101 protein-coding genes and 8 pseudogenes (1 of these 109 running past the window's edge) are annotated in these 111,734 nt (G+C 71.0%); 53 read left to right on the forward strand and 56 right to left on the reverse strand.

From position 1 onward, the window contains the following. Positions 1-658: 658 nt before the first annotated feature. Entirely contained in the window at positions 659-2,176 is a 1,518-nt protein-coding gene (locus ACFYOH_RS26635) for an FAD-binding oxidoreductase (RefSeq protein ID WP_388630190.1), read from the reverse strand. A 194-nt stretch (positions 2,177-2,370) separates the two neighbouring features. Here ACFYOH_RS26635 and ACFYOH_RS26640 point away from each other — a divergent pair. The 3 genes and pseudogenes from ACFYOH_RS26640 to ACFYOH_RS26650 form a co-directional block, all read left to right on the forward strand. Continuing rightward, positions 2,371-2,510, forward strand: a pseudogene (locus tag ACFYOH_RS26640) (M4 family metallopeptidase); the annotation flags it as partial. Between the two features lie 267 nt (positions 2,511-2,777). Then, positions 2,778-3,254 (forward strand): SRPBCC family protein, encoded by a 477-nt coding sequence (locus tag ACFYOH_RS26645; RefSeq protein WP_365161740.1) that lies wholly within the window; start codon positions 2,778-2,780, stop codon positions 3,252-3,254. 233 nt (positions 3,255-3,487) lie between these two features. Further along, entirely contained in the window at positions 3,488-4,624 is a 1,137-nt protein-coding gene (locus ACFYOH_RS26650; protein WP_388630193.1) for a tyrosine-type recombinase/integrase, read from the forward strand. A gap of 176 nt (positions 4,625-4,800) precedes the next feature. Here ACFYOH_RS26650 and ACFYOH_RS26655 read toward each other — a convergent pair whose 3' ends face one another. Further along, complete coding sequence (locus ACFYOH_RS26655) at positions 4,801-5,046, reverse strand: hypothetical protein (protein WP_388630196.1); 246 nt, start codon at positions 5,044-5,046, stop codon at positions 4,801-4,803. A gap of 181 nt (positions 5,047-5,227) precedes the next feature. Here ACFYOH_RS26655 and ACFYOH_RS26660 point away from each other — a divergent pair, with 181 nt between their 5' ends. After that, complete coding sequence (locus ACFYOH_RS26660; RefSeq protein ID WP_388630199.1) at positions 5,228-5,764, forward strand: DUF3987 domain-containing protein; 537 nt, start codon at positions 5,228-5,230, stop codon at positions 5,762-5,764. A gap of 570 nt (positions 5,765-6,334) precedes the next feature. On the opposite strand, the gene ACFYOH_RS26665 is transcribed toward ACFYOH_RS26660, so the two are convergent. From ACFYOH_RS26665 to ACFYOH_RS26680, 4 genes are all read right to left on the reverse strand, one after another. Next, on the reverse strand, positions 6,335-6,610 hold the full coding sequence (locus tag ACFYOH_RS26665; protein WP_388630202.1) for a hypothetical protein: 276 nt from the start codon (positions 6,608-6,610) through the stop codon (positions 6,335-6,337). Positions 6,611-6,667: 57 nt separating this feature from the next. Beyond that, positions 6,668-10,198: a chemotaxis protein gene (locus tag ACFYOH_RS26670; RefSeq protein WP_388630205.1), complete on the reverse strand. Its 3,531-nt coding sequence runs from the start codon at positions 10,196-10,198 to the stop codon at positions 6,668-6,670. A gap of 202 nt (positions 10,199-10,400) precedes the next feature. After that, positions 10,401-11,960, reverse strand: a complete 1,560-nt coding sequence (locus ACFYOH_RS26675; RefSeq protein ID WP_388630208.1) for a S1 family peptidase — start codon at positions 11,958-11,960, stop codon at positions 10,401-10,403. Positions 11,961-12,019: 59 nt separating this feature from the next. Continuing rightward, complete coding sequence (locus ACFYOH_RS26680; protein WP_388630211.1) at positions 12,020-12,532, reverse strand: hypothetical protein; 513 nt, start codon at positions 12,530-12,532, stop codon at positions 12,020-12,022. Between the two features lie 500 nt (positions 12,533-13,032). Here ACFYOH_RS26680 and ACFYOH_RS26685 point away from each other — a divergent pair, with 500 nt between their 5' ends. The 3 genes and pseudogenes from ACFYOH_RS26685 to ACFYOH_RS26695 all read left to right on the forward strand — a co-directional run bounded on the left by ACFYOH_RS26685 (position 13,033) and on the right by ACFYOH_RS26695 (position 15,586). Continuing rightward, entirely contained in the window at positions 13,033-13,224 is a 192-nt protein-coding gene (locus ACFYOH_RS26685) for a hypothetical protein (protein ID WP_388630214.1), read from the forward strand. A gap of 204 nt (positions 13,225-13,428) precedes the next feature. Continuing rightward, positions 13,429-13,875, forward strand: a pseudogene (locus ACFYOH_RS26690) (MobC family plasmid mobilization relaxosome protein); the annotation flags it as partial. A 118-nt stretch (positions 13,876-13,993) separates the two neighbouring features. Then, positions 13,994-15,586 (forward strand): relaxase/mobilization nuclease domain-containing protein, encoded by a 1,593-nt coding sequence (locus ACFYOH_RS26695; RefSeq protein WP_388630217.1) that lies wholly within the window; start codon positions 13,994-13,996, stop codon positions 15,584-15,586. Between the two features lie 101 nt (positions 15,587-15,687). On the opposite strand, the gene ACFYOH_RS26700 is transcribed toward ACFYOH_RS26695, so the two are convergent. The 3 genes and pseudogenes from ACFYOH_RS26700 to ACFYOH_RS26710 form a co-directional block, all read right to left on the reverse strand. Beyond that, the gene (locus ACFYOH_RS26700) at positions 15,688-16,266 is read right to left on the reverse strand and encodes an HAD domain-containing protein (protein ID WP_388630220.1); all 579 of its coding nucleotides are present in this window, start codon (positions 16,264-16,266) and stop codon (positions 15,688-15,690) included. Positions 16,267-16,296: 30 nt separating this feature from the next. Beyond that, positions 16,297-16,989, reverse strand: coding sequence for a class I SAM-dependent methyltransferase (locus ACFYOH_RS26705; RefSeq protein WP_388630223.1), 693 nt, complete (start codon positions 16,987-16,989; stop codon positions 16,297-16,299). Between the two features lies 1 nt (position 16,990). Beyond that, a pseudogene (locus ACFYOH_RS26710) lies at positions 16,991-17,643 on the reverse strand (aminoglycoside phosphotransferase family protein). Positions 17,644-17,792: 149 nt separating this feature from the next. Between ACFYOH_RS26710 and ACFYOH_RS26715 the strand changes: the two are divergent. The 5 genes and pseudogenes from ACFYOH_RS26715 to ACFYOH_RS26735 form a co-directional block, all read left to right on the forward strand. After that, a pseudogene (locus ACFYOH_RS26715) lies at positions 17,793-17,936 on the forward strand (tetratricopeptide repeat protein); the annotation flags it as partial. Positions 17,937-17,971: 35 nt separating this feature from the next. Then, positions 17,972-18,472, forward strand: coding sequence for an NUDIX domain-containing protein (locus tag ACFYOH_RS26720; protein ID WP_388630226.1), 501 nt, complete (start codon positions 17,972-17,974; stop codon positions 18,470-18,472). A gap of 156 nt (positions 18,473-18,628) precedes the next feature. Beyond that, positions 18,629-18,884, forward strand: a pseudogene (locus ACFYOH_RS26725) (hypothetical protein); the annotation flags it as partial. Beyond that, positions 18,881-19,420 carry a GNAT family N-acetyltransferase gene (locus tag ACFYOH_RS26730; RefSeq protein WP_388630229.1) on the forward strand — a complete coding sequence of 180 codons (540 nt, stop codon included), beginning with the start codon at positions 18,881-18,883 and terminating at the stop codon, positions 19,418-19,420. The pseudogene ACFYOH_RS26725 and the gene ACFYOH_RS26730, both read left to right, overlap by 4 nt. Positions 19,421-19,624: 204 nt before the next feature. Further along, positions 19,625-20,725: a DUF3644 domain-containing protein gene (locus tag ACFYOH_RS26735; RefSeq protein ID WP_388630232.1), complete on the forward strand. Its 1,101-nt coding sequence runs from the start codon at positions 19,625-19,627 to the stop codon at positions 20,723-20,725. A gap of 427 nt (positions 20,726-21,152) precedes the next feature. On the opposite strand, the gene ACFYOH_RS26740 is transcribed toward ACFYOH_RS26735, so the two are convergent. From ACFYOH_RS26740 to ACFYOH_RS26755, 4 genes are all read right to left on the reverse strand, one after another. Then, positions 21,153-21,902 (reverse strand): hypothetical protein, encoded by a 750-nt coding sequence (locus ACFYOH_RS26740; RefSeq protein ID WP_388630235.1) that lies wholly within the window; start codon positions 21,900-21,902, stop codon positions 21,153-21,155. A gap of 234 nt (positions 21,903-22,136) precedes the next feature. Next, the gene (locus tag ACFYOH_RS26745) at positions 22,137-22,271 is read right to left on the reverse strand and encodes a hypothetical protein (protein ID WP_388630238.1); all 135 of its coding nucleotides are present in this window, start codon (positions 22,269-22,271) and stop codon (positions 22,137-22,139) included. A 323-nt stretch (positions 22,272-22,594) separates the two neighbouring features. Further along, positions 22,595-22,993 carry a (2Fe-2S) ferredoxin domain-containing protein gene (locus ACFYOH_RS26750; RefSeq protein ID WP_388630241.1) on the reverse strand — a complete coding sequence of 133 codons (399 nt, stop codon included), beginning with the start codon at positions 22,991-22,993 and terminating at the stop codon, positions 22,595-22,597. Further along, complete coding sequence (locus ACFYOH_RS26755; protein WP_388630244.1) at positions 22,990-24,966, reverse strand: heavy metal translocating P-type ATPase; 1,977 nt, start codon at positions 24,964-24,966, stop codon at positions 22,990-22,992. The genes ACFYOH_RS26750 and ACFYOH_RS26755 overlap by 4 nt, the downstream gene beginning before the upstream one ends. Before the next feature lie 154 nt (positions 24,967-25,120). Here ACFYOH_RS26755 and ACFYOH_RS26760 point away from each other — a divergent pair, with 154 nt between their 5' ends. From ACFYOH_RS26760 to ACFYOH_RS26800, 9 genes are all read left to right on the forward strand, one after another. Beyond that, on the forward strand, positions 25,121-25,528 hold the full coding sequence (locus ACFYOH_RS26760) for an ArsR/SmtB family transcription factor (protein ID WP_388630247.1): 408 nt from the start codon (positions 25,121-25,123) through the stop codon (positions 25,526-25,528). A 98-nt stretch (positions 25,529-25,626) separates the two neighbouring features. After that, complete coding sequence (locus ACFYOH_RS26765) at positions 25,627-26,001, forward strand: VOC family protein (RefSeq protein WP_388630250.1); 375 nt, start codon at positions 25,627-25,629, stop codon at positions 25,999-26,001. Between the two features lie 93 nt (positions 26,002-26,094). Further along, positions 26,095-26,637, forward strand: coding sequence for a GNAT family N-acetyltransferase (locus ACFYOH_RS26770; protein WP_388630253.1), 543 nt, complete (start codon positions 26,095-26,097; stop codon positions 26,635-26,637). A gap of 195 nt (positions 26,638-26,832) precedes the next feature. Then, on the forward strand, positions 26,833-27,381 hold the full coding sequence (locus ACFYOH_RS26775) for a DUF1062 domain-containing protein (protein WP_388630256.1): 549 nt from the start codon (positions 26,833-26,835) through the stop codon (positions 27,379-27,381). Between the two features lie 72 nt (positions 27,382-27,453). Then, positions 27,454-27,654, forward strand: coding sequence for a dehydrogenase (locus tag ACFYOH_RS26780; RefSeq protein WP_388630259.1), 201 nt, complete (start codon positions 27,454-27,456; stop codon positions 27,652-27,654). A gap of 395 nt (positions 27,655-28,049) precedes the next feature. Beyond that, a complete protein-coding gene (locus ACFYOH_RS26785) occupies positions 28,050-28,604 on the forward strand; it encodes a DoxX family protein (RefSeq protein WP_388630262.1) in 555 nt (184 codons plus the stop codon). A gap of 272 nt (positions 28,605-28,876) precedes the next feature. Further along, a complete protein-coding gene (locus ACFYOH_RS26790) occupies positions 28,877-29,230 on the forward strand; it encodes a hypothetical protein (RefSeq protein WP_388630265.1) in 354 nt (117 codons plus the stop codon). A gap of 571 nt (positions 29,231-29,801) precedes the next feature. Continuing rightward, positions 29,802-30,311 (forward strand): hypothetical protein, encoded by a 510-nt coding sequence (locus ACFYOH_RS26795; RefSeq protein ID WP_388630268.1) that lies wholly within the window; start codon positions 29,802-29,804, stop codon positions 30,309-30,311. Between the two features lie 138 nt (positions 30,312-30,449). Beyond that, on the forward strand, positions 30,450-31,283 hold the full coding sequence (locus tag ACFYOH_RS26800) for a slipin family protein (protein ID WP_388630271.1): 834 nt from the start codon (positions 30,450-30,452) through the stop codon (positions 31,281-31,283). Here ACFYOH_RS26800 and ACFYOH_RS26805 read toward each other — a convergent pair. After that, positions 31,222-31,800: pseudogene (locus ACFYOH_RS26805) on the reverse strand (MFS transporter); the annotation flags it as partial. The gene ACFYOH_RS26800 and the pseudogene ACFYOH_RS26805 overlap by 62 nt on opposite strands. On the opposite strand from ACFYOH_RS26805, the pseudogene ACFYOH_RS26810 reads away from it, so the two are divergent. The 3 genes and pseudogenes from ACFYOH_RS26810 to ACFYOH_RS26820 form a co-directional block, all read left to right on the forward strand. Further along, positions 31,801-32,484 (forward strand): annotated as a pseudogene (locus tag ACFYOH_RS26810) (ArsR/SmtB family transcription factor); the annotation flags it as partial. Beyond that, complete coding sequence (locus tag ACFYOH_RS26815; protein WP_388630274.1) at positions 32,481-32,969, forward strand: glutathione peroxidase; 489 nt, start codon at positions 32,481-32,483, stop codon at positions 32,967-32,969. The pseudogene ACFYOH_RS26810 and the gene ACFYOH_RS26815, both read left to right, overlap by 4 nt. A gap of 84 nt (positions 32,970-33,053) precedes the next feature. Beyond that, entirely contained in the window at positions 33,054-33,920 is an 867-nt protein-coding gene (locus ACFYOH_RS26820; RefSeq protein ID WP_388630277.1) for a MerR family transcriptional regulator, read from the forward strand. Between the two features lie 119 nt (positions 33,921-34,039). On the opposite strand, the gene ACFYOH_RS26825 is transcribed toward ACFYOH_RS26820, so the two are convergent. From ACFYOH_RS26825 to ACFYOH_RS26835, 3 genes are all read right to left on the reverse strand, one after another. After that, on the reverse strand, positions 34,040-34,231 hold the full coding sequence (locus tag ACFYOH_RS26825) for a DUF397 domain-containing protein (protein ID WP_388630280.1): 192 nt from the start codon (positions 34,229-34,231) through the stop codon (positions 34,040-34,042). A gap of 189 nt (positions 34,232-34,420) precedes the next feature. Next, positions 34,421-35,278 carry a helix-turn-helix transcriptional regulator gene (locus ACFYOH_RS26830; RefSeq protein WP_228623226.1) on the reverse strand — a complete coding sequence of 286 codons (858 nt, stop codon included), beginning with the start codon at positions 35,276-35,278 and terminating at the stop codon, positions 34,421-34,423. Positions 35,279-35,571: 293 nt separating this feature from the next. Further along, positions 35,572-36,327, reverse strand: a complete 756-nt coding sequence (locus tag ACFYOH_RS26835; protein WP_388630283.1) for a GPP34 family phosphoprotein — start codon at positions 36,325-36,327, stop codon at positions 35,572-35,574. A 195-nt stretch (positions 36,328-36,522) separates the two neighbouring features. Between ACFYOH_RS26835 and ACFYOH_RS26840 the strand changes: the two genes are divergently transcribed. Continuing rightward, positions 36,523-39,240 carry a D-alanyl-D-alanine carboxypeptidase gene (locus tag ACFYOH_RS26840; protein ID WP_388630286.1) on the forward strand — a complete coding sequence of 906 codons (2,718 nt, stop codon included), beginning with the start codon at positions 36,523-36,525 and terminating at the stop codon, positions 39,238-39,240. Positions 39,241-39,551: 311 nt separating this feature from the next. Next, positions 39,552-41,432 carry an MFS transporter gene (locus ACFYOH_RS26845; protein WP_388630289.1) on the forward strand — a complete coding sequence of 627 codons (1,881 nt, stop codon included), beginning with the start codon at positions 39,552-39,554 and terminating at the stop codon, positions 41,430-41,432. On the opposite strand, the gene ACFYOH_RS26850 is transcribed toward ACFYOH_RS26845, so the two are convergent. Then, a complete protein-coding gene (locus tag ACFYOH_RS26850) occupies positions 41,425-42,276 on the reverse strand; it encodes a hypothetical protein (protein WP_388630292.1) in 852 nt (283 codons plus the stop codon). The genes ACFYOH_RS26845 and ACFYOH_RS26850 overlap by 8 nt on opposite strands. Before the next feature lie 74 nt (positions 42,277-42,350). Between ACFYOH_RS26850 and ACFYOH_RS26855 the strand changes: the two genes are divergently transcribed. Together ACFYOH_RS26855 and ACFYOH_RS26860 are read left to right on the forward strand one after the other, a co-directional pair. Continuing rightward, positions 42,351-43,139 (forward strand): SDR family oxidoreductase, encoded by a 789-nt coding sequence (locus tag ACFYOH_RS26855; protein ID WP_388630295.1) that lies wholly within the window; start codon positions 42,351-42,353, stop codon positions 43,137-43,139. A gap of 127 nt (positions 43,140-43,266) precedes the next feature. Then, positions 43,267-44,826: a sodium:solute symporter family protein gene (locus ACFYOH_RS26860; RefSeq protein WP_388630298.1), complete on the forward strand. Its 1,560-nt coding sequence runs from the start codon at positions 43,267-43,269 to the stop codon at positions 44,824-44,826. Between the two features lie 94 nt (positions 44,827-44,920). On the opposite strand, the gene ACFYOH_RS26865 is transcribed toward ACFYOH_RS26860, so the two are convergent. Beyond that, the gene (locus ACFYOH_RS26865; protein WP_388630300.1) at positions 44,921-46,036 is read right to left on the reverse strand and encodes an ADP-ribosylglycohydrolase family protein; all 1,116 of its coding nucleotides are present in this window, start codon (positions 46,034-46,036) and stop codon (positions 44,921-44,923) included. Between the two features lie 106 nt (positions 46,037-46,142). Further along, positions 46,143-46,880, reverse strand: coding sequence for a TetR/AcrR family transcriptional regulator (locus ACFYOH_RS26870; RefSeq protein WP_388630303.1), 738 nt, complete (start codon positions 46,878-46,880; stop codon positions 46,143-46,145). Positions 46,881-46,990: 110 nt separating this feature from the next. Here ACFYOH_RS26870 and ACFYOH_RS26875 point away from each other — a divergent pair, with 110 nt between their 5' ends. Next, on the forward strand, positions 46,991-48,016 hold the full coding sequence (locus tag ACFYOH_RS26875) for an alpha/beta fold hydrolase (RefSeq protein ID WP_388630306.1): 1,026 nt from the start codon (positions 46,991-46,993) through the stop codon (positions 48,014-48,016). Between the two features lie 21 nt (positions 48,017-48,037). On the opposite strand, the gene ACFYOH_RS26880 is transcribed toward ACFYOH_RS26875, so the two are convergent. Beyond that, on the reverse strand, positions 48,038-50,533 hold the full coding sequence (locus ACFYOH_RS26880; RefSeq protein WP_388630309.1) for a tetratricopeptide repeat protein: 2,496 nt from the start codon (positions 50,531-50,533) through the stop codon (positions 48,038-48,040). 85 nt (positions 50,534-50,618) lie between these two features. Here ACFYOH_RS26880 and ACFYOH_RS26885 point away from each other — a divergent pair, with 85 nt between their 5' ends. After that, a complete protein-coding gene (locus ACFYOH_RS26885) occupies positions 50,619-51,128 on the forward strand; it encodes a DUF2165 domain-containing protein (protein ID WP_388630312.1) in 510 nt (169 codons plus the stop codon). On the opposite strand, the gene ACFYOH_RS26890 is transcribed toward ACFYOH_RS26885, so the two are convergent. The 3 genes from ACFYOH_RS26890 to ACFYOH_RS26900 all read right to left on the reverse strand — a co-directional run bounded on the left by ACFYOH_RS26890 (position 51,121) and on the right by ACFYOH_RS26900 (position 55,311). Beyond that, positions 51,121-51,684 (reverse strand): hypothetical protein, encoded by a 564-nt coding sequence (locus ACFYOH_RS26890; RefSeq protein ID WP_388630315.1) that lies wholly within the window; start codon positions 51,682-51,684, stop codon positions 51,121-51,123. The two genes, ACFYOH_RS26885 and ACFYOH_RS26890, sit on opposite strands and share 8 nt — an antisense overlap. Before the next feature lie 59 nt (positions 51,685-51,743). Continuing rightward, positions 51,744-54,329, reverse strand: coding sequence for a bifunctional FO biosynthesis protein CofGH (locus ACFYOH_RS26895; protein ID WP_388630318.1), 2,586 nt, complete (start codon positions 54,327-54,329; stop codon positions 51,744-51,746). 136 nt (positions 54,330-54,465) lie between these two features. Next, positions 54,466-55,311: an LLM class F420-dependent oxidoreductase gene (locus tag ACFYOH_RS26900; protein ID WP_388630321.1), complete on the reverse strand. Its 846-nt coding sequence runs from the start codon at positions 55,309-55,311 to the stop codon at positions 54,466-54,468. Between the two features lie 153 nt (positions 55,312-55,464). Here ACFYOH_RS26900 and ACFYOH_RS26905 point away from each other — a divergent pair, with 153 nt between their 5' ends. Continuing rightward, positions 55,465-56,991 carry a CehA/McbA family metallohydrolase gene (locus ACFYOH_RS26905; RefSeq protein ID WP_388630324.1) on the forward strand — a complete coding sequence of 509 codons (1,527 nt, stop codon included), beginning with the start codon at positions 55,465-55,467 and terminating at the stop codon, positions 56,989-56,991. Between the two features lie 13 nt (positions 56,992-57,004). Here ACFYOH_RS26905 and ACFYOH_RS26910 read toward each other — a convergent pair whose 3' ends face one another. From ACFYOH_RS26910 to ACFYOH_RS26925, 4 genes are read right to left on the reverse strand one after another with little or no spacing between them, the layout of a single operon-like run. Beyond that, a complete protein-coding gene (locus tag ACFYOH_RS26910; protein WP_388630327.1) occupies positions 57,005-57,421 on the reverse strand; it encodes a hypothetical protein in 417 nt (138 codons plus the stop codon). Positions 57,422-57,448: 27 nt separating this feature from the next. Further along, the gene (locus ACFYOH_RS26915) at positions 57,449-57,967 is read right to left on the reverse strand and encodes a protease inhibitor I42 family protein (protein ID WP_388630330.1); all 519 of its coding nucleotides are present in this window, start codon (positions 57,965-57,967) and stop codon (positions 57,449-57,451) included. Next, a complete protein-coding gene (locus ACFYOH_RS26920; RefSeq protein ID WP_388630332.1) occupies positions 57,921-59,486 on the reverse strand; it encodes a peptidoglycan-binding protein in 1,566 nt (521 codons plus the stop codon). Before ACFYOH_RS26920 ends, ACFYOH_RS26915 begins: the two co-directional genes overlap by 47 nt. 11 nt (positions 59,487-59,497) lie before the next feature. Then, a complete protein-coding gene (locus ACFYOH_RS26925) occupies positions 59,498-59,875 on the reverse strand; it encodes a hypothetical protein (protein ID WP_388630335.1) in 378 nt (125 codons plus the stop codon). A gap of 146 nt (positions 59,876-60,021) precedes the next feature. Here ACFYOH_RS26925 and ACFYOH_RS26930 point away from each other — a divergent pair, with 146 nt between their 5' ends. Continuing rightward, positions 60,022-60,417 (forward strand): nitroreductase/quinone reductase family protein, encoded by a 396-nt coding sequence (locus ACFYOH_RS26930; RefSeq protein ID WP_388630338.1) that lies wholly within the window; start codon positions 60,022-60,024, stop codon positions 60,415-60,417. A gap of 57 nt (positions 60,418-60,474) precedes the next feature. Here the strand turns inward: ACFYOH_RS26930 and ACFYOH_RS26935 are convergent, their stop codons facing one another. The 6 genes from ACFYOH_RS26935 to ACFYOH_RS26960 all read right to left on the reverse strand — a co-directional run bounded on the left by ACFYOH_RS26935 (position 60,475) and on the right by ACFYOH_RS26960 (position 67,809). Next, positions 60,475-61,923 (reverse strand): aldehyde dehydrogenase family protein, encoded by a 1,449-nt coding sequence (locus ACFYOH_RS26935; RefSeq protein ID WP_388630341.1) that lies wholly within the window; start codon positions 61,921-61,923, stop codon positions 60,475-60,477. After that, a complete protein-coding gene (locus tag ACFYOH_RS26940; RefSeq protein WP_388630343.1) occupies positions 61,920-63,650 on the reverse strand; it encodes an amidohydrolase family protein in 1,731 nt (576 codons plus the stop codon). Before ACFYOH_RS26940 ends, ACFYOH_RS26935 begins: the two co-directional genes overlap by 4 nt. A gap of 14 nt (positions 63,651-63,664) precedes the next feature. Then, positions 63,665-64,783, reverse strand: coding sequence for an LLM class flavin-dependent oxidoreductase (locus tag ACFYOH_RS26945; protein ID WP_388630346.1), 1,119 nt, complete (start codon positions 64,781-64,783; stop codon positions 63,665-63,667). Positions 64,784-64,881: 98 nt separating this feature from the next. Continuing rightward, positions 64,882-65,652, reverse strand: coding sequence for an SDR family NAD(P)-dependent oxidoreductase (locus ACFYOH_RS26950; protein WP_388630349.1), 771 nt, complete (start codon positions 65,650-65,652; stop codon positions 64,882-64,884). Between the two features lie 10 nt (positions 65,653-65,662). Next, a complete protein-coding gene (locus ACFYOH_RS26955; RefSeq protein WP_388630352.1) occupies positions 65,663-66,589 on the reverse strand; it encodes an LLM class F420-dependent oxidoreductase in 927 nt (308 codons plus the stop codon). Beyond that, the gene (locus tag ACFYOH_RS26960) at positions 66,586-67,809 is read right to left on the reverse strand and encodes an amidohydrolase family protein (protein ID WP_388630354.1); all 1,224 of its coding nucleotides are present in this window, start codon (positions 67,807-67,809) and stop codon (positions 66,586-66,588) included. Before ACFYOH_RS26960 ends, ACFYOH_RS26955 begins: the two co-directional genes overlap by 4 nt. Positions 67,810-67,999: 190 nt before the next feature. Here ACFYOH_RS26960 and ACFYOH_RS26965 point away from each other — a divergent pair, with 190 nt between their 5' ends. Next, on the forward strand, positions 68,000-70,975 hold the full coding sequence (locus ACFYOH_RS26965; RefSeq protein ID WP_388630357.1) for a BTAD domain-containing putative transcriptional regulator: 2,976 nt from the start codon (positions 68,000-68,002) through the stop codon (positions 70,973-70,975). A gap of 212 nt (positions 70,976-71,187) precedes the next feature. Continuing rightward, positions 71,188-71,364, forward strand: a complete 177-nt coding sequence (locus ACFYOH_RS26970) for a hypothetical protein (RefSeq protein WP_388630360.1) — start codon at positions 71,188-71,190, stop codon at positions 71,362-71,364. A 103-nt stretch (positions 71,365-71,467) separates the two neighbouring features. Here ACFYOH_RS26970 and ACFYOH_RS26975 read toward each other — a convergent pair whose 3' ends face one another. Continuing rightward, the gene (locus tag ACFYOH_RS26975) at positions 71,468-72,085 is read right to left on the reverse strand and encodes an ATP-binding protein (protein ID WP_388630362.1); all 618 of its coding nucleotides are present in this window, start codon (positions 72,083-72,085) and stop codon (positions 71,468-71,470) included. A 119-nt stretch (positions 72,086-72,204) separates the two neighbouring features. Between ACFYOH_RS26975 and ACFYOH_RS26980 the strand changes: the two genes are divergently transcribed. Genes ACFYOH_RS26980 through ACFYOH_RS26990 form a run of 3 tightly spaced genes read left to right on the forward strand, consistent with a single transcriptional unit; the run spans position 72,205 to position 73,568 of the window. Beyond that, entirely contained in the window at positions 72,205-73,056 is an 852-nt protein-coding gene (locus tag ACFYOH_RS26980; RefSeq protein ID WP_388630365.1) for a helix-turn-helix domain-containing protein, read from the forward strand. Beyond that, the gene (locus ACFYOH_RS26985) at positions 73,037-73,240 is read left to right on the forward strand and encodes a DUF397 domain-containing protein (protein WP_388630368.1); all 204 of its coding nucleotides are present in this window, start codon (positions 73,037-73,039) and stop codon (positions 73,238-73,240) included. Before ACFYOH_RS26980 ends, ACFYOH_RS26985 begins: the two co-directional genes overlap by 20 nt. Positions 73,241-73,298: 58 nt before the next feature. Next, positions 73,299-73,568: a hypothetical protein gene (locus ACFYOH_RS26990; RefSeq protein WP_388630371.1), complete on the forward strand. Its 270-nt coding sequence runs from the start codon at positions 73,299-73,301 to the stop codon at positions 73,566-73,568. Between the two features lie 49 nt (positions 73,569-73,617). On the opposite strand, the gene ACFYOH_RS26995 is transcribed toward ACFYOH_RS26990, so the two are convergent. Then, positions 73,618-75,225, reverse strand: a complete 1,608-nt coding sequence (locus ACFYOH_RS26995; RefSeq protein ID WP_388630374.1) for a FadD3 family acyl-CoA ligase — start codon at positions 75,223-75,225, stop codon at positions 73,618-73,620. A gap of 88 nt (positions 75,226-75,313) precedes the next feature. On the opposite strand from ACFYOH_RS26995, the gene ACFYOH_RS27000 reads away from it, so the two are divergent. Genes ACFYOH_RS27000 through ACFYOH_RS27010 form a run of 3 tightly spaced genes read left to right on the forward strand, consistent with a single transcriptional unit; the run spans position 75,314 to position 77,679 of the window. Further along, on the forward strand, positions 75,314-76,468 hold the full coding sequence (locus ACFYOH_RS27000) for a lipid-transfer protein (protein ID WP_388630377.1): 1,155 nt from the start codon (positions 75,314-75,316) through the stop codon (positions 76,466-76,468). A gap of 27 nt (positions 76,469-76,495) precedes the next feature. Then, positions 76,496-76,906: a Zn-ribbon domain-containing OB-fold protein gene (locus tag ACFYOH_RS27005; RefSeq protein ID WP_388630380.1), complete on the forward strand. Its 411-nt coding sequence runs from the start codon at positions 76,496-76,498 to the stop codon at positions 76,904-76,906. Then, complete coding sequence (locus ACFYOH_RS27010) at positions 76,903-77,679, forward strand: enoyl-CoA hydratase/isomerase family protein (RefSeq protein ID WP_388630382.1); 777 nt, start codon at positions 76,903-76,905, stop codon at positions 77,677-77,679. Before ACFYOH_RS27005 ends, ACFYOH_RS27010 begins: the two co-directional genes overlap by 4 nt. A 130-nt stretch (positions 77,680-77,809) precedes the next feature. Here ACFYOH_RS27010 and ACFYOH_RS27015 read toward each other — a convergent pair whose 3' ends face one another. Both ACFYOH_RS27015 and ACFYOH_RS27020 read right to left on the reverse strand, forming a co-directional pair. Continuing rightward, entirely contained in the window at positions 77,810-80,152 is a 2,343-nt protein-coding gene (locus ACFYOH_RS27015; protein ID WP_388630385.1) for a PQQ-binding-like beta-propeller repeat protein, read from the reverse strand. Positions 80,153-80,331: 179 nt separating this feature from the next. After that, the gene (locus tag ACFYOH_RS27020) at positions 80,332-81,006 is read right to left on the reverse strand and encodes a VOC family protein (RefSeq protein WP_388630388.1); all 675 of its coding nucleotides are present in this window, start codon (positions 81,004-81,006) and stop codon (positions 80,332-80,334) included. 254 nt (positions 81,007-81,260) lie between these two features. Between ACFYOH_RS27020 and ACFYOH_RS27025 the strand changes: the two genes are divergently transcribed. Then, positions 81,261-81,896 carry a TetR family transcriptional regulator gene (locus ACFYOH_RS27025; protein WP_388630988.1) on the forward strand — a complete coding sequence of 212 codons (636 nt, stop codon included), beginning with the start codon at positions 81,261-81,263 and terminating at the stop codon, positions 81,894-81,896. Between the two features lie 102 nt (positions 81,897-81,998). Here the strand turns inward: ACFYOH_RS27025 and ACFYOH_RS27030 are convergent, their stop codons facing one another. After that, the gene (locus tag ACFYOH_RS27030) at positions 81,999-82,451 is read right to left on the reverse strand and encodes an Lrp/AsnC family transcriptional regulator (protein ID WP_228623186.1); all 453 of its coding nucleotides are present in this window, start codon (positions 82,449-82,451) and stop codon (positions 81,999-82,001) included. 82 nt (positions 82,452-82,533) lie between these two features. Here ACFYOH_RS27030 and ACFYOH_RS27035 point away from each other — a divergent pair, with 82 nt between their 5' ends. Continuing rightward, the gene (locus tag ACFYOH_RS27035; protein WP_388630391.1) at positions 82,534-83,151 is read left to right on the forward strand and encodes a LysE family translocator; all 618 of its coding nucleotides are present in this window, start codon (positions 82,534-82,536) and stop codon (positions 83,149-83,151) included. 60 nt (positions 83,152-83,211) lie between these two features. On the opposite strand, the gene ACFYOH_RS27040 is transcribed toward ACFYOH_RS27035, so the two are convergent. Next, positions 83,212-83,685, reverse strand: coding sequence for a nitroreductase family deazaflavin-dependent oxidoreductase (locus ACFYOH_RS27040; protein WP_388630394.1), 474 nt, complete (start codon positions 83,683-83,685; stop codon positions 83,212-83,214). Then, on the reverse strand, positions 83,682-84,929 hold the full coding sequence (locus ACFYOH_RS27045) for an acyl-CoA dehydrogenase family protein (protein ID WP_388630397.1): 1,248 nt from the start codon (positions 84,927-84,929) through the stop codon (positions 83,682-83,684). Before ACFYOH_RS27045 ends, ACFYOH_RS27040 begins: the two co-directional genes overlap by 4 nt. A gap of 75 nt (positions 84,930-85,004) precedes the next feature. On the opposite strand from ACFYOH_RS27045, the gene ACFYOH_RS27050 reads away from it, so the two are divergent. Further along, the gene (locus tag ACFYOH_RS27050; RefSeq protein WP_388630400.1) at positions 85,005-86,174 is read left to right on the forward strand and encodes an acetyl-CoA acetyltransferase; all 1,170 of its coding nucleotides are present in this window, start codon (positions 85,005-85,007) and stop codon (positions 86,172-86,174) included. A 155-nt stretch (positions 86,175-86,329) separates the two neighbouring features. On the opposite strand, the pseudogene ACFYOH_RS27055 reads toward ACFYOH_RS27050, so the two are convergent. Further along, positions 86,330-87,160: pseudogene (locus tag ACFYOH_RS27055) on the reverse strand (CorA family divalent cation transporter); the annotation flags it as partial. A 159-nt stretch (positions 87,161-87,319) separates the two neighbouring features. On the opposite strand from ACFYOH_RS27055, the gene ACFYOH_RS27060 reads away from it, so the two are divergent. Next, complete coding sequence (locus ACFYOH_RS27060) at positions 87,320-87,985, forward strand: pyridoxal 5'-phosphate synthase (RefSeq protein WP_388630403.1); 666 nt, start codon at positions 87,320-87,322, stop codon at positions 87,983-87,985. 25 nt (positions 87,986-88,010) lie between these two features. Here the strand turns inward: ACFYOH_RS27060 and ACFYOH_RS27065 are convergent, their stop codons facing one another. From ACFYOH_RS27065 to ACFYOH_RS27075, 3 genes are all read right to left on the reverse strand, one after another. Further along, a complete protein-coding gene (locus ACFYOH_RS27065) occupies positions 88,011-88,871 on the reverse strand; it encodes a GNAT family N-acetyltransferase (RefSeq protein WP_388630406.1) in 861 nt (286 codons plus the stop codon). Positions 88,872-89,178: 307 nt separating this feature from the next. Further along, on the reverse strand, positions 89,179-89,649 hold the full coding sequence (locus tag ACFYOH_RS27070; protein ID WP_388630991.1) for a Zn-ribbon domain-containing OB-fold protein: 471 nt from the start codon (positions 89,647-89,649) through the stop codon (positions 89,179-89,181). Then, positions 89,649-90,098: a DoxX family membrane protein gene (locus ACFYOH_RS27075; RefSeq protein WP_388630409.1), complete on the reverse strand. Its 450-nt coding sequence runs from the start codon at positions 90,096-90,098 to the stop codon at positions 89,649-89,651. The genes ACFYOH_RS27070 and ACFYOH_RS27075 overlap by 1 nt, the downstream gene beginning before the upstream one ends. A gap of 179 nt (positions 90,099-90,277) precedes the next feature. Here ACFYOH_RS27075 and ACFYOH_RS27080 point away from each other — a divergent pair, with 179 nt between their 5' ends. The 4 genes from ACFYOH_RS27080 (at position 90,278) to ACFYOH_RS27095 (ending at position 95,383) form a co-directional block, all read left to right on the forward strand. Beyond that, positions 90,278-91,474 carry a flavin-containing monooxygenase gene (locus ACFYOH_RS27080; protein WP_388630412.1) on the forward strand — a complete coding sequence of 399 codons (1,197 nt, stop codon included), beginning with the start codon at positions 90,278-90,280 and terminating at the stop codon, positions 91,472-91,474. A 149-nt stretch (positions 91,475-91,623) separates the two neighbouring features. Then, positions 91,624-93,846 carry an acetate--CoA ligase family protein gene (locus tag ACFYOH_RS27085; protein ID WP_388630414.1) on the forward strand — a complete coding sequence of 741 codons (2,223 nt, stop codon included), beginning with the start codon at positions 91,624-91,626 and terminating at the stop codon, positions 93,844-93,846. Next, a complete protein-coding gene (locus tag ACFYOH_RS27090) occupies positions 93,843-94,628 on the forward strand; it encodes an enoyl-CoA hydratase/isomerase family protein (RefSeq protein ID WP_388630417.1) in 786 nt (261 codons plus the stop codon). Before ACFYOH_RS27085 ends, ACFYOH_RS27090 begins: the two co-directional genes overlap by 4 nt. 158 nt (positions 94,629-94,786) lie before the next feature. Beyond that, a complete protein-coding gene (locus ACFYOH_RS27095) occupies positions 94,787-95,383 on the forward strand; it encodes a flavin reductase family protein (RefSeq protein ID WP_388630420.1) in 597 nt (198 codons plus the stop codon). Positions 95,384-95,699: 316 nt separating this feature from the next. On the opposite strand, the gene ACFYOH_RS27100 is transcribed toward ACFYOH_RS27095, so the two are convergent. Beyond that, a complete protein-coding gene (locus ACFYOH_RS27100) occupies positions 95,700-97,010 on the reverse strand; it encodes an MFS transporter (RefSeq protein WP_388630423.1) in 1,311 nt (436 codons plus the stop codon). 71 nt (positions 97,011-97,081) lie between these two features. On the opposite strand from ACFYOH_RS27100, the gene ACFYOH_RS27105 reads away from it, so the two are divergent. Further along, positions 97,082-98,098, forward strand: a complete 1,017-nt coding sequence (locus ACFYOH_RS27105) for a GlxA family transcriptional regulator (RefSeq protein WP_388630426.1) — start codon at positions 97,082-97,084, stop codon at positions 98,096-98,098. Here the strand turns inward: ACFYOH_RS27105 and ACFYOH_RS27110 are convergent. From ACFYOH_RS27110 to ACFYOH_RS27120, 3 genes are all read right to left on the reverse strand, one after another. Continuing rightward, positions 98,088-99,140: a Zn-dependent alcohol dehydrogenase gene (locus ACFYOH_RS27110; RefSeq protein WP_388630429.1), complete on the reverse strand. Its 1,053-nt coding sequence runs from the start codon at positions 99,138-99,140 to the stop codon at positions 98,088-98,090. The two genes, ACFYOH_RS27105 and ACFYOH_RS27110, sit on opposite strands and share 11 nt — an antisense overlap. Next, positions 99,140-100,288 (reverse strand): acyl-CoA dehydrogenase family protein, encoded by a 1,149-nt coding sequence (locus ACFYOH_RS27115; RefSeq protein ID WP_388630432.1) that lies wholly within the window; start codon positions 100,286-100,288, stop codon positions 99,140-99,142. The genes ACFYOH_RS27110 and ACFYOH_RS27115 overlap by 1 nt, the downstream gene beginning before the upstream one ends. Positions 100,289-100,401: 113 nt before the next feature. Next, positions 100,402-101,313: an SDR family NAD(P)-dependent oxidoreductase gene (locus ACFYOH_RS27120; RefSeq protein ID WP_388630436.1), complete on the reverse strand. Its 912-nt coding sequence runs from the start codon at positions 101,311-101,313 to the stop codon at positions 100,402-100,404. An 86-nt stretch (positions 101,314-101,399) separates the two neighbouring features. Here ACFYOH_RS27120 and ACFYOH_RS27125 point away from each other — a divergent pair, with 86 nt between their 5' ends. Next, positions 101,400-102,326: a cyclase family protein gene (locus tag ACFYOH_RS27125; protein ID WP_388630439.1), complete on the forward strand. Its 927-nt coding sequence runs from the start codon at positions 101,400-101,402 to the stop codon at positions 102,324-102,326. Between the two features lie 261 nt (positions 102,327-102,587). Here ACFYOH_RS27125 and ACFYOH_RS27130 read toward each other — a convergent pair whose 3' ends face one another. From ACFYOH_RS27130 to ACFYOH_RS27145, 4 genes are all read right to left on the reverse strand, one after another. Next, positions 102,588-103,151 (reverse strand): ATP-binding protein, encoded by a 564-nt coding sequence (locus ACFYOH_RS27130; protein WP_388630442.1) that lies wholly within the window; start codon positions 103,149-103,151, stop codon positions 102,588-102,590. A 537-nt stretch (positions 103,152-103,688) separates the two neighbouring features. Further along, positions 103,689-104,627, reverse strand: a complete 939-nt coding sequence (locus tag ACFYOH_RS27135) for an acyl-CoA dehydrogenase family protein (RefSeq protein WP_388630994.1) — start codon at positions 104,625-104,627, stop codon at positions 103,689-103,691. A 2-nt stretch (positions 104,628-104,629) separates the two neighbouring features. After that, positions 104,630-105,763: an acyl-CoA dehydrogenase family protein gene (locus ACFYOH_RS27140; protein ID WP_388630445.1), complete on the reverse strand. Its 1,134-nt coding sequence runs from the start codon at positions 105,761-105,763 to the stop codon at positions 104,630-104,632. Then, positions 105,763-106,956 (reverse strand): amidohydrolase family protein, encoded by a 1,194-nt coding sequence (locus ACFYOH_RS27145; RefSeq protein ID WP_388630448.1) that lies wholly within the window; start codon positions 106,954-106,956, stop codon positions 105,763-105,765. Before ACFYOH_RS27145 ends, ACFYOH_RS27140 begins: the two co-directional genes overlap by 1 nt. 89 nt (positions 106,957-107,045) lie before the next feature. On the opposite strand from ACFYOH_RS27145, the gene ACFYOH_RS27150 reads away from it, so the two are divergent. Next, positions 107,046-108,551 carry a class I adenylate-forming enzyme family protein gene (locus tag ACFYOH_RS27150; RefSeq protein ID WP_388630451.1) on the forward strand — a complete coding sequence of 502 codons (1,506 nt, stop codon included), beginning with the start codon at positions 107,046-107,048 and terminating at the stop codon, positions 108,549-108,551. A 14-nt stretch (positions 108,552-108,565) separates the two neighbouring features. Here ACFYOH_RS27150 and ACFYOH_RS27155 read toward each other — a convergent pair whose 3' ends face one another. From ACFYOH_RS27155 to ACFYOH_RS27165, 3 genes are all read right to left on the reverse strand, one after another. Beyond that, positions 108,566-109,042 (reverse strand): hypothetical protein, encoded by a 477-nt coding sequence (locus ACFYOH_RS27155; protein WP_388630454.1) that lies wholly within the window; start codon positions 109,040-109,042, stop codon positions 108,566-108,568. A 40-nt stretch (positions 109,043-109,082) separates the two neighbouring features. Continuing rightward, on the reverse strand, positions 109,083-109,595 hold the full coding sequence (locus ACFYOH_RS27160; protein WP_388630457.1) for an EF-hand domain-containing protein: 513 nt from the start codon (positions 109,593-109,595) through the stop codon (positions 109,083-109,085). A gap of 187 nt (positions 109,596-109,782) precedes the next feature. After that, positions 109,783-110,157, reverse strand: a complete 375-nt coding sequence (locus ACFYOH_RS27165) for an STAS domain-containing protein (protein ID WP_388630460.1) — start codon at positions 110,155-110,157, stop codon at positions 109,783-109,785. Positions 110,158-110,498: 341 nt separating this feature from the next. Here ACFYOH_RS27165 and ACFYOH_RS27170 point away from each other — a divergent pair, with 341 nt between their 5' ends. Both ACFYOH_RS27170 and ACFYOH_RS27175 read left to right on the forward strand, forming a co-directional pair. Further along, complete coding sequence (locus ACFYOH_RS27170; protein ID WP_388630463.1) at positions 110,499-111,071, forward strand: sigma-70 family RNA polymerase sigma factor; 573 nt, start codon at positions 110,499-110,501, stop codon at positions 111,069-111,071. Further along, a protein-coding gene (locus tag ACFYOH_RS27175; protein ID WP_388630466.1) for an MDMPI N domain containing protein crosses the window boundary here: on the forward strand, positions 111,068-111,734 show its 5' portion. The gene runs 764 nt beyond the window's last position; the window shows 667 of its 1,431 coding nt (coding positions 1-667); it begins with the start codon at positions 111,068-111,070; its stop codon lies beyond the right edge, outside the window. Before ACFYOH_RS27170 ends, ACFYOH_RS27175 begins: the two co-directional genes overlap by 4 nt.

Genomic DNA, 111,734 nt, shown 5'->3' on the forward strand with positions numbered 1-111,734 from the left:
GGTTCATCGCCCGCGAGGTCTACAAGCACCTCACCCATCCCCACCCCATACCGAAACCGTTCACACAGAGCGCTTGACGGTCTATAGGAGCTTCATCAACGAGGCCGGACGGCCGCGTACATCAGCGTCCCTGCCCAACCATTGCGCCCGAGGGCGAGAGCTAGCGGAACGGCCGCCGATCGAACTCCTAAGCGGGTGTCGCAGGTTCGAATCCTGCCGGGGGCACAGAAGAAAGGGCCAGCACAGGAGGGGTTTCCTCCCAGGCTGGCCCTTCGGTGTTTCAGGCGCCGTCCCGCTACGTCGGCTCGGCGCCCTCTCGGGAGAAGTGCAAAGCCCCTCCCCCCACCGCCCCCCGATCACGCCCCCGAGCCGGTCGGCGATGGCCCGGTCTCAGTCACTGGTGTGTGTGCTGGTTGATCAATGCAGCCGGAGAGCTGCTGTGCCCCATCCGTGCCATTGGCCCCCACGTGCTGACCCGGCTGTCGAGGTGCGCGCGTTGCCCGTGTGCCGCGGGACGTGGAAGTGCCGCCTCGGCCGGCACGCCCGCTTTCCGAGCCTCATCCAGTCGTCCCTGAGGTTGCTCCGCTGCACCAGAGCTGGGGGTGGAGCCGTGTCGCAACCCAGGCGAAGCCGGCGAATGCCTCCCGGCTGACGTGGGTCACCGGTGCTCGTGTTCCGACCGGGATGACGCGGGCGGGATGCTCTGGTCGTACTGGAAGACGTTGTGGGGGTCGTACTTCGCCTTGATCTCGCGCAGCCGCTCGAAGTTGGAGTCCCAGTAGGCGGTTTCCCAGTCCTGCTGTCCGATGTTCGGCACGTTGACGTAGGCGCCGTTCACGTAGGGACGTAGCGCCTGGCTGAACTCGGCGATCCAGGCCTGGCACTGTGAGGTGAGCGGGTCGCAGACGCCTGGTTGGGTTCCGCGTTTCCCCCAGCCGACACCGGGCTCAGAGTAGAAGAGCGCATGGCGGTGCGGGAATGCGGTGCCGCCGCGGGGGCTCCTCCTGACGTTCCCGCCGAAGGCCTGGACGAAGAAATTGCTGTCATCCGTCGGGGCGTCCTTCATGAACGAGGTGACGATGTCGATCGCTTCGCTCGGGAACGGCTTTCTGGTGAACTGCGAGTGGAATTTCCAGTTCGCGGGTTCGAGCTCGGTCGGAATCTGGAATCCTGCATATACGTCACCCCAGTTGCCGACCTGCGTAGTGATGGCGGGGCTGTCGATCGACAGAATAGGGGCCAGCAACTGCTTCGTCTCGTCCGGCGTTCCTTCGGGGAGAACCCCGAACAGAAGGATCTGGTTTCTGTGGATCTCGAGCTGGGTTCCGAGGCGGTCATCGGTGGTCGGTGCCGTACGCTGGTATGCGTCGAAGACGGCATGGAGGTCCCCGATGCCCTTCCATGTCGCCGTCAGATAAGTGACGCTCTTCAGCGGCGCCACTTTGTAGGTGAGTGACGTGGCGATTCCGAAGTTGCCGTTTCCCGCCCCGCGGAGCGCCCAGAGCAGGTCCGAGTTGCGGTGCAGATCCGCTTTGATCACCTCGGCGCACTCGTCACCCGACGGGACGACGATCTCCGCTCCCACAAGGCTGTCGCAGGCCATGCCGAGCCAGCGGGTCAGGAAGCCGAGTCCGCCGCCGAGCGTCGCACCGGACAGGCCTACGCTGCCCTCCGTTCCGGTGGTCACCGCGAGGTTCTGTTTCGCCAGCGTGGTCACCGCCTCCAACTGGTTGAGCCCGGCGCCGACCGTCGCAATGTGGGAACCGGTGTCGATGTGGACCGACTTCAGCTCGCTGACGTCGATCACGAGGCCGTTGTCCACGTTCGACCAGCCCTCAAGGCTGTGGCGGCCGCTCCGCACCCGCAGCGCGACGTCATTCTGCCGCGCCCACGTCAGGGCGTTGACCACGTCCTGGGTGTTCTGGGCGAAGACGATGACCAGCGGATAGTGAGAGAAGAGTTGGTCCCAGCCGAGGCGTGCATCTGTGTACCCGGAGTCGTTGGGGCGCACGATGCGGCCGGTCAACTCCGCCGGTTTGCATTTCACGCCTCCGGGCCTTTTGGTCGCGGCGCTCGCGCTCGGGGCGTCTGCGGCCATAATGCCCGGCACAGCGACCGCGCCGGCGCCGGCTGCCGCGGTCGCCTTGAGCAGGCCGCGACGAGAAAAGTCGTGCAATGGTCCGTATCCTCTCGAGCGCACTACGCCAGTTCTAGAACTACGGCAAACCTTCTTCGCCGGCTGGCGTCTTCAATGTCTTTGCGGGTAATCCCTGAAGTCCGAAGATTAACCGGGGTGGCTGGGGTGCCGTTTTCGACACGCCAACCAAGGACGATGACGACATGCTGAAGGAGGACATGTGTGGGTGGGCATCGATGAAGGCGCCGGGTGCTGCGTACGACGACGAGCTCGGCAAGAGTCCCAGCCCGCCCACATAGGCGGCTACGTGCAGACGTTCGCGGACAACGGCGGCATGCACATCAACTCGGGCATTCCCAATCACGCCTTCCATCGCCAGACAGGCCCTGGGACCGTGCCACAACCGTGCCAGAACGAGCGGGGAACCACGGGGAACAGCGGGGACAGTCAACCCGCGCGCCCAGAGTTCCAACACGTCTCCGCCGCAGGTCAGTAACGTAATCATTCTCAGAAAACCCGAGCTTCCCAAGCTGAGGGCCTCGGCACCGTTGTCACGGGTTGGCCGTCGCGGCGTGCTGGCTGAGCGGGCCGCACGTGTGTCGAGCTCCCGAGCATGAGTGGCCGGACTAGCGTTGAGGTTATGGCTGTCGACGTCCTCACCGAGACCGTGATCGCCCGTCCCTGTGCGGAGGTCGCCGCCTATGCCGGGGATCCGACCAATGCGCCGCACTGGTACGCCAACATCGTCTCGGTTCGTTGGCGGACCTCGCCGCCGCTCGCCGTGGGCTCGAAGCTCGACTTCGTCGCCCGGTTCCTGGGGCGCACCCTGACCTACACGTACGAAATCGTCGAGTACTCCCCCGAACGACTCGTGATGCGCACCGAGCAGGGGCCGTTTCCCATGGAGACGACCTACACCTGGCAGCCAGTGGACGCCGACCATACCCGGATGACGCTGCGCAACCGCGGCGAGCCATCAGGCTTTGCCAAAGTGAGCGCTCCGATGATGGCCGCGGCTGTGAGGCGAGCGAACGTCAAGGACCTGGCAGCATTGAAAGCGCTGCTGGAAGGCGGCGACGCCACCGATGCCGGCCGACGCTCACCGGGCGACTTCTGACATCCACGGCTGACATCAACGAGGCCGGACGGCGGCGTACATCAGCATCTCTGCCCGACCGTCGCGTCAGAGGACAGCAGCCAGTGGAGCGGTTGCGGATCGAACTCCTAAAGCGGGTGTCGCAGGTTCGAATCCTGCCGGGGGCACAAGGTCTGACCAGCGCGTTCACCTCTCTGAGGTAGGCGCGCTGTTCGTCGTAGCCATGGCATTAACCATGAATAGGTTCCAGACCCATGGCGAACACCAAGAGCAAGCGACGTCAGCGTGGCAGCATCCGCCCCAACGGAGCCGGCTTCCAGGTCCGGGTCTATGCCGGGCGGGACCCGCTCACGAAGAAGGACATCTACCTCCACGAGCAGGCTGAGACGGAGACTGAGGCCGAGAAGGCCCGCACGAAGCTCCTGCACCAGGTCGACGAGAAGCGCCACCCCAAGACGCAGGTGACCATGTCGTTTCCACTCGACCGGTGGCTGGGCGTCGCCGAACTCGACGAGACGTCGTACGAACGGGCCGAGGGCATCATCCGCAACTACCTCAAGCCCACCTTCGGCGACCTCAAGGCGGGCAAGCTGACCGCCGAGATGCTGGAGCTGTTCTACGCCCGTCTCCGGCAGTGCCAGGAACAGTGCGAGGGCCGACGCAACGGCAAGACCGACCCCAAGACGAAGCAGAAGCACGTCGGCGAGCCACTCGCCGCGAACTCCATCCGCAAGATTCACTTCATCCTGCGCCCGGCCCTCAACCGCGGCCTGCGCTGGGGTTACGTGGCGACGAACGTGGCGGCCCTCGCCGAGCCGCCATCCCAACCCAAGCCGAACCCCGACCCGCCCACTCCGGAAGAGGCGGCCCTGGTTCTGAACACTGCCTGGCAGCGGGACCTGGACTGGGGAACGTTCCTGTTCATGACGATGGTCACCGGCTCACGCCGCGGCGAGATGTGCGCCCTGCGCTGGTCGGACATCAACCTCGACCGCCTCGAACTCTTCGTGAAGCACTCCAACAACGGCCAAAGGATCAAGGACACCAAAACCCACCAGCGCCGTAAGCAAGCAATCGACGTGATCACGCGTTCCGTCCTGGCCGCCCACCGAGCCCGAGCCGAGGAACGCTGCAAGGTGCTCGGCGGTGAACTCGCCCGCGACGCCTTCGTGTTCTCCGGCGAAGCCGACAGCTCCGCCCCACTCGTGCCCTCAAGCGTCAGCCAGAGATACCGCCGCCTCGCGCAGAAGCTGAAGATCCACACCCACCGTCTGAAAGACCTGCGTGCATACAACGTGACCGAGCTCCTGGGCGCCGGTGCCGCGATCGAGGTCAGCCGCGGCCGCCGAGCCGTCGTCCGCCAGCTCCAGGAGACAACCGATGTCGCATAAGACCCGTGCTCTCCGCGCTTCCTCCGCTGCGCGCGTCGAGGCCCGTACGCGTAGGTGTGCCGGGCCTCCTCGTCATCCGCAGGCAGGTCCGCCGCTGATGGGGATCTCTGAAAACGGCTCTGGCCGCGGTTCCGTGAACCCACGAAGGACGCGTGTGGGCAGGCGATGCGTGAAGTTCAGAGAGTCCCGGGGTGACCCGTGGCGGCGAACTGATCAATGGCATCGCGAAGTTGCTCAAGGAAGTCGCGCAGATTGGCGGCCACGGCATAGAACTCGTCGTTCCAGGATGCAGTCCTGGACTTGTGGACCGTGCCGTTGGCCGCGAGAGCGAAGAGATTGCCGCCGCCGTCGCTCCCCAAGACGATTCCATGATCGCCATTCTCGAGGGGAACCGCGCCGTACTCGTCCAGGTGCGCAGTCACGGTAGAGGGCGGGCCGCTTTCGCGACACCGACCTCGACGAGCTGCTGGCCTCCGCCCGCGACCGCCGCCCCAACGGCGTCCATGCGGTCCTCGTTTCGGTCGCCGGGCGGCGCCGGGCCGCCCCGTCACGCGCTGGTGCCAGGGCCGAGCGCCCGCTCCATGTCCCTGAGCAACTCCTCGTATGGGCATCGCCCGCAAGCGCGTCATCAAGCTCCAGGAAGACATCGAGCCCCAGCTGCGCCCCGACGGCCCCCTGGCCCACCTCGACGACTGGGCAGGCAAGTACGTCGGCGCCGTTGCCCGCATCGCCGGCCTCCTCCACCTCGCCGACCGCGCCACAGGCCGCTGGGGCGAGCCCATCGAGGCGACCACGATCGAGCGCGCAATCGCGATCGGCGAGTACTACACCGCCCATGCCCTGGCGGCCTTCGAGCTCATGGAAACCGACGCTGACGGCGAGAAGGCTCAGGTTGTGCTCGACTGGATCCGCCGGACGAAGGTGACCAGCTTTAACGCCCACGAACTCGTCACAGCCCGCCGCCGGGCCTTCCCCACCGTGAGTTCCACAGCTCCGGCACTGAAGCTTCTTGAGGAGCACGGCTACGTCCGTCGGCTCCACGGCGAACGAGCCGGGACGCGCGGACGCCAACCAGCTGCGGTGTACCGAGTGCATCCCTCGGTTGTGGCGGTAGACGATGCCTCCAGCCTCCAGGCCTGAGTATCAGGGCGCTCCGCTTTCGCCGTTGAGCATCGCGCGGAACCCCCTGAGTTTGGCGCTGTCGGAGATCTTGGAGCTATCCCTCATGACCACTCCTCGTGGAAATCGTTGTCGTAGATGCCCGCCTCTGCGATCAGCGGCGGAAACCCCGTCTTCACGCCAATGATCACCACGACTCGTCACCTTGAGGTGAGCGCGCTCCGCTGTCAGTCGCTAAACAGCGTGTCCAATTGGCCCCTTTCGCATACATCTCCTCCGACACCCCGGGCTTGACATAAAACCACCGTGCACGGCGTAGGCCCGGACCACGCATGGTCCGGGCCTACGGTATGTAGCCACGGCGGGAGAGCAAGGGGGGGGCCTGGGGCGACCGCCTCGGGCGGCGCCCCTCAGAGCAGACAGGACTGTGCGTCGCCTCGACGTCGCGCAGGCAATGGCACGAAGCTCCTGTACCGACGATCGAGGTTGCGTCCCTCCTTCGCAACGGCACAGGAGCCCCGTTTGTCCTGGATAGATCTCAGTTCGTCCGCCTGATGGGTCCGAGGCGGGACGGCGTCATGGAGTTGCCCATCAGGCGACCGGACGGTTGGAGAATTCCTCGACGAGGTCAAGCGCCAGGTCTGCCAGGTCGGCCTCCACCTCGCGGGGGATCCGGTCGATGGGCATGTTCCCGTCGAGGATCTCGGGCACTCTGGTCGAGGCGATCACGTATGCCCAGTGGATACTCGAACGGCCACCGAGGATCCGTTCGCAGACCCAGTCCTGAAATCCACTCAGCGGTGAGCTCCCAAGAGCGGTGCAGAACCCCTCGATGAATGCCACCATCGTTGAGAACCGGTCGTCCATGAGGTACATTCGGCGCCGATTTCGCAGGTGGAAGCAGAGTTCTTGGATGTCCATCAGCTACCCCAGGTCAGGCCGCACGTCGAGACGAATGTATTGCCAGTAATCCCATTGTTGCCGATATGCATCCAGATCCATGCCTTCCGAACCAGTGAAAGCGTCGTACGCTCGACCGTCTTTGATCACCAGGAAGTGATTGTGCCACTGGCCATGGGGGTCGCGTTTGGACGGGCCGAGTCTTGCTCCCAAGGAGTCCTTCATTTCGTAGATCTCACCGCCGACCTTGCCCTTGATGACCTCGGCACATTCCAGGCAGTTGCTCTGGGTGGGAACGGGCCAGCCGTTCGAGTTGATCTGGGGACTTCCTGAACGGGGCGTTCCCTCAGCCTCCCGCAGGGCTTGTCCGAGACCGTTGTTGAATCGGCTGATGCCATCGGTGATTCCGTAGATCCCCGCGCCCGCTATCCCGGTACCGACGACGATCGCGGGTGCACCCTCAAGGCAGCCGATGATGGTCAGGCACAGGCCTCCGCCCGCGACGTCGATCGAGGCGCCCGAACCGACGCCGATCATGCCGGCTCCCGTCTCCAACAGGCCTTTCCAGACGTCGGAGTTACCGATGATGGCCTGCCCGTAGTCGCCGATCGTGTTGGCGGTGTCCTTGAGCCAGCCCGGTACCCAACTGCCGTCGTCCTCCTGTTGGCTCTGTTGCTTCTGTTCCTCGTACCACCGCCGCAACTGCGCCTGCGCCTGCTGCCGCTTGACGACTTCTGCACGGAACGCCTCGTCTTCCGCTTGTTGGGCAGCGGTGGCGTCCTTGCCTGCGGCCAGGGCTGAGGTGCGGGCTTGCTGGGCGGATGTCCACGCCGAGTCGGCGGAGCCGCGCGCGGCGGTGGCCGAGTTCTGGGCCTGGGCGGCGGAGGTGACGGCTGCGGCGGCTGCGTTCTCGGCGTCCTGCTGGGCCTTGCGGGCGGTGCTGGCCGAGGTCGCGGCGTCCTTGGCCGACTGTTCGGCCTGGGTGGCGTAACCGTCGGCCTGCGTGGCGTACTTCTTGGCGTCCTTGGCCGCCTGGTCTGCCTGCTTGGCGTAGCCGGCGGCTTCGTCCTTGGCCCTGGCTGCGGTGGCTGCCGCCTCGGCCGCCTCGGCCGCGTTCTTCTGCGCTGTGGCGGCCACGCCCGCGGCCTGTGCGATGAGCTGCTGGATCTGGGATTCGTGCGTGGCGCCGAGCTGATCCTGCCGCTGCGCCTTGTACTGGCCGACCGTGATGAAGAGGTGCAGCAGGTCGGAGGGCCCTTCCAGGGCGATCCTCGCCGCAGCCTTGACCTGTGGGCCGCTGCCGCTGTTCTTGGGGTCGGCGAGCTGGGCGGCGCGGACGCGTTCGTCCTGGGTGCGCTCCTGGGCGTCGCCGGTGGTGATGAACTGGCGCAGGGCGTCTGCCGTGTCGGTGTTCAGCGCAGTGCGGCCGGCCTGCTGTTCGATCGGACCGGCGCCTGCGATGGTCCGGGCGACGTACAGGCGCATGTCCTGCTTCATGGCCTCGTACTGGCCGGTGGCGAGGAAAGCCGTGACCGTTGCGGAGTCGCCGTCGAGGGCCTTGGCGGCCGCGGCGCGGACGTCGGCCGATCCGGCTGCCTCCGCGAGGTGTTCGACGTCCTGGCGGTCGTCCTGAGCGCTCGCGTCCTGGCGGCCGGTGCGGATGTAGTCGGTCATGCCCTGGTCGGAGTCGGCCAGGGCCACGAGAGCGGCCGACTGGCTCCAGGCGCGGCCGGTCTTCGCGGTCGCCAGGGCCACTTTGCGGGCCCCGGGAGCGATCTGCGCGGGATCCGCGCCGGGCTGGGCCGCCTGGTCGGCGAGCTTGGCCGCCTCGGCCTGCAGATCCTTGGCCTGCTGCGTGGCCGCCTGCTGTGCCGCGGTGCGCTGGTCCTCCTGGGCCTTGAGGTCCTGGGCGCGGTCGATGGCCTCGTTGGTACGCGCCGTGAGCTGCTCGGCGTCGATGCGAACGGCGAGGTCGTGGACCTTCTGGGCCTTGGCGACCGCGGCACTGGCGGCGTCGGCGTCCTTCTTGGCCTCCTGGGCGTGCGCGGCGGCCTGTTTGGCGGCGGTGGCCGCCTGTCCGGCGTGGGCGGCGGCGTCGTCTGCCGCCTTGGCCGCGTTCTCGGCATGCGTGGCTGCGTCGTTCGCCGCGTCACGCGCCTCGCCGGCATCGGTGGCGGCCTCGTTCGCCAGCGTTTCGGCGGCGTCGGCGGCGCGGCTGGCCTCCCGGGCGTGCCGGTGCGCGCTGGCCGCGGCGTTCGCGGCCTCGGCGGAGTGGGCGCCGGCCTCGTCGGCCAGCGTGTTGGCCTGGTCGGCCGCGTTGGCGGCGTCGGTGGCGTCACTGCCGGCGCCGCTGGCCGCCTTGGCCGCGTCGGCGGCCTGGGTCGCGGCGGTGTGGGCCGAGTCGGCAGCAGAGGCGGCGGCACGGGCGCCTGCGGCGGCGTCGCGGGCCTGCTGGGCCGCCTTGCGGGCGGCGCCTGCCTGGCCGGCGTCGATGGACGCGTTCGCGGCGGCGTCCCGGGCCTGGGAGGCGGCCTGGGCGGCACCGTCGGCGGCAGCGGCGGCCGCGGAGGCGGCGTTGGCGGCGACCCGGGCCGCGTTGGTGGCGGCGTTGGCCGCGTCGATCGCCGTCTGCGCGGCGGTCGCGGCCTGCTTGGCCGCACTCGCGGCGCGGGCAGCGGCGGCGGCCGCGTGCTGGGTGTCCTTGTGCGCGGCCTCGGTCTCGGTCTCGGCCTTCTGCGCCGCTGCCTTCGCCAGCTTCGCGGCGGTCACCGCTCGGGCGGAGGCGTCCTTGGCGGCCTGCGTCTGCTGCCCGGCCAGCTTGCCCGCCTTGGCCGCCTGGTCGGCGAGCTGCGCGATCGTGGCGTGCTCCTGGTCGTGGGCACGGGACACGTACTGGCCGACCTGGAGGAATTCGTGGATGTCGTCGGGGGTGCCGTTGATGGCGATGCGGCCGGCCGCCTGAACGTTCGGTCCGCCGGCCGCGATGATCTGGGCGACCTCGACCCGCTCGTCCTGTTCCCGGTCGTTGTACTGGTCGTTGTCGAGGAAGGTCTTGATGTCCTCGGGGGTGCCGTTGAGGGCGGCGCGGCCGTCCTTCTGCACCTCGGGGCCGCCTGCGTCGATGATCTGGGCGACGCGGACCCGCTGATCCTGCTCCAGCGGCGCCTTCCATCCGTCCTTCAAGAACGCCTTCAAATCGTCCGGCGATCCGTCGAGCGCTTTGCGCGCGGCCTCCTGAAGGCTCAGGCCGCCGACACTGGCGAACTGGGCGACGGCCACCCGCTCGTCCTGGACAGCGAGGTCGGAGGCCTGGGAGAGGAAGTTCTTGACGTCGTCGTCGCTGCCGACGAGAGCGACCTCGGCGGCGGCTCGCACCCCGGGGCCGCCCGTTTCCCACAGCCGCACCACCTTGGCGCGGTCGGTGTCCGGTAGCGCACCGGAGATACCGGTCTCGGTCGGATTGATTCCGTCGGCTCTGGCCTGGGAGGGCGAGGGTCCCAGCAGGCCCAGTACCAGCGCACTGGGCAGCAGGCCCAGACACAGCACGCGGGTCACGCGCTGAGCTCCTGCTGCCACGCGCCGTGGGCGTCGTGGATGTGTCACTGCGGACTCGATTCGTTCTTTCGGTTGGGGGGATGCACCGCTCGTCTGTGCCGCTGGGGCCATTGGTCACTGGCTCCTGGGCAGCGCGGTGCCAGGGAGCGGCTCACACGGTTGTCCGCGGGCCGCTCCCTCAAAAAGGCCGTGTCCGGGTGCGTCAGTTGGCGGGTGCGAGCTGGATCTCGTCGTGGAGGCCCTTGGCGTCGACGCCGGTGAAGTAGCTGAGGTGGCCGTCGTTCCAGCGGACGAGGACGTCGTTGGCGGTGGTGTTGGTGCTGAAGGCGCCGACGGTGATCGCGGCCGCGTTGACCCAGTACGACTTCTCGGGCCGGATCCTGATCTCGGCGGGCAGGGCTTTGCCGGTCATGCCGGGGTAGATGGTGGTCTCGCCGTCGATCCAGCGCACCAGCAGGTCATCCGTGTCCTTGCCGGTGAAGGAACCGGTGGCGAGTTTCTCGGCGTCGGGCCAGGTGTTGTTCTTGGCGACGGTCTGGGTCTGCTTCTTCAGCCCGTTGGCCGCCAGGTCGCCGAAGACGGAGACGTGGCCGTCCTGCCAGGCCACCAGCAGGTCGTCGCGCAGGCTGTTCGCGGTGAAGCGGCCGCCGGTCAGCTGCCGGGCGTCGTCCTTCCATTCGGCGGTGTTCGGCGGGGCGAGCTGCTTCTCGCCGTGGAAGCCCTTGGCGTTGACGGTGGTGTAGAGGGTCATCTCGCCGTCGGACCAGCGCACCACCAATCCGTCGGTGGCGCCGCCGGTGTTGACACCGGTCACGTTGACCGCGTGGGTCCAGATGCTCTTGCCGGGCATGAGCTGGTGCTCCGCGGCGAAGGGGCGGGCGGGGTCGTTGCCGTAGCCGCCCTGGTAGAGGGTGACCTCGCCGTCGTCCCAGACGACGATCAGGTCCGTGTGCCGGGTGCCGCCCGCGGAGTCACCCGCGTAGTAGCCGGCCGTGAGCTGCACGGCGTGCTTCCACGGGGCGGCCGCGAAGACGGGGGCGTAGGCGACCTGCTGCACCCAGGAGGACAGGTCGTCGACCCGGGCGGCCACCGCCCCCGTGCGGGTCTCGGCCGCATCGGTGCCTAGACAACCGCCCTGCCAGGACAGACTGCTGACACCCACGATGGCTCCGGTGGTGCTCAGCACCGGGCCGCCGGTGTCGCCCTTGCAGATGGCAGCGCCGTCGGACTTGCCGGCCAGGTCGAGGGTGGTGGCGGCGGTGTTCTGGACGGTGAACGCGGCCGCGTGGACCTGGCCGGGCACCCACTCGTCATGGGTACGTCCGAACCCGGCGGCCTGGACCTCGTCCCCGGCGGCAGGCGCGGCGCTGGCCACCGGGAGGGGGGTGATACCGCTGACAGGCTTGGCCAGTTGGGCCATCACCACGTCCCGGTCGGTGCGCGGTACCAGGTTCAGCACCTGCTGGGCGCTGCCGCCGATGGTGGCGGTCGTCTTCAGCTTGGGCGCACCGGAGGCGAGCGTGCCGCCCGGTGTGTCGGTGAAGCAGCTCGCGGCTGTCAGCAGCCACTGCGGGGCCACGAGCGTGGCCGAACAGCCGCGTTGGCCGCCGACGTCGAGGCGGGCGGTGGCGGCCGAGACCGTGGCAGAGGCGGTGGTACCGGATACGGCGGTGGCGGGTGCGGCGGTCAGAGCGGCGGCGGCCAGCGAGGTGGCGGCGATCAGGCCGCCGGTCCACGCGGTGCGCGGACGAAAGCCAGACATGAGAAGTTCCTTGCTGTCGTGCGAGAAGGGGTGGGAGAGGCAGCGGAAGGCGGGGCCGGTCAGCCGGTGACCCGCAGTTCCAGCAGCACGGCCGGTGCACCACCGGCCGCGCCCTCGCCCACGCTCTGGTAGCCGTTCTTGTCCACGGTCACCGTCTTCACCGGCGCCGAAGGATCCGCCTGCGGCCTCAGGTCCGCGCTGATGGGATGGTCGGCAGTCTCCAGCGCGAACACCCGCGGCAGTTCCAGCGTGAGATACCCCGACTTCGTGGAAGCCTTGAAGCAGTAGGAGCCCTGAGAATCCCCGCTCTGCCCCTGCACGGTCAGGACCTTGATCTGCTGAGCCGAGTCTTCGCACTTGGCGAGGGTGATGTGCCCGTCGCCCTTGATCAGCTTGATGCCCTGGTCCCGCTGGATCTGATCCGCGTTCGGGTAGGCGTAGTCCTCCACCGCGGACGGCGGCGTGGCCCCGGCAGTTCCCCCTGTCGGCTGCGGGTCGGCGGACGCGAGCATCGGCGCGCCCGCCAGCGCCAGAAAGACAGCAACCCCCGCGACGGGGAGCATCCTGCGCATACGAGGAGTCACCCGAATTCCTTTCCAGGCACGGGTGACGGCATGACGGAATAACATCTGCAGCCCCCCGTGCACACAGACGTAAAGCAAAAATAAGTGGTCGAGTGCGACCCTAAAGCGGAGTCAGATACGGAACAACGTGACCATCACCATAGGAAATCCATGGAACCTCCATAGGGCGTGCACAGTCGGGAGGGGACATACGGCATCCAGGCCGCCATCGACGGCGCCACTGCCCCCAAACCACCGAACGCGCCTCTGTGCCGGAACTGCCGGCTCCCCCGAGGCCGGAACTTCCGCTCCCGCCCAAACCCATCGCCCGTGCCACCGCGCCGCCCCATCAACTATCGTCTGCCAGAGAACCGCTGGAGTCCGCCGCGCCCCGCGACTGCCCTCACTGCCGGCAGCCCATCAGCATCATCGCGCTGCTGGCCCCCCCCTGAAGCCGCCCGTCCGGCACTGCCACCCCGTCCCGACGTCATCTCCATGCGGAGACTGCCGTGACCTCGACTTTTGAACGCCTGGCCGACGACCTCGTCATCCGCACCCACGGTGACGGCATCCAGGCCCCGGCTACCGCGGCTCTGATCGAGCACAAAGGGCGGTTCCTCCTGATCGAGAAGCCCACCGGCCGTCTGGGCGGCGCCTGCATTCCGGCCTCACCGAGGATCTCGGTAACCATCTCCCGGTGATCTCCAGCCGCGGCAGCACCACCTCCTCGCGCTCCAGCAACTCAGTCAAATCCCCGATCAGCTACCGCAGTTCCTCGATACGGGCGCGGGCCGTCACCTCCCGCGCGTCCGGTTCCTCAAACAACGGGCCCGTCGCGCTCCAACGTTCTGACGACGCCGTAGGAGACACCCGTTCAGGCGGCTTCTGAGGAGCCGTGTTCCCGCACCGCCGCGACTCCCACCGGCGAGCCCGTTGTGCAGAGCGTGCAGCCCACCATCCGCCGCTTCAACGGCACCAAGCGCGTCGAGCGCGTCGGCCCTCTGCGCTTCACCCCCGACCAGCTCGCCCTGCTTCAGGACACTGCCGCCCAGCATGGCTATAAGGGCCACTCCGGCTTCGCCGCCGACATCGTCCTCTCCTTCGTCACTGGACGGTTCACCGCCAACCTGCCTCTGTCCGAGGACCGCCGCCGCACTCACAACTTCCGCGCCCAGGTTCTGCGCCAGCTCAACGGGATCGGCGTCAACGTCAACCAGATCGCCCGCGCCCTCAACAGCGACCACACCCCACCCGACATCCATCAGCGCCTGACCGAACTCCAGCAGCTGCTGGAGCTGATCGCCGAGGCCCTGCGCCAGCCCGTCGATCCGGAGACGGAGGCAGCCGCGTGATCGCCGCCACAAGCCGGCCGGGTCCAACACCCGCGGCCTGCTCGCCTACCTCTACGGTCCCGGACGCCACGACGAACACCTCGACCCACACATCGTCGCGGGGTTCGCCATGCTCGGGATGCCCGACCCCGGCCGTGACGAGAACGCCACCCTCACCGAACTCGCCCGTTACCTCGACGAACCCGTGCGGCTGCGCAACAGCGAGTTCGGACAGAAGGTTACCGATCACGTGTGGCACTGCCCTGTCCGCGCCGCGCCCGAGGACCGCTATCTCTCCGACGCCGAGTGGGGCGAGATAGCCCAGCGCATCGTCCAGGCCGCTGGCATCGCCCCCGCCGGTGACGACCTGGCCTGCCGCTGGATCGCCGTACGCCATGCCGACGACCACATCCACATCCTCGCCACCACCGTCCGCGAGGACGGCCGCCGCCCCAAACTCCACGACAGCGGCCTGCGCGTCGGTGACGCCTGCCGAGAGGTCGAGAAGGTCTACGGGCTGCGGCAACTCAAGAAAGGCAACCGTACTGGGGCCCTCCGGCCTACCCAGGCTGAGATGCACAAGGCCGAACGCCTCGGCTGGGACCAGACCAGCGCCGAGTGGCTCCAGGACCGCATCCGCGCCGCCATCCCCCACGTGACCAACGCCGAGGAATTCATCGCCTATCTGGAAGCCGACGGCATCGAGGTCAAGGCCCGGCGCGGCCCGTCAGGAGACCTCCTCGGTTACGCCGTCGGCCGCCCCGGCGACCTCAACGACAACGGTGAGCAGATCTTCCACCCCGGAGGCAAGATCGCCCCCGACCTCTCCCTGCCCAAGATCAAGGCCCGCCTCGAATCCGGCGGGCCTGAAGAGCACCCCACCGCCCGCCGCAACCGCCCCAGCACCCCCTGGCACCAGGCCACCGAGGCACTCGACACCCTCCACACCGACCTCACCGACGACACACACGCCCAGGCTCACATCGCAGCCCTCGGCGAGCTGCTCGAAGCAGCCGCCCAGAAGGCCCCCGACAACCTGCGCGCCGATCTCCAAGCGGCCTCCAAGGCGTTCGCCCGAGCCCAGCGCTCCCAGATCCGCGCCGAAGACCGAGCCGCCCACGCCCTGCGCAATGCGGCACGCGACATCGTCCACACCGCCACCGGCCCCGACGGCAGCACACTCGCCGCCATGCTCGCAGCCCTCCTCTGGGCAACCATCGTCGCCAGGCGCTGGCACGAAGCGAAGTACCACGCCCACCAGGCCGACGCCGCCCGCCAAGCCGTCCAACACCTCCAGACAGCCGCAGACCGCGCCCTCGCCCCGACGCTCACCGAACTCGTAGCCCGACCGCCCAGGGACCAAGCCCGCCACGTTCTCGCGAGCGACGTACGGGCAGCTGTCCCCGACCACGCCGAACGGATCCTCGCCGACCCGGCCTGGCCCGCGCTCGCCACCGTCCTCGCCGACGCGGAAGCCCGCGGCCACCAACCCCACCAGCTCCTCAGGGAGGCCGCCGCCCAACGCGAACTGACCACCGCCCGCCACCCCGCCCGCGTCCTGATCACCCGTATCCAGCACACCGGCCGAAACCCGGCCCCCAACCGCCGCGCTGAAGCCGCCCGCCGGCGCGCGACCATCGCGGGCTCGGTCGGCACTTCCCAGAGCCGTGGCCACCAGATCACAGCTGCGGCATCGACGCTCACCGAACAGCAGCACCGGCAGCGTCGGTAGGGACCAACACTGCCTGCGCCCCGGCGATATAGCTGTCAACGCTGATGCCCTCGCTCCTTCTTGGTGACGAGGGCATCAGCGATTCCTGTGGTTTTGCCGCGTTAGGCGACCTTCGCTTCACATGGGACGCCTGAGGCATCAGCTCGCGCGACGCGCAACAGGGCGGCACAAGCCAGGACCTCGACCATGTGCTCGGCCAGGAGCCCGACGTGCGGATCCGGCTGGATTAGGGCGGTGACATGGCCACGGGCGGTGCGCTCCCTGGCCCACTCGTGGTCGAGGTTAGTGAAGTCGTCGTCGATCCAGATGGCGGGCGCGTCGCCGAGCCAGGCGTCGACGTGGTCGCGTTTCCACAGGTAGCCGTTGGGGTGGCTGGTCGTGATCTGCGGACGCGGCAGGTCGACGTGCGGCAGGGGCGGGAGGCCGAGGAGCGGGCCTATGAGCGTGGTGGCGTCCTCGCGCCAGCTGGTGCACCAGACGGGGGTGACCAGGCCGGTCCGGATCACGTGCACGAGCAGGGGGCCGTGCGTGGGGTTGAGCCAGATGGTGACCGGGTTGTTGGCGGTCCGGCCGGTGGGTACGACATCGTGGCGCGTATGGGTCTCGGGTCCGGCTCCTTCCGCGTCCGGGAAGGGGATGAGGACGCCGTCGATGTCGAGAAGTAGGTAGGGCGGGCGCATCGGGTTCTCCCAGGGGGCCGGGGGCTGGGGTCAGAGCTTGCGCGCGGTGATCAGCAGGGTGGTGGGCCAGAGGCCGTGGCGGGCGTCGTGGAATTCCTGGGCCGAGGCGAGCCAGAGACCCGCTCGTCCGAGGTGCTTCTCCCAGCGGTCGGCGTCGAACTCCCAGCGTGCGATGGGCAGGCGTGTGCGGTCGGGGAGGGTGACGTAGTCGCGGCTGGGCCGGTCGTCGGTGGAAGGGCGCCTGCCGCCCCGCTGGGGGTGGGGGACGGAGAAGGCGAGGGTGCATCCGGGTTTGAGGTGCTGGGCGATGGCCGGGAGCAGCAGTTCGGGGGCTACGAGTCCGATCGCTCCGAAGACGGAGTAGATCGCGTCGAATCGCTCGTCGGAAGCCTGCAGGTAGTGCAGGGCGTGTCCGGCGACGAAGGTGAGGTTGTTCAACCGTCCGTAGTGGGAGCGGGCTCGGCGGACCTGTAGGCCGACGAGGTCGACGCCGGTGACGTGGGCGCCGTAGCGGGTTGCGAGGTGGGCGGCGTTGTGGCCGGGGCCGCAGCCGAGTTCCAGCAGTCGCTTGCGGCGCAGATCCGGTGCGAGGATCTCGGCGCCGGGTCCGCTGCCGGGCCGTGTGGTCCATTCCATCCGCGCGGGGACGGACAGGGGCTCGGCGAGGGTGGCCGTGGTGCGCTGGAGCGCGTGGACGTACCAGGGGGACGCCTGGGCGAGCACGTCAGACCTCCAGGAGGTGGAGGACATCGGTGAGGTGCCGGCGTACGGCCTTGATGTAGGCCGGGTCGGTGGCAGGGTCGTTGATCCAGCGGATGGACTGCTCCATGAACCACTCGACGGCCCAGACGCGGTGCCAGCCCAGCGCCCACTTCTCCGCCGGAAGCCCGCCACGCTCGGCGAGGGCGTCAGGGGTGCCGCCCTCGGTGACGTACGTCTCCAAGAAGACCCGCAGACGTACGGGGTCGGGGTCCTCGATGGTGCCGTGCCAGCTGGCGAGGTCGAGCAGGCCGGGGCCGGTGAAGGCGCGGGCGAAGTCCGGTGCAGAACCACGGCTGCGGCGGCGCCGTCGAGGTCGTCGGCTTCGCGGATGGGAGCGCCGAGGTCTTCCAGCAGCATCCCGAGCCAGCCGTCCAGGACTGCGGAGGCGTTAACGGAGGGAACGGGGACGCCGAGCGTTTTTGCCAACCGGAGTGCCTGGTCCTCCCTGTCGAAGGGCCTCCCGGCGTACTTGAAGATGGCGGTGCTGCCGTCGGTGAAGGTCAGTCGCTCGACGCCGGACATGGACCAGACGCGCACCTGTTCACGCGATGCGCACGTTTGGTTGGCGAGGGTCAGCAGGTTGTCCAGGAGTTCGGCGTTGAGGGTCGCGTCCATGAAGGGCTCTCCAGTGCGGTGGTGGCGTCCGGGGCGGGCGAGAAGTGCCTGCCCACCCCGGTGCCGGGCGTGCGGTGCGGGTGCTATCCGGCAGTGCTGACGCGGTGGGCGTAGACCTCCTCCATCCAGCCGGCCTTGAAGGCCGCGAGGCCCTGTCCCTCATGGAGGGCATGACCTCGGACCGCACCCGCAAGGCGATCACCTCACTCCGCTCCACCCTCGCCGTCTACCAACGCCGCAGGGTGCCCGGGGCGGCCGAACTGGCCCGCCGCACACGCGAAGCACTGGCCTAAGCTGCCCACCAACCGGCCGACGAAGGGACACAACCGTGGCTCAGCGGACAACCGACGACCAGCCCAAAGCCCTCAAGCCCGCCCTCGAATCCATGACCCTGCTGGTCGCCGCCGTCATCGTCCACGACAAGGCCACCAACCGCGTCGTCCTCCTCCAGCGCAGCCAGAACGCCAAGTTCGCCCAGGGCATGTGGGACCTCCCGGTCGGCAAGAGCGAACCCGGTGAGCCGATTACCGAGACTGCCGTACGCGAGCTGTACGAGGAGACCGGCCTGACCGTGAAGCCGGAGGCCCTGAAGGTCGCCCACGTCATCCATGGCGCTTGGGGCGTCGAAGCTCCCAACGGCTTCCTCACGGTGGTCTTCGCCGCGCACGACTGGACCGGCGAACCGGAGAACCGCGAACCTAGCAAGCACGCTCAGGTCTGCTGGGTCGATGCCGATGCCATCCCGGAGGAGTTCGTGGACACCACCGCGAGCGCCCTCCACCGCTATCTCACCGGTGGCCCTCAAGTATCGCTGGATGGGTGGAAGTAGGGATCAGCACGGCGGCAGCGTGGCCTGCGCGACTCGGAGCAGGGCCGTGATTTTGTTGCGCGCCGTGTTCCAGAGGTTAAAGACCTTGCGCGGCCGGCTGCCGGATGCTTGCCCACATCCCCGACCGACCAGCCGCGCGCATGGCAGAACTGACACTGTCCGGCCGCCCTCCGGCCCCACATGATCCGCTCTCGGGCCATCACCACGACCCGCCTCGCCCACGCCCCAGCTCGCCCAGGGCGCCCCCGATGCCGCCAACGGCCACCGCGATGAAGGTTCCCGCCGAAGCCGCCACCCAGCACGCCCGGGTCACGCGCATGCTGCAGGAGTTCGGGGCCGCGCTGCGCGCCACCGCGCCGGGCAACTGCAGACCTGGACCGAGCACACCGCCACCTGGAGGATGGCCGCATGACCACGGCGCCCGCCATCGAACTACGAACCTTCACGACCCTCAACACCGCCCGCGGCGACCTCCTCGACGTGTACGCCGACATGCGCGCCCCACTCCTCCACCTGTCGAATTACGCGGTCATCGCGTTCGGCGAACGCCTGGACCGACACGGCACCGAGCCGGGGTTCACGGCCGTCCTCGCGTACGCGGACGGCCATCCGGTCGGCTACGCCTACGGCAACACCATTGAGTACGGGGACCGGTACTGGCAGCGCACCAGCCCGACGCCGGCGGAGAAGTACACCGCGCATCCGGCCGTGGCTTTGAAGGAGATCGGCGTCCGGCCGACCTGGCGGAAGACAGGCACCGCCCGCCGTATCCACGACGCCCTCCTCGCCACGCGCAACGAGCCGTACGTGACTCTCATGGTCAACCCGGCTGCCGGGGACGGAAAGGTCCACGCGCTCTACAGATCACGGGGGTACGAGGACATCGGGCAGAGCCAGCCGTCACCGGCCTCACCGGTCCTCACCGTGATGATCCGCAACACCCGCTGACCCCAGAGGCGGGCGGCACAGGAATTGACCCTCAGGGCCCAGTCTCGGAGTACGTCCAGCGGGGCCTCGTTGAACAGGTTGGGCGCACAGACGGGGCGTCCGAGCGGGGCCGGTGCTCGTCGTAGCATCTTCCAGCCTGTAATGACAGGAAACCTCTACCCTGGAAACCGATTATCTGGTGCGTCTGGAACGTGAGGGCTGCGAGTGAGACTGAGGCAAGAGGCTCGTGTCCTCAAGGAGAAGGCCGTTTCTTCGATGGTTGCGGCGGCCGAGGCATTCAACTCGCCGCACAACCGAGGGCGAGAAACGAAGGTACTTCTGCACCTTCAGCACTCCTTCGAGATGCTGCTGAAAGCCGCGCTCGTGCAGAAGGGCATTAGCGTCTTCGACCCGGCCCTGGGGCGGTCACTTGGATTTGAGACCTGCGTACGCAAGGCTGCAGAACACCCGGACATCAAGCTCAGCGAGCCTGACGCAGGGACGCTCAGAGCCATCGATGCCATGCGTGATGACGAGCAGCACTGGTTCAACCAGGTTTCCGAGCAACTGCTGTACGTGCATGCCCGAGCTGCCGTGACACTCTTCGACGACCTGCTCAGGGGCGTATTCAAGGAGCCGCTCGCTGACCACCTGCCAGACCGTGTACTGCCGGTGTCGGTTGACCCGCCCCGTGACCTTGCGCTCCTCCTGGACGAGGAATACGCGCAGATCGCGGCCCTACTCAAGCCGGGCCGACGCGCGACGCACGAGGCGCGAGCCAGGATTCGAACCTTGTTGGCGATGGAGGCCCACACCGGGCCGGAGACCCGCGTCTCGAGTAAGGACGCCGATCGCGTTCAGGCTGGCATACGCGGGGGAGCGACGCGCTCGGAAGTCTTCCCTCGCTTGGAGGAGCTGGCTACTGCTACGGACGGTGAGGGGCTGCTGATCAAGGTGCGCTTCGTCAAGAACCAGGCGGCTCCGCCTGTGCGCTATGCAGCTGATGAAGCCGTGCCCGCCGCCGCGATCCGGGAGGTGGACCTCCAGGCCAAATTCCACCGCTCAGCGGCCGAGCTCGCTGGGGCCCTTGCCTTGACCCAACCCAAGTGCGTCGCGTTGCGGCGGCACCTGGGCATCGACGCTGATCCCGCGTGTTGCCACGAGTTCGTATTCAGCTCCCAACGCCTGAAGCGCTTTTCCGACAACGCCTTCACCCGCATGCGCACCGCGCGCGACACGTTGGATCTGGAAGCCGTCTGGCGAGCTCACAACCCGTCCGCCCGCCAACTGGAGTCCTGCAAAGTGCCCGGCTGTCAAGCTGGGTGATCATCGCTGCCTGCGGCGATCTTTGACTACTTGCGGAGACCATCGTGCTCTGGACGTCGGAGTATCGCCATCAATGATTGTCGAGTGCCCTGCTCGTGTCAGTGGGCTGCGCTAGCCTGCATCCGCTCTGCCGCTGTCGCCGCCGAAGGCGCAGCCTGGTCAACCAGGCACTGAGGGGAAGCAATGCGTCAAGAAGAAATCACCGAAGACTGCCCTGGGACAGGACAGGACGGGTACATGGACGAAAGTGCACCAGGCGACGAGTGGTACGTGATCTGCCCGGTCTGCAGGATGAAGTGGGCAGGAGGCAGCACCCTCATCGAACCCCACAAAGACTGGCGCAAACGCTGAGGTCGGAGTCTGGCAGTAGGCGGGCGGGCCTTGACCCAAGGCCCGCTTGCTGGGTGCGACGTGCGTGCTGCCGTATCTATGAATCCACCTGCTGATCGATCGCTGCTTCGTAGAAGGCATCCGCAAGAGCGACGATGATCGAGTTGATGGCCGGCCCGTCGGTGAAGAAGTAGTCAGCCATCGTGTTGTGGGCGTCCTGGTTGTCTGCGACCGCCTCCGTAACGGCGGCTTGGAAATCTGGTGACTCCAGGAACTGCTTCTTGGAGTTCGCCTTGGTCTGCCTGATCAGGTTCGGGTCGGCGAGCAACTGCTGGACGAGTCCCTGCACGAACTCCCTGGCCTGGTACTCGGCGAACGATTCGGCACCGAAGAGGTCGTTCATCTTGTCTATGACGACCTGGAGCGCGACGTACTTCGGATCCTTCTTCATTCCCGTGCCGGCGGCGCTGATGCCCTTCAGCTGCCCGTCGCCCACAAGTGAGATGTCGACCTGGATTGCCTTGTTGTGCTTGACCCCGACCAGCACCACGTCGGAAAGGTCCACCTCGGCCGCCCAGGCGGACTCGGCGATGACCTTCTCCAGCAAGCGCAGGAAGATCGAGAGCATCTCCATGTAGGGATCGTCGTAGTCGACGATCTGGGACATGAAGTCATAGAGACGTACGTAGGTGGAGACATCCTTGCGGAACAGGTCGAGCTCCTGGAGCGTGACCTTGTTCTCCTCCTCGATCGCCCGCGCGTAGCGGCGCCGGAAACCGTGCTGCGCCGGGCTGATCGCCGCCGAGAGCGCGTTGTTGCCCTTCCGAGTCAGGTGGATCTCGCTCATCTCATGGCGGACCAGTTTCCTCCACCACTCCAGCCACTGGACAGCCAGCAAATCCCGATCCAGAGAGGGCCGATGCACGGCCGCTGACGGTGGAACCGGTAGAGCTGCAGCATCGCGCATGAACAGCGCCGCATGAAGCACCTCTGAGGTGCCTTCAGCGCACTGCCACGAGGGACTGTCGCGCGTAATGCACGGTGTGTGACCTCCCTTGGGGCAAGGGTAGGCTGCTCCCTGCTATTTCTTGCCCTTCTCGTCGTTTTCCTTGAAGCAGACGACGAACGATCCGCCTGGGCCCAGCTGGGTGAGCGAGCCGGTCGTGCCTGGGACGTCGGAACACGAGAAGGTATCGACGACACCCTCCTTGTCCATCTTCAGGACCTTGTAATCGGCATGCGGGTCAGTGCAGTCGAGCTTCTTGGCGGGGATTGTGCTACGCCCAACGAGTTGGGTCGTAGACGGCGTCGCAGTTCGGGTCCTGTACTTCCGGCACCATGTGGGCAGCGAGAGTGGTCGGCTCGTCAGGGGTGAGGATGGCGTTGAGTTCGGTCGATGCCTACCACCCCGTCGGTAGTCACGGGCTGGTTCTGCGTCAGGTAGCCCCTTCCGATCCGGGCGGGGCGCGTCACCGAAGCTGCGAATCCAAGCACGGCGTCGGCGGAGTCGCGCGGCGCATTCGTATGGCCGGGTCGGTCTCAGTCCTCCACGGCTCTCCGGACGCGCCGGGACGGAGCGAAGGCGTACAGGTCGAGGATGTCGGGCGGTTCGGCGAGACCCGGCCCGCCCGCCCGTACCCACGCGGTGATGTCGGCGGTCGCGTCGGGGTCGTTGACCAGGCCGAGCCAGACCGGCCGCCCTCCTGCCGCCCGGCCGGCCGGGGACGGCTGTACGACGATGACGTTGGCCTGCTCGCAGGCGTCGAGGCAGTTCACCGCCCGCACCTGGGCAACCGCTTCGAGTTCCGCCTTCAGCGTGGCGAGTTGGGCCGCGTGGTCGACGCCGGGAATCCTGTCCGTGCCGCAGCAGCAGCCCCGGCACACGGTCACCGTGCACCGGGGCGCCGCCGCCCGGGCGGGAGGCTTGCGGCAGCTCACTCCGCGGCCCGCCGCCAGGCCGCCTCGCGCAGCAGCCGCAGGCCGTTGAGGCCGACGATGACGGTGGAGCCCTCGTGGCCCGCGACGCCGAGCGGCAGCGGCAGGGCGCCGGCCAGGTCCCAGACCACCAGGCCGGCGATGAACACCGCGGCGATCACCAGGTTCTGCACCACGAGGGCGCGGGCGCGCCGGGACAGGGAGATCACGGCGGGGACGGTGGCCAGTTCGTCGCGGACGATCACGAGGTCGGCGGTCTCCAGGGCCAGGTCCGAGCCCGCCCGGCCCATGGCGACACCGGTATGCGCGGCGGCGAGCGCGGGGGCGTCGTTGACGCCGTCGCCGACCACCATCACCTTGCGGCCGGACTTCTCCAGTTCCCGGACCGCGTCCACTTTGTGCTGGGGCAGCAGTCCGGCACGGACGTCCTCGATGCCGACCTCGGCCGCGAGGCGGGCGGCGGCACGTGGGTTGTCACCGGTCACCAGCAGCGGTGCGGTGCCGGTGAGGGTCGTCAGGGAGGAGACGGTCGGGGCGGCGTCGGCGCGCAGCCGGTCGGCGATGCCCAGCAGGCCCACGGGCGCACCGTCCGCCATGACCAGCACCGCGGTCCGCCCGTCCTCCTCCAATCCACCGGCGAGGGCGGCGGCTCGCGCGGACGCGGCGTCCGTCGCGCCGCCGAGGAGGCGCGCCGGAGCCCCGACCGCGACGACCCGCCCGTCGACGGCAGCGGTCACCCCGACGCCGGGTGTGGAGTCGAAGTGCTCCGCCACCGCGAGAGCGAGTCCGCGCTCGCGTGCCGCGGCCACCACCGCCCGGGCCAGCGGGTGCTCACTCGGGTGCTCGGCCCCGGCCGCCAGCGCCAGCAGCTCCGCCTCGTCCAGACCGGATCCGGTCAGCGGCCGTACGTCGGTGAGGCGCGGCGTGCCCTCGGTCAGCGTCCCGGTCTTGTCGAGCGCCACCGCGTCGACCTCACCCAGCCGCTCCATCACCACCGCGGACTTGACCAGCACCCCGTGCCGGCCGGCGTTCGCGATCGCCGACAGCAGTGGCGGCATGGTCGCCAGGACGACCGCGCAGGGCGACGCCACGATCATGAAGGTCATCGCCCTCAGGAGGGAGCCGGTGAGGTCCGCGCCGAAGGCGAGCGGCAGCAGGAACACGGCGAGGGTCGCCGCCACCATGCCCAGCGAGTACCGCTGTTCGACCTTCTCGATGAACAGCTGGGTGGGCGCCTTGGTCTGCGATGCCTCCTCCACCATCCGCACGATCCGGGCGATCACCGTGTCGGAGGCCCCGCGCTCGACGCGGACGCGCAGGGCGCCGGTGCCGTTGAGGGTGCCCGCGAAGACCTCGTCGTCCTTCTCCTTGGCCACGGGCAGCGGTTCGCCGGTGATGGTCGCCTGGTCGACCTCGCTCGCCCCGTCGAGCACCCGCCCGTCGGCGCCGATGCGCTCGCCGGGCCGCACGAGGACGACATCGCCGACGGACAGCTCCTCGACGGTCACGACGGCTTCGTCGCCGTCCGCGTCGACGCGGGTGGCGGTGGCCGGCGCCAGGTCGAGCAGCCCCCGCACCGAGTCGGCCGTGCGCGCGGTGGCCAGCGCCTCCAGCGCCCCCGACGTGGCAAAGATGACGATCAGCAGCGCCCCGTCCATCACCTGCCCGATCGCCGCCGCCCCGAGCGCGGCGACGACCATCAGCAGGTCGACGTCGAGGGTCTTCTCCCGCAGCGCCCGCAGACCCGCCCAGCCCGGCTCCCAGCCGCCGGCCGCATAGGTGAGCGCGTACAGCGGCCCCCACGCCCACGCCGGTGCACCGGTCAGCTGCAACGGGAGCGCGAGCAGGAACAGGACCGTGGCCGCGGCCGCCCAGCGCGCCTCGGGAAGCGCGAAGACGCGGGTGCGCCGCCGGGGCGCGCCGTCACCGCGTGCGCCGGCGGTGCGGACGGGTGCCGGAACGAGGGTGGAGGTCATCGGAGAGGCGGTCCTTCACAAAGGCACGACACAAAGGCACGAGGGAACAACGAGATCGCGGGCAGCCCGGGGCAGGCGCCGCTTCCCCCACCGTACAGGACTGCATGAAGACTCATTCATGCGTTCATGAATGGTTCTCCGTAGGATGAAGGCCATGGGCCACCGAGCTGACGCCGCCAAGACCAAAGCCACCGCGCGTGAGCGTCTGGAGACCGTGGGCGCCTCCGATGTGGCCGCCACCCTCCAGGCGCTGGCCACGCCCTCCCGGCTGCGGATCCTCGCCCGCCTCCAGGAGGGCCCGTGCGCGGCGACGGAACTCGCCGACGCCGTCGGCATGGAGCAGTCCGCCTGCTCCCACCAGCTCCGGCTGCTGCGCAACCTCGGCCTGGTCACCGGCGAGCGCCGGGGCCGCTCGGTCATCTACGCCCTCTACGACAACCACGTCGCCGAACTCCTGGAACAGGCCCTCTACCACGTCGAGCACCTGCGCCTCGGCCTGCGCGACACCCCCGCCGAGACTCCGGCCGACACCCCGGCCGCCGTGACGGCCGGGGCACGCTGAGCACCCGGAGCGGCAGCGGCATGCCCGCCGCCGCCGCGGGTACGACCCTCCCGTACAGGGGTGTCGCGGTAGCGGCCGAAGAGCGAGGGGTGTCGGAAGTGATTCGAAAGCTGCAGGCGGTCGCGCTGGACTGCGCCGATCCGGTACAGCTCGCGGAGTTCTACGCGGACCTGCTCGGCGGGCGGGTGGTCGCGGATCCGGAGGAACCCGACTGGGTCGAGGTGCACGGGTTCGAGGGGACGCCGCTGGCCTGCCAGCGGGTGGACGGCTACCAGGCGCCCGAATGGCCCGGCCAGGAGCGCCCGCAGCAGCTCCACCTGGACTTCGACGTGGACGACCTCGACGGCGAGGAGAAGCGGGCACTCGCCCTCGGCGCGACCGTGCTGGAGCGGACGGACCAGCTCCGCCCGGAGGCCAACTGGCGGATCTACGCGGACCCGGCCGGCCATCCGTTCTGCCTCTGCCTCCACTGAGCCCGCCGGGCCGTCGCGGTGGAAGTCGCTTGGTCCCGGTGCGCGGTCTTTAATGGTTTGCCGCCGGTCGGCCCGGTCGGATAAGAAGCGCGCATGCTGAAGGGCAGCAAGGTCGCGCTCAGGGCCCGGCACGAGGACGACATCCCGATACTGCAGGCCGAGCTGCACGACGACGTGGTCAACTCCTCGCGGTCCCAAGGCCGGCCGTGGCGGCCGATCACGCCCGGCTCGAGGGACTCGCCCCTCGTGGTGGACGACAAGGATCAGCGGCACGTCCCGTTCTCCGTGGTGGAGTTGGACGGCGGCCCGCTGGTCGGCACCGCGTCGCTGTGGAGCATCGACAACCACAACCGGTCCGCGCACATCGGGCTGGGGCTGTTGCCGTCCTGCCGCGGCAAGGGCTACGGCACGGACGTGGTCGCGGTGCTGTGCCACTACGGTTTCGTCGTGCGCGGCCTGCAGCGGCTGCAGATCGAGACGCTGTCGGACAACGCCGCGATGCTGCGCTCCGCCGAGCGCAACGGCTTCGTCCGCGAGGGCGTGCTGCGCTCCTCGGCCTGGGTGATGGGCGAGTTCCTGGACGAGGTGCTGCTCGGGCTGCTCGTCCGGGACTGGAAGCCGGGCTCGAAGGGCTGAGCTGTCCCACCGCTCGAAAACCGGTGGAGCGGCGCCGCTGTGCGCCATTACCGTGCTGCCGAACCAAGTCGTCTGGCCAAGGACGTGCCGTTGTACACCCTGTGAGACCCCCCGAGAGCTGATCGGTCGCGCGTCGCGCCTCGTGCGCCGCGCCGCTTTTTGCTGCGGACTTCTCACTGAAACCGGTGTACTTCTGTGCTCAACACCTGGGTGGTCGCGCCCACCTGCCTGCCGCTCGTCCTCCGCCGTTGCCACGCGTGCGCGTCCGAGCGCTTCCGGGCGAACGGCAGATTTCGCGTCATCGCCAACCACAAGCTCCTCGACGCCTGGCTCCTCGTGCTCTGTACCGGCTGCGGGGAAACCGCGAAGCTGACGGTTCTGGAGCGGATGAACGTGCGCTCCGTACGACCTGAGCTGCTGGACCGACTGCATGACAACGACCCTGGACTGGCAGCCGAGTTGCTCCAGGATCCGGTCGTGCGGCGCCGTAATCGCATCGCCCTCGACTGGGCGGGCGCCTGGCGCCTGGACACCGGCGGATCGGATCACCTGGACCGCGAGGTGATCGACATCTCGGTCCGCTTCGCGGCGCGGATTCCTGTCCGGCCGGTGCGACTGATCGCCGAGGGCTGCGGTCTTTCGCGGGCCGAGGCCGAGGGACTGATCGCGGAGGGGAAGCTCGTTTCGGCGGTCCGGCTGAGCGGAAGGCTCTCCGGCGACTTCACCTTCACGCTCAAGCGCTGAGCCCGCCTCGGGACCACGGGCCTGTCCGGCGGGACCCGCCGGACAGGACTCCGGATTCCGTAGGGTGCCCGCATGAGCGACGAAGGCCCGGCCTGTCCCGAGTGCAGCCTGCCCATGAGGTTCGGCGGCTTCGTCCTCGCCGCGCGTGAGGACGAAGCCCGGCGGACCTGCCGGGTCCTGTGGAGGTGTACCGGTCGGCATGTCTGGTGGCGCTGGGCCGACCGGCCGGATGAGCCTCTGGGGATCTGCCCGGTGCCGGAGCTGTTCCGCTGACATCCACCGCCGGCGCCGCCACAGACTGCGGCGCCCCCGCAGATCCGCGTTCGGCGTGCCCACACCTGCCGAAGACCACGCCGAGGGCGCCGGTCACCAGCGCGAGGCGCACCGATTCGCGGGCGCTCGCCCGAGGGGCCTGGGGCGAGTGCGGTACGGCTCCGTCGTCCGACGCGGTTCCCCGCCGGGGTCCGGCCATGGTGCTCCTCCTCCGTGCGGGCCGCTGAACTGCAGGCCAGGGCAGCGGGGCGGGCGACACCCACCCCATGGCGCAGCCTCCGGCAGGGGCGCCGTCTCGTCTCGAACGGCGCGCGGCGTCCGATGTGCGAGGTCCCTGTTGTTACGGAAGTATCGGTAGGGGCGCCACGCACCCGGCGTCGTACCGGAGCACTCTCATGACGAAGCGCAACACGGGCAGGTCCTCGACTCCCACGCGACCGGCGACCCGGCCGGCCCCGGACCGAGGAGGGTCCGCCGGCGACTGGGGGCTTCTGCTGGTGCGGCTGACCTTCGGACTGTTCATGGCCGGACACGGCTCTCAGAAGCTCTTCGGCCTGTTCGGGGGCCCGGGTCTGACGGCCACCGGCAAGGGGTTCGCCGGTCTGGGCTTCCGCCCGGGGAAGGTGTTCGCGGTGATCGGCGGTCTCTCCGAGTTCCTCGGCGGGCTCGGCCTGGCCGCGGGACTTCTCACACCCCTCGCGGCCGCCGCCCTGATCGGCACGATGATCAACGCCATGGCGACCGTCACGGGGGCCCACGGCCTGTGGGACGTGAACGGTGGCGTGGAGTACAACGTCTGCATCGCCGTCGTCGCCCTGGCCGTGGCGGCGATCGGGCCGGGCCGCCTGGCTCTCGACCGGTTCTTCCCCTGGGGCAGGGGCGGCTGGCTCGAAGCCGGCTTCGCGTTGGGACTCGGAGGCGTCGCTGCCGCCATCACGCTGAGCCTGTGAGAATTGCGCGAACACCAGTGGACGAGCTCTGTGCCGGCCCCGAATCACACCCCCGCATTCAGTCCGGAAAAGTGCCCTGGCGCATCAACATGTGGGCAAGTGCCTGTATAGACGGCCATATTCGGAGCATCGCGGACGGCGGTGTAACACCGTAGTGCGGGCGGAACGCAGAAGCAGGAAGAAGCCGGGAGCCGACCCGGCTGGATTTCGGCGCCCTGGCACGGGTGCGCCGATACTGCCACCGCGTCAGAACGTCAGATCGGATTCTTCCTGTGAACAACATCGGCCCGACTCCCGGATACCAGGCATACGACCAGCCCACCGGCCCGGACCGCCCTGTGCGCCGCCGGGACACCACACGGCGTACGGCCGTCGCCATCTGCACGATCGCCGACACCGCGGCGGGACTGCTGGGCCTGTGGGTCCTGTTGTTCCTGCTCGACGCGAACCGCGCGAATATCTTCGTCGAATTCGTGCGGGGCACGGCGGACTGGCTGTCCTGGTGGTCACAGGACATTTTCACGACGCACACAGAGGGTCTACGCGTTGCCCTCAATTACGGTCTCCCGGCCGTCATGTATCTGCTGATCGGCCACGGGATCGCTGCCCGGCTCAACCGAGCCTGACAGTTGACCGACCGCTTTATCGATCACCATGAAATTGGGCCGACGATGACACACAGCTCACCCGGAAACGATCGCCTGCCGATCTATGAGGACCTGATACGCGAACGCGGTGACGTCGTCGCCGAGGCTCAACTCGCCGCGGAACACACGCACCACCAGGCAGCGGAATTGCTGACCGGACGGGATACGGGTCGACGGGCCCGCCGCCCGGACGACGCCGTCCCCGGAGCCGCTGCGGCCGGCCGGCCGGAGTGGCGCGGGTCGCCGCCGTAGCCGAACCAGGGAAAGCGGACCGCCGGGACGAAGACCGCGCTTCCACCCGGCTGGGCTCACGCTGTCACACCCTGGACATATCCGGAATGCCAGTCATGAGAGCTCTCGGTACGTTCATCGAAGGTCGGTCGTCCGGGCCGACGTCCGTGAGACAGAGAGAAGTGACATGGCCCCGCGTACTTTTGCTGTGATCGGCGCCGGAGTAGGCGCGACCGTCCTTGCCGCCGCCGGCATCACCTTCGCCACGACCGCCGGATCCGCCCCGGCATCCCCGTCTGCCCACCGGGCGGCCCATCCGGTGGCGCATCCGGCCCGCCCGGCGGCCTCTCCTGCCCACCCGGCGGCCCAGCCCGTCCAACAGGCCGCTCCTGCCGCGGCTTCCTCGAACGACACGAAAGCAAGCGGAGAGATGAACGAAGGCCGCGGCGGCAACGAAGGCCGCGGTGGACGCGACGGCGGCGGACGCGACGGCGGCGGCGGACGTGGCCGCGGTCATTGGGACGGCGGGAGGATCTTCTTCAACGAACGTACCTACTCCGCCTCCGCCGAAGGATGCATCACCGCGGCCAGCGGACTGGGCGCCAGCAGCTTCAGCGTTTTCAACGACAGCCACAGGACCATCGAGGTCTTCCGGGGCTTCAACTGTGACAACGGGGCTCCGGTCGCCGTCGTGGGTCCCCACGGCGAGACCAGTGGCGTGGTGACGAGCACCTTCCACGAGGGCCTGTTCGATCGCGAGGGCCTGTTCAACTTCGGTGACGACAGCGTCGTGGGCAGCTTCCGGGTGGTCTGCGACGACGAGTGGTGACAGCGCCGCCCGCCGCCCTACGCACAGGACCGGGCCGCCGGCGGAACCTTGACGGATTCGTGACGCGGGTGACCGCATCCATCCGGCCACCGCCGGTGTCCTCCCCGGTGTCCGTACCGTTGTGAGGAATGGAGTGCCATGGAAGGCACCGTGGTGGCGGTCGTCGTGGTGGCGCTGTTGGCGCTGCTCGTGCTCAAGAGCGGTATGCGGGTGGTCAACCAGGTGGAGCGCGGGGTCGTGTTCCGGTGGGGCAAGGCCCTGCCGGGCTACCGGCAGCCGGGCATCACCTTCCTGATCCCCTTCGCCGACCGTATGCGCAAGGTCAATGTGCAGGTCGTGACCATGCCCGTGCCCACCCAGGAGGGCATCACCAAGGACAACGTGTCCGTGAAGGTCGACGCGGTCGTCTACTTCCGGGTCACCGACCCGGCGCGCGCGGCCATCGAGGTGCAGGACTACGTCTTCGCCGTCGGCCAGGTCGCCCAGTCCTCCCTGCGGTCCATCATCGGAAAGAGCGATCTGGACGACCTGTTGAGTGACCGGGAGCGGCTGCACGAAGGGCTCGCTCTGATGATCGACAGCCCGGCCGCCGGGTGGGGCATTCACATCGACCGCGTCGAGATCAAGGATGTACAGCTGCCCGAGTCGCTGAAGCGGTCCATGTCCCGGCAGGCCGAGGCCGAGCGGGAGCGGCGGGCCCGGGTCATCACCGCCGACGGTGAGTTCCAGGCCGCACAGCAGCTCGCCAACGCCTCCCGGATCATGTCCGACAGCCCGGAGGCCATGCAGCTGCGGCTCCTCCAGACGGTCGTCGAGGTCGCCGCCGAGAAGAACTCGACCCTTGTGATGCCCTTCCCCGTCGAGCTGTTGCGCTACTTCGACCGGACCGTGCAGAAGATCGACGCCGACCTCAGCGTGCCGCGGCAGCAGCAGGCTCCCGCCCCGGCCGCGGAGAGCGCCGAGCAGCCGTAGCGAGCGCCAGTGTCACAGCCACCGAGCCCGCCGCCATCACGGTCATCCCGGCGGCGGGCGAGGTGAGTTGGGCCACCGCGCCGGCCAGCGCGGCGCTCACGCCCTGCATGGTCAGCATGCCGGACGAGTGCAGCCCCAGGGCCTGCCCGGCGAGCTCCCCCGGGGTCAGCTCCATCAGCCGCTCCTGCTGCACCAGGCTCGCACCGAAGCCCACGGAGGCGACCATCACGCACACCGCCGCGACCGGCAGCGGCGGGTGCGCGCAGAACACCAGGTACGGCGTCGCCAGCAGAAGCAGCAGGGGCGTGGCCAGGCGGCGGCGTACCGCGGGCGGCAGCAGCCGGCCCACCGTCACATCTCCGGCGAACATGCCGAACGCCCCGCAGGCGAACAGGGTGCCCGCGGCGTGCGGCGCGTACGACACGTACAGGGACTCGCAGCCGACGACCAGGCCGTTGGGCAGCCACAGACCCAGATAGGTGAGGCGGCGCGGGCGGGACGACCACAGCAGGGCGTTGTCCTCCTGGAGTGGGTGTGGGAGGCGACGGTACGGCCGTCCTGGGAGCGGCGCCGGCGGGTGCTGGAGGCGGACGTGGTCGCGCGCACCGCGCGGGTGAGCCGGGGCGGCTGGGTGAGCGTGCTGGACGAGCTGCGGCCCGGACGCACCCGTTGGCTCGGCGAGAACCTGCTCCAGATCAACCTGTACGAGTACCCGCCCCGCGAGATCTCCGGGGCCGAGCTGATCTTCGTACCAGTGACCGTGCAGCGGGCGGGCTGGGTCGCCTGGGACGACGGCGTGCGCTACGCGGCGGTCTACCCGTGCGCCGGCGCCCTGGCCGACGCGGGCATCAGGACCGTCCCGTCCGCGTTGGGCGCGCTTCTGGGTCCGGCCCGGGCCGAGGTCCTGGTCCTCCTGGCCGCCCCCATGAGCACCACCCAGCTCACGGCGGTGACCGGGCCGGGGCTGGGCTCGGTGGGGCGCCATCTGAAGGTGCTCAGGGAAGCGGGGCTGGTGGAGCGGCGGAGGGCGGGGCGGTCGGTGTTGTACCGGCGCACAGATGCCGGGAATGTCCTGGTGGAAGCGGTAGGACAGCGCGCCCCAAAGGGGCGCGGGGAACTGCGCGAGCAACCACGACGGACCGGCAGCCAAAAGACGGCCCATGACGGCCCAATCCTCCGAGCGCCTAGCATCCAGTCATGACCAACGTGCTGAATGTCGAAATCGACGCCCTCACCGGCGGCCCCGCCAACCTCGCCCAGTACGCCGGCAAGGCGGTCCTCGTCGTCAACGTGGCCTCCAAGTGCGGCCTCACCCCCCAGTACACCGGCCTGGAGAAGCTCCAGGAACGGTATGCCGACCGTGGCTTCACCGTGCTCGGCGTGCCCTGCAACCAGTTCCTCGGCCAGGAGCCCGGCACCGCCGAGGAGATCGCGGAGTTCTGCTCGGCGACGTACGGCGTGACCTTCCCGCTCACCGAGAAGGTCGAGGTGAACGGCGAGGGCCGGCACCCGCTGTACGAGCGCCTGGTGGACGTCGCCGACGCCGAGGGGCACACCGGCGACATCCGCTGGAACTTCGAGAAGTTCCTGATCGGCCGGGACGGCACGGTCGTCGCCCGGTTCTCGCCGCAGACCGAGCCCGAGTCCGACGCGATCGTGACCGCCATCGAGGCCCAGCTCGGCTGAGCGGCGCTTGACCTTGCCCCTGGGGCAGAGCCGAGTGTCCCTGTCACCGGGCGGCGGATCCGCCCGGTGACGGAGGATGGCACGGTGGACGACGACCAGCTCACCATCGGCGCGTTCGCCGCGCGGGCCCGGCTGTCGGCCAAGGCGCTGCGCCTGTACGACCGGCTCGGCCTGCTGCGGCCCGCACACGTCGACGAGACGACCGGCTACCGCTACTACCGCGCCGACCAGGCCGAACGCGCCCGTCTTGTGGCCCTGTTGCGGCAGCTGGACATGCCGCTGGCCCGGATCGCCGAGGTGCTCGGCGCCGAGGGCCCCGAGGCCGCCGACCGGCTGGCCGCCTACTGGGCGGACGTGGAGAGCCGGGTGGCCGGGCAGCGGACACTTGCCGAGTACCTCCGTGGACGGCTGTCCGGGAGGAGCTCCGAGATGTACGAGAAGTTCGCGATCGAGACCGTGGCCGTGCCGGCGCAGGTGGTGATCACCGAGTCGCGGCACACACTGGCGGACGAGCTGCCGACGTGGATCGGGTCGTCGCTGGGCCGGCTGGAGGCGGCGGCGCGGGAGTGCGGGGGCATGACGGGCGCGCCGTTCGTGGTCTACCACTCCGAGGTGTCGATGGAGAGCGACGGCCCGGTCGAGTCCTGTGTGCCGGTGGCCGACGAGGCGGCGGCCCGGGCGTGGGCCGCCGGGCGGGGGAGGGCCTGGAAGACGGCGGTACGGGTGGAACCGGCGGCCCGGCTGGCCTACACCCGGATCACCAAGGCGCAGGTGGCGCATCCGCAGATCCTGGCCGCCTTCGAGGCGGTGGAGCAGTGGATGGCGGCCGAGGGGCTGGAGATGGCCGGTCCCTGCCGCGAGATCTACTGGGCGGACTGGGACGCGTCAGGCCCCGAGGACCCGGTGTGCGACGTGGCGTTCCCAGTGTCGCGAGTCACGAGGGCGGTGTGACCGTACCCCGGAACAGAAGGTGCCCTCTCGGCAAGGACGGCGACCGGTCGAGAGGGCTCTTCTGGTGTGTGAAGTTGTTTTCTTCGAGGGGTTCACTGACGAAGGTCAGGGAGGGCCCCCTAGGCCTTGACCGAGGTCACGAAGGCGTTCCACGCGTCGGCCGGGAAGGCCAGGATCGGGCCCGCGGGGACCTTGGAGTCACGGACGGCGAGTTCGGCGTCGGTGGGCGACTTGACCTCGACGCAAGCGCCGTTGCCCGCGGAATAGGAGGACTTCATCCACGTCTCCGAAGCGCCCTGAATCAGTGCCATGTCCACTCCTGTTGCGAGTTGCGGTAGTGCGGTTCACGCCAACCTGGTCGTCTGATTGGCGTGATCGACGCTACCGGGCAACTGCCCTTGCCGGAGTAGTCGTTCACTCAACCGGATGGCATATTCCAGGGGAGCCTTCCATTGGAGTGGACCGGCGGTGTACTATCTGGCGCCCTCCGTGACAGGAGTTCACTCCGCGTACTGTTTGGCCACCTTCGCAATGAACTGCCTGGATTGCTCCACATTGAGGGACTGCGCCCGCAGATGTTCGTACATCACGGCGTACTTCTGCACGTCCTGGGCCTTCTCCAGATACAGGTCACTGGTGACACCCTCCAGGTAGACCACGCTGGAGTCGGCCGCGTCGGCGAACTCCAGGATCGCGTACTGGCCATTGAGCCCCGGATGCGCGCCGACCTCGAACGGCAGCACCTGCACCGTGACGTGCGGCAGCTGGGACATCTCGATCAGATGGTCCAGCTGCTCCCGCATCACCAGCCTGCTGCCCACGACGCGCTTGAGCGCCGCCTCGTCGAGCACCACCCACAGCCGGAGCGGGTTGTTCTCGGCGGTGATACGTTCCTGTCGGCGCATGCGCACCTGCACACGCTTCTCGATCTCGGCGGTCGACGTCTCCGGCAGCGCGCCCTGCACCAGCGCCTCCGCGTAGGCGCGGGTCTGCAACAGACCGGTCACCAGTTGGGGTTCGTACACCCGCAGCGACTCGGCATCGGTCTCCAGCCCGATGTACACGCTGTACGGGATGTCCCCGAAGGTGTGCCACCACCCCTGCTGCCGGGAATCCCGGGCCATCTCCATCAGCGAGTCGACGATCCGCTGGTCCTCGACCTCGTACACCCCGCACAGGTCACGCACATCGCGCTGACTGATGCTTCTCCGGCCGTTCTCCAGCCGGCTGATCTTCGACTGCGACACGAGCAGACGCTCGGCCACTTCCTCGGCCGTCATACCTTTGAGCTCCCGGAGCCTGCGCAGCTCCTGGCCCAGCCGGCGCCGCCTGACGGTGGGATTGACATTGGACGCCACGGGACGTGCACCTCCGGCTGCCTGCCTGTTTGCCTAACACTTTCCGTATCTGCTGCTGAGCAGACTGCCACCAAGGTGCTTTCTACCGCTGGCAAATGGTGGATATGCGGCGCGTACGCGTCAGTTCGCCACGGCTCGCCACCCGATGGTGTGCCCGGACGCAGTCGAGCGGGACGGCGAGGTCCCGGGGAAGGACCTCACCGCCCCGCTCTGACCAGCGGCTCCCGAACGGGTCTGGGCGAACCGGGGTTACGGCCCGAACCGGGGGTACGGCTCGGAACCGCGGTTACGGCTCAGTGGGCCACGACGCGTGCCATGGATCCGCGGTGCGGCTGCATCGGAACCCCGCGCGCGGGTTCCGCCGCGGACCTGGCGCCTGCCACACCCTGCCGCCCGGTGGCGGCCGGGCCACGGCGCGGCTGTGCGGCAGCGCCGTTCTGCACGTCCATCACGGCGTGTGCGACAAGACCGCCCATGGGGTCGTGCCGGATCAGATCCCGCAGCCGGGACCGGGACGACCGTCCCTCGTTCCCCGGATACAGGTGCTTGCCGAGTCCGACGGCGTGCGCCAGGGCGGCGAGCGCCGCGGTCCGCGGGTCCGGCGGTACGCCGGTGCGGATCGCGGAATCCAGCCGGGCTCGGATCTCCCGGCTGATCTCGTTGTCCGTCGCCTGATAGCGAGTCGTCGGCAGCACCCCGCACATCTGACCGGCCACGGCATGCACCATGCCGCACCGCTCCAGGTGCGAGAGGTACGTCTGACGGAGCCCCAGCCGGGGTCCGCCGATCCAGTGGACGGCACGCACGGGAGCGCCACGCCTTCGCAGCAACTCCAACGCGCAGTCCAGAGTCGGATCTCCTGTCGGCCGTGGCACCACCACGGCGATACGATCCCCGTCTGGGGCTATCCGTCCGGCCAGCGCCAGCTCCACTAGCTGTGCTCCGGCCAGACCGAGGTCGAGCGACTGCGGCTGCGCAGTGGTACCCGTGGTCGGGTCCAATGCCAGCAACAGAAGCTCCTCCGGAAGTGTTCTGCGGCTCCTGCCCATCCATGCCTCCCCGCGTGGATGAATGACAGGGTGACCCCTCTCACATTGGTCTGTCGAGGGTGCGTGACCGGTTCGTGAGGGAACCGGTAGGTATGTCGTTCTCGTCTACCGCAGGGGCCAAGCCCCCACACAGGACACTGGTACATGGTTCGGACAGGGCGCGCGCGTGGGCGTGCGGCGCATGAGGAGGCATCGGTGGCGGGCGAGTCCCCCGACAGGTCGAAGCAGCGCGAGTCGTCGGCAGAACCGACGTCGGGGAGCGCGGGTCCGGTTCCCGAGGCACGCGATCCGCGCCTCGCCGTCTCCCGGGAAAAGGATTCCTCGCCCCGCGGCGTGGACACCGCGACGAAGATCCTGTCGGTCCGCGACCCCAAGCCCCGCCCCACGGAAGCCTCGCCGGAGGACACCGCCCTCCGCGAGGCGGTCTCAGCCTGGGTCCGCACCGCCGCGCCCACAACTCCCGGCCCGACGGCAACGGATGAGCCGAAGCCGGAGGAGGCTGCGCCCGAGCCCGAGGAGGCCGAGACGAAGGCGGAGGCCGCGGACGCGGAGGCGGAGGCCGCGGACGCCGAGGCGGAGGCCAACGCGGGCACGGAGACGGACGCTGACGCGGCCTCGGATGCGGACGCGGAGGGGGAGGCGCGCGCCGACGCCGACCAGAAGGCCGCCGAGGAAGCGAAGACCGAGGCCAGCCCGAAGTCCGAAGCGGAGGCGGACGCGGACCGCGACGCGGAGGCTGACGCTGACCGCGACGCGCAGGCGAAGGCTGACGCGGACGGCGGCACCGTGGCTGAGGCCGACGCGGACCGAGACGCGGACGCCGACGCCGGCCTTGACGCCGACGCGAACGCTGACGCCGAGGCCGACGCGGACGGCGGCGCCGGGGCTGAGGGCAACGCGGAGGCTGAGGCTGACGTGCCCGGCGATGCGAAGGCAAAGGCCGAGGGCGCGGAGGCGGAGGCCAACGGGGGCACGGAGACGGACGCTGACGCGGCCTCGGATGCGGACGCGGAGGGGGAGGCGCACGCCGACGCCGACGCCGACCAGAAGGCCGCCGAGGAAGCGAAGACCGAGGCGAGCCCGAAGTCCGAAGCCGAGGCGGCGGAGGCCGAGGACGGGCCTGAGGACGCCCCCGGTGGGGACGCCCCGCAGGGGTCACCCGCAGCCGACGACGAGACCCGCACGGGTGGTGCGGGCGGGAACACGGACGCCGAAGGCGAAGCCGAGGCGGACGCGAAGGCAAAGGCCGGTGCGGAGGCCGAGGACGGGCCTGAGGACGCCCCCGGTGGGGACGCCCCGCAGGGGTCACCCGCAGCCGACGACGAGACCCGCACGGGTGGTGCGGGCGGGAACACGGACGCCGAAGGCGAAGCCGAGGCGGACGACGAGCCGGCCCCCACGCCGGAGGCGGACGCCGTAGATCAGCCCACCACCGTCTTCAAGAAGCCGCCGGTCGATCAGCCGACGACCATGCTCAAGCTGGGCGGCAAGCCGAAGTCCCCCGAGTCCGACTCCGAGCGCACCAGCAAGTTCGTCGCGCTCAAGAACGACATGGTGCCGGCTGCCAAGCCGGACGTCACCACCCCCGTCCCCCACGTAGGCCCCGAGCGCACCACCCAGCAGCCCCTCCCCCCGAAGCCCCCGCTGGACCTCCTGGCGGAGCTGACGAACACGCCCCCGCCCCCGGAGACCGCGGTCCGCACGCTCGTGCGCCGGGTCAAGATCTGGACCCCCCTGGTCCTGCTCCTGGCGATCGTCTTCGCGGTCGTACAGACCCTTCGCCCGCTGCCCGACCCCACCCTCGACCTCACCGCGAAGGACACCTACACCTTCGACGGCGGCAAGGTCGGCATCCCGTGGCCGACCACCGGTCAGGCCGCGCTCGACGTCCAGGGCATCGGCACGTTCGGCTCCTCCGGCGCCCAGAAGCCCGTACCGATCGCGAGTGTCGCGAAGGTGATGACGGCGTACCTCATCCTGCGCGACCACCCGCTCAAGAGCGGCCAGGACGGGCCGAAGATCAAGATCGACAAGCCCGCCGAGCAGCAGTCGGACGCCGGCCAGGAGTCCACCGTCCGCGTCACCGCGGGTGACCGGATCTCCGAGCGCGAGGCCCTGGAGGCCATCCTCCTGCCCTCCGCCAACAACGTGGCCCGGCTGCTCGCCCGCTGGGACTCCGGTTCGGAGCAGGCGTTCACGGAGAAGATGAACGCCGCCGCCAAGAGCCTCGGCATGAGCAACACCAGGTACACCGACCCCTCGGGCCTGACCGCCTCCACGGTCAGCACGGCGGTGGACCAGGTGAAGCTGGCCCGCGCCGCGATGCAGCAGCCCGTCTTCCGCGAGGTCGCGGCGATGATGTCGTACGACGACTACAAGGGCGTCAACCACTCCAACTACAACCGACTGGTCGGCCACAACAACGTCGTCGGCATCAAGACCGGCACCTCGACCGCCGCGCTCGGCAACCTGGTCTTCGCGGCGAAGCAGCAGGTCGGCGGCGAGACGCGGACCGTCATCGGGGCCGTGCTGCGCCAGCCCGCCGGCGGTTTCGACAACACCATCATCAGCGGGGTCCTGGACGCGGGCGACAAGCTGATCCGGGCCGCGCAGGGCGCCCTGAAGTCCGTGACGATCCTGAAGAAGGGCGATGTGGTCGGGTACGTCGACGACGGTCTCGGCGGCCGTACCCCGGTCGTGGCGACGCAGGACGTCACGGCGGCCGGCTGGTCGGGGCTGAAGGTGAAGCTGTCCTTCACCTCCGGCAGGCTGCCGCACACCGCGAAGGCCGGCACCCAGGTCGGCTCGCTCACCGTGGGTGACGGTTCGGCCGGCGCCGTCAAGGTGCCGGTGGCCCTGCAGAAGGATCTGACGGAGCCCGGCTTCGGCGCCAAGCTGACCCGTCTGGGCTGAGTCCGCACCCCGGCCGTCACCAGCACGCACCCCGCCGACGGAGACCCGCGGCGGCGCGAGTGAGCCGAAGGGGCGCGCCGGTGCCGGGAGTGTGACCGCGCGGAGGCCCGAAGGGGTGAGCACGGTCGCACTCCCGGCACCGGCTGAAGCGCCCCGGAGGCGAGCCGCGCCACACAAGGCGCGCGTGCTAGCGTCACGAATCGGGGCAGGTCGCCGGTCACGGGGCATGGCCGCGAACTGGACGGGAAGCAGCCGGGAACACCGTGGAACACGGCCGAGAACAGAAGACGGGACACGGGGAGTGCCTTCAGGTGGCCACAGCCGAGCCGACACGCGCCGACGACGCCGATCCGGGGCCGGGATCCGGCCCGCGAATACGCCTGTCCGAGCCTGACCGGGACGGTCGCGGGGATCACACCGGCCACCCGGACGGCCGTACGGGCAGTGAGCACCTCGACGCGCCCGTCGGCAGACTCGCGCGCCTTCTCGCCGCCGCCGAACCCCTGCGGCAGCGGCTGCTGAGGCACCCCGTGCTGTCCGTGACGACCCTCGCGGGGGTCCTGCACATCGTCTGGTTCTTCACGTTCGCGAACAGTGGTGGCGATCTCGCGGCGCAGGACGCCTGGGCCGAGTTCGTCGGCCGGCACCCGGACTCGGCGTACAACCTGGCCTGGTACGGCGGCATGCACCCGGTGTCGTACAGCGTGGTGTCGCCGTATCTGATGGCCGTGCTCGGTGTCCGTACGACGATGATGATCGCCGGGACCGTGTCGGCGGGCCTGCTGACGCTGGTCCTGATCCGCAGCCGCGCGGTGAAGAACCCGCTGTGGGCCTCGCTCGCCGGGGTCTTCGCGTTGCTGTGCAACGCGATCTCCGGTCGGGTGACCTTCGGGCTCGGCACGATGTTCGCGCTCGGCGCCGTCGCGGCCGTCTTCTGCTGGCCGTACCGGTGGCGGCACAAACGCTGGGCGAAGGCGGCGGTGGCCGCCCCGCTGGCCGGGCTCTCCACCATGGCCTCGCCCGTCTCGGGCCTGTTCGTCGGGCTGGTCGCGGTCGCGCTGTTCCTGCAGAAGCGTCGGCCGGGCGCCTGGGCGCTGGGGCTCGCCCCGACGGTGGTGGTCGCCGCCTCGTACTTCCTCTTCCCGTTCTCGGGCACCCAGCCGATGACGATCGGCTCGGTGATCCTGCCCCTGCTGTACGGCCTGCTGTGCCTGTTCCTCGCGCCCAGGCAGTGGGTGACGGTCCGGCTGACGGCGGCCGTCTACAGCGTCGGCGTGGTGCTGGTGTGGCTGATCAGCTCGCAGATCGGGTCGAACATCTCCCGGCTGCCGATGCTGTTCGCGGGTGCGGCGCTGGTGGCCGCGCTGCCGTTCACGGTGCCGAAGTCCCGCAAGTGGTACACGACCGTGCTGGCGCTCCTCGGCTTCGCCGGCTGGATCGGCTTCAAGTCGGTGGACGACATCATCCACACGACCCCGGCCGCGTCCTGGGCCCGTGAGCTCGCCCCGCTCGTGCACCAGCTGCAGAAGGCCGGCGCCGAGAAGGGCCGCGTCGAGGTGGTCCCGGCCCGCTCGCACCGGGAGGCCTCCGCGCTCGCGCCGTACGTCAACCTGGCGCGCGGCTGGAACCGGCAGGCCGACATGGAGCGCAACCCGCTCTTCTACGACGACACCCTCAACTCCGCGAACTACCACGAGTGGCTGCAGCGCTGGGCCGTCCACTTCGTCGTCCTGCCGAAGGACAACCCGGACGGCGACGGCGGCGAGCGGGAGCGGGAGCTGCTGCGGCGCGGGATGCCGTATCTGACGCAGCTGTGGGGCGACGCCAACTGGCAGCTGTTCCGGGTGACCGATCCGACGCCGCTCGCCGAGCCCGACGCGGTGGTGGACCGGGCCGAGCAGGGTGAGATGACGCTTCAGGTGCGCAAGGCCGGGCGGATCCTGATCAGGATCCCCTACTCGCCCTGGCTGAGCATCGTCGACGAGCACGGGAAGAGCCTGAAGCCGCCGCAGCCGGTCTCCTCCGGCCCGCCGAAGCGGTACCGGAACGTCAACGGGTGTCTGACGGAGACGTCTCAGGACGCGAACGGGGACAAGTGGACGATGCTGATCGCGCCGCGGGCCGGCACGTACCGGCTGGCCGCGCCGTACCAGCTGCCGCGCGGCACCCCCTGCCCGGACGAACTCAAGTAGAGCCGCGCAGCTCGGCGACGTAGGCGTCCGTGCCGGGAATCGTCGGGATGAACGGCGCCACCAGCTCCACCCGCCCGAGCCCCGGGCCGGCGGCGACCTCCGTGTCCAGGCCGGTGAAGTGCTGCTCCCAGCACTCCCGTGGGTCGGCCTCCAGGAACCACAGCAGGGTCACCCGGGTGTCCACGCCCTCGACCTGCTTGACGTAGGTCATGCGGTCGCCCGGCAGGGGGGTGGGCCGGAAGGCCGTGACCATGGCCGCCGGGGAGCCGGCGAGGCGGCGGGGCAGGTGCCGGGCGCGCAGCCACTCCACCAGTTCGGCCCGCTGCTGCGGCGACTCGGCGTCGATCACCTCCAGGACCAGCCCGGCGTACGGGTGGTCGAGGGCGTGGAAGTCGCGCGGGCCCGCCGCGCCGTCGCGGTAGACGGTCGTCTCGTGGTCCTGGAAGGCCGTGAAGACGTGGGTGCGGGCGTGGTGGACGCGGGCGTCGCGGTTGAGGCGCTTGTTGATGGCCACGGTCCACTTCATGTGGTCGTCGTAGCGGCCGTCGGTGATCCAGTAGGTGGAGAGGTAGCAGCCGGCCGTGACGGGCTGGGCGACGGCCGACTTCTCGGGGTACCGCAGGAGCTGCAGATCCCGGGTCGCGACCCAGCGGCGTCCCGCGTACATCCAGGGCATGGCCATCGCGCCGGCGTAGTAGTGGTCGTCCTCGTACCAGCGGTTGTAGGCGTACTCGTGGCCCGGGTGCGGCTCGACCATGGTGATCAGGGCGTGGCCGGGCCGGACGCCGTACGGTCCTACGGCGGCCAGTTCGGCGTACGTCTCGCTGCGGGTGTCCTCGCCCATGCGGTTCCCCTTTCCTGCGCCGGCCCCTACTCTGACGCTCCGTCAGACAAAGCGCCATACCGCGGGAGGCACCGATGTCCCTGCTCGCAGGCAAGACAGTGGTCGTATCGGGAGTGGGCGCCGGGCTCGGTCACCAGGTCGCCGCGGCCGTCGTACGGGACGGCGGGAACGCGGTGCTCGGGGCGCGGACCGAGGCGAACCTCGCCAAGAGCGCGGCGGAGATCGATCCGGGTGGCGGGCGCACGGCGTACCGGGCGACCGACATCACCGACGAGGGGCAGTGCGCGGCGCTGGCGGCGCTGGCGCGGGAGCGGTTCGGCGGCATCGACGCGGTGGTCCATGTCGCGGCCTGGGACTCCCTTTTCGGCGGGCTGGAGGACGCGGACTTCGCGACCTGGCAGTCGGTCGTCGACGTGAACCTGCTGGGCACGCTCCGGATGACGCGGGCCTGTCTGCCGGCACTGAAGGCGGGCGGGGGCGGCTGCGTGGTCTTCATCGGGACGCAGTCGGCGGTCGCCGCGCCCTCACAGGTGAAGCAGGCGGCCTACGCCGCGTCCAAGGGGGCGCTGACCAGTGCGATGTACTCCCTGGCGCGGGAGCTCGGGCCGTATCGGATCCGGGTCAACACCGTCCTGCCGGGCTGGATGTGGGGGCCGCCAGTGCAGGCCTACGTCCGGTTCACCGCACAGACGGAAGGGGTGCCGGAGGCGGAGGTGCTGGGGCGGCTGACGGAGCGGATGGCACTGCCGGAGCTCGCGACGGACGGGGACGTGGCGGATGCCGCCGTGTTCCTGTCCTCGGACCGGGCGCGGGCCATCACCGGGCAGTCGCTGCTGGTCAACGCGGGAGAGCTGATGCGTTGAGGGAACTCGCGCCGCAGGTCGATGTGTTCATGTAGATGAACGTGAATCATCAAGTCGAACATTTTTACGTTGACTTGACCTTACTCTTGCTTGTCGCGTTCATGTGACCGCACCCACGATCGAGCACATGAACAGTCTCGACTGGGCCGTACTCATCGGCTACTTCGGTGTGATGGTCGCGATCGGCGTCTGGTCGCACAAGCGCGTGGACAACGTTTCCGACTTCTTCACGGCCGGCGGCAAGATGCCCTGGTGGCTGTCCGGCATCTCGCACCACATGTCGGGCTACAGCGCGGTCATGTTCACCGGGTACGCGGGCATCGCCTACACCTACGGCGTCACCTCCTTCGTCACCTGGTCCTTCCCCATCGCGCTCGGCATCGCCATCGGGTCGAAGCTGTTCGCGCCCCGTATCAACCGACTGCGCTCCCGGCTCCATGTGGCCTCCCCGCTGGAGTACCTGAAGAACCGTTACAACCTGTCCACCCAGCAGGCGCTCGCCTGGTCCGGCATGCTGCTGAAGATCGTGGACGTGGGCGCCAAGTGGGCGGCGATCGCCACCCTGTTGTCGGTGTTCACCGGGGTCACCCTGAACCAGGGCATCCTCATCACCGGTGCGATCACGGCCGTGTACTGCACGATCGGCGGCCTGTGGGCGGACGCCCTGACCGAACTCGGCCAGTTCGTCATCCAGTTGCTCGCCGGCGTCTCGATGTTCATCGCCGTCGTACTGAAGCTGAACGACAAGCACATCGGCTTCTTCGACGCCTGGAACCAGCCCGCGCTGCACGGCCACGGCAAGCCCCTGGTCGGGCCGTACGGCACGGTGTTCCTCCTCGCCTTCCTGTTCATCAAGCTCTTCGAGTACAACGGCGGCATGCTCAACCAGGCGCAGCGGTACATGGCGACGGGCAGCGCCTACGCGGCCGAGCGGTCGGCCCGGCTGTCGTCCGCGCTGTGGCTGGTCTGGCCGGTGGTGCTGTTCTTCCCGATGTGGATGTCCCCGCTGCTGGTCCACGCGCAGAAGCCGGACGGCTCCGACTCCTACGGCCTGATGACCGAACAGCTGCTGCCGCACGGCCTGCTGGGACTGGTCGTCGTCGGCTTCTTCTCCCACACGATGGCCATGTGCTCCTCCGACGCGAACGCGATCGCGGCGGTGTTCACCCGTGACGTGGCGCCGGTGCTGTCCGCTCGGGCGCGGGCGTGGGGCCAGCGGTCGGGGCTGATCGCCGCCCGCGTCACGACGGTCGTCTTCCTGGCCCTGTCCATGGCGGTGGCGACGCAGGTCAACTCGCCCACGCTCAAGGACATCATCACGGTGGTCATCAAGTGGGTGGCCGGCCTGATGGGCCCCATCGCGATCCCGATGATGCTGGGCCTGCTCCGTCCGTTCCGCCGCTCCGGCCCGACGGCGGCGCTGACCAGCTGGGCGGCGGGTCTGCTGGCGTTCTGGCTGGTGAACTACCCCGTCAACTGGAACGTCTCCGGCGGGGTGCCGCTCCAGTACCAGGTCTCGGTGCCGCTGGCGGTGTCCCTCGTCCTCTACATCGTCATCGGCTATGTGAAGCCGGAGGACACTCCCGAGCGCCTGGCGATCATCGAGAAGGTGAATTCGGACGGGGATGCAGTGGCGGCCGTGCCGGTCCCTGCGGGGGCGGGGGACGACGTGGTGGGAGCGCCGTAGGGGTTGCTGCCGGGATTCGGGTGCGGCTCCGTCGTGGTCACTCGCGCAGTTCCCCGCGCCCCTGGGGAGTCGCAGCGAACCTCGGCTTCGTGGCTCACGCCCGCGGATACCGGGCCAGCCACCCCGGCGACGAGCCGGCGGGCCCGTGCAGGGCCGGACCCTGGGTCATCTCCATCGCGAAGTCGTCGGCGAGTTCCAGCACCGTCGGCCGGCCCTCCAGCTCCGCCACCCAGGCAGGGGGGAGGGCCGTTTCGCCGTGGAGGGCGCCGAGGAGGCCGCCGGTGAGGGCGCCGGCCGCCGCCGACGGGCCGCTCTGGTTCACCGCCAGGCACAGCCCGTGCCGCATGTCCTCCCCCACCAGCGCGCAGTACACCGCCGCCGCCAGCAGCCCGTCCGCCGTACCGTCGCCCGCCAGTTCCTCCACCCGCGTCGGGCTCGGGATCCCCTGCCGTACCGCCCCGAGGGCGTGCTGCAGGGCGTCCGAGACGGGCTGGTGACCGGGCCGGGCGGCGAGCAGGGCGAGGGTCCGCTGCACGGCTCCGTCCAGGCTCTCGCCCCGGGCCAGCGCATGCACGATCACGGCGTACGCGCCCGCCGACAGGTAGGCGAGGGGGTGCCCGTGGCTCTGCGCGGCGCACTCCACCGCGAGCTGCGCGACGAGCTGCGGCTCCCAGCCGACCAGCAGTCCGAAGGGCGCGGACCGGGCCACCGCCTCCGGTCCCAGCTCGCCGGGGTTCTTCGGTGCCTCCAGCGTGCCCATGACGTCGTCGCCGAACCCGACGAGCAGCGCCCGGCTCGGATCCCGGCGGGCGTACAGCCACTCCTCACGGGCCAGCCAGCCGTCGTCCTTGCGGCGCTCGTCGGGCCCCCAGTCCCGCTGGGTGGCGGCCCAGCGCCGATACGCCCGGTGCAGATCGGTCGGCGGATGCCAGGCGCCGGTGTCCCGGCGGACCTGGGCCCTTATCAGCCCGTCCACGCTGAACAGGGTGAGCTGGGTGTGATGGGTGACCGTGCCGCGCCGCCCGTGTCCGAAGGCCAGGTCGAGCAGGCCCTCGGGGCCGTACGCGGCCCGGATCTCCTCCAGGGACAGCGGGTCGGCGGGCCCGCCGAGCGCGTCGCCCACGGCGACCCCGAGCAGGGTGCCGCGCACCCTGCTGCGGAAGTCCTGCTGCTCGGATCGGCCCCAGACGGCGCCGGATGTCGCACTCACTCAGACCTCCTCACGGCACCGTCCGTCCGTACGACGCTCAGCACTGTAATCGACGGAGAACGGTCCGTTCACAGGGGCAAATCACCCCCCAGGGGTCATTCCCGCGTCATTCCCGCCCGGCCATGAGCGCTTCGACTCCGTCGAGGATCCGGTCGAGCCCGAAGTCGAGCGGGTCGGTGCCGGTCGGTTCGAAGGCGCCGTCGGCGATGGCCCGGGTCAGGGCCGGGAACCGGTCCGCGTGGCGTTCGAGCACCTGGCCGGTGAGGCGGTTCCATTCCCGGTCCCCGTCCGCGTCGAAGTCGGCCGTCTGCTGGGCGAGGCTGCGCACCAGACCGACGACCAGGACGAAGACCTGTTGCCGCTGGACCGCCGACAGGCCGGTCGGCTCCAGCACCGCGTGCGCCGCGTCCAGCCAGCCGAGCTGGTGCGGGCCCATGACCTGGCGGCGCATCGCGACGGCGGCGAGCGCCCAGGGATGGGCCCGGTAGAGGTCCAGGCACCGGCGGGCCCACAGCCGTGTCCCGGCCCGCCAGTCGCCCTCGGCGGCGGAGAGGTCGGGGACCTCGGCGAGCATCGACTCGATCATCAGCTCGACCAGCTCCGCCTTGCCGGGCACATAGCGGTAGAGCGCCATCGCCGAGACGCCGAACTCGGCGGCGACCTTGCTCATCGAGACCGCGTCCAGCCCCTGGGCATCGGCCAGTTCGACGGCCGCCGCGGCGATGCGCTGCGGGGACAGCGTCGGCTTGGGGCCGCGCGTGGGCTGCCCCTGTTCTCCCCACAGCAGCGCGAGGACCGCCCGCGGATCGCGGTCCTGTTCCTGCCGGCTCTTCCGCCCGCCCATGGTGTCCCTCCCGATCGCCGCGCCGCGAAGCCCGTTGACTCCGCCAGACAACTGTATATATCGTAAACACATCGAACAGCTGACGGCATAAACAGTTTAGGGGGAACACCATGCTGCTCACCTACCGGGCCCTCAAGCGCCGCGCCCTCGCCAGGAAGCTCACGATCACCACCCCGAACGGCGTCGACGAGTCGTCGTACGTCCGCATCGGCGGCATCGACCAGTGGATCTCCGTCCGCGGCGAGGACCGGGCCAACCCCGTGATCCTGGAGATCCACGGCGGCCCCGGCGCCTCCAACCTGATCTTCACCCCGCGCACCCGCGCCTGGGAGCGGCACTTCACGATCGTCCGCTGGGACATGCGGGGCGCCGGCAAGACCTTCGCGGCGGGCGGCCCGGAAGGCCAGGGCGAGCTGACCCTCGACCGCCTCTACGAGGACGCCCTCGAGGTCACCGACCACATCCGCACCCGCCTGAACGTGGACAAGGTGATCCTCCTCGCCAACAGCTTCGGCACGGTCATCGGCCTGCGCCTGGCCCGTGACCACCCCGAGCGGTACTCGGCGTACGTCGGCACCGACCAGAACATCGTCGGCGGGGACCGGGACACCTCCGCCTACGAGGCGCTGCTGGCCCGCCTGGAGACGGCGGGCCGGAAGAAGCAACTGGCGAGGATGACCGCCATCGGCCCCGACCGGTCGGCCTGGTCGGCCCACGAATGGGCGGAGTACGCGAAGACGGTGGTGACGACCGACCCCCTCACCTACGACACCATGAAGACGGTCGTCATCCGCTCCCTCTGGTTCTCCCCCCTGCACACCCTCCGCGACCTGCGCACCTACCTGAAGGCCCAGACCTTCTCCGAGACGCTCGGCCCCCAGGCGATGACGATCGACGAGTACGCCGAGGGCACCGCCTTCCGCCTCCCCTTCTTCGTCTTCCAGGGCGAGAGCGACGTCCTCACCCCGCCCGAACCGGCCCGCCGCTTCCACGAGTCGGTCACAGCCCCGGTGAAGGACTTCGCCCTGATCGCCGAGGCAAGCCACTTCGCGTCCTTCCGCCGCCCCGACCACTTCCTGGACCTGCTGTTGACCAAGGTGCGGCCGGTGGTGGCGGGGGACGCGGCGGTGTACTGAGGACGGGGCGTCGGGGCCGGGTCAGTTGACCGAGGACGGGTGGTGGCGCGGGGGTGGGGGCTCCGGCGCGGAGAGGCGGGCGGCGTGGGACTCGTCCGCCTCGGCCAGGGCCTCCGCGCCGAGTCGCCGGTGCACCTCCGCCCGGCGGTGCAGCGCCCAGACGTAGACCGGGTTGAGCGCCAGGGCGCGGTCGAGGTCGGCGAGGGCCTCCTGGAGGCGGCCGAGGTTGGCGTAAGAGGCACCCCGGCTCGCGTACGCCGAGGCGTAGTCGGGGTCCAGGGCGAGCGCGCGGTCGTAGTCGGCGAGCGCCTCCTCGTCCCGGCCGGCCACCCGGAGCGCGTCGCCGCGTTCGCAGCGGCCCCAGGCCCAGTCCGGCTGGAGGGCGAGGGCCCGGTCCAGGTCGGCGAGCTGCCGGGTGCGGTCCCGGCGGGCGCGCCAGAGACGGGCCCGGCGGGCGAGCGCCCACGCGTAGTCGGCGTTGAGATCGAGCGCCCGGTTCAGATCGGCGTGCGCCTCGTCCAGCTCGCCGAGGGCCAGGCGGGCGGCGCCCCGGGAGGCCCAGGCGAAGGCCTGGCCGGGGTCGAGCCGGATCCCCTGGTCGAGGTCGGCCACCGCCTCCTCGTACCGGCCCAGGATCCGCAGGTGCTCCCCGCGCAGGAACATGTTGTACGGGTTGTCCGGCTCCAGCTCCAGCACCCGGCGCAGGTCCTCCAGGGCCCCCCGGTAGTCGCCGAGCGAGCTGCGCGCCAGGACCTTGCCCCGCAGGGCCCGCACCAGCGAGGGGTCGACGGCGAGGGCCCGGTCGTACGCGTCCAGCGCGGCCTGCTGGTCGCCGCCGCGCGCCAGGGCGTCGCCCCGGACCGCGTACGCCGTCGCCCGCCAGGGCTCCTCGCCCCGCGCCCGGTCCAGCAGCACACCCGCCACCCCGGTCTCCGCGTCCGCCGCGAACGCCTCCGCCAGCGCGTCTCCCCAGCCCGCCAGGCTCCGCGCGCCCGTGGCACCCGTGTCCTCGCCCGCCTCGACGAGCAGCCGCACCCAGCGCCACAGAACGTCGTCCCCGTGGTCGCAGGCGGTGACGACGTCCGCCAGCACGGCGGGCAGTGCGGCGCGGGGATCCGCGCAGAGCGAGTGGTAGGACTCGGCCAGGCGCAGCTCCCGCCAGTCCTCCTCCCTCCAGAACTCCCCCGGTTCCAGGGCGGCTTCGGTCTCCGTGCGCCATCCCGCGAACGTCCGCGCGAGCCGCCGGTGCCGCTCGGCCCAGCTCCGCGGCGACTGCCGGCGCTGCAGCCGCAGCATCGGCGCCCGCACGAGATCGTGGTACCGCATCCGGTCCCCGCGCCCGCTCACGAACGGCATGCTCTGCAGCCACGCGTACAGCCCGTCGAACTCCTCCTCCGGGCACTCGACCACGGCCCGGAACACATCCGCGTCCAGCGTCCGGGGCAGCGCGCAGGCCAGCGCGGTGGCCCGGTGCACGGGGTCCTGCTCCCACTTCAGGAACCGCTCCACGGCCGTTCCGCTGGGGTCGCCCACGTCCTGCGGGTCGGCGGGGCGGGTCTCGGCCAGGGTGGAGACGAGCACCGGCAGGCCCCCGGTCAGCCGCAGCACCTCGGCGACGACCGGTTCATCCCGGACGCCCTTGTCCGCGAGGAGTCCGCGCGCCTCCGTCTCCGTGAACGGGCCGAGCGGCACGTCCGCCACGAAGTCCGCGAATCCGGCCCAGCGGGCGGGGGCGAGCGGCAGCTGGCCCGCGGTCACCAGGACGACGTTGGCCGGCAGGGTGCCGTACCGGTCCGTCGTCATGATCTCGTGCAGCCAGCCGTCCAGGAACGCCCCCGTGCGCTCGTAGGTGCCGAAGAGCAGGACGATCCACGGTGCGGCGGAGGCGGAGGCGGCCAGCTCGCCCAGCAGCGCCGGGGTCAGGACCCGCTCCGGAGACAGCACCAGGCGCACGTCCTCCTGGTTGCGCAGCCGAGCGCTGAGTCCGGCCCGCAACCGGTCGGCGCTCTGGGCGAGTTGGGCCGCGTCCAGCGCGCCGGCGAACGGTCCGACGCCCGGCACCATGCCGAGCCCGACGAGCCCGGCCCGCGCCACCGCCAGCGCACCCGCCGACGGGTGCGGCGCCGACTCCGGGTCGAGGGCGAGCGCGGCGGCCTCCGCCTCGTGCCGCCGTTCCCGGTAGGCGGCCAGCAGCCGCTCCAGCTCCTTGCACCGATGGCCCTGCCGGCCGAGCTGGTCGCAGATCGCCGCCATCGCCTCCGGCACGCTCCCGACGCTCTCGTCCACGTATGCCGTCAGTGCCCCGCGCTCGCGCGCGATCTGCTCCAACTCCCGCACCAGGAAGGTCTTCCCGACGCCCGCGTTGCCATGGATGTGAAAGAGGAAGCGGTGGCGTTCGTCCTCGGGGGGTACGTCCAAGTTGGCGCGGAAGGCCGCCCGTTCATCGCTCCGTCCGACGAACCCCGCCCGTCTGCGCCGCCCGATCAGCTCCTGCATCGACGGCCGTGCCTGCGCCATCCGTCCGCCCCTCCCGCAGCCCGCACTCCCATTCTGGCGCAATGACCACGCGATAAGCGGGCGTTGGGCGGGGGAGAATCCAGCCATGACCACCAACCCCCCACGTCACACCGGCCTCGGCCTCGCCGCCGGCGTGCTCACCGGCATCCTCGCCCTCTACATAGCCCTGGTCGCCCTCGGGAACATCACCGACTTCGGGACGAACCAGCAGTTCGTCCGGCATGTGCTGGCGATGGACACGACCTTCCACGACAAGAACCTGATGTGGCGGGCGATCACCGGCACCGGCCTTCAGGACACCGCGTACGTCCTCATCATCGCGTGGGAGACGGTGGCGGCCCTGGTGCTGATCTGGGGCACGTACCTCTGGGCGCGACGCAAGGACGACGACCTCGCGCGGCGCTGGTCCACCTACGGGCTGCTGATGCTGCTGCTGCTCTTCGGCGCCGGGTTCATCGCGATCGGGGGTGAGTGGTTCTCGATGTGGCAGTCCAAGACCTGGAACGGGCTGGAGGCCGCGACCCGTGTCTTCCTGCTCGCCGGGGTCGCCCTGATCGTCAACCAGCTGCCGGCCCGCCGGGTGGACGCTAGTTGACGACCGCCACCCTGGTGCCCTGATCGCCGAAGGACCACAGGGCGGCGCCGTCCTCCTTGTGCATCCGGATGCCACCCAGCTTCTTGCCGTCCGCCGGGGGCGGCGAGGAGCCGTCCAGGGCGTTGGAGAAGGCTATGTTCACGCCCTGCACCTTGGTGAAGTACATGATGTGCTCGATCTGCACGCCGTCCGAGCCCCTGAGGGACTGGGTACGCAGGGTGATCGAGTAACGGCCGGGCTGCGGGCTCACCGTGCCCGGCCACACCGTGAACGTCCGGGACGCCTTGCCCGTCGCGTCGACCAGCCACACCCGCTTCTCGCCGAGCGAGTACACGATCCGGCGGCCCTCGCCCGACGCCTCCGGCAGCGCGGGCGGGGCCGTGGAGTGCGGCGCGGCGGAGCCGTGGGCGCTCGCCGTCGCCGACGGGCGCGGCCCGGCCACGGCGGCCGCGGGGCGCGGCCCGTGGTCCGCCTGTACGGCGAGGGCGACGACGGCCGCGGTCGCGCCTGCCGTCAGGCCGGTGACCCAGGCCCAGGAGGGCAGTCGGGCAGCCACGGGTACGCATCTCCTCCGCTACGGGGCCCCGCCTCAGGTCGGGGGTCGGATCATCGTACTCAGTCCAGGACCGGCAGCAGCTCGGGCAGGTGGCCGTCGGAGGCCTCCGCCGCCCGCTGCCGTTCCTCCGGCACCTCGCCGTAGAGCGTGGTGCGCGGCTTCGCCGGCCGGCCGGCCGCCTCGGCCACGGCGACCAGGTCGCGGACCGACTTGTACGAGCCGTACGACGAGCCCGCCATGCGGGAGATCGTCTCCTCCATGAGGGTGCCGCCCAGGTCGTTGGCTCCCGAACGGAGCATCTCCGCCGCGCCCTCCGTGCCCAGTTTCACCCAGCTTGTCTGGATGTTCGGGATCCAGGGGTGGAGGAGGAGCCGGGCCATCGCCGTCACCGCGCGGTTGTCCCGCGTGGAAGGGCCGGGGCGCGCGATGCCCGCCAGGTACACCGGCGCGTTGGTGTGGATGAAGGGGAGGGTGACGAACTCCGTGAAACCGCCCGTCTCCCGCTGGACGGCGGCCAGCGTGCGCAGGTGGCCCAGCCAGTGGCGGGGCTGGTCGACATGGCCGTACATCATGGTGGAGGAGGAGCGGATGCCCAGCTCGTGGGCCGTCCTCACCACCTCGATCCAGGTGGCCGTCGGCAGCTTGCCCTTGGTCAGCACCCAGCGGACCTCGTCGTCCAGGATCTCGGCCGCCGTGCCGGGGATGGTGTCCAGCCCGGCCTCCTTGGCGGCGGACAGCCACTCCCGGATCGACATGCCCGTCCTGGTCGCGCCGTTCACCACCTCCATCGGGGAGAAGGCGTGGACGTGCATACCGGGGACGCGCTCCTTGACCGCCTTCGCGATGTCGAAGTACGCCGTCCCCGGCAGGTCGGGATGGATGCCGCCCTGCATGCACACCTCGACCGCGCCCACGTCCCAGGCCTGCTGGGCGCGGTCGGCGACCTGCTCCAGCGACAGGGTGTACGCGTCGGCGTCCGTGCGGCGCTGGGCGAAGGCGCAGAAGCGGCAGCCGGTGTAGCAGACGTTGGTGAAGTTGATGTTGCGGGTGACGATGTATGTCACGTCGTCCCCGACGGCCGACCTGCGCACGTCGTCGGCCACCTTGCACAGGGCGTCCAGCGCCGGGCCGTCCGCGTGCAGCAGGGCCAGGGCCTCGGCGTCGGTGAGCTTCGTCGGGTCGTCGGCCGCCGTCGCCAGCGCCTGGCGCACGTCGGTGTCGATGCGCTCCGGCGCCATGCCGGGGGCCGCCGCCTCGCGCAGCGCCTCCCAGTCGCCGTACACCTCGTCGAAGTCGTCGCGCCGATCGGCCGTGCGGCCCGCGGTGTCGATCGTGCGGTGCAGGTCCGTACGGCCGGACGGTACGAAGGCCTCCTCCGGCTCCTGCCACGGGTGGCCCTCGACGGTCGCGTCCGGGAGGGCCAGGCCCGTCTCCGGGTCGGCCAGCGCGCTCACGTGCGGGCGCAGCCGCGGGTCCAGCCAGGGCTCGCCGCGGCGCACGAACTCGGGGTAGACGCAGAGGCGTTCGCGCAGCTCGAAGCCCGCGGCCCGGGAGCGTGCGGTGAGTTCCTCGATCTGCGGCCAGGGGCGTTCCGGGTTGACGTGGTCGATGGTCAGGGGCGACACCCCGCCCCAGTCGTCGATGCCGGCGCCGATCAGCCGCTCGTACTCGGAGTCGACGAGGTTCGGCGGGGCCTGGAGGCAGCCGGAGGGGCCCATGATGTGGCGGGCGACGGCCACCGTGGCGACCAGGTCGTCGAGTTCGGCGTCCGGCATGCCGCGCATCGCCGTGTCCGGCTTGGCGCGGAAGTTCTGGATGATCAGTTCCTGGATGCCGTGGTAGGCCCGGGAGACCTTGCGGAGGGCGAAGAGGGACTCGGCCCGCTCCTCGTACGTCTCCCCGATGCCGATCAGCAGGCCCGAGGTGAAGGGCACGGAGGAACGGCCCGCGTCCTCCAACACCCGCAGCCGTACGGCCGGTTCCTTGTCCGGGGAGCCGTGGTGCGGGCCGCCGGGCTCGGACCACAGCCGGGTCGCGGTCGTCTCCAGCATCATGCCCATGGAGGGGGCGACCGGCTTGAGTCGCTGGAAGTCCGTCCAGCTCAGCACTCCCGGGTTGAGGTGGGGCAGCAGACCCGTCTCCTCCAGGATCCGGATGGAGATGGCGCGGACGTAGGCGATGGTGTCGTCGTAGCCGTGCGCGTCGAGCCACTCGCGCGCCTCGGGCCAGCGGTCCTCGGGCTTGTCGCCGAGGGTGATCAGGGCTTCCTTGCAGCCGAGGGCCGCGCCCTTGCGGGCGATGTCCAGCACCTCGTCCGGGGACATGAACATTCCGTGGCCGGACCGGCGCAGCTTGCCGGGGACGGTGACGAAGGTGCAGTAGTGGCACTTGTCCCGGCACAGCCGGGTGAGGGGGATGAAGACGCTCTTCGAGTACGTGATGACACCGGGACGGCCCGCCTGTTCGAGACCCGCGTCGCGCACCCGGGCGGCGGACGCGGCGAGGTCGGTCAGGGCCTCACCGCGGGCCTGGAGCAGCACCGCCGCCTCGGCGACGTCGAGGGCGACGCCGTCCCGGGCGCGTTTGAGGGCGCGACGCATGGAGTTCTCGGTCGGTCCGGTTCCGGGGGCCGCGGAAGTCGTCATCCCTTGAGCATACGTTCGGGCTCCGCCGGTTCAGCGGGTTGGGCTTTGGGGGGTACGGTGCGTTTGTCGGTGCGGGATCGTCGTGGTCACTCGCGCAGTTCCCCGCGCCCCTGAGTGGGCTGCCGCCTCCCTGTCCTTACAGGTACTCGGCGTATTCGTCCAACACCCGAAGCACTTCGCCCTCCCCCGCCGGCGGCAACTGCAGTACGACCTCCTCGATGCCCAGGTCCGCGTAGTGGGCCAGCTTGCCTGGGGTGGGCTGGACCGCGTACGGGACGATCTGGAGGGCGGCCGGGTCGCGGCCCGCGTCGGCCCACAGCGTGCGCAGCACCGGCAGGGACTCGGTGAGGCCCCGGCCGCCGATCGGCAGCCAGCCGTCGGCGTACTCGGCGATGTGCGCGAACAGTTTCGGCCCGGCCGTGCCGCCGACGAGCGTGCGCGGGCCGGTGACCGGGCCGCGCGGCTTCCGCACCGGCTTGGGGTGGGCGTGGCTGGCCCGGACGCGGGCGAACTCGCCCTCGTAGGGCGTCGGTTCCTCGGTCCACAGCGCCTGCATCAGCCGCACCCGGTCGCGGACCAGTTCCCGGCGCGTGCGCCATTCCACCCCGTGGTCGGCGGCCTCCTCGACGTTCCAGCCGTAGCCGAGACCGAGGGTGAACCGGCCGCCGGACAGGTGGTCCAGGGTGGCGATCTGCTTGGCCAGCGCGATGGGGTCGTGCTGCGCGAGGAGGGTGATGCCGGTGCCGAGGCCGAGGCGCTCGGTGACGGCCGCGGCCTGGCCGAGGGCGACGAAGGGGTCGAGGGTGCGGCCGTATTCGCGCGGCAGGTCGCCGCCGGCCGGGTACGGAGTGGTCCGCTCGACCGGGATGTGGGTGTGTTCGGGGAGGTAGAGGCCGGCGTAACCGCGGTGTTCCAGTTCGCGGGCGAGCCGTACCGGCGCGATGGTCTCGTCGGTGAGGAAGATGGTGACGGCGATACGCATGGCCCATCTGTACCGGGCCGGGCCCCCACTGTCCATACCGACTGGTCGGCACTGTTCGCGCCGGCGGCCGTGAAGCAGCCCGCATGACACCCGACGGATGCCACTCGCCCTCCCGTCCACGGGCGTTAACGCGCGGACGGGAGAGTGGCCGCCATGGCTGAAGACACGCACGGTCAGGCTCATGGCATCGGCAGACGCGCGCTGTTCGTGACGGGCGCGGCCGCTGCCCTTACGGTGGGGAGCGTGAGCTTCGCAGCGGCGGACGGTCAGCAGCAGGAGACCCGGACGGTACACGGCACCGTGCCGCCCGGCTCCCCCGACTTCGTGTACGTACCGGTCGAAGTACCCGCCGGCGTACGGGAGATCAAGGTCTCCTACACCTACGACAGGCCCTCGGTCCCGGCCGGCACCCAGGGCAACGCCCTCGACATCGGCCTCTTCGACGAGCGCGGCACCGAGCTGGGCGGCCGGGGCTTCCGGGGCTGGTCGGGCGGCGCCCGCACGGAGTTCTTCGTCCGCGCCGACGACGCGACGCCGGGCTACATCCCCGGACCGGTGCGGCAGGGCACCTGGTACGTGGCGCTGGGCCCCTACACGGTGGCGCCGCTGGGACTGTCGTACGAGCTGACGATCACGCTGACCTACGGCGAGCCGGGCGAGACCCCGCGGCCGGTGTATCCGCCCTCCCGGGCCAAGGGGCGGGGCCGGGCCTGGTACCGGGGCGACTGCCATCTGCACTCCTGGTACTCCGACGGCCGCCGCACCCCGGCCGAGATCGCGGCCCTCGCACGGGCGGCCGGCCTGGACTTCATCAACTCCTCGGACCACAACACCCACTCCGCGCACCCCCATTGGGCGGACCAGGCCGGCGACGACCTGCTGATCATGCTCGGCGAGGAGATCACCACCCGCAACGGCCATGTGGTGGCGCTCGGCACCGAGCCCGGTACGTTCGTGGACTGGCGCTACCGGGCCCGGGACAACCGCTGGGCCCGCTTCGCGCGGGACATCCGCCGCGCCGGCGGCCTGGTCGTCCCCGCCCACCCGCACGCCACCTGCGTCGGCTGCGGCTGGAAGTTCGGCTTCGGCGAGGCGGACGCGGTGGAGGTGTGGAACGGCCCCTACACCCCGGACGACGAGGTGACGCTGGCCGAGTGGGACAACCTGCTGGTCGCCTCCGTGCGGCAGGGGCGGCCCTGGCTCCCGGCCATGGGCAACAGCGACGCCCACCGCGACCCGGACACGGTCGGCAGTCCCCAGACGGTCGTCCTCGCCGACGACCTGACCCGGGAGGCCGTCCAGGAAGGCATCCGCGCGGGACGCTCGTACGTGGCCGAGTCGAAGAACGTGACCCTCGCGTTCACGGTGACGGGCGGGCGCGGAGAGCAGGCGGGCATCGGCGAGCGGCTGCCCGTGCCCGCCGACACCCCCGTGACCGTCCGGCTGGAGGTCTCCGGCGCCCCGCGCTGCTCGATCCGCTTCGTCACCGACCAGGGTGTGCTGTTCACCAGTGATCCGCTGCCGGTGTCCGGCTCGGGCACGGCCGAGTGGCGTACGACGCCCGCCTACGCCGCGTACGTGCGCGCCGAGCTGCGGCACGAGACGGCGGCGGGACCGGTGCCGGGCGCCCTGGCCGCCTTCACCAACCCGATCTTCCTCGGGGCGGTCGGCGGGGCGTGACCCACGCGGCCGGTCAGCCCCGTGCGGCCCTCGTCAGCTGCCGCAGTTCGATGACCGTCGCGACGGCACGCAGCCAGCGGGCGGCCGTGTCATCGGCGGCGACACCGGCCGCCAGCTCGGTGCCGGCGGCCAGCCAGTCGCGGATGACAGCCGTCGCCTCCGCGCGCGGCAGCGGCTCGGCGAGGTCGGCGGCGTAGGCGAGGCCGCCGGCCCGGACGGTGTCGGCGAGGAAGGCCACCGAGCGCGGCTGGGTGCCGAGGCGGTCGAGCAGCACGGCCGCGCCCGCGACGCCGTCGCCGAACAGGGCGGTGCGCCGGGGGCCGGGCGGTGCCGTGAGGCCGTAGCGGAGCAGAAGGGCGATGTCGAGCCGGGCCAGCTCGTCGTCGGTGCGGTCCGGGGGCTGCGGGGCGGGGTTCGATACGGGGTTCATGTTCCGGTGTCGGTGGTGTCGGCCGGCTCAGCGGACGGTGACGGTGTAGGTGACGCGCTTCGGCGCGGACTGCCGGTACGGTGCGGTCGACGCCGGGGCCGGGTTGCCGCCGCCGTCCTCGTCGCAGGTGGTGGCGAACGTGCAGTGGGTCAGCACGATCCGGGTGCTGCCCTTGCCGGTGGCCTCGAAGGTGAAGGTGAGGCCGCTGCCGGCGCCGGCCAGGTGCTTGGAGTCCGGGGTGCTGTGCTGCCCGCGCTCGCGGACCACGTCGGCGTCGGGCCTGGGGTCGGACAGGTACCAGTGCTCGCGGGTGGAGGCGTTCTGATGGACGGTGAGCGTGAAGCGCTCCCCGACCTTCGCGGTGATGCGCGGTTCGTCGGTGGGGTGCGCGACGGGGGCGGGTTCGCGGGTGCCCGACCCGCAGCCCGCGACGAGCGTGAGCAGCGCGGCCGCCGCGAGGGCACCGCCCGCCGCCCTGCCCCGACGCCAAAGGCTCCGCCTACTTGGCCGTCGGGAGGTACACGCTGTACGCGTCGTTGAGTCCACTGTCCGCTGCCTTGCTCATGTGTCCGTTGATGAAGTCGTTCTCGCTGACCCAGGTCGTCGTGCCCCAGGGGTTGTAGATCTGCAGTCTGTCGCCGTCCTGGGCGATGATGGTCATCGCGTGGGCGCCGTCCTTGCCCTTGACGTCGACGGGGACCGGGCGGCCGTCCGCGACCGCCTTCTCCACATCGCTCAGCACCGCCTTGCGGTCGGCGGCACCGTCCAGGTCGTGGCGCTGGTAGTCGTCGCCGGTGGCGGCACCGATGGTGGTGTCGGCGATGTGCTCCTGCCCGTCGGGGCCCATGCCCTCCCAGTGGTCACCGCCGTGGCCCTCCGTGTGCAGCCGGTGCTGCTCGGCCACCAGGCGCCGCTCGAAGGCCCCTGGGTCGTCCTCCTGTCCGCTGGGCCCGCCGGTGAGGCCGAGGGCGTAGAGGGGGTCGACCATGGCGCGGGCGGTGACGGTGGACGAGGCCACGCAGGTGCCCTCCGAGCCGTCGCCGCCCTGGATCCACCGCTGCCCGTCGAAGGTGACGTAGTCCTTGTTGTTGTTGGAGCCGTCGGAGGCCAGGCCCTCGTCGTCCATGCTGTCCACCTCGGTGACGACCGGCGTGAGATGCCTGCGCAGCCACTCGGGGTCGTGGCCCTGGATCTGGCCCTGGAACCGCTCGATCTCCGCCACGCTGTGCCCGGCGGCCAGGGCCTTCATCAGATAGGCCCGCTCCTGCGGACTGCCCGACCCGGCCAGCATCCGGTCCATGGCGGCCCGGTCGGCGGCGCTCAGCTGGTCCATGCGCCGGCCGGCGCGCTCCAGGTCGTGCGCGGTGAGGATCTCGTTCAGCACAGGGTCGCCGTCGACGGCGCTGGTCTCGGCCAGCATCAGCTTGTCGACGGCGGTCAGGTCGCTCGTGCCCAGCTTGCCGAGGCGCGCCTCGGAGACCCACTTGTTCAGGTCCCTGGCGACGGCGTGGGCGGCGTCGTCGGCGGCGATCGCGGCCTTGTGCATGTCGTCGGCGCCCAGGGAGGCGAGGGAACGGGCGTTCAGCCGGACGGCCTTGTCGGCGTCGGACTCGAAGAGGTCGTCGAACCAGCCGTCCTTGCCGCCGAGCATCTGGAGTGCCTCGTGCAGCGTCTCCCGCCCGCCGCTGTCCTGGCTCTGGGCGTCCTTGAGGGCGTCGGCGAACGTGAGCAGCGCTTCTCCGCCGCCGTAGAGGGCCCGGCCCACCGTCCCGGCGGCCCGCCCGGCGGCGGCCACCGCGTCCGAGGCGAGGACACTCGTGTTCCCGGCCCAGACGTCCGGCAGGCCCTTCTTGGCCACCCTGTCGATGCGCTTGTGGAGGTCCCCGAGGTCCTGCTTCTGGTACAGCTTGCCCAGGAACTCCAGCGTCGCCGTGTCACCGACCGGGGCGGAGACGGCGAGCGCGTCGTTGATGGCGTCGATCAGGTCGTTCTTGCTGTCGGCGGAGGCAATCGTCTTGCACAGCTCGCCCAGCCGCTTGCTGCGGTCGCCCGTGGACTCCGTCATCGCCCGCCCTCTCAGTAGCCGGCCAGCGCCGACGGGCGGCCGGCGTGGGCGGGCATGGTGCTGGTGAGGTTGCTCTCGCCGACGGCCACGTTGTGGGCGTTCGTACCGACGAGGCTGTCGCTGCCGTGGTACGCCCCCTTCGACAGCCGTACCTTGTCGGCGAGTTCGTGCAGCGCCGATTCCAGGGCCTTGGCCTCCGCCTCCCAGGCGGCGGCGTACGCGTTGAACGCCGCGGCGGCGTCCGGGCCGCCGAGCACGTCGTCCACGTAGCACATTCCCGGCTGGATCGCCTCGCGGATCTTGCCCGCGTCGTCGCCCGCGGCGTCCAGTTCCTTCGCCTGTCCGGACATCCCGGACCTGACCGTGTAGCCGTCCGAAGACGCGCCCATCAGGCTCCCCCGTTGCAATGATCACGACCGCGGGGGAGGCTAACACGCGACAGTCGGCGGAAAGTCCGGGGGTCACACGCCCCGCACCAAGCCGACACACCATCCCCGCCGCGACGCCGTGCCGTCAGACCAGGAGAGCGACCCGTATGTCAGCCCCCGCAGACCGCAAGCACCGCGTGGTGACCGCCTTCCAACGGCACATCGCCAACCCGCTCAACCGGCGGCTGCCGTTCCAGACCCTCCTGGAGACGACGGGCCGCAGCTCCGGACTGCCGCGGCAGACCCCGGTGGGCGGCCGCAAGGTCGGCGACTCCTTCTGGCTGGTCTCCGAGTTCGGCTACAAGTCCCAGTACGTCCGCAACATCCAGGCCGACCCGAGGGTCCGCGTCCGCCTCGCCGGCCGCTGGCACCACGGCACCGCCCACCTCCTCCCCGACGACGACCCGGTGGCCCGCCTGCGCGCCCTGCCCCGCTTCAACAGCGCGGCGGTAAGGGCGTTCGGCACGGACTTGCTGACGGTCCGGGTGGACCTGGAGGGGTGACGGCCCGGGGGGAGTCGGTGAGGGAACGGCGGATGTTGTGTCGCCGGATGGCCCCGCTCACCCCGGCCACACGATCGCCTGCACCTCGCTGTACGCGTGCAGCGCGTAGGAGCCGACGTCGCGGCCCACCCCGCTCTGCTTGAACCCCCCGAACGGCGCCTCCATGTTGCGGCCGACGGTGTTCACCCCCACGCCCCCGGCCCGCAGCCGCCGGGCCACCCGGAACGCCCTGGCCACGTCACCGGACCAGACGTAGTCGATGAGCCCGTACGCGGAGTCGTTGGCGAGGGCGACCCCCTCCTCCTCGTCGTCGAAGGGGATGACCACGACGACCGGCCCGAAGATCTCCTCCCGGGCCACCCGCATGTCGTTGGCGCAGTCGGCGAGGAGGGTGGGCGAGACATAGAAACCCCGCTCCAACGACGGCCGTTCGCCGCCCGCGACCACCGACGCGCCCTCCTTCCGGCCGAGTTCGACGTACGACTCGACCCGCGCCCGGTGCTCCGCCGAGATCACCGGCCCGACGACCGTGTCCGCCTCCCGCGGATCCCCGACCTTCAACCTTCGTGCATAACCGGCGAGTTGCTCGACGAGACGGCCGTAGACCCCGCGCTGTGCCAGCACCCGGGTCGGTGCCGTGCAGATCTGTCCGCTGTAGAAGGAGAAGGTCGTACCGATGCCGGCGACGGTGGAGCCCACGTCCGCGTCGTCGAAGACGACCGCCGCGCCCTTCCCGCCCAGCTCCATGAGCTGGCGTTTCATATCCCGCCCGCACACCTCGGCGATCCGCCGGCCGACGGCCGTGGACCCGGTGAAGCTCACCATGTCGACGTCGGGGGACGCGACGGCGGCCTCGCCCACCTCGGTGGAACGCCCGGAGACGACGTTCACCACCCCCGGCGGCGCCCCGGCCGCCTCCAGTGCCTCGGCCATCCGGTACACGGACAGCGGATCCTGCGGGGCCGGCTTCACCACCACCGTGTTGCCCATGGCCAGCGCCGGCGCGACCTTGCCGGCCGGGTTGGCCCACGGGTTGTTGTAGGAGGTGATGCAGGTGACGACGCCGACGGGCTGCCGTACCGCCAGCGCGCCCAGCACGGCGGTCCGGCCCATCGGCCCGGCCTCGTTGATCTGCGGCGCGATCGCCCACTCGGCGGGCTCCACGCGCGCGTACCGGCGGAACCGGGCGGCGGCCACCCCGACCTGCATCGCCCGCGCGGTCCCCGTGGTCGCGCCGGTCTCCGCGCGGGCCAGCTCGGTGTACGGCCCCATCCGCTCGCGGATCAGCTCGGCCGCCCGGCCCAGCACCGCCGCCCGCTCCTCCGGCCTGGTCCGCGACCACACCCCGAACGCCTCCCGGGCCGCCGCGCAGGCCGCCCGCACCTGCTCCGGCGAGGCCTCCGGCGCCCAGCCGACGGTCTCCTCGGTGGCCGGGTCGGTCACCGGGTAGTGCCCGCCGTCCGGCTCCACCCACTCCCCGCCGACGAACAGCCGCTCCCCCGTCACCTGGTGCTCACCGTCCGCGTGTCGGTGCCGGACCGCAGCACCTTCCCCGGTACGGCCCCGCTCACCACGTCGTCCCGGATCGCCTCGACCCCGTTGACCCACACGGCCCGCACCCCGATCGCCCTGGAGTCCAGCCGCGGACTGTCACCCGGCAGGTCGTGCACCAGCCGGGCCTGACCGGCGTCGATGCGCTCCGGGTCGAACAGGACGAGGTCCGCGTGCCAGCCCTCCCGCACCTGTCCCCGCTCCCGCAGCCCGAACAGCCGCGCCGGGTCGTCGGTCAGCATCTTCACGGCCTGCTCAAGTCCGACCAGCTTCCGGCCGCGCAGACAGTCCCCGAGGAACCGGGTGGTGTACGGCGCCCCGCACATCCGGTCCAGATGCGCGCCCGCGTCGGAGCCGCCGAGCAGCACGTCCTCGTGCTGCCAGGTCTCGGCGCGCAGCGCCCAGGAGGCCGGGTCGTTGTCGGTGGGCATCGGCCACAGCACCGTACGCAGCTCGTCGCCCGCGCAGATCTCCACCAGGCAGGCGAACGGGTCCTGCCCCCGCTCCTCCGCGATGTCCCCTACGACCCGGCCCGTGAGCCCCCGGTTGGCCTCGCTGTAGGTGTCCCCGATGACGTACCGGCCGAAGTTCGCCAGCCGCCGGAAGACGCCCGCCTCCTTCGACCGGGCCCGCCGCAGCATCTCCGCCCGGACGGCGGGGTCCCGGAGCCTGGCGATCCGCTCCGGCACGGGCAGCCCGAGGACCGGACCCCAGCCCGGGATGAGGTTGAGGGCGCAGAAGGTGCCGAGCGACATGTTCATCGGGGTGAGGATCGGCATGGTGAGCGCCACCACCCGGCCGCCCGCCTTCCGGGCCCGCTCGCTCGCGCTGAGCTGCCGCGGCACCCGCTCCGGTACGGCCGCGTCGACGGTGAGCACGTTCCAGTTGAGCGGCCGGCCGGCGACCGCGCTCATCTCCACCAGCAGATCGATCTCGTCGTCGCTGAACTGATCCAGACAGCCGGCGACGATCGCCTCGATCTGCGTCCCCTCGTGCTCGCCGACGGCCCTCGACAGCGCCAGCAGCTCCGCCGGTCGCGCATGCCGGGACGCGACGGGCTGCCCGTCCCCGTCCGAGTGCGTACCGGACTGCGTGGTGGACAGCCCCCAGGCCCCCGCGTCCATGGCCTCGTGCAGCAGCCGCAGCATCGCGCCCAGTTGCTGCTCGCTCGGCTGCCCCCCGACGGCCTGCGGCCCCATGACGTACCGCCGCAGCGCACAGTGCCCGACCATGAATCCGGCGTTGACGGCGATCCGCCCGTCGAGCGCGTCCAGGTACTCCCCGAAGGAATGCCAGCTCCAGGGCGCCCCCTCCTCCAGCGCCACCAGGGACATCCCCTCCACCCTGGACATCATCCGGCGCGTGTAGCCGGCGTCCTCGGGGCGAGCGGGGTTCAGGGGTGCGAGGGTGAAGCCGCAGTTCCCGGCGGCGACGGTCGTCACCCCGTGGTTGAGGGAGGGCGTGGCGTACGGGTCCCAGAACAGCTGGGCGTCGTAGTGGGTGTGGGGGTCGACGAAGCCGGGGGTGAGGACGAGGCCGGGGGCGTCCTCGGTGGTCCGGGCGTCCTCGGTGACGGTGCCGACGACGGCGATCCGGCCGTTGCGGATGCCGACGTCGGCGAGGTACGAGGGCGCACCCGTGCCATCCACGACGGTGGCACCCTTGATGAGATGGTCCAGCATGTCCCTGAACCCCCTCAGACGGCCTGACGGAACCTGGACGTCCGGTGCACGGGATCCGTGTCGATCTTCGGGATCACGTGCTCCCCGATCAGCTGGATCGTCTGCAGCGTCTCCTCCTTCGGCACGCCCACCGGCAACCCGAAGCTCAGCTGGTCGGCGCCCGCCTGCTCCCACCGCTTGCACTGCCGCAGCACCTCGTCGGGGTCACCGCAGATCAGCAGCTCCTCCTCCACCAGCAGCTCCACGAACTCCGGCGTGTACTCGGGCAGCGTCTCCGGCCACACGGGGAAGCCCTCGGGGCGCGGGAAGGTGTCGTGGTACCGGAAGACGAGGGAGGGCAGATAGTGCAGCCCGCCGTGCACAGCGATGTCGATCGCCTCGGCATGCGTCGGCGCGCACATCGCCGTGGTCGTGACCATCACGTTGTCGTTGACGAAGTCCCCCACCGGCTCCGCGTTCACGACGGCCGTCTTGTACTGCTCCAGCACCCACTCCATGTCGGAGACCTTCTGGATGCTGAACCCGAGCACGCCGAGCCCCTTCTTCGCGGCCATGGCGTACGACTGCGGGGAGCCGGCCGCGTACCACATCGCCGGGTGCGACTTCCCGTACGGCTTCGGCAGGACCTTGCGCGGCGGCAGCTGCCAGTGCTTGCCCTGGAAGCCGGCGTACTCGTCCTGGAGCCACATCTTCGGGAACTCGGCGATGGTCTCCTCCCAGATCTCCTTGGTGTAGTTCATGTCGGTCACACCCGGTATGAACCCGAGGATCTCGTGGCTGCCGGCCCCCCGTCCGCTGCCGAACTCGAAGCGCCCCTCGCTGAGGTGGTCCAGCATGGCCACCTTCTCGGCGACCTTCACCGGATGGTTGACCTGGGCGAGGGGATTGAAGATCCCCGACCCCAGATGGATCCGCTCCGTCGCGTGCGCCAGATACCCCAGGAACACATCGTTGGCGGACAGGTGCGAGTACTCCTCCAGGAAATGGTGCTCGGAGGCCCAGGCGTACTTGAAGCCGGACTTGTCCGCCTGGATGACGTACTCGGTCTCCTCCATCAGCGCCTTGTGCTCGCCCAGCGGGTCGGTCTCGGCGCGCTTGCCCACGTATCCCTGTACAAAGAGCCCGAATTCCAAGGCGGTTCACCGTCCTCAGTCCGTTCTGACGAACCGTCAGATCTCCTGTCGGCCGACTGTCGCACCGGCCGCCGCGACCGTCAATAGCTGACGGTTCGTCAGATCACACTGACCCCCGCCAGCCACCCGCCGTCGATCACGAACGGCTGCCCGGTGATGTACGACGAGTCCGCCGAGGTGAGGAACAGCGCCAGCCGCGCCACCTCCTCCGGCTGCCCGACCCGCCCGAGCGGCACGAGCTTGCGGTAGAGCTCGTCCAGGGCCCGGCTCATCTCCTCCGGGTCGGCGTCCGGGTCCAGGCGCGCCGGGTTGGACATCGGGGTGTCGATGGCGCCCGGACAGATCGCGTTGACCCGGATGCCCCGGCCCGCCAGCTCCAGCGCGGCCACCCGGGTCAGCCCCAGCACGGCGTGCTTGGTGGCGGCGTACGTCCCCACGGCCGCCATGCCGGTCAGGGCCGTGTAGGAGGCGGTGTTGACGATGGTCCCGCCGTCGGCCATCTCGGGCGCCACCGCCTTCATGCCCAGGAAGCAGCCGACCTGGTTGACCTGCACGACCTGCATGAACTCGTCCAGCGGGGTGTCCACGAGCGCGTTGAAGCGCAGGATCCCCGCGTTGTTCACCAGCCCGTCGATGTGCCCGTACGCCGCCTTGGTGGCCGCCACGGCCGCCCGCCAGCCCTCCTCGGTGCCGACGTCGAGATGGACGTACAGCGCGCCTATCTCCTTGGCCAGGGCCTCCCCCTGGTCGTCCAGTACATCGGCGACGACCACCCGCGCCCCCTCCGCCCGGAAGAGCCGTGCCTCCTGCTCGCCCTGTCCGCGTGCCGCCCCGGTGATGACGACGACCCGCCCGTCCAGCTTGCCCATGGACTCCTCCTCAGTTCAGCCGGGGTGCGACCTCCGCCCCGAACAGCCCGATCTGCTCGATGAGTTCGGCCCGGCTCCGGCTGCGGAACCGCACCTGGACCTGGTTCACGCCCATCGCCCGGTACGCCCGCAGCGACTCGGCGACCTCCTCCGGCGGCCCGGTGAGCGTCCGCCGTCCGACCTCCCAGCCGGCCCGTCCGACGTACAGCGGCTCGGCGATCGCGCCGACGGTGAACGGCCCCTCGATGCCGGCTTCGGCCCGCAGGCGCCCGAGCCTCGCGATCTGCGCGGGCAGCCGGTCCCGCGGATCCCCCTGCGGCAGCCAGCCGTCACCCTTGAGCGCGGCCCGGCGTACGGCGGCGGGCGAGGAGCCGCCGACCCAGAGGGGGACGTGCGGCTGGGCCGGCCGGGGCCGCTGGCCGAGCCCGGCGAAGTCGTAGATCTTCCCGTGGTGCTCGGGGAACTCCTCCGGCCCCAGGGCGGCGCGCAGCGCGTCGATCGTCTCGTCCAGCACGGCCCCCCGCCGCTCGAAGTCGGCCCCGAGCGCCTCGAACTCCTCCCGGACGTGCCCGGCCCCGACCCCGAGGACCAGCCGGCCGCCGGAGAGGTGGTCGAGGGTGGCGTACTGCTTGGCGCTGAGGAGAGGGTGCCGTAGCGCCACGACCGCCACATGGCTGAGCAGGCGCACCCGCTCGGTCACGGCGGCGAGATGGGCGAGGGTGGCGACCGGGTCGTACCAGACCGTGCCCATGGCGGGGGCGAGCCGGCGCGGCACGCCCACGTGATCACAGGCGGCGAGGTACTCGAACCCGGCCCGGTCCACGGCCCGCGCGACGGCCACCAGGTCCTGCGGCCCGGCCCCGGCCTCCCAGCCTTCCGCGAACAGGGTGCTCTGCGCCTGCACGGGCAGCTGGATGCCGTACGCCAGGGCGCTCACCGCCACAGCCCTTCGGGGGTGAGCCCCAGCAGCTCGATGGCGTTGCCGCGCACGATCCGCTCGACCACGTCCGCCGGCAGATGCCCCATCTGGGCCTCGCCGACCTCGCGGGACTTGGGCCAGGTGGAGTCGGAGTGCGGATAGTCGGTCTCGTAGAGGACGTTGCCGACCCCGATGGCGTCCAGGTTCCTGAGCCCGAAGGCGTCGTCGAAGAAGCAGCCGTAGACGTGCTCGGAGAACAGCTCGGACGGCGGCCGGGTGACCTTGCCGGCGACCCCGCCCCACCCGCGGTTCTCCTCCCACACCACATCGGCGCGCTCAAGGATGTACGGGATCCATCCGATCTGCCCTTCCGCATACATGACCCTGAGGTTCGGGAACCGCTCGAACTTGCCGCTCATCAGCCAGTCCACCATCGAGAAGCAGCAGTTGGCGAAGGTGATGGTGGAGCCGACGGCGGGCGGGGCGTCGGCGGAGGTGGAGGGCATACGGCTGCTGGAGCCGATGTGCATGGCGACGACCGTGCCGGTCTCGTCGCAGGCGGCGAGGAAGGGGTCCCAGTCGTCGGTGTGCACGGACGGCAGCCCGAGATGCGGGGGTATCTCGGAGAAGGCGACGGCCCGGACGCCGCGCGCGGCGTTGCGCCGCACTTCCGCCGCCGCCAGCTCGGCGTCCCACAGGGGTACGAGGGTGAGCGGTATCAGGCGCCCGTGCGCCTGAGCCCCGCACCACTCCTCCACCATCCAGTCGTTGTAGGCGCGCACGCACAGCAGGGCGAGTTCCTTGTCGGCGGCCTCGGTGAAGGTCTGCCCGCAGAAGCGGGGGAAGGTGGGGAAGCAGACGGCGGACTGCACATGGTTGACGTCCATGTCGGCGAGCCGGGCGGCCACGTCGTACGACCCGGGCCGCATCTGCTCGTACGTGATGACTTCGAGTTTGACCTCGTCCCTGCTGTACCCCACGGCGGTGTCGAGCCGGGTGAGGGGCCGCCGCAGATCCTCATAGACCCACCAGTCGCCGAGAGGCCCTTCGGTACTGCCGGGTTCGCCCATGACGGGCTTGAAACGCCCGCCCAGGAAGGTCATCTCCTTCAGCGGGGCGCGCACGATCCGGGGCCCGACGTCCCGGTATTTCCCCGGCAGCCGGTCCTGCCAGACGCGGGCGGGCTCGACGGTGTGGTCGTCGACGGAGATGATCAGCGGGAACTGTGTGGTCTCCATGACCCTCACGGTAGCGCCGATCTGACGGTCCGTCAGCTATTGCGCTTCGGTCGGGCGCTTGCAAAGAGGGTGTGAGGGGTTTGTGTGCTGCGATGCGCCGCCCTGTGATCGGCGTCTCCCACGGCTGACGCAACCGCCCGGAACAAGGCAAACTGACGGGGTTGTTCGTGATGCCGAGGGGGACGAACGCATGGACGGTGGGCCGCGAGTGCCTGAGCAGCGGCGTCCCGGCTCCGTGACCGTCACGGAGCCGGAGGCGCTGCGGTTCGGCGTGCTCGGTCCGGTGCGGGCCTGGCGCGGTGCTGAGCAGATCGGCACGGGCTCGCCCCAGCAGCGCGCCCTGCTGGCCGCCCTGCTGCTGCGCGAGGGCCGTACGGCGACGGCGGCGGAACTGATCGACGCGCTGTGGGGCCCCGAGCCCCCGTCGCAGGCCCTGGCGGCGGTGCGTACGTACGCCTCCCGCCTGCGCAAGGTCCTGCCGCCCGGGGTGCTGGTCAGCGAGTCCGGCGGTTACGCGGTGCGGGTGCCGGCCGAGGGAGCCCTGGATCTGACCGTGGCCCAGGACCTGGCGGCGGAGGCGGAGAAGTCACGGGCCGCCGGCGACCTGTGCCGCGCTCGCGAGCTGCTGAACCAGGCCCTCGGCATGTGGGACGGCGAGGTCCTGGCCGGCGTCCCCGGCCCGTACGCCGAGACCCAGCGGGTCCGCCTGGAGGAATGGCGCCTGGGTCTGGTGGAGTCCCGCCTGGACATGGACCTGGAGCAGGGCTGCCACGCGGAGGCGGTCTCGGAGCTGACGGCGCTGACGGCCGCGTATCCCCTGCGTGAGCGATTGCGCGAACTCCTGATGCTGGCCCTGTACCGCAGCGGCCGCCAGGCGGAGGCCCTGGCGGTCTACGCCGACACCCGCCGCCTGCTCGCCGAGGAACTGGGCGTGGACCCGCGCCCCGGCCTGCGCGAGCTCCAGCAGCGCATCCTGCAGGCGGACCCGGCCCTGGCGGAACCGTCGTCCCCTGCGGCGGAGCCGTCCGTGGTGGCCGTCCGCCCGGCCCAACTCCCCGCTTCGGTTCCGGACTTCACGGGCCGCGCGTCCTTCGTGGCCGAGCTGAGCGAGGTGCTGTCCTCGGCGTCGGAGCCGGTGGACGCCGGGGGCCGGGTGATGGCGGTGTCGGCGCTGGCGGGCATCGGCGGCGTGGGCAAGACGACCCTGGCGGTGCACGTGGCCCACCGGGCCCGCGCGGCCTTCCCCGACGGCCAGCTCTATGTGGACCTCCAGGGCGCGGGCCCCCGCCCGGCGGAACCGGAGACGGTCCTGGGCTCCTTCCTGCGCGCCCTGGGCACGGCGGACTCGGCGATCCCGGACAGCCTGGAGGAACGCTCGGCCCTGTACCGCTCGGTCCTGGACGGCCGCCGGGTGCTGGTCCTGCTGGACAACGCCAAGGACGCGGCCCAGGTACGCCCGCTCCTGCCGGGTACGGAGGGCTGCGCGGCTCTGGTGACATCGCGAGTGAGGATGGTCGACCTGGCCGGGGCCCACCTGGTGGACCTGGACGTGATGTCCCCGGACGAGGCGCTGGCCCTGTTCACGAAGATCGTGGGCGAGGAACGGGTGGCGGCCGAGCGGGAGGCCGCGCTGGACGTGGTGGCGGCGTGCGGCTTCCTGCCGCTGGCGATCAGGATCGCGGCGTCCCGGCTGGCGGCGCGCCGCACCTGGACGGTGTCGGTCCTGGCGGCGAAACTCGCGGACGAGCGCCGCCGCCTGGACGAACTGCAGGCCGGGGACCTGGCGGTGAAGGCGACCTTCGAGCTGGGGTACGGCCAGCTGGATCCTGCCCAGGCCCGGGCGTTTCGGCTGCTGGGCCTGGCGGACGGCCCGGACATCTCGCTGGCGGCCGCGGCCGCGGTCCTGGACCTCCCTCTGGAGGAGACCGAGGACCTTCTCGAGTCCCTGGTGGACACATCGCTGCTGGAGTCGGCGGCGCCCGGTCGCTACCGCTTCCACGACCTGGTCCGCCTCTACGCGCGTGCGTGCGCGGAGCGGGACGAGCAGCCGCCCAGCGAGCGGGAGGCTGCGATGTCGCGGTTGCTGGACTTCTATCTGGCCACGGCGGCCCAGGTCTATGCGATGGAACGGCCGGGGGACCGGCTGGTGGATCATCTGGAGAAGACCAGTGTCCCAGGACTGGTCTTCACCGATCGCCGCGCCGCCCAGGACTGGCTCTACTCCGAGGCCGTACCGATTCTGGCCTGCGTACGGCAGTCGTCGGGCGGCGCGACGCTGCGGCGCGCCGTCGACCTGCTGTGGGCGGCGGTCGACCTCGCGGAGTCAGGAGCGAACTTCAAGGAGTACGAGGCGGCCGGCGCAGCCCTGCGCAGCGCCTCCCACGCTGCATCCGACACACGGGCCGAAGGCCGGGCCATCCTGGTACTGGCCAACGCACGGCACTGGTCAGGACAGTTCACCCAGGCGTATGAGGAGGCGCAACAGGCCCTTGCCCTGTCGGAGGCCGCCAACGACCCGCTGCCATGCTGCTGGGCCGCGAACATCCTCGGGATCTTCGCCTATTACCAGAGCCGTTACGCCGAGGGTGAGGCATACCTGGAGCGTGCCATCTCGGACTTCCGTGACTGCGGCGACCTTTCCGGCGCGGCAGCGGCACTGTGCAACCTCTCGCGCCTGCACCTGCAGACCGACCGGGCCGACAGCGCGGTGCATCTCGCACGGCAGGGCACAGAGACGTACGAGCAGCTCGGGCACTCGCTGAAGGCGGCCAACGGCCACTACGCCCTCGGGCTGGCCCTCGGTAAGAGCGGGCAACTGGCCGACGCCAGTGCCCATCTGGGCCAGGCCCTGACCGTCTTCCGGGCCAGCAGGCAGCGCCTGTGGGAAGGGATGACCCTCTTCCGGCTCGCCGAGGTGGACCTACTCGCCCAACGACCGGCCCAGGCCGCAGCCAACGCCGAGATGGCCCTGACCCCGCTCAAGGAGATCGGCGGCGAGTGGCGGCGCGGCAACGTGCTGACCGTACTCGGGAAGGCGCTGAACGGGATCGGGCACACGGGCCGGGCCCAGGTCTGCTGGCGCGAGGCCCTGGAGATCTACGAACGGCTGAACTCCCCGGAGGCGGCGGAGGTCCAAGCGCTTCTGGCACCAGCCGCCGCTGCCTGATCTGGGCGCTGTCGCGGCGTTCATCGATCGTTTATCGCCCCGCGGCAGTCTCATCGATACCGGGCCGTCGTGTCGGGGGGCAGACGGACCAGCCGGTGAGACCGCCGTACTCGCGATCTAGAGTGGGCGGCTCCAGCGGCCCATCCGGCCACACTCGGGGGAGTGTCCGGATGGGCCCGCCACAGCTGCAACGCAATCAAGGGGAGCACCCGATGAGCGACATCATCAAGGACGAGCCGGTCGTCACGCCGGACAACACGCACATCACCGACGCCGAGGCCGGCACCGACGTCAAGCCGCTCAACACCCACATCACGGACGCCGAGGCGGTGGCCGCCGACGGCACGGTGACTCCGGACAACACCCACATCACGTCCGAGCCCGCCTGATCCAAGACCGACGGGGGACCGGCCGCGACGGCGCCGAGGGGGAGCCGTCGCGGCCGACGTGTGTCCGGGGCAGATACCTTGACCCGCTGCCGCGAACCGTCGCTCACTCCGCCCCCGCCAGCTCGCACCACACCGTCTTGCCCTCCACCCCCTGCTCCACGCTCCAGCGCAGCGCCACCGCATCCAGCAGGGCGAGGCCGCGTCCCGTCTCGTCATCGGGCGCGCTGGGCAGGGACACGGGGAGAGCCTCCTCGGCCGAATCCGTGACCTCGACGCGGACCCGGTTGCCGTCCGTCCGGGCCACCCGCACACGGACCGCGCTGCCCTCCCCCACATGCCGGATCACGTTCGTGACGAGTTCGGTGACACAGAGCTGGACGTCGGCGCAAGGCACGTCCAGGTAGCGGCGGACGGTACGGCGGAGGCCCTGGAGCGCCTGCGGTACGGCGGGTAGCTCCACGTCCAGCGGCGGCCGGCTCGGTGCCGTACCGGTGTCCCGCAGCACCGCCACCAGCCTGCGCGCCGTGGCGGCGTTGCAGTTGCCGAGTGCGACCAGGCCGGCCGGGGGCCGGTACGTGCCCGCGAAGCTCGGCAGGTCCACCCGGAGGGACGGCAGGGTGATGCCGTGGGCGGAGAGGGCGTCGCGCAGGTCGTCCACGCAGAGGGCGGTGTCGAAGACGGAGTCGGCACGGTGGGTGGAGGGGGGATTCGAGGACGACACGGTTGCGTACGCCTTCCTGTGCTCTCTGTGACGAATCAGTCACACGATGGCGCCAACGTCGGTACCTTTTGAAGAGGTTTCGGCTACGCAGCGCAACTGGCAAACGGCGGTGATGAGTTGTGCCCCCACGCAAGGACCCCGACGCATCCGCGAACGTCCCCTCCTTCTACGGCGCCGAGTTGCGCTATCGACGGGAACTGGCGGGACTCACCCTGGAGCAGTTGGCCGAGGGGAGCTTTCGGGGCGTTCCCTTTCTCAGCCAGATCGAGCGCGGCGAACGGCGCATGCCGATGGATCTGGCCCGGCACGTCGACAGGGTGCTGAAGACGGACGGCTTTTTCGAGCGCCGTTGTGAAGACGCCCGCCGGGCACGGCAGTCGGGGCATGCGGAGTACTTCGCGGATGTGGCGGAGATGGAGCGCCATGCGGAGACGATCGAGGACTGGGCGCCGATGCTGGTGCCGGGGCTGCTTCAGACAGCCTCCTACACCCGCACGATCGTACGAGCCGCCATGCCGCGCGCCTCGGGCGAAGAGGTCGAGGAGAAGGTCCACGCCCGCATGGAACGGGCCAAGCTCTTCGACTCCGAGAACCCGCCGAAGTTCTGGGCGATCCTGGACGAGTCGTTGATCCGGCGCCCGGCCCTTCCTGATGCGGGCATGGCGGAACTGCTGGACCACATCACGCAGGTGGTGAGGAATACACACTCCATTCTGCAGATCGTCCCGCAAACCACCGGAGTCCATCCGTTCATGATGGGCATGACCAGGTTCATGGCCTTCACGGACGCACCTCCGGTCCTGTACACCGAGTCACTGCACAGTGGCCAACTCATCGACTATCCGGCGCTCGTGAAGCAGTACCGCGAGTCGTACGATCTGCTCAGGGCCGCCGCACTGCCGCCTGAGGCGTCCCTTGCGATCATCGAGGCTGCGGCAGAGGACTACCGAGATGGCAAGCACCGGGATTGACCTGAGCACGGCCGTGTGGCGCAAGAGCAGCTACAGCAACGGCACCGGCGGTGAGTGCGTCGAAGTCTCTGACGCTCACCCCGGCGTCGTCCCCGTCCGCGACTCGAAGAAGGCCCAGGACGGGCCCGTACTCCTCGTCCCGCCCCTCGCCTGGTCCGCCTTTCTCGACTCGCTGAAGGGCTGACCCCGCCCCGGTCATCCAAGGCTGAGCGGCAAGTCGCGGATTCTGCGATCTTGCCGGGGTGGAGCGGACGGAGTTGAGGGCGCTGGCGAACCGGGGCGTCCTGCTCACCTCACGTGCCGTGGAGGCCGGCTGGCCCCGGCGCAGTCTCACGCGTGCGCTGCGGGCAGAGGGCTGGACCCGGCTGCGGCAGGGCGCCTGGGCCGAGCCGGGGCGGGACCCGGACCTCCTCACTCACCTCCGGGCCGTGCTGCTCCGCGAACCCCGGCTGATCGTGAGCCACGGTTCAGCGACTGCCCCCCTGACGCACCTCGCGGAAGCACGACACTGACCAAGAAGCGGGCGGCCCCACGGTCACTTCACGGCGCCGGAAGTGCACCTCACCCCCGCCCCCGCAAAATCCCCTTCAGCACCTTCCCGCTCGCGTTCCGCGGGAGTTCCGGCACGAACTCGACCGCCCTCGGCACCTTGTAGTTGGCCATCTCGCGGCGGGACCACGCGATCAGGTCGTCCGAGGTCAGCGTCGAATCCGGCCTGCGCACCACGAACGCCTTGGCGACCTCGCCCAGCCGTGCGTCCGGTACGCCGATCACGGCCGCCTCGCGCACATCCGGGTGGAGGGCGAGCAGCTGCTCTATCTCCGCCGGGTACGCGTTGAAGCCGCCCACGATGAACATGTCCTTGATGCGGTCCGTGATGCGCAGGTTGCCCGCCTCGTCCAGGACGCCCACGTCGCCTGTCCTCAGCCAGCCGTCGGGGGAGATGGCCTCGGCCGTCGCCGCCGGGTCGTCGTAGTAGCCGCGCATGACGTTGAAGCCGCGGACCAGGATCTCGCCCGCCTCGCCGGGCCGTACCGGCGTGCCCTTCGCGTCCACCAGCCGTATCTGCGTCCCCGGGATCGCCCGGCCGGAGGTCGACGCGATCACCGACGGCTCGTCGCCGCGCCGGCACATCGTGACGATGCCGCTCGCCTCCGAGAGTCCGTACGCCGTGAGGACCGTGTCCACGCCCAGTTCGGCACGCAGGCGTTCCACCAGACGGAGTGGCACGACCGCCGCTCCCGTCACCACCAGACGCAGCGCCGAGAGGTCGTGGGCGTCCCTGGACGGGTGGTCCAGCAATGACTGCAGGAGGGTGGGCGGGCCGGGCAGCACCGAGATGCGCTCCGCCGCCATGTTCGCCAGTGCCGTCTCCACGCTGAACACCGGCTGCGGGATCATCGTCGCCCCGCGCATCAGGCAGGCGATCACCCCGGCCTTGTAGCCGAAGGTGTGGAAGAAGGGGTTGATGATCAAGTAGCGGTCGCCCGACCGCAGTCCCGCCAGGTCCGACCAGATCTCGTACGCCCGGAGGGTCTGGGTGTGCGTGATGACCGCGCCCTTGGGGCGGCCCGTCGTACCCGAGGTGTAGATGATGTCCGACGGCGCCGTACCCGCCAACTCGCCCAGCCGCAACCTGACTTCGGCCGAACCCACCCCCTCCCCTCCCGCCAGGAAGTCCTTCCACGTGCGGAAGTCCGGTGGCGCGTCCTCCGACAGGACCACCACCTCCTCCAGCTCCGGCAGGCCCGGTAGCGGGCTCCGGCCGTGCGGCACCCCCTCCCCCGCCGCCCGCCGCAGGCTCGCCACGTACGACGCGCCCAGGAAGGTGCCCGTGACGAACAACAGCCGCGCTCCGCTGCGGCGCAGTACGTCCGCCGCCTCCGTTCCCTTGAAGCGGGTGTTGAGCGGGACGAGGACCGCGCCCGCCGTCACCGCGCCGAGGGCCGACACGATCCAGTCCAGGGAGTTGGGGGCCCAGACCGCGACCCGGTCGCCCACCCGCACCCCGATCGCCAGGCAGGCCGCAGCCACGCGCTCGGCGCGGGCGCCCAGTTCGGCGTACGTGATCCTGGTACGGCCCTCGACCACCGCCTCCGTGTCCGCGTACCGCTCGGCCGACCACCGGACCAGATCGGGGATGGTGTCGATGGTGTCCCAGTCGCTCATCACAGGCCCCCTGCACCGCATAGCTGACTGACCGTCAGGTTAGCTGTAATCTGACGCCCTGTCAGGACGTAGGGCTGAGGGGGACGCCATGGCAGTAACCGGGCTCAAGGACGCCACCGCCATCGTCGGGATCGGGCAGACCGCGTTCGCCAAGCACCTTCCGGAGGACGAGAAGACGCTCGCCTGCCGGGCCGTGCTCGCCGCGCTCGACGACGCGGGGATCGCGCCCGGTGAGGTCGACGGGCTCGCCTCCTACACCATGGAGGAGACCGACGAGGTGGAGCTCGCCAAGGCCGTCGGGTTCGGGGATCTCACCTTCTTCAGCAAAGCCCCGTACGGCGGCGGTGGTTCCTGCGCCACCGTCGCGCATCTAGCCGCCGCCATCGCCTCCGGGCAGGCCACCGTCGGGGTCGCCTGGCGGTCGCGGAAGCGGGGCAGCGGGGCCCGGCCATGGACCAATACGGCCGTCCAACTGCCCACTCCCGCCCAGTGGACCCGGCCCTTCGGGCTCCTGCGCCCCGTCGACGAGATCGCCATGCTCGCCCGCCGCTACATGCACGAGTACGGCGCCACCCGCGACCACCTCTTCAACGTCGCCCTCGCCTGCCGGAACCGGGCCAACCAGAATCCGGCCGCCGTGATGTACGAACAGCCGCTCACCCGCGAGATGTACATGACCTCGCGCTGGATCAGCGAGCCGCTCTGCCTCTTCGACAACTGCCTGGAGACGGACGGGGCCCTCGCCTGTGTCCTCGTGTCCGAAGAGCGCGCCCGGGACTGCCGTGCCAAGCCCGTGTACGTCCACTCCGCCGCCCAGGGACTGCCCGCCCAGCACCACGGCATGGTCAACTACTGGAACGACGACCCCCTCACCGGGCCCGCCTGGACCGCCGCCCGGCATCTGTGGAAGCACGCCGACTTCACGCCGGACGACGTCGACGTGGCGCAGATCTACGACGCCTTCAGCGTCCTCATACCGCTCTCGCTGGAGGGCTACGGCTTCTGCGGAAGAGGAGACGGGGGCGCCTTCACCGAGGGAGGAGCCCTGGAGATCGGGGGGCGGCTGCCCCTCAACACCAGCGGGGGCGGGCTCTCCGAGGCCTACGTCCATGGCTTCAACCTCATCAACGAAGGGGTGAGGCAACTGCGCGGGACCAGCACCGCCCAGGTGCCCGGCGCCGCCACCTGTCTGGTCACGGCCGGCGAAGGCGTACCCACCTCCGCCCTTCTCCTGCGGAACTGAGGCACTGCGGACACTGAGGAGCCGATCATGCTGATCCCCGTCACCGACACCGACGGCGCCCCCTTCTGGCAGTACGCCGCCCGCGGTGAACTGCGCGTCCAGGCCTGCGGCGACTGCCATGAACCCCGCTTCCCGCCCCGGCCCTGCTGCCCGCACTGCCAGTCCTTCGCGAGCGAGTGGCGGCTCACCAGCGGACGTGGACGGATCTGGTCGTACGTCGTGCCGCATCCGCCCCTCCTCCCCGATTACGCCGAACAGGCGCCGTACAACGTCGCCGTGGTGGAGCTCGCGGACTGCCCCCGGATCCGGCTGGTCGGCAACGTGGTGCGCCACGCCGGCGCACCCCTCGGCTCGCTCGATCCGCAGCGCATCCGGATCGGCGCCCGGGTGCACGTCGTCTTCGGCGACGGCGGGCTGCCGCAGTGGGTGCTCGCGTGAGCGCCGTACGGGTCGACGCCGACAAGGACAGCGGGGTCGCCGTCGTCACCCTGGACCGGCCGCACCGGCTCAACGCCATCGACCTGGACATGGCTCGCGAACTCGGCACGGTCTGGCGGGCGTTGCGGTTCGACGACTCCGTGCGGGCCGTCGTGCTCACCGGGGGCGGGGAGCGGGCGTTCTGTACCGGGATAGACCGGGACGTCGTCGTGCCGCAGCCCTCCTCGCCGTACATGCAGGACGATCCGCTGCTGACCGTCGGGCCGAAGGCCAGCGGCCTGTGGAAGCCGGTGGTGGCCGCCGTGCGGGGGATGGCCTGCGGGGGTGCCTTCTATCTGCTGGGCGAGTGCGAGTTCGTCGTCGCCGATCCGACGGCCGTCTTCTTCGATCCGCACACCTCGTACGGCATGGTCAGCGCCTACGAGTCGATGCTGATGGCGGCGCGGATGCCGTACGGGGAGGTGGCTCGGATGATGCTCATGGGGACCGCCGAGCGGATCTCCGCGCGACGGGCCCGGGAGATCGGGCTGGTCTCCGAAGTGACGGAGGAGGGTGGTGCGTTGGCGGCCGCCGTGCGGTGTGCCTCCGTCATCGCCGGGTATCCGGCGGAGGGGGTGCAGGGGACCGTGCGGGCGCTGTGGGCGGCGCGGGAGGCCGCCCTGGCCCAGGCGTTCGCGCAGGCCCCGCCGCTCGTCGCCCTGGGCAATCTGCCCGTCGAACGGCAGGCGGAGCTGTTCCGCAACAGGGGCCGCACCGAGCCGCGGACACGGTGAGTGACCGCATGGCGGGGAACGCGCACCCGGGGTAGCGTCAGCCCTGGGACGGCCGCCGTCCGGAGCCCTTCCGTGACACACCGGTACGACGGCCGTCGCACACCTCGTCAGGCCCTCCCCGGTGCGCGCCTCACGAGGTCCGAGCCGTCCCCGTCCCCTTCTCCGCGTCCAGGGCGTACACGCACCGGTCCTTGCTGCACGCGTACACCACGCCGTCCTTGACCACCGGGGAACCGGTGATCTCGCCGCCGGTCGCCAGCTTCCAGCGCAGGCGGCCGTCGTCGGACTTCAGGGTGTAGAGCAGGTGGTCCGTGGAGCCGAAGTGGATACGGCCCTCCGCCACCGCGGGGGCGCCCACGACGTCGCCGCCCGCCTGGAAGCGCCACTTGGGCGTGCCGGTGACCGCGTCCAGGGTGTACAGGCCCTTGCCGCTGCCGACGTGGACGTGCCCGGCGGCGACCAGCACCGGCTCGATCGACGAACGTGCCTCCGTCGCGATGCGCCAGCGGTCGCGGCCGTCGGTGGCGTCGAGGGCGTAGACGGTGCCCAGGTAGTCCGCGAGGTAGATGCCGCCGCCCGTCACCGCCGGGCCGGGGGCGAAGGCCGGCGGGCTGAGGAAGACCGCGGGGGCCTCGAAGTGCCAGCGGACCATGCCGCTCGCCGCCTCGACGGCGAGGACACGGGTGCCGGCGGAGACGTACACGTAACCGTCGGGGGCGGGGGTCAGGCGGACCGGCACGCCGCCGCAGGAGGCCGCGTCGCCGACCGGGTACGACCAGCGCTCCTCGCCGGTGCGGGCCTCCAGGGCGCGCAGCCGGGCGTCCTGCCAGACGTAGACCGTGCCGTCGTGGACGAGGGGACCGGCTTCCGGGGACTCGAAGTCGGTCTGGCAGCCGGCGATCTCCCACAGCTTCTGGCCGTTGGACGCCTCCCAGGCCTGGACGCCGCCGCCGCGGGTGCCGGTGACGACCGTGCCGTGGTCGGCCTTGAGGGAGTACACCCAGGCGTCCGTGGACAGCCGCCACAGGTCGGTGCCCTCGCGGGCGTCCAGGGCGAACAGGGTCGGTCCGTCGGAGGCGTGGATACGGCCGTCCGCCACGGACATCGACCAGGCGACGTCCCGGGTCTTGAAGCGGCGCCGGCCGGTGGCCACGTCCAGGGCGTGCACCTCGAAGGAGGTGACGTAGACCATGTCGCCGTCGACGGCAGGGGTGCCCCAGACCTCGTTGGACATGCGGAACCGCCAGGGCCGCCAGCCGCTCGCGGTCTCCGGGGGCTGGGGCGGGACGTTCGGGTCGGGGCCGGTGACGCCGGGGCGGGGGCGGGACCAGCTGGCGACCAGGCCGGCCTCCGGCGGGGGTGCCTTGACGGCGGCGGCGCGGGCGTCGGCGACGCGCGGACCGGGGCCGATGGGCACCTGGGCGCCGGCGAGGCGGACCGGGCCGGTGTCGGGCGCGGCGGAGGGGGCGCCGACGGGCACGGGGGCCGGGGGGTCGTACGGGGGCGGCGGGGGTACGGCCGCGCGGCCGCCGCTCCTGGGCCCGCCGGTGGTGACCGGGGCGGGCTTGACGGCGGGGCGGCCGCCGCGGCGGGCCTCGATGAGGGCGACGGCCTTCTCGGGCAGCCAGGCGGAGGCGGTGCCGCTGTCGTCGGAGCCGGAGCCGAAGAGATGGGGTGCGAGCTGGGCCTGGAGGTCGGCCGGGGTGGGCCGGGCGGCGGCCTCCATCTGCATGCAGACCTCGATGAGCGGGCGCAGCTCGTCGGGCAGGCCGGTGAGGTCCGGGCCCTCGCGCAGCAGCATGAAGACGGTCTCGACCGGGTTGGCGCCGTGGAAGGGCGGGTGGCCGGTGGCCGCGAAGACCAGCATGGAGCCGAGCGAGAAGACGTCGCTGGCGCCGGTGACGCTGCGGGAGTCCTTGGCCTGCTCGGGGGACATGTAGGCGGGGGTGCCGACGGCGACGTTCGTCATGGTCAGCCGGGTGTTGGAGACACCGGAGGCGATGCCGAAGTCGATCACCCGGGGGCCGTCCTCGACCACGAGCACGTTGGACGGCTTGAGGTCGCGGTGGACCAGCCCCGCGCCATGGATGGACTGGAGGGCCTCCGCCACTCCCGCGGCGAGCCAGCGCACGGCCTGGGCCGGGAGCGGCCCGCAGTCGTTCACTATCTCCTCGAGCGAGGGCGCCGGGACGTACGCCGTCGCCAGCCAGGGCACGGCGGCGCGCGGGTCGGCGTCGACCACGGCCGCCGTGTAGAAGCCGGAGACCGCGCGGGCCGCCTCCACCTCGCGGGTGAAGCGCACCCGGAAGAGCTGGTCCTCGGCCAGCTCGGTGCGCACCGTCTTGATCGCCACGCGCCGGCCGGACGCCGAGCGCGCGAGATAGACCAGCCCCATGCCGCCGGCGCCCAGCCGGCCCAGCACCTCGAACGGCCCGATCCGCCGCGGATCGTGCTGCGTCAGCTGATCCACCACTTGCCTGCCACCTCCCCGTACGAGCCGCGCCACCCACATATGTACGCGACCGAAGTGCAGCGTCTCACCACCGCACCGCCAAGGCGGCACGCACCCCAGATTCTTCCTGGCCGGGCGGCTGGTTGCGAACCCGGGGATATTCGGGGTGTCTCAGTACCTACCCTGCCGAAACGGACGGATCAGCGCTGCAACAGTGCGAACGACGCCCCCTGATTGTCGGTGACGACGGCCACTCGTCCGTACGACGTCTCGAAGGGTGGCGCCTGCACCCGGCCGCCGAGCCGCTGTACGGCCCCGAGGGCGTCGTCCAGCCCGGCGACGCGGAAGTGGGTCAGGAAGTGCGGGGGCATCTCGGCCGGGAAGACGTCGGTGACCTCGGCACGGCCGAAGTCGGGCCGGGCGTGGGCGCCGAACAGGGCGTCGTGGAAGAGGCCGCCGTAGAAGGCGTTGGCGGCGGCGGTGTCCCGGGTGTACAGCTGGGCCCAGACGAAGGTGCCGGGCTCGTACCGCCGTCCGAAGCCCCGGTGCCGGCCCGGCTGCCACAGCCCGAACACCGCGCCCTCGGTATCGGCGGCGAGCGCGGCGACCCCGAGGTCGCCCACCGGGAACGGGGCCATGACCACCTGCCCGCCGGCCGCGGTGATCCGCCGGCCGAGGGCCTCGGCGTCCGGGGTGGCGAAGGACACCGTCCAGACGGTGGGCATACGGCCGTCGATCTTGGGGGCGAGCGAGGCGACGAGCTGCCCCTCCAGCCGCGCCCACACCGAGGAGCCATAGGCGTCCTCGAAGGTCCACCCGAAGAGCTCACCGTAGAACCGCTTGCCCGCCTCGACGTCGGCGAGCTGGGCGTCCACCCAGCAGGGCACACCTTCCCCGTAGGCCTCATCCGCCTCTACCACTTCTGCCTCTATCACCTCTTCCGCCTCTTCCGCCTCTTCCGCCCCTTCATGCCCGGATGCCCAGTTTTCGGCCATATCGTCAAAGTAACCGGGCCGCACGCACCGCGCAGACCAGGCTCACCACCCTCAGAGCACCCGTGCACCCCATTTGCAGTCGGCCGAATCGCGCTCCGATCACCCCTCGGTAAGCTGACGGCATGACAGGACAAGTGCGTACCGTCGACGGCCGCGTGGCCGGCCGGCGTGGGCAGGCGACCCGGCAGAAGCTGCTCGACTGCCTCAGCGAGATGCTCAGCTCCTCCCCCTACCGGGACGTCAAGGTCATCGATGTCGCCCGGAAGGCGGGAACTTCACCCGCGACCTTCTACCAGTACTTCCCCGACGTCGAAGGCGCCGTCCTGGAGATCGCCGATCAAATGGCGGCCGAGGGCGCGGGATTGACCGAACTGCTCCAGGGGCGGTCCTGGGCCGGCAAGTCGGGCTGGCAGACCGCACAGGAACTCGTGGACGGGTTCCTGGAATTCTGGCGCAAGAACGACGCGATCCTGCGGGTCGTCGACCTCGGCGCGGCCGAGGGGGACAAACGGTTCTACAAGATCCGCATGAAGATCCTGAACTCGGTGAACAACTCCCTCGCGGAGTCCATCACCGAGTTGCAGTCCAAGGGCAGGGTCGACAAGGACGTGAATCCGGCGGCGGTGGCCGGCTCCCTGGTCGCGATGCTCGCGGCGGTGGCGGCACACCAGAAGGGCTTCTCGACCTGGGGTGTGAAGCAGGCCGAACTCAAGCCGAACCTGGCGCTGTTGGTGCACCTGGGTGTGACCGGGAAGAAGCCGAGCAAGTAACACGCGGCCCCTGTAACCCCTTTTTTCCTTAACCTCCAAGTCCTGTCTGTCAGGCGGCGGTTCGCTCGCGTTCTCGCGCGCGGTGGGCCACCGCCTGCACTGCTATGCGGGCAGTGGACGGTCCCGTACGACGTGCTTCATCACCAGCGTCGAGGTGAGCCGCTGCACCCCCGGCAGGGTCGCCAGCCGCTCGTCGTACAGCCGCTGGAAGGCCGCGAGGTCGGCGGTCGCCACCCGGAGCAGATAGTCGGGCTCGCCGAACAGCCGCTGGGCGTCGAGCACGTGCTCCAGCTCGCCGACCGCCCGCTCGAACTCGGCGACCGTGTCCCGGTCTTCCTGGCGCATCGACACGAAGACCAGCGCCTCGAAGGTCAGCCCGAGCGCCGCCGCGTCCACCACCGCCCGGTAGCCCTGGATGGCACCGGAGCGCTCCAGCTCGCGCAGCCGGCGGTGGCAGGGCGAGACGCTGAGGCGCACCCGGGCGGCCAGCTCGGTCACGGTCAGCCGCCCGTCCTGCTGCAGCTCGGCAAGGATTTTCCGGTCCACGTCGTCCATGAGGCAGATCTTCCCTCATAACCCGTAGTTGCGGGCAAATTTCGGAAACACTTTCGGGCCATTCACGCCTAATGTCCCCACCATGGACTCGGGACTGCTCTTCTCCTTCCTCGCCGTTGACCTGCTGCTGGTGTGCGTGCCGGGCGCCGACTGGGCGTATGTGATCGCGACCGCGCTGCGCCGTGGCTCGGCGCCGCGCGCGGTGGCCGGCCTGGTCTGCGGCTATGCCCTGCACACGGTTCTGGCGACGGCGGGCCTCGCGGTCCTGGTGGCGGGCTCGCCGAGGCTGCTGACCGCCCTGACGATGGCGGGCGCGGGTTACCTGCTGTGGCTCGGCTGGAGTGTGCTGCGCCGCCCGGCGGTGCCGGGGGCCGCGGAGGAGGCCTCCCCCGACGGGCGGCTCTTCCTCCGCGGCGCCACGATCAGCGGCCTCAACCCCAAGGGTCTGCTGCTCTACCTCTCCGTCCTCCCCCAGTTCCTCACCCTGCGCGGCGCCCACCTGCCCGTCCCCGTCCAGACGGCAACCCTCGGTCTGCTCCACATGGCCTGCTGCGCGGCCGTCTACCTCGGCGTCGGCGCGTTGTCGCGTGCGCTGCTCTCCGCCAGGCCGACCGCGGCTCGGGCGGTGACGCGGACTTCGGGGGCGGCGATGCTGGGCATCGGCGCGGTTCTCCTGGCGGAGCGCCTGGCCACGTTGTAGGTTCGGCCGTCTTTCGGCTGCGGGTCCGTCGTGGTTGCTCGCGCCGTTCCCGGCGCCCCTTCAGGGCGCTTGAGTGAGCCGGAACAGACGGATTTGCCTCGTCACCCGGGCCTGGTAGGTGGCGTACGGCGGCCAGAACGCCAGCAGCGCCTGCCAGGCCTCCGCCCGCTCCTCCCCCGCGAGCAGCCGGGCGGTGACGGGAATGTCCTGCCCCCTCCAGCTGATCGACGCCTCCGGGTGGGCGAGCAGATTGTGGCTCCAGGCTGGATGCCCGGGCCGCCCGAAGTTGGAGCCGACCAGCAGCCAGCTCTTGCCGTCGTCCTGCGGCATGCAGGCCAGCGGGGTGCGGCGGAGCTGTCCGCTGCGGGCGCCGGTGGAGGTGAGGATCAGTCCCGGCAGCATCTGGGTGCTGAGCAGGTACCGCCCCCCGGTCAGTCGGTGGACCGCCCGGTCGAGGGCCGGGATCACATGGGGCGCGACCTTCGCGAACCAGCGCGTCGAGGACACCCTCTGCACCATCCGGACGCCGATCACACCGTCACCTCGCCGCCCGCGAAGAGACCGGCGACCTCGGCGGCCCGGTCCCGCAGCCGGTGCACCGGCCCGAACAGCAGCTCGTCCCCGGCGGCCCGCTTGAAGTACAGCTGGGCGTCGTGCTCCCAGGTGAACCCGATCCCCCCGTGCAGTTGGATTCCCTCACCGGCGGCCCCCCGGAGCGCCTCCAGGGCCTGCGCGAGCGCGAGCCCCCCGGATCGCTCCGTCTGAGCGCCGGACCCGCAAGCCGCCGACGGCGAGGATCCCGCCGAAGGCGAAGCCGAGGCGATGGCGCCGGCGCCCCACGCGGAGCAGTACGCGGCCGACCGAGCCGCCTGCACCCCCACATACACATCGGCCAGCCGATGCTTCACCGCCTGGAAGGACCCCACGGGCCGCCCGAACTGCTCGCGCTGCCCGACGTACGCCACGGTCCGCTCCAGCACCCGTTCCGCCGCCCCGACGGCCTCACAGGCGAGCACGGCGGCGACCCCGTCCCCCAGGGCGGCGAACGCGGGCAACACGTCCACCTCCTCCTCGCCGAGCAAGTCGGCGCGCACATCGCGCAGTTGGACGCGCCCCTGCGGCCGGGTCGCGTCGAGCGCGGTCTGCCGGGCGCGTACGACACCGGGCGCGTCCCCGGCCACCAGGAACAGCAGGGTCCGCGACCGCGCGAAGCCCCCGGTGTGCGCGGCGACGAGCAGCAGCCCCGCGCTGTGCCCGTCCAGCACCTGGTCGACCTGCCCGTACAGCCGCCAGTCACCGTCGGCCCGCCGCGCCTGGACACCGCCGGCCCGGCCGCCACCGGCGGCGAAGGTGCCGTTGTCGCAGGTCAGCGCGAGGGCCGTGGTCAGGGCCGGGCCGGGGACGGCGAGGGCGGCGGTGAGGGTGCCGGCGGCCAGGCGGGGCAGCAGTTCGGCGCGCTGGGCGTCGGTGCCGAGGGCGAGGACCAGCGGGGCGGTGAGGACGGAGGTGGCGAGCAGCGGGGAGGGAGCGAGCGCCCGGCCGGTCTCCTCGCAGGCGAGGGCCAGTTCGGTGAGAGAGCAGCCGACCCCGCCGTACCGCTCGGGCAGGGCGAGCCCGGGCAGGCCGAGCTGGTCGGCGAGGGCCGACCACAGGAGGGGGTCGTGTCCGGCCGGGCTGTCGACGGCGGTCCGCAGCTCGGGCGAGCCGCACCGCTTGTGCAGCAGCTCGCGCAGGGTGCGGCGGATCTCGTCCTGCTCGGCGGTGAGGCGGGTGTCCATGGCCTTCCCTCCATATCTGACGGGGCGTCATATTAGGGGGGCCGGAATGAGATGCACAGAGGCAGGAGCCCTCGCATGAGTCGTGGCACCCGGAAGGTCGCCGTGGTCGGAGTGGCCCTCTCCGACTGCGGACGCGTGGCCGACGCCACCCCCTACACCCTGCACGCGCAGGCGGCCCGCCGCGCCCTCGCGGACGCGGGGCTCGACCGCGCCCGGGTCGACGGCCTCGCCTCCGCGGGCCTCGGCACGCTGGCCCCGGTGGAGGTGGCCGAGTATCTGGGTCTGCGCCCCACCTGGGTGGACTCCACCTCGGTCGGCGGCTCGACCTGGGAGGTCATGGCGGCGCACGCGGCGGACGCGATAGCCGCGGGCCACGCCAACGCCGTCCTCCTCGTCTACGGCTCGACGGCCCGCGCGGACATCAAGGCCGGCCGCCGGACGGGCGACCTCTCCTTCGGCGCCCGTGGCCCCCTCCAGTTCGAGGTCCCCTACGGCCACACCCTGATCGCCAAGTACGCGATGGCCGCCCGCCGTCACATGATCGAACACGGCACGACCGTCGAGCAGTTGGCCGAGGTCGCGGTCCAGGCCCGGGCCAACGCGGCGCTGAACCCGGAGGCGATGTTCCGCGACCCGATCACGGTCGACGAGGTCCTGGCCGGCCCGGTGATCGCCGACCCCTTCACCAAGCTGCACTGCTGTCTGCGCTCGGACGGCGGCGCGGCGGTCCTGCTGGCGGCCGAGGAGTACGTACGGGACTGCCGTACGGCCCCCGTCTGGATCCTCGGCGCCGGGGAGCACGTCTCGCACGCGGCGATGTCCGAGTGGCCGGACTTCACGGTGTCCCCGGCGGCGGTCAGCGGGCGACTGGCCTTCGAGCGGGCGGGCGTGCGACCTCAGGAGATGGACTTCGCGCAGATCTACGACGCCTTCACCTACATGACCCTGGTGACCCTGGAGGACCTGGGCTTCTGCGGGAAGGGCGAGGGCGGGGCGTTCGTGCAGAAGGGCCGGCTGCTGGTGCGGGGCGGGGAGCTGCCGGTGAACACGGACGGGGGCGGCCTGTCGGCCCAACACCCCGGTATGCGCGGGCTGTTCCTGCTCGTGGAGGCGGTACGGCAACTGCGCGGGGAGGCCGGGGAACGGCAGGTGCGCACGCGGGACGGGCAGCTGCCGAGGCTGGGGGTGGCGTCCGGGACGGGGGGCTGGTTCTGCTCCTCGGGGACGGTGGTGCTGGGCCGGTGAGGGTCCCTCCTCAGTCCTCGTCCAGCAGCCGGCGCCAGATGCGGGTGCGGTGCAGGACGTAGATGGAGCCCAACAGGACGACCGCCTTGCAGCCCCACGGCGAGCAGCCAGAACTCGTCCCTGGTCTCCAGCCTGTTCGTCAGGAACGTGAAGTTCATGCCGAAGAACCCGGTGATGAACGACAGCGGCAGGAAGATCACCGACACGATGGCCAGCCGGTTGATCACACCGTTCTGCTCACCCGCGACGAGCGAGGAGTAGCTGGCGAAGGCCCGGCGGGTGGCGTCCTGGAGGGACTCGACGTCGGCGAGCACCAGCCTTCCGGCGGTCTGGAACCCCTGGGCACGCCGTTGCCGCTCCTCGGGGAAGCTTGGGCTCATCATCCGGCGGGTGAGGATCTCGTCGACCGCCTGGAGGTAGGGCCGCAGGGCGTGGTGCAGGAGGGCGACGCGCCGCCGTAGCTGCGCCAGCCGGTAGACGTGCTCGGGGCGCCGGCCCTCGAACATGTCGTCCTCCAGTTCCTCGGACTCCAGCAGAGCCTGTACGGCCGCCCGGCGGAACGTGTCCAGGGCTTCCTGGAGCAGCAGGAACAGCACGGCCACGGTGTCGTCGGGGCGCTCGTGCCGCAGTGCCGCGGTGATGCTCTTCGCCAGTCCGGCCTGCCCCCAGTGCACGGTGGCCAGGAACCGCTCGGTCACCACCACATGGAGGTGGGCGATCTCGTCCTCGTACACCACCGGCACGACGAAAGCGGCCCGGTCCCCCAGGAACTCGGCCCGCGCGGGCTCGCCCTCCCTGCCGAACCAGTCCAGCTCCTCGCCGTCCAGGCCGAGCTGCTCGGCGATCGACGGGACCTGCGCCGGGGCGTTCTGCGGCAGCTCCACGTCGACGAGCAGGAAGGAGTCGACGGCCAGCCGCTCACGCGCCTCCGAGACATCCGTAAGGGTGATGGTCATCTCGGGCATCGTCACCACCGTTACGATCATCGCCCCTCACCGTCACGAGCCCGTGGCTCCGAGCGTCCCCGCGCTCCGCCGCGCCCGCACCCGGAATCACTCGTGTGCGTCGCGGGAGGACTGCCGAACGGATGGCGGCCCGGTCGCACCCGCCCGCACCGACCGCGGCCCGGTGGCGATACTCGGCACATGGAAACGGATCTCCACGCAACTCTGAGGTCGCTGCGGGTATGGGACCCGGACGTCACGGACCTGCGCCCCTTCGACCCGGACACCGCCCCGCCGACCCCGCTGCCCCTGTTCACGAGCTGGTTCGCGGACGCGGTGGCGGCCGGGCAGCCGGAGCCGCACACGATGTCGCTGGCCACGGTGGACGAGGAGGGCCGGCCGGACGTACGGATCGTGATGCTGCACGGCGCCGACGCGGACGGCTGGGCCTTCGGCACCCACGCCACGAGCCGCAAGGGCCGGGCCCTGAGCGCACACCCCCAGGCCGCCCTGGCCTTCTACTGGCCGGTGCTGGGCCGCCAGGTGCGGGTGCGCGGGCCGGTGACCGCGGCGCCGTCCCGGGACAGCCAGGCGGACCTGCAGGCCCGCTCGACGGGGGCGCTGGCCGCGGCGCTCACCGGGCGGCAGAGCGAGGAGCTGTCCTCACTGGCCGAGCTGCGGCGGGCGTCCGAGGCGGCGTGCGAGCGGGCGCGCGAACACCCCGACGAGCCGTCGCCCACCTGGACGCTGTACCGGCTGCGACCGGAGACGGTGGAGTTCTTCCAGGGGGACGCGGAGCGACGGCATGTCCGACTGGAGTACCGGAGCACGGGGTTCGGGTGGAGCCGGACGTTGCTCTGGCCTTGAGCCGGGACACCCCCACCCGCCGGCGTCAGCCGCCGAACCGCCACACGCTGAAGTCCGCCACCGGCCGGTAGCCGATCCGCTGGTACAGCCCGTTGCTCGTCGGGTTGTCGAGGTCGGTGAAGAGGAGGATCTCCTGGACGCCCGCCGCCCGCGCGGTCCGGCTCACCTCCGCCGTGACCGCGCCGGCGTATCCGCGTCCGCGCAGGTCGGCCAGGGTGTAGACGGGGGCGACACGGACCTGGCCGGCCGTTTCGGGGGTGGCTCCGGCCATGGCGAGCGGGGTGCCGTCGCCGGTTTCCCAGAGGGTGACGCCACCGTAGGAGATACGGGCGTCGGCCCAGTTGCCGGGGTCCTGGCCGACGCCGCCGGTGATCTCCCCGAACTCCTCGAACCAGCGGATCAGCAGATGCCGGTCCGCCGGTCCGGCGATCCGCGCCCGCCCCTGCGGACGGGGCTCCGGTACGGTCAACTCGCCCAGCCGGTAGAGCCGTTGCCGCTTGTCGACGGCGACCGCCGCACCGGTGCGCCGCTCCCAGGCCGCCGCGAAGGACTCCGTCGCGTCCTTCGGCCCGGAGACCCCGGGGAGTGAGCGGCCCAGCTCGGCGAACCGGACCGCCAGGGCGTCGGCCTCCTGCGGGGTGAGCGCGGTGACGTTGATCTGGAAGGGCGGGGTGTGGAGCAGGGCGGCCCGTACCGTGCCGTCGTCCGCTTCCAGCAGGCCGAAGAGGGGCGCTTCCTTGCCGTAGAGATGCAGCCCGCGCCGCCGCAGCGCGTCCGTCACCGTCAGCGGCACCGTGTGCAGTGCGGGGCGGGAGCGCAGGAAGCCGCCCGCGCGGGCGAGGAACTCGTCCAGGTCTTCGGTGAGATACCAGTTCTCAGGGCGCATACGGCCATGATCGGCGCCAACGCTGGGAAGGCACACCGGTTTTCCTACGGCAGCCCAGCCCTCACGGGCGCCACATCGGCCCCCTGCCGCAGCTCAGCCTCCGGACCGAACCCCGGCTCCCCTCCGCAGCTCAACCGCGTGGACCGAACCCCGGCTCCCCTCCCCAGCTCACCCCCAGACCGAACCCCAGCTCCCCTCCTCAGCTCCCCTCCCGGACCGAATCCCGGCTCCCCCTCCGCAACTCAGCCCCCCAGACCGAACCCCAGCTCCCCCTCCGCAGCTCAACCCCAACCCCCGGACCGGCAGCTCAACCCCCTGGGCCGAACCCCCGGCCCCCTCCCCAGCTCATCCCCAGACCGAACCCCGGCCCCCCACCCACCCCAGCTCCCCCCGGACGAAACACCGCCACCCCCTCCACGAACGTCGCCCGCAGCGGCAGACCGGCTCGTAGGTCCGCGGCCGCGCACTCCACCACCTGTGTCATCATCCGCGGGCCCTCCGCCAGATCGACCACCGCGGCCACGTACGGCGTGCGCTCGCGGAAGGGCGGCAGGTCGTTGCGGTGGACGGTGGACCAGGTGTAGAGCACGGCCCGGCCACTCGCCTCCTCCCAGTTCACCTCCTCGCTCCAGCAGTGCGGGCAGAACTCGCGTGGGTAGTGGTGGGCGAGGCCGCAGGCCCCGCAGCGGCGGATCAGCAGCCGGCCCCGCGCCGCCGCCTCCCAGTAGGGGCGGGTGAAGGCGTCGGGCTCCGGAAGGTCGTAGCGCACCGCGGCCATCAGAACCACCCCAGCCACGCGTCGATCGACCAGGTCTGCCACGCCATCCCGAAGAACCCGACGAACGAGATGAGCGCCATCATCGAGTTCTGCCCCTGCTCGGCCCAGTCGTGGATCATCAGGACGAAGTAGATCGCGTTCAGCAGCAGCCCGCCCAGCAACGCGATCGGGGTCAGAAGGCCGAGGATCAGGCCGAGGCCGAGGGAGAGTTCGGCGTAGGCGACGACGTACGCCATCAGCTTCGGGTACGGCTCGACCACCGTCCCGAACCCCTTCCGCACCGGCGTCCAGCGGTGCTTCCCCGCGATCTCCGCCGCCCACGCGATGCCGCTGCCCCGCTCGAACCAGGCCTTCTTGTCCTTGTGCCGCCAGCTCTCCAGCCACCACAGACCGAGCCCGATCCGCAGCACCGCCAGCCACTGAGCGCCGTCCAGCCATATGGAGTCCATAAAACTGACGGTACGTCAGATCGGCGGCGATGCCCACCTGTGAGCCCACGCCGTACCGCCACAACCAGGCGCCCTACGCCACCGGCCCCACCCACTCCTCCTACATCCGTGATCAATCCGCAACCAATTCCGGTCTTGACCGAGACCCATCAACCGGGTGCGTGATTACGCTCCCGAGCATGGCCGACTCCCGTTCCGCTTCCGTGCAGCTCTCCGCCACGCCCGCCGACCGCCCGGTCTACGTCATCGGCGCCGGTCCGGGCGGCCTGGCCGCCGCGTACGCACTGCGGGCGCGGGGCATACGGGCCGTGGTGCTGGAGAAGGCCGACCACGTGGGCACCTCCTGGCGCGGCCACTACGACCGGCTGCGTCTGCACACCACCCGGCGGCTGTCCGCGCTGCCGGGCCTGAAGATCCCCCGGAAGTTCGGGCGCTGGGTGTCCCGCGACAACGTGGTGCGCTATCTGGAGAAGTACGCCGAGCACCACGAGCTGGAGATCGTCACCGGCGTGGAGGTCTTCCGCGTCGAGCGGACCGCCGACGGCACCGGCTGGCTGCTGCACGCCTCCGGCGGTCGCGAGCTGACCGGCAGCGCGGTGGTCGTCGCCACCGGCTACAACCACACCCCGCACATCCCTGACTGGCCGGGCCTGGCGGAGTACGGCGGGGAGTTCCTGCACGCCGGCGCCTACCGCAACGCCGAGCCGTACACGGGCCGGGACGTCCTGGTCGTCGGCGTCGGCAACACCGGCGCCGAGATCGCCGTGGACCTGATGGAGGGCGGGGCGGCGCGGGTGCGGCTGGCGGTGCGCACGGTCCCGCACCTCGTGCGCCGTACGACGCTCGGCTGGCCCGCGCAGTACTCGGGTGTCCTGGTACGGCGGCTGCCGGTGGGACTCGTCGACCGGCTGTGCCGGCTGCAGGCGAAGGCGGGCGTACCGGACCTGTCCGCGCACGGCCTGCCCCGCCCGGACACCGGGCTGTACAGCAGGGTGAAGGAGGGTGCCATCCCCGTGCAGGACGTCGGTCTGATCGACGCCGTGCGCAAGGGGAAGGTGGAGATCGTGGCCGCCGTCAAGTCCTTCGAGGACGGGAACCCGGGGAAGGTCGTCCTCGCCGACGGCGACAGGATCGAGCCGGACGCGGTGATCGCGGCGACCGGGTACACGCGGGCGCTGGAGGGCCTGGTCGGGCATCTCGGGGTGCTGGACGGGCGTGGCAGGCCGGTGGTGCAGGGTGGCCGTGCGCCGGCGCAGGCGCCCGGTCTGTACTTCACCGGGTTCACCAACCCGATCAGCGGGATGTTGCGGGAGATGGCGCTCGACGCCGGGCGGATCGCGAAGGCGGCGGCCAGACATCTGCGCACCCGCCGGTGATTCCGCCGCTCCGCACCCGCCGGTGACCCCCACCGCCCGCACCCGCCGGTAACTTTGCTCGGTCCGACCAGTTCCTGACACTACGTCAGTTCCAGTAATCTGACAGAACGTCAGTTTACTTGTGCTGTCTCACAGGAGCGGGCGGACCGATGCTTGGATCAACCCACGGCACCCTCACCACCGACTCCCGCCGGGCCCGCGTCATCGCGTGCGGCGAGCAGCGGCCCGGCCCCGTCGTCCACGACCGGGTCGACGACCTGGACGTCAGCGGGCGGCCGCTGTACGCGGACGTCCCCGACCTGACCCGCTTCTTCCGGCCCGAGTCGGTCGCCGTGATCGGCGCCTCGGACGCGGAGGGACGCCCGAACACCGGGATCACCCGGCAGCTGCTGGCCTGGGCCGAGCGGGTGGGGGCGCGGGTGTATCCGGTGCATCCGTCCCGCCCCTCGGTCTTCGGCATCCCGTGCGCCGCCTCGGTCGCCGAACTGCTGCCCGGCCAGGTCGACCTGGCCGTGCTGCTGGTGGCCGACCCGCTGCCGGTGATCGAGGAACTGGCCGACGCGAAGGTCAGGTTCGCGGTCGCCTTCGCCTCCGGGTTCGCCGAGACGGGCGAGGCGGGCGCCGAGGCACAGCAGCGGCTCACGGACGCCGTACGCCGCTCGGGGATCCGGCTCCTCGGCCCGAACACCAATCTCAACGCCTTCGAGGACATCCGGGAGGACCTGACCGGCCCGGCGATCGCGCTGATCACTCAGTCGGGCCACCAGGGCCGCCCGGTGTTCTCGCTCCAGGAGCTGGGCATCCGCCTCTCCCACTGGGCGCCCACCGGCAACGAGGCCGACCTGGAGACCGCCGACTTCCTGTCCTGGTTCGCCGAGCAGCCCGAGGTCGGTGCCGTCGCCTGCTATGTGGAGGGCCTGAAGGACGGCCGCGCCTTCCTGCTGGCCGCCGACCGGGCCGCCCGTCGCGGGGTGCCGGTGGTCGCGGTGAAGGTGGGCCGCACCGAGACCGGCGCGCGCACGGCCGCCTCGCACACCGGCAAGCTCACCGGCGCCGACGACGTGGTGGACGCGGCGATGCGCCAGTTCGGGGTCGTACGGGTCGACGGTCTCGACGAACTCCAGGACACCGCAGCCCTGTTGGCGCGGGCGCGGGCTCCGCTGGCGGAGGGGGTCGCGGTGTACTCGATCTCCGGCGGCACCGGCGCGCATGCCGCCGACCTCGCCACCGCCGCCGGACTCCACCTCCCCCGCCTGTCCGAGGCCAGGCAGGCGGAGCTGCACCAGTGGATACCGGAGTACCTGAGCGTGGCGAACCCGGTGGACAACGGCGGGCATCCGGTGGGCGACTGGCGCGGCCGGAAGATCGTCGACGCGATCCTCGCCGACCCGTCCATCGGCGTCCTGATCTGCCCGGTCACCGGCCCGTTCCCGCCGCTGAGCGACAAGCTCGTGACGGACCTGGCCGAGGCGGCCGAGGAGACGGACAAGCTGGTGTGCGTGGTGTGGGGCTCGCCGGTGGGCACGGAGGCGGCCTACCGCGAGGTCCTGCTGGGCTCCTCCCGTGTGGCCACCTTCCGCACGGTGGGCAACTGCCTCAAGGCGGTGCGCGCCTGGCTGGACCACCACCGCTTCGTGAGCGACTACCGCTCCCCCTTCGACGAGGCCCCCCGCACCCCCTCCCCCTCCTTCCGCAAGGCCGAGGCCCTGATGCGCCCCGGTCAGCAGCTCAGCGAGCACGGGGCCAAGCAACTGCTGCGCGCCTACGGCATCCGGGTGCCGCGCGAACAGCTGGTGACCAGCGCGGCGGCGGCCGTACGTGCGGCGGCGCAGGTCGGCTACCCGGTGGTGATGAAGGCCTCCGGCGCCCAGATCGCCCACAAGACCGAACTGGGCCTGGTGAAGATCGGTCTGACATCGGCCAGCCAGGTCAGGGACGCCTACCGCGAGCTGACCGACATCGCGCGCTACGAAGGTGTCTCGCTGGACGGGATCCTGGTGTGCCAGATGGTCGAACAGGGCGTGGAGATGGTTCTCGGGATGACCCACGACGACCTGTTCGGCCCGACGGTGACGGTGGGCCTCGGCGGGGTCCTGGTGGAGGTCCTGCACGACGCGGCGGTCCGGGTGCCGCCGTTCGGCGAGGACCAGGCCCGGGCCATGCTCGCCGAGCTCCGCGGCCGGGCCCTGCTGGACGGCGTCCGGGGCCGACCGCCGGCCGACCGGGACGCGCTGGTGGAGGTGATCCTGCGGGTCCAGCGGATGGCGCTCGAACTGGGCGAGCACATCGCCGAGTTGGACATCAACCCGCTGATGGTGCTGCCCCGGGGGCAGGGCGCGGTGGCGCTGGACGCGCTGGTGGTGTGCCGATGAGCGAGCTGGAGACCGAGCGGAGCGAGCAGGTCGCCCACCTCACCCTGAACCGTCCCGACTCCCTCAACGCCCTCACGCCCGCGATGAGGGACGAGCTGATCGACCGCCTTGCCGAGGCATCCGCTGCCCCGGACATCCGGGTGGTGGTCCTGACCGGCAGGGGGCGCGGGTTCTGCGCGGGCGCGGACCTGAGAGGCGGCGGCACCGGTGGCCACCGGCTGCCCGGCGACGTGGCCCGGATGCTGCGCCGGGGCGCCCAACGCCTGATCGCGGCGGTCCTGGACTGCGAGAAGCCGGTGATCGCCGCCGTGAACGGCACTGCGGCGGGCCTCGGCGCGCACCTGGCGTTCGCCTGCGACCTGGTCCTGGCCGCCGAGTCGGCCCGCTTCATCGAGGTGTTCGTACGGCGGGGCCTGGTACCGGACGCCGGCGGCGCGTACCTGCTCCCCCGCCTGCTGGGCCCCCACCGGGCGAAGGAGCTGATGTTCTTCGGCGACGCGGTGCCGGCGGCTGACGCACGGCGGCTGGGGCTGGTCAACCGGGTCGTACCGGACGGGGAGCTGGAGAAGACGGCCCGCGAGTGGGCCGCCCGCCTGGCGTCCGGCCCCTCCCGCGCCCTGGCCCTGACCAAGCACCTGGTGAACTCTTCCCTGGAGTCGGACCGGGCCACCGCCTTCGCCGCGGAGGCCTGGGCCCAGGAGCTCAACATGGCGACCGAGGACGCCCAGGAGGGACTGCGGGCGTTCGCGGAACGCCGGGCGGCGCGGTTCCGGGGGCGGTGAGGGTCAGTCCTCGGCGCGGTCCAGGGTGCGGAGGGTGCCCGCGTCCGGGTCGCCGAAGAGGACGTACAGCTGGGGGGCGGACTCGGTGCCGCTGACGGACCAGCGGGTGTCCTCGCAGGCTTCCTATCTGACGCTCCGTCAGCTTTAATGGAGGCGTGATGGGACACGCAGGGGCGGCGGCCGCCGCCGTCCGGTATCTGGGGCGCAGGCCCGTGGAGCCGTTGCCGCGGCCGGATCTGCGGTGCGTGCGGGAGGACGAGCGGGCGCCGGTGGAGCCGGGTGAGTTCCGGCAGGTGCTGGGGAGCTTCGCGAGCGGGGTGACCGTGATCACGACACCGGCCGCCGACGGAGAGGTCGGCCCCGCGGGTTTCGCCTGCCAGAGCTTCGCCTCCCTCTCCCTCGAACCGCCCCTGGTCTGCTTCATGGTGGGCCGTACGTCCACCACCTGGCCCCGGATCGCCCGCGCGGGCGTCTTCTGCGTCAACGTGCTCAGCGCCGGCCAGGGCGAACTGTGCCGGGCCTTCGCGGTGAGAGGCGCGGACAAGTTCGCGGGCGTGGCGTACGACGCGGCGCCCGCCTCCGGCTCCCCGCGCCTGGCCGGCTCCGCCGCCTGGATCGACTGCACCGTCCACGCCGTGCACACCGGGGGCGACCACCTGATCGTCGTGGGCCGGGTGGACGCGCTCGGAGCGGAGGATCCGGCCGAGCCGCTGCTCTTCCATCGCGGGCGGTTCGCCCGGATCGGCCACCCCTAGGCCCCGTCCCGCGGTTCACCGGGAGCGGGCGCTTCCGACACGGCTGCCGGTCCGCGCCCCGAGCGCCTTGCGCGGCGTGGGCCATGGTGCGGTGAACACCGGGTCGGGCCCGCGGACTGGCCGTCGCCGCGGCCCGAGGGCGCCTGCCGCTCCGACTGGCCCGCTTCCTGGGCTGGGCTCATCACGCCGGACTCCTCCGCGTCGCAGGCAACTCGTACCAGTTCCGGCACATCGAGTTCCAGAGGTGGCTGGTGCGGGACGGCGGCGAGCGGGACTGAGTTCGGGTTCGCGCGGCTTTCTCCCCCTGTCAGGCGCCTCAGGACACGGCGGCCACCGGAGCCGACGGAGCCGTCCGGCGGATCACCAGGGACATCAGGGCCGCCGCCGCGCACAGCGTGCCGGAGGCGTACCAGACGAGGTCGTAGGTGCCGAAGACGTCCCGGGCGAGGCCGCCGAGGTAGGCGACGAGGGCCGCGCCGACCTGGTGGGAGGCGAGCACCCAGCCGAAGACGATGGCGCTGTCCTCGCCGAACTGCTCCCGGCACAGGGCGAGGGTCGGCGGGACGGTGGCCACCCAGTCCAGGCCGTAGAAGACGATGAAGAACAGCATCGGGGGATGGACCGCGGGGCCCAGGAGCATGGGGAGGAAGACGAGGGAGATGCCACGCAGGGCGTAGTACACGGCCAGCAGACGGCGCGGTTCGAAGCGGTCGGTGAACCAGCCGGAGGCGATCGTGCCGACCACGTCGAACACGCCGATGACCGCGAGCAGCGAGGCGGCCGTCGTGACGGGCATGCCGTGGTCGTGCTCGGCGGGCACGAAGTGGGTCTGGATCAGGCCGTTGGTGGAGGCGCCGCAGATCGCGAAGGTGCCGGCGAGCAGCCAGAAGGTGCCGGTGCGCACGGAGGTCGAGAGGACCTTCAGCGTGCGGCGGGCGGCACCGGTCACCGGCGCGGGCTTGGGCACGAACTCGCGTGCGCCGTACGGCTTCTGCCCGACGTCGGCCGGGTGGTCGCGCAGCAGGATCCAGACGAAGGGGACCACGGCCAGAGCGGCCAGGGACACCGTCACGGCGGCCGGGCGCCAGCCGTGGTGCTCGGTCAGCCAGGACAGCACCGGCAGGAAGATCAGCTGCCCGGAGGCGGACGCCGCGGTCAGGATGCCGCTGACCAGGCCGCGCCGCTCGGTGAACCAGCGGTTGGTGACCGTCGCCGCGAACGCGAGGGCCATCGAGCCGGAGCCGAGGCCGACCAGCAGGCCCCAGCACAGCCACAGCTGCCAGGCCGCCGTCATCCACACGGTCAGGCCCGAGCCGGCCGCGATCACGGTCAGCGCGGCGGCGACCACCCGGCGGATGCCGAAGCGGTCCATCAGCGCGGCGGCGAAGGGCGCGGTGAGGCCGTAGAGGGCGAGGTTGATGGAGACGGCCGCGCCGATCGTGCCGCGCGACCAGCCGAACTCCTGGTGCAGCGGGTCGATGAGCAGGCCGGGCAGGGAGCGGAAGGCGGCCGCGCCGATGATCGTGACGAAGGTGACGGCGGCGACGAACCACGCCCGGTGCACACGGCGGCGCCGGACGGGCGGGGCGGCCTGGACGGGGGCTGCGGCTGGGCTTGTCTGAGTCACGTCATACAGCGTGCTTTTTTCATGAGCACACAACGAGTGGCCCAAAGGACAGCATTCGTTAGGATCGGGCCATGACTGCTGTCAGTGAGGAGCCCGAGGAAGCCGCGGGCTTCCGTCCGCACCGGATCGCCGTCCTCGCCCTCGACGGCCTGCTCCCCTTCGAGCTGGGCATTCCGCACCGCATCTTCGGCCGCCCCAAGGACGGGCACGGCCGGCGCCTGTACGAGGTGCTGACCTGCTCGGTACGGCCGCCCGGCCCGGTCGAGACCGACGCCGACTTCGCCGTGCACGTCCCGAACGGCCCGGAGGCGCTGGCCGGCGCCGACACGGTGATCGTCCCGGCGTCGTACGAGCTCGGTCCGGTCTTCGAGGAGGGCCGGCTGACCGAGGAGCTGGCCGCCGCCCTCGCCGGTATCCGCCCCGGCACCCGGCTCGCCTCCATCTGCACCGGCGTCTACGTCCTCGCGGCCGCCGGATACCTCGACGGCCGCCCGGCGACCACGCACTGGGCCGACGCCGAGCGTTTCCAGCGCATGTTCCCGCGGGTCAAGGTGGACGCGGACGTGCTGTTCATCGACGACGGCGACGTGCTCACCTCGGCCGGGGTGGCCGCCGGGATCGACCTGTGCCTGCACATGGTGCGCCGTGACTTCGGTACGGCGGTGGCCAACGAGGTGGCCCGGCGCACGGTCGTACCCCCGCACCGCGACGGCGGCCAGGCCCAGTACATCGAACGCCCGCTCCCCGACCCGCAGTTGTCGACCACGACCGCCGCCCGCGCCTGGGCGCTCGGCCGCCTGCACGAGCCGATCCAGCTGCGGGACATGGCCGGGCAGGAGGCCATGTCGGTCCGCACCTTCACCCGCCGCTTCCGTGAGGAGGTCGGGATCAGCCCCGGGCAGTGGCTCACCCAGCAGCGCGTGGAACGCGCCCGCCAACTGCTGGAGACCACCGACCTCTCCATCGACCAGGTGGCCCGCGAGGCGGGCTTCGGCACGGCCCAGTCGATGCGCCAGCACCTCCAGCAGGCGCTCGGGGTGACCCCGACGGCGTACCGGCGGACCTTCCGGACCGGCGTCAGAACGTGAGCACCGCCCGGGCCACCCGCCCCGCCTCGGCGTCCGCGCGGGCCTTGGCGAAGTCCTCCACGGGGTACACCGCCGTCACCAACTCGTCGAACAGCAGACGGCCTTGGCGGTACAGCTCGGCGTACAGGGCGATGTCCCGCTGGGGGCGCGAGGAACCGTAGCGGCAGCCCAGGACGGACTTGTCCAGGTAGAGGGAGGAGACCAGGAAGGACGCCTCGGCGGCGGCCGGCGGCACGCCCAGCAGGACGGCCTGCCCGTGCCGGTCGAGGAGGTCGATCGCCTGCCGGATCAGCTCCACCCGGCCCACGCACTCGAAGACGTGGTCGGCGCCCGTGGGCAGGATGTCCTTGACGCCCTCCGTCGAGGTCAGGAAGTCGGTCGCGCCGAACTGCCGGGCCATCTCCTCCTTGGCCGGGTTGGCGTCCACGGCGACGATCCTCAGCGCCCCCGCGAGCCGCGCCCCCTGCAGCACGTTCAGCCCGATCCCACCGGTGCCGATGACGACGACACTGTCCCCCCGGTCCACCCGGGCCCGGTTCAGCACGGCACCCACGCCCGTGAGCACCCCGCACCCGATCAGTGCGGCCGACTCCAGGGGGATGTCCTTGGGGATCCGCACCGCCTGCACGGCCTTGACGACCGTGCGTTCGGCGAAGGCGGAGTTGGCGGCGAACTGGTGAACCAGGTCGGCCGCGCCCCGCGTGAACGGCTTCCCCGGGCGTCCGATGGCCTGTCGGCACATCGTCGGCCGGCCCCGGTCGCACTCCGCGCACGTGCCGCAGTTGGCGAGCGTGGACAGCGCCACATGGTCGCCGGGCGCGACATGGGTGACGCCCGCGCCGACCGCCTCCACCACCCCCGCCCCCTCGTGCCCCAGCACCACCGGCACCGGGAACGGAATGGTGCCGTCCACCACGGACAGATCGCTGTGGCACAGCCCGGCCGCCGCGATCGCCACCAGCACCTCGCCGGGCCCCGGCTCCCGCACCGCGAGATCGTCGACCACCTGCACCTGCTTGCCGTCGAACACCACTCCACGCATCACGCGGCCCCCTTGGGCTCTCTGGGCAGGCCGAGCACACGCTCAGCGATGATCGTGCGCTGGACCTGGTCCGAGCCGCCGTAGATGGTGTCGGCCCGGGAGAAGAGGAACAGATGCTGATCCGCGCCGAGTTCGTACGGTGCCGAGGGCGACCAGTCCGTGGGACCGACGGTGGCCGCCGCGCCCCTCACCTGCATCGCCAGCTCGCCGAGCCGCTGGTGCCAGCCGGCCCAGAGCAGCTTGGCCACGCTGGGCGCGCCGGGGTCGGCCGAGCCGCCGAGGGTGCGCAGGGCGTGCCGGCGCATGGTCCGCAGCTCGGCCCACTGCCGCACGAGCCGCGATCGCAGGACCGGATCCGCCGCCGCCCCCGTCTCCACGGCCACCCGTACGACCTGGGCCAACTCCTCGGCGAACCCGATCTGCTGGGCGAGGGTGGACACCCCGCGCTCGAACCCGAGCAGACTCATGGCCACCGACCACCCCCGCCCCTCCCCTCCCACGACGTGCTCCACGCGCGCGTGCGCCCCGTCGAAGAGGACCTCGTTGAAGTCGCTGGTGCCGGTCATCTGCCGGATCGGGCGCACCTCGATGCGACCGGGCTGGTCCATGGGAACGAGCAGGAAGCCGAGCCCGTGGTGCCGCCTGGACTCCGGATCGGTACGGGCCAGCACGAAACACCAGTCGGCCTCGTGCGCGAGCGAGGTCCAGATCTTCTGCCCGCTGATCCGGTAGCGGTCCCCTTCCCGGACCGCCACCGTCCGCACCCCGGCCAGGTCCGACCCGGCCCCGGGCTCGCTGTACCCCTGGCACCACAGCTCCTCACCGGCCGCGACGGGCGGCAGGAAGCGGGCCTTCTGCTCGTCGGTGCCGTGCGCGATGAGGGTGGGGGCCAGCAGGTTCTCCCCGATGTGCCCGGAGCGCGGGGGCGCGACCGACCGCGCGTACTCCTCGGCCCAGACGACCTGCTGGGTGAGGGTGACGCTGCGGTTGCCGTATCCCGGCTCGGGCCAGCCGAGACCTATCCAGCCGGCTTTGCCGAGGGTGCGTTCCCAGGTACGGCTGTCTGTGCCTGGGTCGGCGTTCGCCGTCAGCCATGCGCGGGCCTCGGCACGAAAGTCCTCGTCCCCTTGACCGAACCCGAAATCCATATGTGGACCACCTTCGAATTGGGGGCCACGGGGGCGCCCCGTAAGGGGCGCGGGGAACTGCGCGCCAAGCCACAACGCACCCGCAGCCGCCGAATCACAACGCCCCCGAGCCATCAGGCGTTCGGTCGCGAAGAACCCCGCGCCGCCTCTTCCATCGCCAAAAGCTGGGACAGCATCGGCATCGGATCCACCCCCACCGACCCAGGCAAAAGCTCCGCTATCTTCTCCGGGGTCCAACCGCCGGAGGCAAACGCGGAACGCAGTTCACGCGGCTGGGCCCACACCGCCAACTTCGGTCCCGCGACGGTGTACACCTGCCCGGTGATGCCCAGCGCAGCGGCCCCGTCGGACAGCAGGTACACCACCAGCGCGGCCACGTCCTCCGGCTCGCCGATCTCCGTCAGCTCCATGGGGACGTTCGCCGACATCCGCGTACGCGCCACCGGCGCCACTGCGTTGGCGGTGACCCCGTACTTGTGCAGACCGAGCGCCGCGCTGCGGACGAGCGAAATGATCCCGCCCTTCGCCGCGCTGTAGTTGGCCTGGGACACCGACCCCTGATGGTTGCCGCTGGTGAACCCGATCAGCGTGCCGGAGCGCTGCCTGCGCATCACCGCGGACGCCGCCCGGAAGACGGTGAACGTGCCCTTGAGATGGGTGGCGAGCACGGGGTCCCACTCCTCCTCGGTCATGTTGAACAGCATGCGTTCGCGCAGGATCCCGGCCACGCACACGACCCCGTCGAGACGGCCGTACGCGGCCAGCGCCACGTCGACGACCCGCTGCCCGCCCGCCATCGTCGAGATGTCGTCGGCTACCGCGACCGCCTCCCCGCCCGCCGCCTCGATCTCCTTGACGACGCCCTCGGCGACCTCACTGGTGGGCGAGGCGCCGTCGACGGAGACGCCGTAGTCGTTGACGACGACCTTCGCCCCCTCGGCGGCGGCCGCCCGCGCGACCGCCCGGCCGATGCCCCGCCCGGCGCCCGTCACGGCGACGACCTTTCCTGCCAAGAAGTTCCCCACGACCGGCCCCTTCCCGCGGTTTCTGACGGTCCGTTAGATTCTATGGCGCGTCGGATGCGCGGACACAAGCCCCGGGGAGGCACCGGATGGCACTGCCTGAGGAGTTCCACGAGATCGCGGGGCGCGTGAACAACTGGGGGCGCTGGGGGGCGGACGACGAGATCGGCACGCTGAACCTGATCACCGACGAGGTCGTCCGCGAGGCCGCCGCCTGCGTCCGCACCGGGCGCCGCGTCCCCCTCGCGCTTCCGCTCCGGCAGGACGGTGTGCAGACCGGTGTGATGCCCGGGCGGGTCAACCCGCTGCACGTGATGGTCCAGATCAACCAGGAACTCTTCGGGCCGGGCACGGTGGCGTGCACCGACGACGCGGTGACCATGGGCCTGCAGGCCGGCACCCACTGGGACGCCCTCCCGCACGTCTCGCACTCGGGCCGGATCTACAACGGCCGCCCTGCGCACACGGTCACCGCGCACGGCGGTGCGGAGTACAGCGGGATCGACAAGGCGCGGCACATCGTCTCGCGCGGGGTGCTGCTGGACGTGGCACGCGCGCGTGGCGTGGACCGGCTGCCGGGGGGCCACGCGGTGACGCCGGAGGATCTGGCGCGGGCCGAGGAGTTCGGCGGGGTCCGGGTCCGGGCCGGCGACATCGTGCTGGTCCGCACCGGGCAGGTGCAGGTGTATCTGGCCGGGGACAGGCACGGGTACGGCTATCCGTCGCCGGGACTGTCCCTGCGCACCCCGGAGTGGTTCCACGCGCGTGATGTGGCGGCGGTCGCGAACGACACGCTCACTTTTGAGATATTTCCGCCCGAGTCGGAGAATCTGTGGCTGCCCGTGCACGCCCTGGACCTGGTGGAGATGGGGATGCTCCAGGGGCAGAACTGGAATCTCGAAAAGTTGTCCACAGCCTGTGGAGAAGAGGGGCGGTACGCGTTCCTGCTGTCGGCGATGCCCGAGCCGTTCACCGGCGCGACGGGAACGCCGGTGGCACCCGTGGCCGTCCTCTGAGAGCCCCCGGGCGGAGGCGTTGACCGGCCGGCGGCGCGTCTCCCCCACCGTCGCGCGCACGCGCCGCCCACCGGGTGCGACCCACACTCGGCGAGGGCCGCCGTCACCCAGGCCCTCGCCGTCCCCTCGCGGCGAATCGTCGCCCACCAGCGTGATCAGCCAGTCACGGGTCGTCAACGCCGGTACGGGGATTTGTTACGTACGCCCTGTTCGCGGCACCCCGCGCACGGATGCACCCCCGGCGCACCGCCGCGCCGGGTGCTACACCGCCTCGAAGGCGAGACCCTCGTACGCGGACAGTCCGCCCCCGTACGCCATCGCTGCGCTCTCACCGGGCTGGGAACAGCGGTCCAGTTCGCACCAGATGCTCTTGCCGGCACCCTCCGGGCTCCAGCCCCAGCGATCGGCCAGGCAGTCCACCAGGGCCAGGCCACGACCGCCGGTGGCGTCACCGCCCGCGCAACGCGGCACGGGGGCGCGGGAGCTGCTGTCGGCCACCTCGACGCGCACGGTGGCCACCAGGGGTGTCGTCGGCGCCCCGGCGGTCCCGGCAGGCTCGGCGCTTCCGGCCGGCTCGGCCGCCGTATCCGGTCGCTCGGCCGGCTCGGCCGCCGTGCCCGGCAGGGAGAGCCGGAGCACGGCCGCGTGACCGGTGTGCACCACGGCGTTGGTCACCAGTTCGGAGACGAGCAGGATCAGGGTCTCGGCCAGCGGCTCGTCGGCCGCTATCCCGAGTCCGGCGAGCCGCGAGCGGGCCCATCTCCTCGCCCGACCCACCTCCGTGGGATCGGGCCGGATCTCCAGCTGCACTTGAAGCACCTGCACCGCTCACACCATCCGAACCGGCGGACACATGACCCCACGCCACCCGGCCGCCACGACCGCTGCAGCCGCGACGACGATCACGAGGGCCACGATCGTAGCCATTTTCTGCATGGCCAGAACAACGGCCAGAGCAAGGGTCACGGAACGTGATTCCCTTTGGAGACAGCATGGTTGACGTACAGTCACCCCAACAAGCGCTTCGGGCATATTCCAGCGCGAAGGAGTACGCGTGCGGCATACTGTGCGACGCTCGTGCGGGGGAGTCGAACAGGCGCCGGCCGACGCCTTCACCGCCCCGCGAGCAGCGGCGCGCACCGCGCGACCCGGTGCCGCCCCAGGGGCACCGCCGGCCCGGCTCGTGCTCGCAGCCACTCGCATCCCACACAAGGTACCGGAGGGGACCCCTGACTCCGGGCCGTGACGAGCCTGACGAAGGACACAACCCGGTCTCGACGCTCCGTGATACCGGCGTGCCACAATCCGCGACATCATGGGCCAAGGATTTCCCGCCGGTGCAGTCCAGGGCGGGTCACCGCTTCAGGCGACCAGCCACGCGGCGAGCAGTTCCTCACTCTCCGTGCTCCCGCCGCCCCGCCATGACCGCACCCAGGCCCGCTTCAGATGCAGATGCACATCCGCCTCCCAGGTGAACCCCATGCCGCCGTGCACCTGAAGGCAGTCCCGGGCCCCGCGTACGGCGGCCTCGTCGGCGAGCAGCCGGGCGGCGGCGATGTCGGCCGGGTCACCGGTGACGGCGGCCGCGTACACGGCGGCGCGCGCGGTCTCGGCCCGCACCAGCAGGTCCGCGCACAGATGCTGCACGGCCTGGAAGGCCCCGATCGGCCGCCCGAACTGCTCACGCGCACGGGCGTGTTGCACGGCCAGCTCCTGCACCCGTACGGCGGTGCCGAGCTGCTCGGCGGCGGTGAGGAGGGTGGAGACGGGGTCGGAGGTGCGCGCGCCGGTGCCGTCGGCGTCGGGGGTGCCGGTGCCGTCGGCGTCCGCGGCGCCGGTGCCGGCCGGTGGTCGGGGCGTCCGCGTACGGTGCAGCGGGGTCAGCGGGTCGACGGAACGCAGCGGTACGGCCCCCGCCACCTCCCCACGCACCGCATCCGCCGCCTCCAGCCACTCCACCAGTTCCCCGTCCAGCGCCGCCACCACCGTCTCCCCGGTGGCCGCGCCCGGTACGCGCCCGGCGGCGAGGTGGGTCGCCACGAGCGGTCCGGGAAGCAGTGCCCGGCCCGCCTCCTCGAAAGCCAGCACGGCCTCCGGCAGCCCCAGCCCGACCCCGCCGTCCGCCTCGGGCAGCCGCAGGGCGAAGAACCCCGCGTCCCCGAGCGCCCGCCACAGCTCCCGGTCGAGCCGTCCCGGCGCGTCGACGGCCGCCCGCAGCGCCTCCCGCCCGAACCGCCGGCCCAGCAGCTGCCGTACGCCCGCCTTCAACGCTCGCTGGTCATCGGTGAGTTGGAAACGCACGCTCATCGTCCTTTCGGCAGCCCCAGGATCCGCTCGGCCACGATGTTGCGCTGGATCTGTGAGGTGCCGGCGGCGATGGTGTACGAGAGGGAGGACAGGCGGTCCAGGCCCCAGGGCCGGTTCAGGTCGAGGCCGTCGGGGCCCAGGACCTCGGCGGCGGTGTCGTACAGCTCCTGACGCGCGTGGGAGTAGCGGAGTTTGAAGACCGAACCCCCGACCCCCGGCACCCCGCCGTTCGCCTCCGCCTCGCTCACGTTCCACTGGGTCAGCCGCCACAGCGCCCGGAACTCCGCCTCCAGTCGGCCGAGCCGGCGCCGCAGCACGGGATCGCCCCAGCGGCCGTTCTCCCGTGCCTCGCCCGCGAGTTCGGCCAGGACGCGGCGGCAGGCCACCACCTCGCCGACGAACGCCGTGCCGCGCTCGAAGGACAGGGTCACCATGGTCACGCGCCAGCCGTCGTTCTCCGCGCCGACCCGGTTCGCCACCGGCACCCGCACCTCGTCCAGGAACACCTCCGCGAACTCGGCCGACCCGGCGAGCGTGCGCAGTGGCCGTACGGTGATGCCGGCGGCGTCCATGGGCATCGCGAGCCAGGTGATGCCCCGGTGCCTGGGGGCGTCCGGGTCGGTGCGGACCAGCAGTTCGCACCAGTCGGCTACCTCGGCGTGGGAGGTCCAGATCTTGGACCCGGTGACCACGTAGTCGTCGCCGTCACGCCACGCGCGCGTGCGCAGCGACGCCAGGTCCGATCCCGCGTCCGGTTCGCTGAAGCCCTGGCACCACACCTCCTCGCCGCGCAGGATCGGCGGCAGCCAGCGCGCCCGCTGCCCGGGCGTGCCCTCGGCGGCGATCGTCGGGCCGGCGTGCAGCAGCCCGACGAAACCCGCCCCCACATAGGGCGCGCCCGCTTTCTCCGTCTCCTCCAGGAAGATCAGCCGGGTCGTCGGCGAGGCGTCCCAGTGGACGTCGGCGTACCCGGCCTCGTACAGCATCCGCTGCCAGCCCAGGTCGTACGCCCTGCGCGCGGGCCAGTCGTCGACGGACGGCTTGGCCGGGAGGGTGGGGAGCACCTTGGCGAGCCACTCCCTCAGCCGGGCCCGGAACTCCTCCTCCTCGGGCGTGTACGACAGATCCACTAGCGGTCCAGGTCCAGGCCGAGCATGCGGATGGCGTTGCCCCGCATCAGCTTGTGGACCGTCTCCTCGTCGAGGCCCTTCACATGGTCGAGGGCGACCTCCTTGGTGTGCGGGAAGGTCGAGTCGACGTGGGGGTAGTCGGTCTCGAAGGTGGCGTTGTCCCGCCCCACCACGTCCAGCGAGGCGACCCCGTGCCTGTCGCGGAAGAAGCAGCAGAAGATCTGCCGGTAGTAGTACGTCGACGGCGGCTCGGGGATCAGGTCGCGGACCCCGCCCCAGGCCCGGTGCTCCTCCCAGACGTCGTCGGCGCGCTCCAGGGCGTACGGGATCCAGCCCATCTGCCCTTCGGAGTAGGCGAGCTTGAGCCGGGGGAACCTCACCAGGACCCCGCTGAAGAGGTAGTCCATCATCGAGGCCATCGCGTTGTTGAAGCTGAGCGAGGCCTGGACGGCGGGCGGGGCGTCGGGCGACGCGGCCGGCATCTGGGAGCTGCTGCCGATGTGCATGTTGACGACCGTCCCCGTCTCCTGGCAGACGGCGAAGAACGGGTCCCAGTAGCCGGAGTGGATGGACGGCAGCCCAAGGTGGGTGGGGATCTCGGAGAAGGTCACCGCCCGCACCCCGCGCCCGGCGTTGCGCCGGATCTCGGCGACGGCCAGTTCGACGTCCCACAGCGGGATCAGGCACAGCGGGATGAGGCGGCCCCCGCTGTCGCCGCACCACTCCTCCACCATCCAGTCGTTGTAGGCGCGCACGCAGGCGAGCGCGACCTCCTTGTCGTGCGCCTCGGCGAAGGTCTGCCCGCAGAAGCGGGGGAAGGTCGGGAAGCAGAGGCTGGCCTCGACATGGTTGAGGTCCATGTCCGCAAGGCGCGCCTTGGGGTCCCAGCACCCGCGCCGCATCTGCTCCCGGGTGATCCCCTCCAGGGTCATCTCGTCCCGGTCGAAGCCGACGGCGGCGATGTTGCGCTTGTACGGGAACTTCAGGTCCTCGTAGATCCACCAGTCGGTCGGCTGGCCGGCCGGGTCCATGGTGATCTGGTACTTGCCGCCGACATAGGCCAGTTCTCCGATCCCGGCGGTCAGCGGCTTGGGCCCACGGTCCCGATACCTGGCCGGCAGCCAGGTCTCGAAGAGATGGGCGGGCTCGATCACATGGTCGTCGACGCTGATGATGCGGGGCAGTTCGGTCATGGGTCCCCTCCTCCGCCGCACGGTACTTATCTGATGGTCCGTCAGATAACATGCTACCTGACGAGCCGTCAGCCAAGGAGGGGGCACACGTGAACGACACCCCGCACTCCCTGAGTTCCGCCCGCACGCTGTGGGACCTGGTCGTCCGCCGCGCGGCCCTCACCCCCGACCGCCCGGTCCTCCTTCAGCAGGACCGCGCGCTCACCTTCGGCGCACTGCGGGCGCGTGCCGAGCGGGTGGCGGCGGGCCTGTACGGCATGGGCGTGCGACCCGGCACGGTGGTGGCCTGGCAGCTGCCCACCCGTATCGAGACCGTCGTGCTGTCCTTCGCACTGGCCCGCCTGGGCGCCGTACAGTCCCCGGTGATCCCCTTCTACCGGGACCGGGAGGTCGGCTTCGCCCTGCGCGAGTCGAAGGCGGAGTTCTTCGCGGTCCCCGGGGTGTGGCGGGGTCACGACCACCTGGAGATGGCCCGCCGCCTCGGCGCGAAGGGCGTCTTCGAGGCATACGACACCCTCCCCGACGGCGATCCGTCCGCGCTCCCCGCCCCGCCCGCCGAGGGCACCTCGGTCCGCTGGATCTACTGGACCTCCGGCACCACCTCCGACCCCAAGGGCGTGCTGCACACCGACCGCTCCCTGCTCGCCGGCGGCTCCTGCCTGGCGCATGCGCTGAGATTGGGGGCCGACGACGTGGGCTCGATCGCCTTCCCGTACGCCCACATAGGCGGCCCGGACTACCTGGTGATGCTGCTGCTCTACGGCTTCCCGGCGGTGCTGTTCGAGCACTTCGCACTGCCGGCCGCGCTGGCGGAGTACCGGCGGCACGGGGTGACGGTGGCCGGCGGCTCCACGGCCTTCTACTCGATGTTCCTGGCCGAACAACGCAAACAGCCGGGTGAGAAGCTGATCCCGACCCTGCGCCTGCTGGCGGGCGGCGGGGCGCCGAAACCCCCCGAGGTCCACCACTGCGTGGTCCGCGAGCTGGGCGTCCAGCTCGCCCACGGCTACGGCATGACCGAGGTCCCGATGATCACCATGGGCGACCCCCGGGACACCCCGGAGAACCTGGCGACGACCGAGGGCCGCCCGCCGGCCGGCATGGAGGTCCGCATCGTCGACGGCGAGATACGGCTGCGCGGCGAGGCCGTCTGCCAGGGCTATCTGGACCCCGCCCAGACCGCCGCCGCCTTCGACCCCGACGGCTTCCTGCGCACCGGCGACCTGGGCCGTGTCACGGACTCCGGCCACCTCGTCCTCACCGGCCGGCTGAAGGACGTGATCATCCGCAAGGGTGAGAACATCTCGGCCAAGGAGATCGAGGACCTCCTCGCCGCGCACCCGTCGGTCGCGGACGCGGCGGTGATCGGCCTGCCGGACGCGGAACGGGGGGAACTGGTCTGCGCGGTCGTCGAACAGCCGCCGGGTGCCGCCGAGTTGACCTTGCCGGAGGTCGTCTCGTACCTGCGCGAAGCCGGTCTGTCCGTGCACAAGCTGCCGGAGCGGCTGGAGGTCGTGGACGCGCTTCCGCGCAACGACACCCTGCGGAAGGTGCTGAAGTACAGGCTGCGGGAGCGGTTCGCCGGCCGACCGTGACACCCCGGGCAGCCTCAGCCGACCGCCTGCCAGGCGTCCTTGCCGATGCCCAGGTCCTCTCGGGCCCGCTCGTGGTACCTGTTCAGGAGGTCGGAGAGCCGGCGCACTGTCGCCGACGCTTCATGCGCGCGCGCCTTTGCCAGGATCTCCCACAGGGCCACGTTGACGTCATGGGCCGCCTCGACAGCTTTCGGATCCGCCAGCAGCACCAGCGATTCGAAGAGGGCCGAGCGTCTGCGCTCGCCTTCTTCCATCGTGGCCATGAACTCCCTGTGCAGTTCTGAGCCCTCCTCCGCCAGCCAGGAGCGTTTCGCGACGTCGGCCACCTCCTTCACACACACGGCGTACTCGATGTACGTGTCGAGCTTTCGCTGGTCCCAGCGCGTTGCCATGGTGCGCCGGTGCTTGGCGCGTTCCGCCAGGGTGACGGACAGATACGAGGTCAGGGCTCCCACGAGGACGCCGACCAGCGTCACTATCTGACTGATCATGGCTGTGACGGTAATGGCCGGGCACCGCCCGGTACGCGCGTTACTCCGCGACCGTGAAATACCGCGCGAACGCCGGGACGATGTCCGGCTCGGTGATGGTGCCGTCGGAGTCGGTGTCCAGGGCACGGGCGACGGTGTCGGCGAGGTCGGCCGGGACATGGAGGACGCGCAGGACGCGGGCGGTGTCGGCGACGGTGAGGCGGCCGTCGGCGTCCGGGTCGGCCACCGCGAGCGCCGCGTGCAGGAAGGGGCGGGCGATCTCGGCGAAGCGTTCGGGGTTGTCGCGCAGGCGCTTGACCGCGCCGGTGACGAACTCCTCACGGGTGATGCGCTGGTCGCCGTCCCGGTCGGCGATCCCGGCCATGCCCTGCCAGAACGCCTCCGCGCCGGCGTACATTGCCTGACCCTTGTCGGAGCGTGCGGTCACGTCGAACTCGGCGAGGAGCGCCTTGGCCGCCGCGCTGAAGTCCTCGCGGTCGATCCAGCCGTTGCCGTCCTGGTCGAAGGTGGCGAACCGGGCTGCGATCCTGCGCTCGTACTCGGTGCTGACCATGTCTTTCCGTCCGCCTTACGTGTGCGTCGTCCGGGTCGTCCCACGGGTGCGTGGGTGACCTGGCAGCGAGCGTATGACGCGGGTGGCCGTCGGATGGCGGAAATCCGCCGCTTGTGCCAAGACCGGGGGAATTCTGCGACGACAGTGTGGCCGAGTCGCGACGGAGCCGGGCCGCGCGGGCGGCGCGTCAGGCCGAGAGCGGCCCCGCCTCGTCCGTCGTCGCGGACTCGATGTCGGGCCGGACGTCGAAGAGCCGGCGCACGCCGAGCGCGCCGAGGACCCGGTTGACGTGCGAGCCGTCGTCGGCGCCCCGGTCGGGCAGGATGAGCCGGAGCCGGCCCTGGCAGGAGCGGATCAGCCTGCGGGCGGCGACGAGGACGCCGACCCCGCTGGAGTCGCAGAAGAAGACGTCCGAGAGGTCCACGACAAGGCTGTGGTGACCCTCTGCGACGACGTCGTGCACACGTTGGCGTAGAACCGGTGAGGTGATCAGGTCCAGTTCCCCGGACACCCGGAGCACGGCCCACTCACCCTGTTCGACGCTGGTCACCTTGAATGCCACGCCCCTGCCCCTCCGCTCGCCGGAACTCCCGGAACCGCCCGGAAACGGAAGCAGTTCCTACGCTTGCTTCCGCGCGGCTGCCCAGCGGCCGTTCCCTGAAACGTCGGGCCACAAACCAGACGTGATCGACAAGGGGCTTTTTTCAGTCACTATCGATCCTGTTCGGTCAGATATGCGCGCCACTCGTGTGAAGTTTGTGTGAAGGGGGCACTATCACCTGCAGCCCTTCCAGGGGCGCGCATTGACACAAAGGGGCGTGCGCTGTCAGGCGTGCCGACTACATTCGAGACGAGGGTGCAGACAGGCTGGACGGGCCGGACACGGCGAGGGGAGGGGACCGCATGGCCAGCAAGGACGTACCGCCCCGCTGGGACCGCAAGATGCAGCAGCGGCTCGCCCGCGGTGAGGCGGCCGCCCTGGGCGAGCTGTACGACCGCTTCGCCTCGCTGGTGCACGGCCTCGCCCACCGCGTCCTCGGCGACGAGAAGGCCGCCGACACCCTCACCCGCGAGGTCTTCGCCCACCTCTGGCAGCACCCCGAGACCTACGACCCCAAGAAGAGCCCGTTGCGCACCTGGGTCGCCGGGGTCACCCACCGGCTCGCCGTGCAGCGGCTGCGCGACAGCGAGGCCGCCGCGCTGCCGCGGGACGGCGGCGGCTCCCTGGCGGAACTGGAGCGCAGGGTGCGCCGCGCCTCGGTCGCCGCCCGCGCCGACTACATCGTCCACTCCATGCCCGCCCCGCTGCGCGCCGCCCTCGACCTGGCCTACTTCCAGCGCCGCGACTACCGCCAGACCGCCGTCGACCTCGGCGTCACCGAGGACGAGGCCCGCCGCCGGCTCCGCCTCGGCCTGCAGCTGCTGTCCACCGCCCATGACGCCGGGACACCACCGGAACACGGGGGTGCGGTGTGAACGGAGCGGAAGGGTTCGGGGCATACGACGAGCACGAGGGGCCGGGAGACGAGGAGCGGCGCGAGGGACAGCGCGAGGGGCAGTCGTACGAGAAGAGGCAGTCGTGCGAGCGGGACGGCGGCCGGGGTGAGAACGGCCACACCTGTCAAGGCGCGGGCGGCGGCTCGGCGCAGGACCCCCGTGACACCGGTGAGCCCGAGGCGGACCGGCCGACCCGCATACCGCCGCCCCGCGCCTCCGTCGAGGACGGCGAGCGCCCGCTGCCCGACCCCGCCGATCCGGGAGACCTCGCACCCGTGCCGCTCGACCTGCCGCACGACGTCCTGAAGTCGCTCCTCGGCGCCTGGGCGCTGGCCGCCTGCTCGGCGGCGGAGACGGCCGCCGTCGAGGACCACCTGGGCTTCTGCGGAGGCTGCGCCGACGAGGCCCGCCGGCTGCGCGAGGCGGTCGGCCTGCTGCACCAGCCGGAGAGCCTCGACCTGGACCCGGGACTGCGCACCCGCGTCCTGCAGAGCTGCCTGGAAGGCCGGCCGCCCCGCATCCCGGTCCCCGGGTGGGCCGCGCCCTACGACGCCGAGACCGCGCGCCTGGACGCCCTGCTGCAGGACTTCGGGGACGCGGAGTGGCATGCGCCGGTGCGGCTGCGGTGGTTCGAGGCCGACT

It is taken from the genome of Streptomyces sp. NPDC007856 (assembly GCF_042868225.1).
Lineage (GTDB): Bacteria > Actinomycetota > Actinomycetes > Streptomycetales > Streptomycetaceae > Streptomyces.

What these genes read in the sequence shown, in the direction of transcription:
- ACFYOH_RS27030 (WP_228623186.1), bottom strand. Translation starts at nt 82,451, where the DNA reads ATGGACGACGTGGACCGGAAAATCCTTGCCGAGCTGCAGCAGGACGGG.
- ACFYOH_RS26960 (WP_388630354.1), bottom strand. Translation starts at nt 67,809, where the DNA reads ATGGAGACCACACAGTTCCCGCTGATCATCTCCGTCGACGACCACACC.
- ACFYOH_RS27095 (WP_388630420.1), top strand. Translation starts at nt 94,787, where the DNA reads ATGGGACACGCAGGGGCGGCGGCCGCCGCCGTCCGGTATCTGGGGCGC.
- ACFYOH_RS27070 (WP_388630991.1), bottom strand. Translation starts at nt 89,649, where the DNA reads ATGGCCGCGGTGCGCTACGACCTTCCGGAGCCCGACGCCTTCACCCGC.
- ACFYOH_RS26825 (WP_388630280.1), bottom strand. Translation starts at nt 34,231, where the DNA reads ATGGCACTGATTCAGGGCGCTTCGGAGACGTGGATGAAGTCCTCCTAT.
- ACFYOH_RS26965 (WP_388630357.1), top strand. Translation starts at nt 68,000, where the DNA reads ATGGACGGTGGGCCGCGAGTGCCTGAGCAGCGGCGTCCCGGCTCCGTG.
- ACFYOH_RS26940 (WP_388630343.1), bottom strand. Translation starts at nt 63,650, where the DNA reads ATGCTGGACCATCTCATCAAGGGTGCCACCGTCGTGGATGGCACGGGT.
- ACFYOH_RS26970 (WP_388630360.1), top strand. Translation starts at nt 71,188, where the DNA reads ATGAGCGACATCATCAAGGACGAGCCGGTCGTCACGCCGGACAACACG.
- ACFYOH_RS26905 (WP_388630324.1), top strand. Translation starts at nt 55,465, where the DNA reads ATGGCTGAAGACACGCACGGTCAGGCTCATGGCATCGGCAGACGCGCG.
- ACFYOH_RS27125 (WP_388630439.1), top strand. Translation starts at nt 101,400, where the DNA reads ATGGCACTGCCTGAGGAGTTCCACGAGATCGCGGGGCGCGTGAACAAC.
- ACFYOH_RS26860 (WP_388630298.1), top strand. Translation starts at nt 43,267, where the DNA reads ATGAACAGTCTCGACTGGGCCGTACTCATCGGCTACTTCGGTGTGATG.
- ACFYOH_RS27145 (WP_388630448.1), bottom strand. Translation starts at nt 106,956, where the DNA reads ATGACCGAACTGCCCCGCATCATCAGCGTCGACGACCATGTGATCGAG.
- ACFYOH_RS27155 (WP_388630454.1), bottom strand. Translation starts at nt 109,042, where the DNA reads ATGATCAGTCAGATAGTGACGCTGGTCGGCGTCCTCGTGGGAGCCCTG.
- ACFYOH_RS27160 (WP_388630457.1), bottom strand. Translation starts at nt 109,595, where the DNA reads ATGGTCAGCACCGAGTACGAGCGCAGGATCGCAGCCCGGTTCGCCACC.
- ACFYOH_RS26730 (WP_388630229.1), top strand. Translation starts at nt 18,881, where the DNA reads ATGACCACGGCGCCCGCCATCGAACTACGAACCTTCACGACCCTCAAC.
- ACFYOH_RS26760 (WP_388630247.1), top strand. Translation starts at nt 25,121, where the DNA reads ATGGGCCACCGAGCTGACGCCGCCAAGACCAAAGCCACCGCGCGTGAG.
- ACFYOH_RS27105 (WP_388630426.1), top strand. Translation starts at nt 97,082, where the DNA reads ATGACTGCTGTCAGTGAGGAGCCCGAGGAAGCCGCGGGCTTCCGTCCG.
- ACFYOH_RS26880 (WP_388630309.1), bottom strand. Translation starts at nt 50,533, where the DNA reads ATGGCGCAGGCACGGCCGTCGATGCAGGAGCTGATCGGGCGGCGCAGA.
- ACFYOH_RS26695 (WP_388630217.1), top strand. Translation starts at nt 13,994, where the DNA reads ATGCCCGACCCCGGCCGTGACGAGAACGCCACCCTCACCGAACTCGCC.
- ACFYOH_RS26665 (WP_388630202.1), bottom strand. Translation starts at nt 6,610, where the DNA reads ATGGACGACCGGTTCTCAACGATGGTGGCATTCATCGAGGGGTTCTGC.
- ACFYOH_RS27090 (WP_388630417.1), top strand. Translation starts at nt 93,843, where the DNA reads ATGAGCGAGCTGGAGACCGAGCGGAGCGAGCAGGTCGCCCACCTCACC.
- ACFYOH_RS26770 (WP_388630253.1), top strand. Translation starts at nt 26,095, where the DNA reads ATGCTGAAGGGCAGCAAGGTCGCGCTCAGGGCCCGGCACGAGGACGAC.
- ACFYOH_RS27060 (WP_388630403.1), top strand. Translation starts at nt 87,320, where the DNA reads ATGGAAACGGATCTCCACGCAACTCTGAGGTCGCTGCGGGTATGGGAC.
- ACFYOH_RS26780 (WP_388630259.1), top strand. Translation starts at nt 27,454, where the DNA reads ATGAGCGACGAAGGCCCGGCCTGTCCCGAGTGCAGCCTGCCCATGAGG.
- ACFYOH_RS27075 (WP_388630409.1), bottom strand. Translation starts at nt 90,098, where the DNA reads ATGGACTCCATATGGCTGGACGGCGCTCAGTGGCTGGCGGTGCTGCGG.
- ACFYOH_RS27065 (WP_388630406.1), bottom strand. Translation starts at nt 88,871, where the DNA reads ATGCGCCCTGAGAACTGGTATCTCACCGAAGACCTGGACGAGTTCCTC.
- ACFYOH_RS26835 (WP_388630283.1), bottom strand. Translation starts at nt 36,327, where the DNA reads ATGGGCAGGAGCCGCAGAACACTTCCGGAGGAGCTTCTGTTGCTGGCA.
- ACFYOH_RS26815 (WP_388630274.1), top strand. Translation starts at nt 32,481, where the DNA reads ATGACCAACGTGCTGAATGTCGAAATCGACGCCCTCACCGGCGGCCCC.
- ACFYOH_RS27085 (WP_388630414.1), top strand. Translation starts at nt 91,624, where the DNA reads ATGCTTGGATCAACCCACGGCACCCTCACCACCGACTCCCGCCGGGCC.
- ACFYOH_RS26875 (WP_388630306.1), top strand. Translation starts at nt 46,991, where the DNA reads ATGCTGCTCACCTACCGGGCCCTCAAGCGCCGCGCCCTCGCCAGGAAG.
- ACFYOH_RS27170 (WP_388630463.1), top strand. Translation starts at nt 110,499, where the DNA reads ATGGCCAGCAAGGACGTACCGCCCCGCTGGGACCGCAAGATGCAGCAG.
- ACFYOH_RS26900 (WP_388630321.1), bottom strand. Translation starts at nt 55,311, where the DNA reads ATGCGTATCGCCGTCACCATCTTCCTCACCGACGAGACCATCGCGCCG.
- ACFYOH_RS26740 (WP_388630235.1), bottom strand. Translation starts at nt 21,902, where the DNA reads ATGAGCGAGATCCACCTGACTCGGAAGGGCAACAACGCGCTCTCGGCG.
- ACFYOH_RS26995 (WP_388630374.1), bottom strand. Translation starts at nt 75,225, where the DNA reads ATGAGCGACTGGGACACCATCGACACCATCCCCGATCTGGTCCGGTGG.
- ACFYOH_RS27045 (WP_388630397.1), bottom strand. Translation starts at nt 84,929, where the DNA reads ATGGACACCCGCCTCACCGCCGAGCAGGACGAGATCCGCCGCACCCTG.
- ACFYOH_RS26680 (WP_388630211.1), bottom strand. Translation starts at nt 12,532, where the DNA reads ATGCGCAGGATGCTCCCCGTCGCGGGGGTTGCTGTCTTTCTGGCGCTG.
- ACFYOH_RS26930 (WP_388630338.1), top strand. Translation starts at nt 60,022, where the DNA reads ATGTCAGCCCCCGCAGACCGCAAGCACCGCGTGGTGACCGCCTTCCAA.
- ACFYOH_RS26910 (WP_388630327.1), bottom strand. Translation starts at nt 57,421, where the DNA reads ATGAACCCCGTATCGAACCCCGCCCCGCAGCCCCCGGACCGCACCGAC.
- ACFYOH_RS26885 (WP_388630312.1), top strand. Translation starts at nt 50,619, where the DNA reads ATGACCACCAACCCCCCACGTCACACCGGCCTCGGCCTCGCCGCCGGC.
- ACFYOH_RS26745 (WP_388630238.1), bottom strand. Translation starts at nt 22,271, where the DNA reads ATGGACAAGGAGGGTGTCGTCGATACCTTCTCGTGTTCCGACGTCCCA.
- ACFYOH_RS26755 (WP_388630244.1), bottom strand. Translation starts at nt 24,966, where the DNA reads ATGACCTCCACCCTCGTTCCGGCACCCGTCCGCACCGCCGGCGCACGC.
- ACFYOH_RS27005 (WP_388630380.1), top strand. Translation starts at nt 76,496, where the DNA reads ATGCTGATCCCCGTCACCGACACCGACGGCGCCCCCTTCTGGCAGTAC.
- ACFYOH_RS27000 (WP_388630377.1), top strand. Translation starts at nt 75,314, where the DNA reads ATGGCAGTAACCGGGCTCAAGGACGCCACCGCCATCGTCGGGATCGGG.
- ACFYOH_RS26700 (WP_388630220.1), bottom strand. Translation starts at nt 16,266, where the DNA reads ATGCGCCCGCCCTACCTACTTCTCGACATCGACGGCGTCCTCATCCCC.
- ACFYOH_RS26645 (WP_365161740.1), top strand. Translation starts at nt 2,778, where the DNA reads ATGGCTGTCGACGTCCTCACCGAGACCGTGATCGCCCGTCCCTGTGCG.
- ACFYOH_RS26650 (WP_388630193.1), top strand. Translation starts at nt 3,488, where the DNA reads ATGGCGAACACCAAGAGCAAGCGACGTCAGCGTGGCAGCATCCGCCCC.
- ACFYOH_RS26870 (WP_388630303.1), bottom strand. Translation starts at nt 46,880, where the DNA reads ATGGGCGGGCGGAAGAGCCGGCAGGAACAGGACCGCGATCCGCGGGCG.
- ACFYOH_RS26855 (WP_388630295.1), top strand. Translation starts at nt 42,351, where the DNA reads ATGTCCCTGCTCGCAGGCAAGACAGTGGTCGTATCGGGAGTGGGCGCC.
- ACFYOH_RS26800 (WP_388630271.1), top strand. Translation starts at nt 30,450, where the DNA reads ATGGAAGGCACCGTGGTGGCGGTCGTCGTGGTGGCGCTGTTGGCGCTG.
- ACFYOH_RS26850 (WP_388630292.1), bottom strand. Translation starts at nt 42,276, where the DNA reads ATGGGCGAGGACACCCGCAGCGAGACGTACGCCGAACTGGCCGCCGTA.
- ACFYOH_RS27080 (WP_388630412.1), top strand. Translation starts at nt 90,278, where the DNA reads ATGGCCGACTCCCGTTCCGCTTCCGTGCAGCTCTCCGCCACGCCCGCC.
- ACFYOH_RS27050 (WP_388630400.1), top strand. Translation starts at nt 85,005, where the DNA reads ATGAGTCGTGGCACCCGGAAGGTCGCCGTGGTCGGAGTGGCCCTCTCC.
- ACFYOH_RS26785 (WP_388630262.1), top strand. Translation starts at nt 28,050, where the DNA reads ATGACGAAGCGCAACACGGGCAGGTCCTCGACTCCCACGCGACCGGCG.
- ACFYOH_RS27110 (WP_388630429.1), bottom strand. Translation starts at nt 99,140, where the DNA reads ATGCGTGGAGTGGTGTTCGACGGCAAGCAGGTGCAGGTGGTCGACGAT.
- ACFYOH_RS26660 (WP_388630199.1), top strand. Translation starts at nt 5,228, where the DNA reads ATGGGCATCGCCCGCAAGCGCGTCATCAAGCTCCAGGAAGACATCGAG.
- ACFYOH_RS26675 (WP_388630208.1), bottom strand. Translation starts at nt 11,960, where the DNA reads ATGTCTGGCTTTCGTCCGCGCACCGCGTGGACCGGCGGCCTGATCGCC.
- ACFYOH_RS26925 (WP_388630335.1), bottom strand. Translation starts at nt 59,875, where the DNA reads ATGGGCGCGTCTTCGGACGGCTACACGGTCAGGTCCGGGATGTCCGGA.
- ACFYOH_RS26920 (WP_388630332.1), bottom strand. Translation starts at nt 59,486, where the DNA reads ATGACGGAGTCCACGGGCGACCGCAGCAAGCGGCTGGGCGAGCTGTGC.
- ACFYOH_RS27035 (WP_388630391.1), top strand. Translation starts at nt 82,534, where the DNA reads ATGGACTCGGGACTGCTCTTCTCCTTCCTCGCCGTTGACCTGCTGCTG.
- ACFYOH_RS27115 (WP_388630432.1), bottom strand. Translation starts at nt 100,288, where the DNA reads ATGGATTTCGGGTTCGGTCAAGGGGACGAGGACTTTCGTGCCGAGGCC.
- ACFYOH_RS26895 (WP_388630318.1), bottom strand. Translation starts at nt 54,329, where the DNA reads ATGACGACTTCCGCGGCCCCCGGAACCGGACCGACCGAGAACTCCATG.
- ACFYOH_RS26985 (WP_388630368.1), top strand. Translation starts at nt 73,037, where the DNA reads ATGGCAAGCACCGGGATTGACCTGAGCACGGCCGTGTGGCGCAAGAGC.
- ACFYOH_RS26950 (WP_388630349.1), bottom strand. Translation starts at nt 65,652, where the DNA reads ATGGGCAAGCTGGACGGGCGGGTCGTCGTCATCACCGGGGCGGCACGC.